This is a genomic window from Levilactobacillus fuyuanensis, assembly GCF_003946395.1.
Classification (GTDB): Bacteria; Bacillota; Bacilli; order Lactobacillales; family Lactobacillaceae; genus Levilactobacillus; species Levilactobacillus fuyuanensis.
Genome location: NZ_RHNZ01000013.1, coordinates 1 through 85476, shown reverse-complemented (window position 1 = coordinate 85476; position 85476 = coordinate 1). Strand labels below are relative to the sequence as shown.

The following is an 85476-nucleotide window of genomic DNA, read 5'->3' as shown; positions in this document are numbered from 1 at the left end:
GAATAGCTCATCGATTGTTGTTACTTTATTTTCATAAAAGCGAATTGACTTCGCAAATATTGTTTGGGTTTGATACCATAGTATCAAACCGCCCTACACATATTTGGTTTGTCGAAACAATGTTCAGTTTTCAAAGGTCTACTTAGTTAATTGACGTATCAATCAACTTAATAATCATATCATGTTGCTGATGTGATGTCAACAAGAAGTTTGATTTAACAACGTTTCTCGTTGATTGGCTATCGCAAACGCGACAACTTAGTTATCATACCATGTCATCAATTCGTCTGTCAACAAGCAATTTCAATGTTTTAAATTGGTCTAGCTTGTCGTTACGAATTGGCAACGGATATAACTATACCAACCAGGAGGACAATCGTCAACAAAAATCGCAAAAAAATTGTATCTTTTTCAAAAGGCGAATGACCCACCTTATTGGCGACATTTTGATATGGGACGGCCGTGTGTTCCCTGATATAAAGTTCATAATGGTTCGTCCACTTTTTTCAATCCTGGAAGGACACCAAGGACCACCGCCAACATAATAAGACCATTGACCACGGCACAGATCAAAAATAATCGTGAAAAGTCCTGTGACGCGCCAATAACCAGTCCACCCATTACGGGGCCAATCGCTTTTCCTAATGAAGAAAAAGCATTGACTAATCCCTGGTACTTGCCTTCATTACCAATCGTGTATGCATTAATCAACGCAGGCACCCCTGGTACGTAGATAGCTTCCCCCAAAGTCAGCAAGGTCATCGCCATAAATAAAACGACCGTCCCCGTTGCACTATTTATATAGAAGAAACGACCCACCAATTGCCCCCAAGCCGACGATGATTTGTGCCGGTAAAGCCTTGATCCGACTGACTTTGGTCATCAAAGATTGTACAACAATTAGGAGAATCCCATTGTATACCCACAAGTGACTGTACAGACGGATACGCAATCCTTGATTCTGGATATATACGGAAACGTTACTCATCCACTGAGCATAGGTTAGCCACATCAATGTCAGACTCACGAGAACCAGTCCAATTCGCATCATACCTAACTGCCCGCGTTTAGCTGGTGTCTGAGACGCAACCCCACCCTTGCGAAGTCCGCGAACGGGCTGCGACAGTCTTCCGGCATATTTAGCCCACAAACCAGTTGCCAATAGATAACACACAATTAATAGAAAGAAAATGGGTTTTAGACTGTGGTGAAAAAGAATCCCAATACTTGCAGTTCCCACGACTAAGCCTAGGTTAATGAAGATATAGAGGACATTGAAGACACGACCACTCCCTCGGCTGAGATGAGCAGCTACCGCTGTAATCAACGTCAGCATTCCTCCCGTCAACAGACCAAAGACGATCAGTACGATCGGATACGCCAGCCGACCATTCCAGAAGAAACCGGCCGCCGCATCGAGAACTAAGCCACCAAGTAGACCAAGTCCCACTTTTTTTGCATGAAAGCGATCTGTTAAGACGCCACCGAGGTAGCCACCTAACACGTTGAATCCAGAATAGGCCGCGAGAATCATCCCGCTGACTACCAGGCTCAGATTGAGATTATTATGTAGATAAATCGTTGTTAACGGCCACATCACGCTATAGGCCGTGTTGACCAGCAATCCCAGCAACAATAGTGGCCACAGTGACCGAATCACCTTGGACATTCCAAACGCCTCCTCACAATAACCATCAGTCTATCACGTTTCCCTGGGGCCTTGAAACCACCTATTCAGAGAAAATGAACCAATTATTTGGTAAAGCGTTTCCATTCCCGGAATGTCCCGACTACCATTTTCAATTTTCACTTTTTTCCTTATTTAACGGGCGATTAGGCTTGCTTATTGACCTAAAATCAACTAAATTTAAAGGAGGTCTGGATTCACAGAACTTTTGAATCAATACTTAATAGGAGGACACAACATGGGTAACAGCAAAAATAATAATGCCGCACCGGCCGATCTGAATGATCAGATGCAGGTTCGTCGGGATAAAATGAACAATTTACAAGAACAGGGCATCGCGCCTTTCGGTCACCGCTTCGATAGAACTGACGACAGTAAGTCGCTCACTGAAAAATACGATAAGTATGACAAAGAAGAGCTGATGGAAGACAAACATTATGTTGCTGTTGCGGGTCGGATTACCGGTAAGCGTGGCAGCGGCAAGGCCGGGTTTATCGATTTGCTCGACAGAACTGGTGTCGTCCAAGGTTACGCCCGTCAAGATGAACTTGGCGAAGACAAGTACGCCCTCTACAAGACGTTAGACTTAGGGGACTTCATTGGGGCCAAGGGTTACGTCATCAAGACGAACACCGGCGCCTTAACTTTACGTTTCACTGACTTTGAATTCTTATCCAAGGCTTTACGGCCACTGCCAGACAAGTACCATGGTCTGACGAACCCTGAAACCATCTACCGTCAACGGTACTTGGACTTGATTGCAAACCACGATAGCTTCGATCGGTTTATCAAGGTTACCCAAATCAAGAAGGCTATCCGGGAATACCTCGACAACGAGGGCTACTTGGAAGTCGACACCCCCGTCCTTCAAACTGAAGCCGGTGGTGCTGAAGCACGGCCATTCGTGACCCACTCCAATGCCTTTGATATTCCATTGTACTTGCGGATTGCCACCGAACTTTACCTCAAGCGTTTAATCGTTGGGGGTATGGAAAAGGTCTACGAACTGGGTAAGGACTTCCGGAACGAAGGGACCGACTTACGGCACAACCCTGAATTCAACATGGTTGAAGTTTATACGGCCTACGCCGACTACACCGATGTCATGGACTTAACGGAAAACATCTTCCGTTACGTGGCTAACAAGGTTAACGGTTCTGGGAAATTAACTTACCAAGGCAAGGACATTGACCTCGACTCTGACTTCAAGCGGGTTCACATGGTTGACGCCGTTAAGGACGCTACCGGCATCGACTTCTGGCAACCAATGTCTGATGAAGACGCCCGGAAGTTGGCCGAAGAAAACGGCATTCACTGCGAACCATACTGGAAGGTTGGCCATATCATCAACGCCATCTTCGAAGAAAAGGTTCAAGACAACTTGATCAACCCTACCTTTATCTACGGTCACCCCGTTGAAATCTCACCACTGGCTAAGAAGAACCCTAAGGACCCTCGGTTTACCGACCGGTTCGAGCTCTACATTAACGGTGATGAATTCGGGAACGCCTTTACGGAATTAAACGACCCTATCGACCAACGTCAACGGTTCGAAGCTCAAGATACTGAACGGGCTGCCGGAAACGAAGAAGCCCATGGGATTGACTCTGACTACATCGAAGCTATGGAATACGGTATGCCGCCTACTGGTGGTCTCGGAATCGGTATCGATCGGATGACGATGTTACTGACCGACTCCGCATCAATTCGCGATGTCATGCTCTTCCCAACCATGCGGCCAAACGACTAATCCGAAAAGAGGCAATCGAATGAGAGTAAACCAGCTGATAGCGCTCCTTCAGGAACATAATCTGTATCAGGGAACAACGCTATCTGACGACGTCGATTTTGACGGGTTAGCTTATGACTCCCGCAAAGCCAGCGCCAATAGCCTCTTTGTTTGCAAGGGATTCAACTTTTCCGTGGACTACCTTCACCAAGCCATAGCCAACGGTGCCAGTTGCTATTTAGCTGAAAAGGACTACGACATTGCCACCCCCGGAATTTTCGTGACCGACGTGCGCAAAGCGTTATCCTTGGCCGCTCAGCTATACTTTGGCTTTCCACAGAACGACCTCTTTGTCATCGGATATACCGGGACCAAGGGCAAGACGACCTCCACGTATTTCACCAGAAATATCCTGGAACAGACTTTCCCTAAACAAGTTGCGATGTTCTCCACGATCAATCACATCTTGGGCCCTAAGCCTGAAGACCAATTCAAGGCCCACCTAACCACAGCGGAATCCTTCGATATCTTCCGGGAAATGCGGCAAGCCGTGACTAACGGCCAGAAGGTGCTGGTCATGGAAGTTGCCTCACAGGCCTACCTATTAGACCGCGTCTACGGATTAAAGTTCAACGTGGGACTGTTCCTGAACATTTCCCCCGACCACATTGGAGTCAACGAGCACCCGAACTTTGCTAACTACCTTTTCTGCAAAATGCAGTTAATGTTAAATTCGGACAACTGTATCATTGATGCAGATACCGACCACTTTGACGAGGTTCTGGCAGCGGCGACAGTTTCAACTGCCCCCGACCATATCTTCACCTATGGCGTCGACCAACCCAATGCGACGGTCTCACTTACCAGTGAGGAAGCCACGTTGACCGCTAGCAAATTCCGGTTGACCATCAACCAAGACACTGAACAGCTTGCCAATTTGGCAACGACTTACAACGTTTCAGTTCCCGGCGACTTCAACCAGAGCAACGCCACGGCAGCAATTCTAGCCAGTGCCTTGGCTGGCGCCCATGTGACCGATATGCAAACAGGACTGGCAAATACCACCATTCCAGGTCGAATGGAAGTGTTGACCACCAAGCAACACGGAACGGTCTACATTGACTACGCCCACGACTGGGGTAGCATGAACGCCCTCCTCCACTTCTTACACGCCCAATTTCCAGATCACCGAATCACGGCGGTCTTGGGCAGTACCGGCGATAAGGGTGAGGACCGGCGCGAAGGCTTTGCCAAAGCGTTGAACGATTACGCCAACGTTGCCTTCTTAACGACGGATGATCCGGGTCACGAAGACCCGATTGCCATTGCCAAGGAGATCGATAGTTATATCGACCATACCAAGGTACGGACAACGATTATTCCACAACGAGAAGACGCCATCCATCACGCCATTGCAACAGCAACGAATAACGACCTCGTCATTCTTGCCGGCAAGGGCCAGGATGCTTATCAAAAAATCAACGGTGTTGATACCCCCTACGCCACGGATCCTGTCGTGGCTCAGGAAGTTATCGATAGCCTCGAAGCTTAATTGCTTGCGACACCAAAAAACGTCTAGGACAAATTTGTCCTAGGCGTTTTTTGTAACGCATTTTTGTATAAATTACCGTTTTTTGCGACGATTGCGGCGCTGCTTACGGCTGTATTTTAAGTGTTTAGCCGGCCGCTTCTTAGTCAACTGACGATCCGTGGTGAACAATTCTCGTCCAGTCACTGGATGGGCATTCAAATAATCTCGTGTGAAAGCATCCACGGCATCGTGATCATTGGCATCGATGCCGGCTCGCCGCATGGCTGAGGCTAGTTCTTCATAGAAGCTTTCCAATTTGGGATTGTACATGGTGACTAAAGCCGTATGATTCTTTGCGACCCACGCCAACAGCTGCTGAGACTGCTTTAACTGCTGTTGATCGGCCAAGTAAGTGAACAACGTTGTCAAAGCAAAGGGCACCAGATTGAAGAGTTCTGGCACACGATCTTTTTCATCCAACAGGTGGGTGAACGGCCCAAACATGATGGATGAGACAGCCTCGGCATCCCAGTCGGCCGGCTGAAGTTGCTTGCCTGTAATCATCAATTCAGCGGTGGTATGCACGATGGTGACGAACCGTTGCCGATCAGCGACACTCAAATTACGGACTTCCGGTTGCGTCCCCATGGCCGTTAACCAGTCTTCAACCAGCGTCACAACGCCCTCATAGGCTTGTTGTTCTTCGGCAACCTCGGCATGCTTCTCCACTAAGGCTGGCCGTGCCTGCTTTAAGGCTGCCAGTAACTCCTGCAGGTTGGCAGCGGCTTGTGCCTTGAAGTAAGCCGTCAGTACTGGAATCACGGCGACGTAATAAACGTGTGGTCGATCAACCAATGTTGGCAAAGCTGCCAACGTGCCACTGACCTGTTGCGCGGTCCAAGCGCCGGTTCCTAAGTTAACGGCTGCACGAGCTTGCATGACATCCTGTAGAATATCAGGCGCATACTTTTGCTGATTTGCGGATAACCGCATCAAGTGCTCCGGGGTCAAGAACTCCGTGGGCGTCATTAGTTCGGCTGTTGCATCTGTTTCTTCCATAACTACAATTCCCCTATCTGTCTTGAATTCCATCTCTTATTATAAGCGATGACCGGCAGAATGGAAAATAACGGCTGTTTTCAGCAAGGAATTCTGCTATGTCCCTCGACGGAAGTGACTATTAATAACTGCATGCAATTATCAATAGTAGTTTGGTGCCAATTTACCATTAAATACCACGAAAAATCAGGCCCCAATATTTAAGAAAAGGCGAAATCTCACCATTTCCCCGTCTAAATTCAAGACAAATTAGTTAAAGTCGGTTATATTTAAGGTTCGTAGACTTATCGGAAAAAAGGAGCGCTTATTTACATGGCAGAAGAAGTTGTTATTGTTAGTGCGGCACGGACCCCCATCGGTAAATTTGGCCGTGGGATGCGGTCCGTTTCAGCCGTCACGTTAGGTACCATTGCCGCCCAGGCCGCAGTCACCCGTAGCGGTCTCGACCCCGCCATGATTCAGCAAACCATCTTTGGCACAGTCTTACAGGCTGGTCTGGGACAAAACGTGGCCCGGCAGATTGAACTCAACGTTGGCCTGCCCGTCACGAGCACGGCGATGACCATCAATCAGGTCTGCGGATCGAGCCTAAAGGCTATCCGCTTGGGGCAAACGGCAATTCTCATGGGAGATGCTGATGCTGTCCTGGTTGGCGGCACGGAGAGCATGAGCCAGGCACCCTATCTCAACAACCAATCCCGTTGGGGACACAAGTTCGGCGATGTCTCGCTCACGGATAGCCTCACCCGCGACGGTCTTACCGATGCCTTTACCCACGTCCCTATGGGTATCACGGCGGAAAACGTTGCGGAACGTTTCAACATTAGTCGCGAGGCCCAAGATGCCTTCGCATTGAACTCTCAACAAAAAGCAGTTGCAGCGCAGCAACATTTCCAGTTCAACGATGAAATCGTTCCGGTTCCAGTTGGCGATGACCTGGTCACTCAGGACGAGGCTGTCCGCGCCAATACCTCGCTAGAAAAATTAGCTGCCCTGCGACCAGCATTTCGCGCCGATGGCACCGTGACTGCGGGAAATGCGGCCGGTCTAAACGATGGTGCCGCCGCGCTGGTTCTGATGCGTAAATCCGCAGCTCAAGCTGCCAACATTCCTTACCTGGCCACTCTCACGGGTTACCACGAGAATGGTATCGATCCTGATATCATGGGATACGCGCCAGTTTACGCAATTCAAGATGTTCTGGATCAGCACCACTTACGGGTTAACGATATTGACCGCTATGAGATCAACGAAGCTTTCGCGTCACAGTCCGTCGCGATTGCTCGGGACCTCAAACTCCCTAGCGAAAAACTCAACGTGAATGGCGGTAGCATCGCCCTCGGTCACCCACTCGGCGCCTCTGGAACGCGAATCGTCGTGACTCTTTTACATGAGTTACTTCATAGTGACCTGCATCGCGGCCTCGCCGCCATGTGTATCGGTGGTGGCATGGGAATTGCGCTCCTGTTGGAACGCGATTGACCCGTTCTCTGGTATAATGATGCCAACGACTTAGAGAAAAGGAAGCGCGCCATGTTAACTACTGATTTCGACGTTAAACTTAAATTGATCATTCTGGCTGTAGTTGGTCTCTTGGCTTTGGCCGGTGTGCTCGGCTACGTTTATCACCTGGACCATCACTTTAATCGCCGCCTAATTGGGGTCATTGCCGTCATGGTCGTCTTAGTTTTTGTTTTGATCTCACTGATCTTAATTCATCACTAATCTTCTAAAAAAATCTTCACCACAATGGCTTTATGTCGTTGCGGTGAAGATTTTTTAGGCTTTCAGTTGTTTGCTAGGCACAGAAACCAAGGTCCCTGTAGTCAACAAGTATAAATACTGTGCTGTGACGGATTGCCCTGTCATCTGCTGAAGTGCTGCCGCATACAGATTAACCTGCCCACTGTAACGGTCAATAATCTTAGCAGTACTCTGTTCAACTGCGTTTGGATTAACATGATCCGTCTTGTAATCAAAGAGAATGATCCCACTATCCGTTTGCAAATACCCATCGACGATCCCGTGGACCAAGACCTGTGAATCGGCTTCCTTGAAGTCTTGGAAGAGACTCTTGGCTGGCATCAATAGGGAAAATGGAACTTCCCGATGTAATTCCGAGGGGTGGACGAGGATCTGTTGGCCAACCGGCGTGGTAAAGAACTGCAAAATTAAATCTGCTCGCACCTGCGCGGCGACCTCCGACGTCAATACTTGGTCAGCAACTAACTGATCAATCTTGTCCTGAATCATCGCAACAGTCGGCGTTGTTGTCACATCCAATTGCTGTAAGACTAGGTGGGTTGCCGTCCCAATTTCGGTTGATAACGGTGCCCGAACGGTCTGTAAGAATTCTGGCCGAGCAAAATCATGCGTCACGAACCGCCGACCGCGTTGCCCATTACCTACTGGTTGATATTCACCAATCGTGGCATTGTCGGGATCTTCAAACAACCGCTTGGCTTCCGAAACGGACTGGTAGGCCGTTGTTTGCGTGGCCGCTTCATGCGGGTAGCTAAAGTCCATGACTTGACGAATCGCTTCGCTCCCAGATACGGTTTCTGACGTCTTTGCCGCTACGTTGCTGGTCTCCTTGAACCAATCGACCGTTGCTGTATTAACCGCTGGGGCCGGGCCCAAATCATCTGCTGTTGCGAAGCTTACCTTGAAGTTGGCTGGATCGCCAGCTAGAGCAGGTAGCGCCTCGCCAGCCGGTTGTGAGTCATCCTCAAATTTTGCATCCCGAATCAAACACATACCAATCCAATCCAAGTAATTTACCGCAGTACTTTTCTCGCGCAACGTGGCATTTAACACTAGATTAGGACTCTGGTAGGCTTGTTCCCAGACACTCAGGGCCTCTTCCTTCGTCTTATGGGACCCGACAATATAAATCCGCGACTCCGCACGGGTCAGTGCCACGTAAAGTTTACGCATTTCTTCTGCCAAGCTTGCACGTGAAATGGCTTGAGCTGTGACTAGTTTCTGCAGGCTAGGCGCCTTGATCCGGCTGACGGGGTCCAGGTAATCGATACCGATTCCCTGTTTGCCACTCATCACGTAACTTCCCTGTTGGTCCTGCCGATTGAACTGCCGCGACGCATCCATGATGAAGACGACTGGAAACTCCAGCCCCTTACTGCCATGAATGGTCATGACTGATACCGCGTTTTCGGCAGCCTGAACCGGTGCACCAGCTAAGTCATCGTCCCGTTCCTGTAGTCGTTCAACGAACCGAACGAATTGGAACAGGCCTTTAAAACTACTGTGTTCATAGCTCTGTGCCCGTTCATACAGCGCATGAAGGTTGGCCTGTCGCTGTTCACCAGCTGGCATTCCCCCGACATAATCCAGGAACCCGGTATCCTGATAGATCTGCCAAATCAGCGTCACCAATTGGTTTTGCCGCGCAACATCGCGGAAGCGTTCCAACTGTTCCAAGAAGTGACTGATTTTTTCATAAAGCGTCTGTTGGAAATCACTCGCGCTTGCCGCCACATACGTCTGCTGGTAGTGCAAGACTGCTTGATAGTAATCTCCGGTCCGTTGATTAATTCGTAGGGCTGCCAGTTCGTTTTCATTGAGTCCAACAATTGGCGAACGCAGAACCGCTGCCAGCGGAATATCCTGATAGGGATTATCAATGACTCTGAGAAGCGCCATCATGATCTGAATTTCCGTGGTCTTGAAGTAATTCTGTGCATCATTAACGACAACGGGAATCCCTAGGCGCCGCAATTCATCCGTAATAATTAAATTATTCGTTCGCGTAGGCGTCAATAGGGTAATATCGCCGTACTTGATTGGCCGATTTTTGTGCGCGTCACGGTCATAGATCGGTGTTTTCGCTGCAATCAATTCTTGAATTTTCTTCCCGGTCAATAGCACTTCACCCTGATGCTTATTATCTACCTGAAAGGTAGCATCCATCGGCTCTTGCTCCGCCGCATCGGCAGACCCAGACGACTTCTCATCCTCATCCGTCAAGTACACCAAGAGTTCGGCTGTACTTGTCACATCTTCGGGATAGTATGTCGCTCCGAACTTTAACTGTGCGGCCCCGGTATAGTCGATTTCACCCAGCTCCCGATCCATCAACTGCTTGAAGATCAGGTTGGTAAAATCATCAACGTTCTTCATGGAGCGAAAGTTTTCAGCTAAAACAATCAGCTTGCCAGACTGCTGGTCGGCGGTGTAACGATCGGTCTTGTCCATGAACAACGTTGGATCTGCCTGCCGGAATCGGTAAATAGACTGTTTGACATCCCCCACCATGAATAAATTTCCGGTAGGTGCTGGTTTCGCGATTGCTGTCAGAATGGCTTCCTGTAGGCCATTTGTATCCTGATACTCATCCACCATGATCTCGGCATATTGTTGGCGTAATTGCGCGGCCACTTGCCGAGACTGGTTGGTATCCCGCGTCAAAATTTCAAGCGCCGCGTGCTCCACATCGGCAAAATCCAAAACGTGACGCCGTTCCTTCTCAGCCGTATAGGCATCTCGAAAGGCACTCACCGCTCGGGCCAATTCACCCACCAATTCGCCGGACCGTTGAATCGTCGTTATTGCCTGCTCTTCAGGCTGAATCAAGTATCCCTTCTTCAACGTCTCTAGTTGCTTACGCGCTGGGTCATAGTAAGTCGTCTTGAGGTGGTTATATACCGCATAATCTTCGTTAGTCTTGCGAACACTTGGCATTCGACCCCAATTAAAGCTCCTGACGGCCGCTCTCAGTGCATTCCAACTGCCATGGTCTACCAATTCCAACGTGGCTTTCAAACTGCTGAGAACTGTCGTCAGATGGTCAAATTGCTTGGTCAGATTGGCCTGCTCGGCTAACTGCTGAGCACTGGTCAAATCCGCCTGAATCTGCTGTAGTTGCGCTGTGAACAGTGGCTGCAGTTGTTCGCGATAAAAATGAGTTGCGGTTAGTTGATTACTGTCTAAATGATACGGCTCCGGCAAGGCTGTGAGCCACGCCGCAGGATCCGCCGTCGCGTTGGCAAACGTATTGGTCCGTTGAATCAAATCAGCTAGGCCATCATCGTTACGATCCCCGGAGAAATTCTCCGTCAGCCGGGCAAACAAGTTCTGTTCACCATCTTTTTCTAGTGCCTCACCCTCGGCATAGAGCTGTTCGCGGACATCGGCCCACACCTCATCACGTAGTAAGGCATTCTCCGTCTCATCTGCTAACAAACGGAACACGGGATCCATGTCAATCACGTAGTAGTAATGTTGTAAGATTCGCAAACAAAAGGCATCCAAGGTACTGATATCAGCGACGGGCAACTGGTTTAATTGCCGCAAATAGAACGATTGCCGTTCACTGTCACCCTGACTAGAGGCTAACTCTTGACGTAATGCCGTCTGAATTCGCTCGCGCATTTCAGCCGCGGCCGCCTTCGTGAAGGTCACAATCAGGACTTCATCGATACCAGTTCCGGCCTTGAGCTTTTCAATGACGCGCTGAACCAGTACCCGCGTTTTACCAGAACCAGCCGAGGCCGATACCAGTAGATTATTGCCCGCTTCGTGAATCGCTTGGTCTTGGCTGGGCGTAAACTCAAATTTTGCCATCGGGATCCTCCTGTTCTAGCTGTTCCTTGATCCGTGTCATAACGTCATCCTTTTTTAGTGGCTGCAGATCGCGATAATTATTCTCCGTCAGTAAAGGATCAAACTGCATGATCGACTTGTACGGTGAATATTGAAGGGCCGTCTTGTTCTGTTCCCGTGTTGGTGCCAAATCAACGTGGCCATCGAAGATTTCTGTAGCTGCCTGCTTGATTAACCCCTCTGTGTGTTGCAAGAGCAGATCCAGTTCACCCGGATTGACCAGCATCTTACTGTAAGACGTATAGTTTCCCTTAACACCCCGCCGTAAGCCACGGAAGAGTAACGAACTGCCATGATAATCATCCGCCGCAAATAAAGAATCCAGATTCGTCAATAGGTCAGGGTCATCCAACAATAATCCTTGGTATTGTTCAGCTTTCAATAGTGCCATTAACGGATCATCGTCCATCACATCCGCAGCCCGCAAGATTGGGTTTTGTAAATGTAAGTAGACCGCCCCGGCTAATTCCGCACGCTGCACATCCCCGGACTCTCCGGCCAACAACTCGGGCATGTTTTTCTTCACAGCATCCAGATACGTTAGCATCTGCATAGCCTGTCCGTAATAAGCATCCTGATAACTAAACTTATGCTCGGAACTCTTATAGTCCACAATGCCTAAGAATGTCTTGTCCTTGAGTTCTAGTGCGTCCAAGCGATCGATTCGACCACGAACCGTCACCTGACGCTGCTTACCGAGATCAAATGACAGGGCCGCCAACCCATTCTGATCGCCCAACCCAAATTGGACTTCCGTTCGTTTTGGCCGCAACTTGGTTCGCCCGCTTTGTTCCTGGAGCGTCTTGGCCATCTGCCGCATCGTCTTGATCAACTGCTGACGAATGTACAGCATCCGGTGAGAACTCTCCAAGATAGCAAATTGCGGATTGGTCGTGGTATCCAACACATCATGAATGACCGCCGTCGTCAGTTCCTGTAGCTGCTGTTCGTCGAGCTCTGCCAGATTTAGATTTTGTTGTTTGATCTGCTTCATTAAGCCGTCCATCGTCGCATGAAAGAATTCACCCGTGCTAGCTGGCGAGAGTTCAAAGACATCGCGCTCTTGTAGGCGCAAACCATACTTTAAGAAGTAGGCGTATGGATTAGCGTAGTACTCCTCCAGCTTTGAAATCGACGTGCTGATCTTTTGCCCATATAGTTGGGTCACAATATCTGGCGTCAGGTGCTCCGGTACATTACGATAGCTCAAACTGCCTAATAATCTCGTGGTTAAATCGCTATAGTTCACATCATGACTGAGATCATTGAGAACGTATAACCATGGTCGTGACAGGGGTTGCTCACGCAATTGACTGTCATGACTCGCCTGAACAAGGTGGCGGAGCGTCGTGCGTCGCGTTCCCACAAACGGTAAAATATCGGTCATCTCTGCCTTTGGTGCGGCCGGTGCGACAATAATTGGCAACTTAAAGTATTGCCGAATACGTTCAACGTATGGCGATAGCTGCAAACCATTGTGATCTTCATCACTCGTGGCTGGATAACTAAAGATAAGCCGATCACTGCCACTCAAGAAAGCTAAGTAGTTAAGATAGGGTTCTCCCGCCAACTGTGTCGCCGCATCATCACGCAAATAGCTATCTTCATCCACTGCCTGTAGTTGTTCACTCAAGTCATGGCGATCGTTATCCGCCAAAAGACTCGTCGGAATTTGATTATCCGGCATGTCATCGGCCGTCGCCCCCATGAGAAACGTCACTTTTCGATTATTCGCTTGGACAATCCCACTTTCGGTAATCGTCACTTGATCCAATGTCGATGGAATCTGGCTAAATTTAGCTCCGGCAAATCCTGACTGAAGCAACACTTGAAAATCTGCTTGGTTGAACGGTAGCGGGCCTAAAATACTGTGGCACTCATCCAACATCTGACAGAACGTTGCCCAAGTTTGCTCCGGTTGACCAGCGCGCATCAAGTCTCCAGCCGCAATGGCTTGATCGCGCCAAGCCATCAAGCGCGCACTAACACCAGCCTGATCCAAGAATTGATAAATCACTGCGGCCGCATCGGTATAGGTTTTAGCAGCCTTTAACCGTGCGAAGAATGGCGGTAGTGTGTGCGCGACAAACTGGCGAATCAGGTTGATTTGTGCCGTAATCTGATCATCGTGCGTCGTCTGCACCTGATCATCCCCAGCTGATAATCGCATGTAGACCCAATCTTTCGTCTGAGTCCAACGGTGTTGACCTTCAAACCCATTTTTCAAGACAAAATTTTCCGTCAACGCAAGTGCACGGCGATATTTAGGCAATGCCATGGGCTCGCCCATATCATCTTGCGGTAAAAGTAATTCTGATTTTAATACCCGAAAAACATCGGCATATCGGTAGTTTCGGCGCTCAACGTCGAATAAGGCGTTAATCAACTCGACGAAAGGATGGTCGGCCATTTGAACGTCGGCATCGTCAAAGTACGGAATTTCTTGCGCCTTAAATATCGGGTCAATTACCGTCTGGTAGTGATCCAAATGACGGGCCATGACTAAGAAATCCTGATACCGATACTGACCACTCGCAACCATTTGGCGAATCTGGGTCGCCACGCGGGAAACCTCTACGTAACGGTTAGCCGCTTGCACAATCTGAATGTGCGTTGGCGTCTGGTCAACGGGTTGCGGTTGCGGCGTCATCGCGTTCGAGGCCTGCCAAAAGCCATCTAATGCCAGTAAGTCGTCAGAGACTCGCGCCGTTCGCGCATATTGATCAGTTTTTACGGGAATCCGACTGGCACGCGCCACGCTATAGAGTTGATGATAGAGTTTCCCCGACTGAAAGAATAGTGCCGTGGTATCCGGTAAGTCCTGCGGATACCCCTTATCCAAGTTCAGCGCGACGGTCACACTGGCTGCTCGTTCAATTAATGCCGCTGTCAATTTGCGTTCTTGCGCACTCAGTTGCGAGAACCCTTCTAAGTAAAAATGCGCATGGCTCAAATCAATTTTAGTGGCTAAAAAATCTGCCAATTGATTCAGCAAGTCCGTATTTTCCACATATTTCCCCAACATCTGCTGTTCAAAGGCTTCATAGATCACCATTAAGTCATGAAGCTTCGCCTGTAGGCCAGCGTTGTTGGTGCGCAACTTGCCAATCGCGCTCATCAAGTCCGCAGCGGTGACTTGCCCAACTTTAAATTCCGCCAATTGTGCCGTTAACTGGCTAACAAATCCCGGCCGATCAACTTCCCCACGAAAGATCGTCAATTCATCAGCATGGCTCTGGATGATCTGGTAGATCAACATATTGAGCCCCGCAGTTGAGATTCGGGGAATCTGATATACCGGTTCATTTTTCATAAAGAACCAGGCTAACCGCGTAAACGAAAAGACCTGGACCTGCGTTTGTGCAAACAGTGCTTGGTCTGGTGCTAATTTTTGCTTTAAATCGGTCAGGACGTCAACTTCAGTTTCAAACTTAATATGATTAGGAACAATGTAGTAACACTGATCCGTGGGCTGCGCTGTGACCTGTTGGGCCATCGCCGTCACCATAGGTGTCCGGTGATCCTGCCCTGCGCTACCTAAAATAAATTGCAAACTCATTTGCCGACCTCCTAATTAATCCCACTTACCGGTATAACCTCGCGAGTTAAGGCGCTTCTCATGCCTCAATAACATTCATGATACACGCGTCAAAAGACACATGCTGTCCAACCGATCTCACTATCTAACTTGATTATATTCTAGCACAAGCCAGCACAAAAGCGAACATATGTTTGCTACAAATTTTGTTGTATTCTTAGCATTCCTTACAGATTAGTCGCCAACACTGGCTGAGCGTGCTACACTAGGAATTAATATTAAAAAATGATGAGAAAGCGGGCTTTGTCTTTATGGAAGATAGTGAACAAATTAAAATTTTACAGCAGTTGATTCAGATTAATTCCGTCAACGGTAATGAAGCTGAAGTAGCCACCTATATTCAAAAGCTTTTCGCCGCACATGGAATTACGGCCAAGCAGATTCCTTATACTGATGGACGTAGTAACCTCGTTGCTGAGATTGGTGACCCCACAAGCAACAAGGTCTTCTCCCTCTCTGGTCACCTGGACACTGTCGCAACCGGTGATCCTGCCGATTGGACCTTCGATCCGTTCAGTGCCCACATTGAAGGACGGCGTCTCTACGGTCGTGGTGCTGCCGATATGAAGAGTGGTCTGGCTGCTATGGTCATCACCTTCCTTACCCTCGCCGACCAACAGGCGACCTTAAATGGCCGACTTCGCTTCATCGGAACAGTTGGTGAAGAGAATGGGGCCATGGGGTCACGAATGCTCACGGAACAAGGCTTGGCCGACGATCTCAGTGCCATGATCATTGGTGAACCCACTGGTGGTAATATCGTTTATGCCCATAATGGCTCCCTCAACTACCACGTCTACTCGCAAGGGTTAGGCGCACATAGTTCCATGCCAGAAAAGGGTATCAATGCTGTCACAAACTTAACTAAATTCATCACCGCCGAAGCCACTGCCTTTGACGATGCACCGGTAAGTCCTGAACTCGGACCACTGGTACACAGCGTAACCGTCTTCAACGGTGGTGAACAGGTCAATAGCATCCCGGCTAAAGCCGAGCTTCAAGGTAATATTCGTCCCATCCCTGAATTCGATAACGCCGCTGTTATCCAACGTTTGAATGACGTTGTTGATCATCTCAACCAGGAAAAAGACGAGCACCTAACCCTTCACGTAGACTACAGTTTCAAACCAATTATCAGTCGTCAGAATTCACCACTGGTCCAATTAACGAAAAAGATTGCTGATCAGGAATTTGGCCGCGAAACACAGTTGCAAGTCATTCACGGAGCAACGGATGCTTCCGAATTTACCAAGTCAGCCAATGCCTTCCCGGTCATCGTTTACGGTGCCGGCGAATGGAGTGAAGCCCATGCAACTAATGAGTTTGTGGATCTGGACCAGTTTCTACACGTTCAACACGTTTACCAACAGCTCGCTCAAGAATTTTTAGCATAAAATAAAACGATTGGTTCTGCGAAATTCGTGGAATCAATCGTTTTTTATTGTTTATTTTCCAACGGTTCGGTAATCATGGGCGCCGAAGTACTGCAGCCCTGGCAGAGCTTGATTATTCAACAATTGACTAACCGTAACCAATTTGTAGCCCTTGGCCTTCAAGCGTTTAATAATCGTCGGTGCTGCTGCGACCGACTGCGAGTGGATGTCGTGCATTAAAATAATGTCGCCACCTCGGGTATCTTTCATCACTTCATTGATATCTTTATTCTTATTCAAGTATGCCCAGTCACGAGAATCCACTGACCAGCGAATCACTGGCTGCTCAACGGCTCGACCCTCGGCAGCTGTGACGTTCCCATATGGTGGACGCACATACTGTGGCAATGTCCCCGTGGCTTGATAGATTGCCCGATTGGTCCGTGTAATCTGGCTGACAGTCTTCGCCGTACCGATACTGTTAAAGTCTGGATGGTTCCATGAATGGTTACCCAATTCATTGCCACCAGCTAATACCGCCCGCGAAATTTGTGGGTACCGGCTGACGTTCTGCCCCGTCTCAAAGAAGGTGGCATGGACCTTGTACTTCTTCAAAGTCTTCAGCAGACGTGGTGTGAGCGTCTTGTCTGGCCCATCATCAAAGGTCAACGCAACCATCTTGGTCGTCTTAATTGCCTTCGTACGGTTGGTCTTTGGCAGATAATGATTCAATACTTTTCCTTTTAACTGCGTGTAGGGAATCGTAATCTGCTTAACCTTAAACGAATTAGCTAGCAGATTCATCCGCAATCCTTTAGCAGTCAATGTGGCCTTCTTCGCCATGTTCTTTGGTAACTTAACCTTGTAGACCGCTGCGACCTTGCTGCCCTTGGCGTGGGTCTGTGTCAGAATCTGTTGGCGTGCTGCCTGTCTAATCGCCGCCAATCGTTTAGGATTCTTATTCGTTAATTGACCGAACGTGACGGTCTTTGTCTTAGCTACACTCTTCGCCTGAGCGGGTAACACACCCATCCCCGTGATTAACGCAACTATTGCCACCAGCAACCCTAACTGATGCCACTTTCCTTTTTTCATAACGATACCTCCTCAAAAATTGCTCCCCTGAAGCTATCTTTATCTTACCAGTTTCACTAACGGTTCGGCCGTAAAACGCCTTACAAATTTGTACATAAAAAAATAGCCTAACAGGATCGTTAAGCTACTTAATTCTGGTCGTCATCCGGGGGATTAACGACCTGGTGATTTTCTTTTAGAACTTCGTTGGTATAGTATTCCAGATCAGTTAAGACGCTGGTATCGTTTGTTTGCTGTGCTGCCATATTTTCGGCAATTGCCCACCGCGCCAGCGCATCCGTAATCGGTACGATATCTTGGATAATTGTCATTTCGGAGTCCTCAGCATGTTGCTTCTGAATTGCCTGAAAGCTATCAATATCCGTGATAAGTCGCAGGGGCTTGCCCGTCTTTTTCTCAACAGACTGAAAAATAACGAAGTGTGCCCGCTGATTGGCTTCACTCATCCGCTCTCGAATCGCCTGTAATTGCTGACTATCTATATTTAATGCCAATGACTTCACCCCACTGACCCTATTTTAACAAATAATTGCCCGCAACAAACAATAATTTCAGGGGAAACGCAAAACTTTGCGAAAGATTTAGCAAATTGCTAATGACTGGTAGTCATAGCCACCGTTAATCGTAATCTGAGCGGCAACCGTGGCAACTGTTCCACGTGAAACATGACCGGCCGGTACTGCTTCACCTTCCTTAATGATCTTGGGCGTCGTTGCCGGATTATCAGTCAACGTGACGGGCCGCAAAATGGTATAGGGGAATTCCGCTTCATCGACCAATTTGGCCGCGTAACGCTGCTGGTTAAGGTACTCCTTGACGTCCGTAATTCCGGGATAGTCCAGTTCACCCGTAACTTCCTGGTCAACGCCGGCCGTACTCAACATGACGAACCGCGTCAGTTGTAGGCGCTGATGGTACTGGGCATCGAAGAGTGCTTCGAATGCCAGATCCACGTCCATCCCCGTCAAGGCTGAAAAAACAATCGGTTGGTCCTTCAAGGCCTCCTGATAGCACGCTTCCTTCGTCAAATCGCCCGTAAACTCCGTCACTTGATCGGCTAGGTCCGCCGGTAATTGATCTTTGGCAGTATGCACGATACGAACCGCGCTGTCCGCCTGCGTAACCAACTGCCGCGCCACACTCTGGCCCAATGTCGTTGCACCCACGATTACATAAGTTGTCATCTGTTATCCGCTCCTTTTTCCTTGCCTCCCAGTGTACCAGAAAGTCCCCAATCACTGATAGTCCATTGGCAAACTTCTCGCAATCGTTAGCGCTAATAATCCGGTATAATGAGCTTGTAATGTTGTGCGCAATATCTATCTATTTAGGAGGCAAACGATGACACACGAAATGGTAACGATTGGTAAAAGTGCCGTTCAAGCAACCCCACTCGGCCTGGGAACAAACGCGGTCGGTGGGTACAACTTGTTTCCCAATTTACAGGACACAGATGGCTTAAACCTAGTCAAAACCGGCCTCGACAATGGGATTCAACTTTTAGATACGGCCTTTGTCTACGGCCTTGGACACTCCGAAGAACTCGTTGGTCAGGCCATGCATGACTTTGACCGTCACAGTTTTGCCTTGGCAACGAAAGGCGCTCAGGACTTTTCCACTGGCGAGCAGGTTATTAATAATGATCCCGATTTTCTGACCCAACAGGTCGACGCCAGCCTCAAGCGTCTGAATACGGACTATCTCGATATCTACTACATCCACTTCCCTGATAAGCAAACGCCAAAGGCCGAAGCGGTCGGGGCACTGCAACGCCTACGTGAACAAGGTAAGATTCGGGCTATTGGCGTTTCAAACTTTAACCTCGATCAAATCAAAGACGCGAACGCTGACGGTTACCTCGACGTTGTGGAAGACGAATTTAGCTTGCTCCACCGGGACCACGAGTCTGACCTAATGCCTTATCTCAAGGACCATCAGATTAGCTTCGTTCCTTACTTTCCCCTGGCTTCTGGCTTGCTGACCGGTAAATACGATAGCGATGTTTCGTTCCCGGCTGACGATATTCGTAGTCAAATCAGTGACTTTCAGCAGCCCCGGTATGGCCAAGCGCTACAGGCACTGACTACCGTCAAGCCGATTGCAGCAGCGCATCAGGCAACGGTTGCCCAAACAATTCTCGCTTGGTATATGCAGAATCCGTTGATCAGTGTTGTTATCCCAGGTGCTAAACGGGCAGATCAGGTTGCGGCCAACTCACAGGCACTCACCGTGACACTGACTCCTACTGAATATCAGGCGATCGACGCTGCCTTTGCTGGCTTCAAGACTGTCGCCAATGGCAAATCCCTAGCAGACCCAGATTAAATTCAAACCAATTTATAGTGTTAGGCAGCGGCTTGCATGCTGCCTTTTTAATTTACGAACTTTATTTTTATAATTTAATTTCTAATTCGTAATTGCTTTCGCATTAAATAAATGTTAAGCTCTTTTAGTAGTGATTAGAGATTAAAACACGAACAATATCCACTAACGTTCGTGTTCTACTAAGTTTTAAGGGAGCGCTTAAGATGCAGAGAATTGCCAAGTTTTTTCAGTTTGAAGAATTAGGGACTAATTATAAAACAGAAATTTTAGCCGGAATCACAACCTTCGTGTCGATGGCTTACATCCTGTTTGTTAATCCACAAGTTTTGGGAGCTTCCGGGATTAGCCAGGGGGCGGTCTTCACCGCCACGGCTTTCGCTTCCGCATTCGGATGTGCTCTGATGGGTATCCTCGCCAATTACCCCATCGCCATCTCCGCTAGTCTGGGGATCAACGCCTTCTTCGCCTATTCCGTAGTCATTGGGATGAAAGTTCCTTGGGAAACGGCTTTGGCCGGTGTATTTGTGGCTTCCATTCTATTTATGATCTTAACAGCTTTCAAGTTGCGGGAAAAAGTCGTTGACGCTATTCCACGAGATCTCAAGATGGCCATCAGCGCCGGAATTGGTTTGTTTATTGCCTTTATTGGGTTGAGTCAGGGTGGCTTAGTTGCCGCTGACAAATCAACGGTCGTCACACTTGGCTCCTTACAGGTCGGCAGTACTTGGTTGACCATCTTTGGTCTGCTGGTAACGTTAGTGTTAATGAGCGCCAAGGTCCCTGGCGCCATCTTTATCGGGATGGTCGCTAACTCAATTTTGGGTTTAATCACGGGCTTGATTCCAATGCCTGCCCATATTGTTGCCGGTATTCCTAGCATTAGTTCAACCTTCATGGTCGGACTGACCCACGTTGGTAGTATCAATTCTTTACAGTTAGTTGTCGTCGTTCTGACCTTCTTATTGGTAACCTTCTTCGATACGACGGGAACGTTAGTCGGCTTAGCAGAACAAGCTGGCTTGGTTAAAGACAATAAGATTCCCCGTATCGGTAAGGCACTGATGGCCGATTCCACCACAATGGTCGCCGGTTCTTTACTTGGGACTTCTCCAATGGGGGCTTTCGTTGAATCCTCCGCCGGAATCGCGGTCGGTGGTCGCTCTGGCTTCACGGCAATTGTGACAGCCATCCTCTTCATTCTTGGTGCCTTCTTCTCCCCATTGCTGGCCGTAGTGACAAACCAAGTCACCGCCCCTGCCTTGATTATCGTGGGTGTCCTGATGGCCCAATCCCTGAAGAGCATTCACTGGGAAAAGTTCGAAGTCGCCGCCCCAGCCTTCCTGATTGTCTTGGGTATGCCCTTGACTTACAGCATCTCAGATGGGATTGCTTTAGGCTTCATCACCTACCCATTGACGATGATCGCTGCTAAGCGGGGTAAGGAAGTTGGCCCTATGATGTACGGCTTGGCCGTTGTCTTTATCCTCTTCCTTTGGATCTTAAACGCTGATTAATGCTAAGTCCGTGACCTCATTAAATATGGGCTCACGGGCTTTTCCATACCATCGCTTCCCATCAAAATTATAAAAAGCGTGTTCAGTCCCTAATGGAATTGAACACGCTTTGTCTATCTGTAACGTTATAACCCGGGTTAAAACACAACTGAGTAAAAAATTTCCTAGGTTATTTTTAGTGCCGATGCTGTGGATGACGCCACCAATGCCAGCTACCAGCACCAATCAACACCATACTGCCTAGCACCGTCAGCCAGCACCCCAGAATAAATCCAGGTGTGTGATAGGTCAGTTGAATGTGATGCTCTCCAGCAGACAGGCGAGCACCGACAAAGCCATCATTAACGACCTGCGTGTCAACTGGTCGGCCATCAACCTTCAACCGCCAACCCTTAGAGTAAGGGATCGACGTGGTTAGAACGCTGGTCTGGGTCGTTTTCAGATTCCCAGTCACCCGATTAGCACTAACGGTCACATTCTTCAGGCCACGTCGTTGAGCGGCGTGTACCTGTTGATCGTAGGATTGGCCATATGGCATTGCGATAAGCTTAACGGCTTTGAAATCAATCTGACGGGTCGCATTAAACGTCACGTCAATCGTCTGTCGCCGTTGCTTTGAATAACCGAGGTTCAATAAGACTTGATGCTTCGGTTCGTAATCCGAAAGATTATCAATCCCGAACTGAGAAAAACTATTTGTCTCATTACGTGTCTTAACTTTAACCCAGTAATCTCCCATATCTGGATTCTGGACCGCATCTCGCCAATCATTCAGCTTCGTCAGATTTGAGCGTGGTGTATTGCCTAAAATACTGGTGTTATCCTGATCCCGTAACTGTTGCGACGTGGTCAGTCGTTTGGCACTAATGCCATCCAAAGCCAGATACAATTCCGTTCCCTGGGTCTGTTTAGGCCGCTTCAAGGTCAACGTATACTTGATCTGATTTCCCTGAACATCACTCGTTAGCTGGCGTAGCCCATGCTGATTAGCCGTAATCGTATCCTGAAGAATCTGCTGATTAGCCGTCAGAACTCGATCCAATTGCGTACGGTTCTGATTCAGTTGCACCTGGTCAGCATACTTTTGCTCATCCTTCTGACTGATGAGTCCATTCTGATCAACGGTTAACTTCGGGGCAGTCACTGAACTTCCATAATTATCTAATTGCTTGTCATTGAGGCCCTTCTTTTGCCCAGCCAATGCCTGTGCCAACCGATACTGCACAACTTTATTCGGACTATCAATAACCGGGATAACGTCCGGAGTTACCGTATAAGCCAGCGTTCGGGCTGGTGAATGATACTTAGCCGTCTGCACTCCTGCCACTTTCTTTTGGGTCATGGCAACCTGTGTTAAACTGCGCTCACGATTGACTGCGGAGAGTCGGTCCCACTGCTTTGCCGTCAATGCTTGAGGTTGCGTATAGACTAATGGGAAGTTAAGGGTCGTGGTTAACCGCTGCGTCCCCACCCCATTGGACAGCCCATAAACGGCCTGCTCTGGATAAATCTTTTTCTCAGCATGATAACCGTACGGCAAGGCCGCGTCATTGGTCACTTGGTCTTCTCGAGCAAAGATGGTCTTGACGCCTAGTAAATGATTCAGAGACGAGCGGTCATCACCTTGCCCGATTGGCGAATTCATCGTGTATTCTGAATTTTGAATATCTTGGCTAAACTGACCGACCGACCCATTTTGAACAGAAAAATAAGACATGAGGCCCGGCAATCCATGGGTCATCGCCATATTATTTCCTACGGTTCGCAGTAGGTTGAAATTCGACGTTGTATTACTCCGGGAAAAGGTTTTCTCTCGCTGTACTGCACGTTCCGCGCCATCGTAATAATCGCGAATATAAGCCGTGGCATCCCCCTTACGCAGCTGTTGGGTCGCCTGCGGACTGGCGTTGGGGTCATAATACCCCCACGCATTATTGATTAAATTCAAACCTAACAAGACACCGACCAAGGTCAGTGTTAGCCGCGCGGGTTGTTGGGTACTTCCTAATAGAATGGCCACCGTTGCCAGAAATAGCCCATAGGTAATCAGGTTTCGCGCCGGATTACTAAAAATCAGGCCATTGCTGAGGTACACAACGGCTAAAAGACCGGCTGCACTTCCTCCAAGCCACCAACGATCCAGCCGACTCAATTGCGTAACATGATCCAATAGCACCATTGTCGCCAGACTAACGGGAACCGTCACCAGTAACAACCACCGATTAGACGGTGTCGAGAACACATTAAAAAATGCGGCGACTGCCGGAAAAAACAAGCCAACAACAACTAAGACAAGTGTTCCAGCTAGTGTCCGATATTGCCGCCAATGAACGAGGGTATACATGCACCCTAGAAAGGCAATCCCCGTCATACCAAAGACGGCCCAATAACTCAGTGGATTTCCCGTTGTGAGGACTGCATTTCCCAATTTTAGGTAATAACTCGCAGGATACAACCACAAGCCGTTAGCGAAGATACTGCCGGCTCTGGTAGAGCCCAACATCATGACGATCGATGGCACCAATAAGATTCCCGCCAGGAGCAGTCCCGCCACCGCAGCGGCAACCAGTCGGCCGACGACGCGCCATAACTTCACCTGGAGCTGTCCCTGTTCTTTCAAACTCAAATATCGAATAACAGCATAGATCAAGCTGCCCAATCCTAATATGTAGGCAAAATAAAAATTGCTCAAGACGGTCAGGCCGGTCATCGCCCCGAGAAAGGCCCAGCCCTTTCCACGTAATACGCGGTCGATTCCTAGAAATAACAGGGGTAACCAGATCATGGGTAAGATGAAGAAGGGATGATGCACACCAATCATGAGGGAGTAACCGGCAAATGCGTACGTCAGGGCGCCTAATAGCCGACTGAACGGCTTGAACGCGTAGCAACGAGTAAACGCCAAGAAAGCCAGTCCCGATGCATACAACCGCAGAATAACAAACCAACCATACCCGGCTTCAATTAAATGGGTTGGTAGTAATGCCAATAAGTAGGCAAATGGGTCTCCTAGCACGTAATAGGCCAAAGTCGTGAGTTTGTCCGCCCCTAAACCAAAGGTCCATGACCAGCCCGTCACACCGGCTAGTCCTGACTTTGTTAGTAAGTGGTGAAGTTCCAACATTAAAGGATAATGTTGGGTCACCCCATCCATATTCCAAATCAACGTACGATTAGCGACAATAAAGATGCCAAAGCTAAACGCCGCAATCACCATAAAAGCCGCGGAATACAGAATCCACAACGGCCACCGGTGGTGTGCGATTTCCATGATGAGACCTCCAGTGAATTTCTAAAATACGGGTTCCAAATGAACCACTATGTCTCCAATTTACAAAGCCAGGCCCACCGTGTCAATCATTCTCACCAAACGATACGGCATTGTAATGTTTCATGTGGAACAAGCGCTACAACACATAAAATCCCTTCATTATTTTAGCAAATTACGATGAAAATCCTCTGGGGATTCGCCGTTGCAGGTGAATCTTCAGAGGATTTCTACTTGCTACCTAAAATGCACCACCACCAGAACCGCCGCCAAATCCGCCGGAGCTGCCGCCAGAAAAGCCACCGGAACCGCCAGAAATTGAACTGTCAGTACTAGTATCGGCTGACTGTAAGGCAGTGGACAAACTATCACTCAAAGCATCACCAAGTGGCAAACCAAGCCCACCGTAGAATAAAGGATAGAAGACAACTAGATCTGTATCCAACGCCGCTGAACCAAAATCTACAGCGAGCTTGTCGGCGACCTTTTGCGCTAGTCCAAAAGCTGCCGCATATGGCAAGATTTGTTCCCACAGGATTAAATCACCAATTTCCGCCGTGTTGAAGTGACCAATGTCTTTTAACATCCGCCGAAACCCAGTTAATTCGTTAACTTGTACCAAGCCCTTAGCATTATTTCGATCGATATGCCGATAGAATCGACCAACCAGTACCCAGAATGCGATCAAGACAACGAGACCACTCACGATACCAATCTTACCGGCCGTTGCTCCCAGCAACCAACTAGCTGCCGCCGTGAGTATAATCAAGGCGCTCAAACCCAGTCGTGTCCCAATGAGTCGTTCACGCAAATTTAAATTATTTTCATCGTAATAAGCATCTGCCACATTATCAACCGACTCTTGCCACTCGCTAAACCACTTATTCAGCTCATCAGTTTTATCGTGTTTGCCAAATTTTTTCAATTCCTGCAGGGTGAAACTATCGTCACTACCGATTTTCGCAAAACACTTATCAAGGAAGCTGTTGGTCTGTTCTCCATTTTTAATTAGCTTCACAGTATCCTTACGCCCATTTTTGACAGGTTCTAACGTAATCTCTTTCCGCGCTGCCGCAGCCAAAATTTCACCAGCTAAAGCATCCGTATTAGGTGACATCCCATCGGCTAATGACCGAGCCAAAGCCGGTGTAACTCCTGGAACCTCAAACGAATGGTTAATCGGCGTTGGGTGTGTGTATTTATTCGCTGGATGGCGATGATACCAGCGCCACGAGCGCGCCCCAAAACCAATCAACAAGATAACCAATGCTAGAAAAACACCACGCCGTAGCCACAGTGACTGCTGGCGCTTCTGATTCGCCTGCCGAGCTAACTTAGCTTCTTGTTGCTGTGCCGCCACTAAGCGGTCTTTTGCCACCTTATTAGTATTCGTTGCTGTCACTGTCGTTGGAAATAACAGATGACTTTCAACGAATGATTCTGCTGGATTTTGCGCAACCGTCATGACCACTCTTCCCTGCTGACGATCGACCTGCGTGTGCCCAGATAATGGGCCATGCGTCCAAGCCTGAAGCTTAGAGATTTTTGTCTGTGGCAGTTGAATCGTAACCTTAACGTGGTTTAACTGCACATCCCAGCCAGTCCCAATGACCTTCCAATTCAGTTCCGCGGTATCGCGATAATTCTTAATGATCCCTCGCAGATGGAACCGATACGTCACGGTCATCTGGTCACCGTCACTTACCGTTTGATATAGTTTGACCTTCATCCGGTGCTTATTTTGCGTTAATTCATAACTCCCGTTTTGACCATCAGTTGCTGATACCCCAGATACAGTACCGCCATTATTGACTTGATACTGCACATCGGTCAATTGGCCGCCCTGAATACCGCGCATATCCTGGACATCAAATACCCCATGATAGTCGTCATCAAACTGGTACGTCATCGTTTGGGTGACGTTAGCATCTCCATTCTTAAGGACCTGAACATTTACCCGATATGGTGAAATCGTATAGTCTGCATTTGCCTGTACAGATTGACCCACCACACAGAATAGTAATCCTACCAGTAATCCTAAAATCAAGCCCCAGAATCCCCGTCTTTTCAGCATTCAACCACCCCTTCTTACTACCCACATTTTAGCATAGCTAGCAGTAAGGCCCAACTCGCAATGTACTTGATTATTTAGCTTACCAGACTGACTAGCCGATGCCTAAGCTTCTGACTCGCAATCATTTCACCCAATCATTCATCACTTTTGACGACTGCTTAACGGGTAAAACGAAAGCGAGGCAACATCCTCGCTATCCGATCCACACTCCTGTAAAGTCACAGTTAACCCCGAACAGAAAAAGCCCCTCCGATTACTCGGGGGGACTTTCTCTACATATTTACATACTTCATCTGTTGCTAGCACCGGTTATGCCCCGGCAAATTGACCGACAAAACGGTCTCAATCCAGTTCACCGATTCATTACCTTGGCGCTATCATACACCCAGCTGAGAACTGTGCCAATCAATTAGTCCTCAGAAACCAGGTTTTCGGAAGCAACGTTGTCAGGTAATTCTTGGTAGTCGAAGTGATCGAACGTAGCGGCTTGGCCGTAACCAGCGTAGTCGACAGCGTATAATCCAACGAAGGCACCAGTGAAGAACCCACCAGAAGTCTGTAAGACATAGTCGTCAGAGAGAATAGCTGCATCCAGTTCAACTGGAACAGTTTCCCACTTCTTACCGTCAAATGAGTATTCGTAAGTGTAAGATTGCTTGCGAACCTTCGTCCGGAACCAAACGTATTCGGTACCATCAGGAATAGCAATTGCATCGTCCTTTAAGTAAGACGTGTAGTTGTTGTCGTCGTTTTGGGCAACTTCGATAACGTGGCCCTTCTTTTCATCCCAAGTGATGAAGATTGAAGAATAGTGCTTGTCGTTGTAGAAGTTAGCCAAACCGGCCATTTGTTGATACGTGTATGGGTCGAACTTAACTTTGGTTTCAGCATCAAAGTTAAATGCTTGCCAACGACGTGCAACAAAGGAAACGTCAAAGTTGCTGGATAATGATTGGTTACCAACTAACTTCAATTCACCATTGCCGACCGTCCCCAACTTCTTGGTGAATGGTTGACGTAAGGTGTTCCAGTTCAAGTCGAGTTCTGACTTGTCGAATTCATCGTGTTGTGAGTGGTCTTTAGGGGCCTTCGTCAAGATAGCATCCTTAGGTGCTTCAACCTCAACTTGACCACCATGACCGCCGACAACGCGTGGCCAACCAGCATCGTCCCATTCAACCTTTTGAATGGAAGTTTCACGACCAAGCGTGCTCCAACCACGTGGGTCATAAGCAGATTCGTTCTTGTGGTTCCAAGGACGAGATACCAATGATGCGTAGTACCATTCACCACCTGGTGTGTTAACTAAGGCACCATGACCTTGCTTTTGTAAGTAGAAGTCTGGCGTATCCATGTTGGTGATGAATGGGCCATCTGGTTCGCTTTCGAAGGATAACTTGTCGAGCGTCTTAGAACGTGCAACAACTTCTTGGTGGGTAAAGACAGTCCCACCTTGAGCAGCGAACAGGTAGTAGTAACCGTTGATCTTGTACAGATGTGGACCTTCAACCAGTTTAACGTCGGTCCCATTGTAAAGGTTCCGGGCCGTTTCTGGCTTCAGTTTCATCGTGTCAGTGTCAAATTCAGTCAAGGTAATCCCGTCGAATGGGTGATGATATTCACGGTGATCCCAGGTTTGTTGAACCAGGTACTTGCGACCATCATCGTCATGGAACAAGGAAGCATCGAAACCAACACCATTGACCTTGATTGGGTCAGTCCATGGTCCGCGGATATCCGTAGCCGTGGTTAAGTAGTTGGTCATGTCCTTAAATGGACCGTCGGTGATTTTAACATCGGTGTAGATCAACCAGAACTTGCCATCAGCGTAGCTCAAGTCTGGTGCCCAAATACCACCAGATGCAGGGTTACCAACCATGTCCAACAATTTAGTTGTTGAAAGTGGTGATGGTAATAAGTTCCAGTGAACCATGTCCTTGGATTCATGTAAACGAACACCAGGGAACCATTCAAACGTCGAGTTAGCAATGTAGTACGTGTCGTCAACCCGAATCATGCTAGGATCCGCGTTAAAACCAGGTAAAACGGGGTTTTGAATCTTCATAAAAGAATCTTCCTTTCCTTAACAAAATTAGTTAACTAGAGTTAAAGTCTAACTTTCGTCAGCTGCATCAAGTTCAGCTTGACGATCAGCGTTAAGTTCTTCGTTCATCCGCTTAACGTCGGCATCAGACAAGGTGTATTTACTCATGATCCACATAGCGATCAGGGCAAAGATGATTGGTAACCAGATCATTGACCATTGGATACCCATCAAAGCACCAGAAGTTTGGCTCGTCTTAGTCCCATCAAACTTGAAGAAGGCGTTGATGTAACCAGGGATGATCCCACCAAGTGCTAACCCAATCTTGAAGAACAGACCCATGATGGCGTTGATGATACCAGCCACACGCTTCTTAGACTTGTATTCACCGTAAGAAACAACTTCTGGAACCAATGACCACATGTAACCAGTAGCAGCAGTGATCCCCCATTGTTGTAAGAAACGACCAATGTAACCAAGAGCAGTGGCATTCTTGAAGGCTGGCATAGCCCAAGCCCACAGAACTAACGTCCCAACAATGAACAGAGCCAAGAATGCGTAGAAGAATTGACGCTTCCCAATCTTCTTACGGATGATTGGCCATAAGAATACCAAGAAGATACCAGGAATGGAACCAACCAAGTTAATGGAAGCCATCCATTCGGAGTGACCGATGTTGTATTGCATGTAGAATGGCCATACAGTGTTCCCGAAGAACATGAAGGTAAAGCCAATCAGGAAGAATGAACCTAACACTTGTAAAGGCTTGTTTTGCTTAAATTCAACCCACAAGTCGGAGTACTTAACGGCAGCAGATTCCTTAGCCGTAGGTAAGACCCGTTCCTTAATACCGAAGTAAGTGCACATCAACATGATGAACCCAATAATCATGTAGATACCCATAACTAAGAAGTAAGCCTTCCCAGCTTTTGGTGAGGTGTAATCCCCTAAGTTCATGTGAATCCCGAAGAACCCAATATCTTTTGATTGTGGGTTAGGAGAAGCCATCTGAACAAATAATGGCAGGAAAGTGTAAACCAATAAGTTACCAATGTTGGCTTCAGTCATACGAACAGTAGTCAAAGTGGAAACTTCATCGTTATCACGCGTTAATGAAGCGTTCAAAGCCCCATAAGGAATGTTAACGAAGGAGTAGATCAAGGCCGTTGCCAAGTAAGCGATGAAGGCGTACATAACGCTGCCTCGTACAGCATCGATTGGCAAGAAGAGCATTGCGGCGAAGATCGTCATTGGAATCCCACAGTAAATTAAGTAAGGACGGTATTTCCCAGACTTGAAGTTGTGCTTATCAACGAAGGCACCAACCCACGGATCCCAGAAAACGTTGACCCAACGAACAACTAAGAAAATCGTGGCACCAACTGCGGCGGAAATCCCGTAAACAGTGGTTAAGTAGAATAGTAACATTGACCCAATCGTACCAAAGATTAAGTTTTGAGCTAAATCCCCGGCACCATAACTAATTCGCTCGCGCCAAGAAAGCTTGGCAAACTCATCGTGCGGATTGTCTTGGGCATTTGTGGCATTAGCCTGACTATTTGAGGCCATATGCGAAAACTCCTTTCAAAGGAAATGTTTGTAACGCCTTTCGTAAGTCAATTTGATTTACGAAGACGTCCATTGAAATTATGTCATCTGGTTGGTAGATGCAACCAACCAAGGTAGGTAAAAAAATTGCTGAAACCTGCATCGTTTATCGAACAACTCAGTAAATTTCGTAGCCAGCGCTAACCGGCTTTCCATTTACCATCCTCTCAGGCCTCATCGCTGAAGCTTGAGAACAACGAACTTAGCATGGCCAAACGCTAACCCGCTGTTTTATTTTGTTAGCTAACTACAACTGCATTGTAATCGCTTCCAGAAGAAATGGCTATCTTATTTCATGACTGTTTTTAGTCAAATTGTGACCTAATTTACAAAATAAAAGCCCGGTAAATTAGCCTTTTACCGGACAGAGCTGTCACTTTGTGCACGTGAAACTACTCGAAGTAGCCACTTTCCTTAACGGTTCGCACCCGCCGTTTTTGCTTCATTTGTCGCTGATATTTGCTTGGGGTTGTGCCGGCCCATTTTTTAAACTGCTTACTAAAATTGGACACGCTACTTGCCCCCATCAAATCCGCAACATCCTCAATCGAATATTCTGGCGACCCCAGGAGCATCTTAGCTTTGTTATACTTCTGACTCTCGATGTAGTGGAGTGGTGTGACCCCGTAAACCTTTTTAAATGTCCGGTGTCCGTAACCACTACTGATCCCAATCTTTTGGCAAATATCGCCAAACGTAAAGTTAACCGCCTCATCCCGCTCGATCCGTTCCTTGATCATCGTCGCAATCTGACGGCTGGTCTTGGCTTCACTTTCCGTATACTTCTCACCATGTCGGGATTCATAGCTCTGCAGATTTTCCGTTAAATCATAAAAGAATTCCAAAACGGCGATTTGAATTTTCAAATTAGCCTGTTCCTTACTCAGTTTCTTATCAGCACTATACGCTACCATCTTTTTAGCCGTTTTCACCGCAGACTGTGCAATCGGCTGACTGGCAGGAATGACTGTATTCGCGATCTTACCAATAATTTCTGATTTCAACGCCAAATTTTCGATGTTGAAATGGAAACAAATATAAGTCATATCCTGATCTGCACTACTATTTTGGTTCGTATGCAACGTCCCGGGAGAAATGATAATAGTATCCCCCGCACCATAATCGTACGTAGTCAAGTTCTTAATTTCTGTTGTTTGGCGCCCATCAATCACGCACATTAACTCAAAGGCTTGGTGTTTTTGCTCAAAAAACTGCCAGCCTCCGGGAACCGTTCGCATATGACCGCCAAATAAGTAGAGGCTGGAATCTACGACTGGTAATGAAACAAAGCGCTTCATGATAAAACCTCCTCAGTCTTCACGCCAACTCCTCCCAAACTAATCAAGCGACTCCTCCATTTTGTAACCGCTTTACTGTTATAAGCTCATTATAACCGCTAAGTTGGTAAAAATAAACAACTAACCTCATCCAACCGCCCCAATTCGGTCTGTTTCCCCTATTAGAACGCTATTGACAGCAAAAAAACTCCCAGTCCAGCAACCGGGAGTTCATTATTTAACTTTTATAGAATTGGTGATAATAACCGTGATGCCGTTTGCTTAAACTTCAAATACAAAGACTGCTCATCAAACATTTCTGGTGTAATCAGCTCACTATGGGCCATGTCCTTCTCATAGATACCCTCTAATTCACGAGCAATTTCCTCGTCGTAAATGAAGGCATTGATTTCGAAATTCAGCTTGAAACTCCGGTAATCCATGTTCGCTGACCCCACTGAGGCGATACGGCCGTCCACCACAATCGTCTTGGCATGGATGAACCCGTTATGATAGTAGTAAATTTTAACACCGTCATCCGCGAGTTGGCGAGCGTAATACTGCGTTGCCCGGTAAACGAAAGCGTGGTCCGGCTTGTCAGGAATCATGATTCGAACATCAATTCCGGCCATAGCCGCAATCCGCAGGGAGTCCAAGACACTATCATCTGGTATCAAGTATGGCGTCTGAATCCACAAGGTCTTCTCCGCCGTTTGAATCAGGCGCATATAGCCCATCTTGATCTGCTGTAGGTCAGAATCTGGCCCACTCGAGACAATCTGGAGACTCGTATTGCCCTTAACCTTACTCAGCGGGAAGTAACGGGTATCAATCTTCCGGTCGTTGAAGGGATGATCCTTATCCGTGGCGTTCCAGTCCAACATGAAGCGGGCCTGCAGTGAAAATACCCCCGAGCCAACGATTCGGAGGTGCGTGTCGCGCCAATAGCCGAATTTTTCCTTGCGCCCCAGGTACTGATCGCCGATATTAAAACCGCCGACGTACCCGACCTGACCATCAATCGTAACGACTTTACGGTGATCACGGAAGTTCAGTCGGAAGTCAATGACGGCTGAACGCGTTCCTAGGAAGGGTTCCACGTGCCCCCCAACATCCATTAGCGGCTTGAAGAATCGCTTCCAGGTCCCCATGGACCCCCATGGATCATAGATGACGCGGACCTCGACACCAGCAGCGGCCTTTTTAACCAGCAAATTCAGAATCTCATTTCCAATCTTATCGTTATAAAAGGTGTAAAATTCAATATGAATACTGGAGTGGGCACGCTCAATATCTTCCATCATCGTGTGGAAGAGATCGTGCCCGTCCGTGAAAATCTTTACCCGATTCTGCCGGGCCAAAAATGCTTGATCGGTCTCCATAAACATGTTGACCATGTTGATAACCGAGTGGCTAATCTTATCGGCTGGCATAATCTCCGTGCCTAACTGCTCACGTTGCTGACTCAGCCGCTCATTCAGTTGAACCGCGACTTGATGTTGCAGTCGAAACATCCGGCCCTTCGGTAACTTTCGTCCAATGAAGGCGTAGGCAATAAAGCCCACTACCGGCAGTAAGACTAGCACCAACATCCAGGCCCAAGTTGCAGCGATATCGCGCTTTTCTCGAAACACCGTCACAAAGGCTAACGCCGAGTTAATCACGACGACAATTTCAAAGATAAGCATATAATTCACGCTCACGGGTAAACCCTCCTCTGTTCTCTGTCTTTTTATCATACGCCAAAACGTCAAAAAGTCTTTAGTTTTTTTAAAATTTTCGATTATAATTGCTATAAATCATTAGGAGGTCTCCCATGTTTACACAGTTCTATACTTTAATCGGTGGCCTGCATGGCCTCCACTCCGTGCGCATCTTCCACTGGATCTTTCGCGAAAATCCCATGATTGGGACAATTTTGATTGTCGGCCTGGTCCTGTATCTCATTTACCGCTACATGAATCGACGATAACTATAGTTGCAAAAAGCGCGTCACTTCCCAACCGAGAAGTGACGCGCTTTACTGACTGTCACTAAATTTAAAACGCAGCAGCTGGGTCACCGTATTGGCTTGTCCCAGTACTGTAATTAATCTTGACGCCCGCTTGAATATTAAAGATATAGACGTTATACGAGACACCTTTGCTCCCGACCGATTGGGCCTGCATGTGGACCCCTCGCGCAACTAATTCATCGCCCCGAAAGACCGGCTCAACCTGGTAACGGACGTAATCACTAGGATGACTCTTCAGATAACTTGCCACCGGATTCTCGTAAGCCGTCATCCCGGGATCATTGAGTGACCGGGTCCCGGTCATCAAGTTTTTCAAGTTATTGTTCTGCCCCGTCAGCTGGTAGCCAATCAAATGGCTCCGATTATATAGGTAGCCGCGTTTGCCATTGACCGTATATGGCTTATTCTTCCAGCCTGTCGGACTGACGTACAGCGGTTCTCGCTTAGCCGTTGGCATTAACTTCTTACTTAACAAGGCGTTGGCCGTGGTGACCCGGTTCAGATTATCCAACGTCCCGTAAGTGGCCCAGCCACCCTTCTTGGTGGACAACTGCGCCTGACTAAACGTGGGCTTGTTGTGATTGACCGCAACAATCTGAGTACCCTGATACTTCTGCTGTGCCAGCGCCCGACTTGCGACTGATTGTTTCGGCGTGCTAGCAACCGTATTGCTAGTCGCCTGACTGCTAGATGATGACCCGACGACCTTGTTAACAGCGGTTGTAATGTGCTGAGCCGTCGAATTACCCTGACTACCCAGACTGCCGATAGCCCCAATAACGACCAACAGAATCGCCGCATAAATAGAAATGCGACTCCCCCGCCGACCCCGGCGATAGTGCCGTTTACTCATGATCAAATTCCCCTCTCAAATGCCGTGATTCGCTTAAGTTATATTCTATCAGAAAAACATGTGTTCGTCTTTAGTTTTCCAAATTCCACTGATTTTGTTACCGGAACTTAACGCTTTTTTAACGGAGCGTTCCGGTTTTTACGGAAGCCACCATGCTATACTATTGAAGAACGGGGAGCACGCTATTTGTACGCGGACTCTAAAACTGTTATCATTTTTGATGAGGTGATTGGATTATGAAGAAGACCCGGACACTGGCTGCCGTCTTTAGCCTATTGGCCATTTTGACCATTGGTTTAGCCGGCTGCAGCAGTAAGAGTAGTAAATCGGGGAGTACCCAACAAGCAAGTTTTAAAAACAAAACGACAAAGAAGGCCGACGTGAAGTCCACGTTGACCAACTCAACCAAGCTCTGGTATGTGACTGGTGCGGTCAACGCCAAGAGTAATTCCGGGATGGAAGCTTACCGTTTTAACAAGAACGGCAAGGTCACGGTCTACAACGTCAACAAATTCTACAAGACGTACGCGGCCGCTAAGAAAGCCAACGCACTGAACAAGTCTGGTGAGCTGAACACGACCTTCAAGACTAAGGGTGACGATACCGTCATCAACTTCAAGGGTAAGCTGTCCGACATTCCGATGACGCAGAAGTTCACCGTTAAGAAGACGCTGACTGGTACCAACAAGGCCACCAAGCTGAAAGTCGCAGGTTACCACATCTCGCGCGATATCGACAATGATGTCACCCAAGCCGTTATGGTCAAGGTTGGCAACTAATTAATTGGGTAGTCATGTAATCCGAAACGGTGCCGCAAATGTGGTGCCGTTTTTAGTTTGGAGGCGGTCGTCATGAAACAACTATTATCCGGATTGGGCGGCCTACTATTAGTCGGTTCCGTCTTAATCTACCAACAGTTTCGCCATGTCAGCGGCATCGCCATGCTAGAAACGGGGGTCTTAGGGATCGCCGCAGTTTTAGGCGTCCTGCACCTCATTAGTCATTGGCGTAATCGGTAGTTTGTTTCACGTGGAACACAACGGCTGACACCACGCACACTTTGGGTTATGATAGGGCCTAAAGGAGTGTGATGACAGATGTTAAAACATAAATGCTTACCGATTGCGGCCCCACTGGATCAAGAGGATATTCACCGATTCACCGAGCTAATTAGTGACAAGAGCTGGATCATTCCAGCCACGGTACTCTTGCAAGTCATCCCCGTAACGGTAGCAGCTCACGGCTTCTGGAAAACGCGTCAATTGAAGACGCAACTACGGATTGAACGCGAACGTACCAAGCAAATGCAGATCGACCGGTTCCGCCCAGGATACCATGCTGGCCAACCACAACCACTCGCTGATCACCCGCACCATGGACTTTTACACCATTAATCCTGAATACAACACTTGCAAAAAAGCTCACCGACCAAAAATTTAGTTGGTGAGTTTTTAAATTTAATCAATTACTTATTAATTATAGCGTTCATAAATTATTACACTTATTTTCAAATTTACCGCTCTGAAACGTCCAAAGTTCGCAAAATAATGTGCCTTATCAATTAGAAAAAAGTAATCCAATGCCTGAATTAGCTATACTTAGTCTTACTTAAATAGAAGACTAATCGTTTGCATTACTAATATATAAATTACCTTCACAATTTCTTCACATTTTCGTTTTAAGATGAGCTTAATTCAGAAACCGATTTAACCAACTTTATTTTGTCATTAACGATGACATTTTGTTGCCCTAACCAAGCAACGACCGCCGCCTCCTAACCAGGGGCGGCTTTTTTTAGTCTCGGTCGTTATCCGCGCATGAAAAAAGCACCTCAACATAGCCATCGAGATGCTTCATATCCTATTATTGTAAGGAGTCCCAAGCTGGTAAAGCCTTAGGCGTTGTAGCCAATACAGCCCGTTGCTCTGGCGTGAGGAACCGCTTGTGAACGACAACTTCGTAGACAAAGTCCTCCATCCAGTCATCCGTCATCACAAAGTATCCCTTGTCGCCATTCTTCTCGCCCCAGCTGTTTTCAACCTTCCAGCGAGTTGGGTCATCGGCCACCAGGTCGACACCCGTTAACGTCATCGCGTGGGTCACTTCAGCCTCACCCGTAGCGAGTCGTTGGGCCTTCGTCAGACTCAGGTCGACGCCAAACAAGTCGGCCGTCTTAAACAATTGACTGTCGAGAAAGCCTCGTTCGCGACTCATCTGTTGTAAGACATCGTTCCCAAACCAAACCGCCTCACCACTCTGTAGCTGGGCGATTGCCGTCCGCTTCAATTCTGACATTGGTAAGTTCAAGAAGGTAATGTGCTTACCACCTACGATATTATCCTGGCTAGGTAGGCTGTACAACTGATCAAATGGCTTGTCCGGTGAATTGGAGATTACTACGTAGTCGTCTAAATCAATATCGAAATATTTTTCGAAGAAGCCCTGAGGCGTCAGGCCAGCATCGCGGTGATATTGGTGCTTATCGTCCTTATACTCGAGGTCAAACGTGGTTGGTGGTTCGCCAAATGAGTAGGCCGCCATCCGATAAACTTCCTTCAAGGCTTGCGCCCGGGTCGTCGCAATCTGATCTTCACTGGCACCATCGGCCACTAACTGCCGTAAGGCCAACGCGTCCTTACGCAATTTCAAGTTTAACGTGGTTGCAAAGCCACTCGTATCATTAGTGTTAAAGGATTCTGGCATCGCACTGGCGGGAACGACCCCATACTTTTGAACAAGCGCAGCGCCCATAGCCCACTGACCACCGTCATCGCCGGGGCGACTCAGATAGAACGCCACTTCCCGGTCATCGAGCGGCTTGTCCGCCGTCCGCAAAATGTTGTCATAGAAAATGTTGGCCCGTTCAACCTTGTCCCAGAAGAACAGGTAACTCTGTGACAGCTCGAAATCCTTCACGTTATACTTTGCCGCAAATTGATGGCGAATCGTGTTTAACGTGGAGAACAACCAGCAACGCCCAGAGTGCTTTTGATTAGAGACCTTCCCCGTATCGAGTTCCACAGAAAAGGTTCGGTTCAAGCGTACGGCCGCTTGCGGATCTTCGGCAGCAGCAAGCACCCCGTTTTTAATTACCGCGCGACTCACAACATCGTGCGCTGGTTGTTGCTGGAGGTCAGCGTGTAAATCCGCCGTCTCAGCAGCGGTTAATTCATGATCAGTCTTAGTTTCTGACATAAAATGACTCCTCTCTCAAATGGCTTACAAGAAATATCATTGAAATCTCATAATTTAATCTAAATTCATTCTAACCCTTTCCCGGGATGGACGCAATTAATCTTGGCAACTCATCAAAAACAGAGTGGGACAGCAGGCGATTAGCTAGTGAGCATTAACGTCATAAGGGGAAAAATCCTGGGTTTGGATTATTCTCCTTACGGGGTTAAGCACAGCTAGCTGCCTGCTGTCCCACGTTTCGACTGTATAAGATTGGGAAACAGCCTATAGCATTAACGTCAATAACCGAATAATCCCGAACTTGGATTGTTTGGTTAGCAATTTTAAGCGGAACCAGCTGTCTTTTGGCGCACGTTTCAGCCATGCAAGATTGTGTAGCAAAAGAGCCTGGAATTTTGTTCCAGGCTCTTCGCGGCACATCAGCATTTAGGCACCCTCGTGTGGTGCTAATTTATGGTCAAATTGGTCCTTATCGTAATCGGGTTGATTTGAGATATGCATTGCTGACTTCAATCGGACAATTAAGAAATTCCACATGGCTGGTGTAATCCCCAGCTCATCCAGGTCCTGTTCGGAAATGGTGTACCGAATACCAGCTTCGTCATCAGTCTCAACCTTCTGGACCCAGTTGGGTTCTCGCAACATTTCACGGCCCAACGCAACAAAGTCGACGCCAGCATCCATGACCTTCTCGGCATCGCTTGGCTTTTCAACGGAGCCGACGGCAATCAGTGGCAACCGTCCAGCGACTTGCCGCTTGATTTTCAGGATTAACGGTTCCGTATCGGTCTGGTCATTGAGTGACGTCCGCCAAGCGTACCCCATCGAGATATGCAGGTAATCCAGCGGTTGACCACACAGGACATCAACCAAATGAAGCGTATCGGCCAATCGAATTCCGGGGATCTCAATTTCTTCTGGTGACAGCCGGTAGCCAAGAATAAATGGCCGATCGGCATATTGCTGGATCACCTCGTGACACCGTTTAATCACGGCCAACGCGAAACTCATCCGGCCATCAACGTCGCCGCCCCACTTATCAGTCCGCCGATTAGAGTGTGGAGAAAAGAATTGCTGGAGCAGGTACGTATTCGCACCGTGGAGTTCAACCCCATCGAATCCGGCTTGGATGGCCCGCCGGGTAGCCTCACCAAAGTCTGTGATAATCTGATTGATCTCATCCCCCGTTAATTCACGAGGAACCTCAGCATTTGGCCGTTCGGCAGCGACCGAACTTGCGCTGACCGGCCGTTCGCCACGTAAAATTTTAGAGTTCGACATGCGGCCCGCATGAAAGATTTGTAGAATCGCCTTAGTTCCGTTCTGCTTCATGGCACTGGCCATCTTCGTTAAGCCGGGAAGGTAGCGATCATCGGTAATAGCCAACTCGCCCTCGAATCCTTTGCCACTCACAGAAACATTGGCGACGGGGGAAATGAACAGCCCAACGCCACCGCTATGCATCCGGAAATAGCGAAGCTCATCGGACGTGATTGACCCTTCCTCAAATCCGGAGGCCTCAGTCATTGGTGGAATCACCACCCGATTCTTCACCGTGACGCCGTTTGCAAACGTATAGGGTTCAAGAAACTTGTATTTTTTACTCATCTGAACTCACCTTTCTTACCTAATTCTAGGAAACTTAGCTGATTAATCTCAGTATAGTTCGATAAATCACAAAGTCGAATACTTTTATGATATCGTTTTCAGAACCGAATGGTTATACTAATAGTGAGGTGATTACCATGGCATTTAGTACCACGCGACTCGCCGAAATTCTAACGGCGGTTAAAAATCTGGGAAGTATCACCGCTGCGTCCCAGCATCTATTTGTTTCCCAACCCTATATCAGTCGGACGATTAAGGAAGCTGAACAGCAACTGGGCATCCAACTGATCGACCGGACAACTAAGCCCACCCGACTGACCTATGCTGGCGCGCAGTACCTGGCTGGTTTGCAAAAAATCCAGCAGCAACTCAGTGATCTCGACCAGACTATGCACGAACTTGCACAATCTAAATCTGGGCATCTTTCAATTGCTTTGTCCGAAAGCATGGCCACTCAGGTTCTCCCAGAATTAGTCCGTCAATTTCTTCAGGAATATCCCCAGTATCACCTCGACATCCATGAGATGCCCTCGCTCGCTGCGGAAAAAGCCGTGACCGACAACCAAAGTGACATCTATATTGGCCCCAAATCGGCCCACCACAGTGCGTTCTTCTACCGCATCATGCGCGACCAATCCTTTAGCGTCCTGGTGCCAGCGGCCTATCCCTTTTCACTCCCCCAGATCACGCATCCCCAACAACTAGCGTCCCTTCTACACCAACCCTTTATCGGTTGTGACCTCCAGATGGTACTGGGCGAAATCACACGGCACTTTATGGCAGACCACCACCTCTTCTTACAGCCCGCCCTGACGTTGAATAGCCTCTCAACGATTCAACAACTGGTAGAAAGTGGTGCCGGCTGGACCATCCTGCCAACACCGACCGCTATCGCCTCAACTGCTCGGGCCATCCACCTTGATCCAAAATTACTGACTTACCAGCTTATCATGGCTCACCGATCCAGCAAGGAAAATACACCGGAAATGATGGCCTTTCTACAGGTTGCTCAGCACGTCTTTAATATCGATCCCGCGACGCAAGTTAAACATCGTGACGACTAAAAAGGTGGCGCTATCCGCCACCTTTCTTAATGCCCTTATTTGGGTGCTAAACCCTTTTCTATAAATTCGATAATAACAGGTGCGGCAGTTGAAACGTCCTCTGGCAACAAAACGGCTCGCACCAATTCCGTGATCATTGTGCCAATCATGAATTGCGCAATCCGGGAATCAGGCCAGTCAACCAGCTCGCCATTAGCCTTTAGCCGGTCCAACACTGGAAACAAATTGTCCTGCAATAGGGGGCCCGCGTGCGTGATAAATTGACTTCTCAAGTCATTTCTTACCGAAATCTCGCGAATCAGGACCCGCAACATGGCGCCATTTTCCTTAATGAAGGCGAGTCGATTTTCTACGATGGCGCTGATCATTTCGTGACGTGTCAGATATGGTCGCGCCACCACTTGCTGCGCAAACTCCTTGATCAGGTTAGGCAAAACTTGGGTCATAAAGGGGGCTAACACCCCGGCTAACAGCTCATCCTTATTCTTATACCGCCGATACACGGTCCCCTCAGCAACACCCGCTTTTTCGGCAATCTGCTTAGTCGTCGTATTATCAAATCCCTGCTGGGCAAACAGTTCCAGACTTGCTGCCAAAACCTGCTGTTGCTTGGGAGGAATGTTGCCATTCGCTGCCATGACAGCCCGAAAAGCCTCACTAATACTCGTATCTTTTTCCATCTTAGACCCTCCGATAGCGCTTCATGCCAACAACATTCAAAACGGTGAAAAGAACCGCGAACAGGATCAGAATACCTAACTCTCCGGCAATACCGGCAAAACCCACGCCTCGGGTAGCCACGTTCATCAAAGCATTTCCGCCGTAGTAGAGTGGGAAAATGTGTGCGATCCACTGCAGCCAATTGGCCATCTGGTCGACCGGAATCAAGCCAGAGAAGAAGACCTGTGGAATCACGAGAATTGGGATAAATTGCATCATCTGAAATTCTGAATTGGCAAAGGTCGACACGAAGATTCCCATGGATAACGCGACCAGTGCCAGGAGAAAGTTAATCAAGAGAATCAGCCAGACACTCCCAATCATGTGAATCTGAAAGACCGTCAGCGCAAAGGTCACGGTAATTACGGTCTGAACCAGTGCGAATAGTCCGTACCCCATCAGATAGCCGGTGATGATCTCCCCACGACGGATTGGCGTCGCCAGCAGACGTGTCAGCGTCCCCGTCGTCCGTTCGTTTAACAGTGAAATCCCGGAGATCAGGAAGACGAAGAAGAATACGAAAAATCCTAAGAGAATTGGCAAGAATGTATCAAAGAAAGTCGAGTCCGAACTGCCATAGAGATAGTGACTCGTGATGCTATAGGTCTTGGGTGCCTTGAGTTTCGTTTGTTGAGATTGACCTGGCGTTGCACCCGCTTTGGCTCCCTGAGCGACTGCCACCTTCTGCTGTTGTGCGACCAGAGTCTTCAGTACCTTGGCCTGTTGTTGCAAGGCCTTTTTCTGCGCTTGCGTTGCGGCAGCTAGGGCTTGGACCTTGATCTTAGTTAGACCACCCTGCAATGCCTGACGTACCAACGCTGAATCGCTAGGCTGGCTGTTTTGATACGTCACCGTCAGCTTGCCATTCTTTTGCTTAATGAAGGCGGCCAGATTGTCCTCACGCACCTTCTCCTTTGCCGTTGCGTTGGCGCTATAGTGCGTAATTTTAACATGCTTATTCTTGATGGCTTTGACCACCGTCGTATCCACCCGGCTGACTCCAATCTTCGCCACGGTATCCGAACTCGTATTGAACAGGAAATACATCAGCGTCAGGATGAACAGAGGCGCAAGGAACATCAGCGCCAGCGTCCGCTTATCCCGAATCATTTCACGTAAAACGCGTTTAAAGATTGCGATGACTCTCATCTTGTAGCCGCCCCGCTTTCAAAAAGACTTGTTCAATCGTTGCCACATCATAATCCTTTTCCAACTGCGCCGGGGTCCCCTGTGCCAGCGCGATCCCTTCGCGAATCAGCATGAGGTAATCACAGTGCTCCGCCTCATCCATCACGTGCGTCGTGACCAGTATCGACTTTCCCTGCGACTTGAGTTGGTACAATTCTGCCCAAATCTGTTGCCGTAGCTCGGGATCAATCCCCACGGTTGGTTCATCCAATATCAATAATTCTGGATCTTGGACCAACGCAATGGCTAGGGACAGTCGTCGTTTCATCCCCCCGGAATACGCTGATACGCGGCGGTCGAGGGCGTCATTTAAATTCACGACCTGTGCCGCATGTGCGATAGCGTCCGCCAAGTCCTGCTTGGGAACGCTCATCAATTCCGCAAAAAAGCGAATATTTTCGCGCGCCGTTAAATCCTCATAAAGCGCGTCGCTCTGGGCCATGTAGCCAATGCGCTGCATGACTTTGCGATTGGGCATCGGGGTCCCTAAGACTGTCGTCGTCCCGGCATCAACCTTTTCCATACCAAGGATTGCCTTAACCAATGTCGTCTTACCAGCCCCCGAGGGACCAATCAATCCCATGATCTGACCGACTGGTAATTGTAAACTAATTTTTTTAAGCACGGGATTACTGCCGAACTTCTTCGCCACGCCCCGCACATCAATCGTGTTGGTTACCATGTAAACTCCTCCTGACCTGGTTCTTTTTTGTGAGTGTGCACTCACTCATTTACGACCCCAGCATACGACCCTTACTGGCTCCTGTCAATCCTTTTTTGTAACCGATTACAAAAGGGGATTATAAAAGTGGCGCACCATTTCCGGTACGCCACCATTTTAGGTCATTTAATTTAATCTTGTGCTTGTCCCGGTGTCTCGTTGGCGACCGCCGTCAGCGCTAACTGGCGAATCTGATCGACCAAAGCATCGTGGTCCGTCGCCGGAATCTCCGTCAACAGGTTATCTGCCACCTCTTGGCGAATCTTGACAATTTCCGGGTAGAGCCGCTCACCACGCTTGGTTAGTGACAGCTCATAGACCCGCCGATCCAACTTAGACTGACGCTTGCGCACATAGCCCAAGTTGACCAGCTGATTCACCGCCCGCGTGACGTTACTGGGATTAAGATAGGTCAGACTGATCAACTTGTCCTGAGTAAGTCGGGGCTGCTCGTGAAGCCGAAGAATATAGTAATACATGCTGGCATTTAGGCGATACGGCTGTAGCCGCCGATCCAGGGCAATCCGTGTATAACGGTTGGCAATCGAGAGCCATTTCACAATGTCTGAGTCATTTCCTGTGGTAGCCATGAGCCGCCTCCTTCCCTAAACTACGTGCGCAAGCATATTCTAAATTAACAAAAAAGTCAAGCTGGTCGGTGGGCCGGTTTCGCCCGGAAATTATGGTGTAGTTGCGGCCAAACGAAGCGATCCGCCAGACCGATCAGCGTTCCGTTAAAGAGCAGTGTAAACAGCGTTCCCCAGTTAACCGCATACAATTGATGTGTGTTGAGCCAGCAAACCAAAATGATAATAACTGGCGGCGTAAACGTCAGTAGTTGGGCAACCACCACGTTATCGTGACAATAGAGAAAGCGAAGAATATTGGTCGTGTCATCGTTGGGATGCATGACCAGATTGGCCCGCTGATATAGCGAGATGGCTGCACAGAAGATCATGATCCCCGTAATTGCCAACAGGAGTCGGCCCCATGCTGGCAACTGCATGATGCCCATTCTGGTAAAGGTTCCCGAGAAGATATCGACGAAATAGCTGAAGAAAAAGACGAAGCTGATTTCGCCCAATAATCGCGGAAGGTCCCAGTGACGCAGCAGCAATTGGTTAACAATCGCCGCCAGACAACTGACCACAAAAATTGCCAAGCCCACACTCGTACCCAGCCAGTGACTCAGGTTGACCTCCGAGGCCGTCCAGGGACTGGTTCCCATGTTGGACGCCACCGACAGACCATTACCAAACGCATTGACGACTAGCCCCAACACTAACGCTACCCAGCGCTGTGGCATTGAATTCTTAATCGTTCGTCGCCTCCTCGACCGGCCGGACCGCAAAGTTATGCTTGAGGCTCGGCCAAATAAACCGATCCGTTAGATTAATGATGGTCCCGGTGAAGATCAACGCAAAGACCGTTCCTAGATTAATCGCAAAGAGGTTGTGCGTCACGATCCAGCTGACCACGATAATTGTGACCGGCGGAATGAAATTCAACAGCTGTGCATGTAGGACGTTACCATGACAGTACATGAATCTTAGAATATTCGTGGTATCGTCATTGGGATGCATCACCAGATTGGCCCGTTGGTACAGCGAAATCGCGATACAGAAAATCGTGACACCAGCCACCGCGAGGAAGCCGCGCGTAAACATCGATAGCTTGAGGATGCCCATGCGATAGAACATGTTCGTGAAAAAGTTGACGAAGAAGCTGACGAAAAACATGAACCCAATTTCGCCAAAGAAGCGCCGGGGTTCCCAACGTCGCAGTAAAAATTGATTGGCGACCGCGGCCAGACAACTGACCACAAACACCGGCCAACCAATGCCGATCTTAAACCACTCACTCAGATTGACTTCGGACGCCATCCACGGACTGGCGCCCATATTGGCAGCCACCGTGAGACCACTGCCAAACGCGTTGATGACTAAGCCCAGAATCAAGGCCGTCCACCGTTGCTTTAAAGTATTCTTGATGGGATTCATCTCCTCAATTCATTTCATATAAGTTCTACGATACTACGATTCTTATGAAATGTAAGCGTCTCCTTCAAATAAATCACGCCGCTACTAAAAAACGCCGTCAATCGCAACCCCCAATGGCTGTGACTGACGACGCTCTATCTTGCTTGATCTAATTTTAGTAAGCCAGCGAGTTGATGTTGACCCGCTTGGTCTTACTAGAAGCCCAGGATGGCACCTTGACGACGCCCAAGACCTTGTCCTTATCGACGAAGCCCCAGTAACGACTGTCGTTAGACACGCTTCGATGGTCCCCTAAGACGAAGTACTTGCCTTTAGGCACAACCGTGGCAATCTTTCCGTTGTTACCGCCTTGCCAATCGTTTTGGCGTTGGAGACTGGCTAACGTCCAATTTCCAGTTCCGGAAGTCCGCTCGCTGGTGCTGATGAAGCTCTGGTTGACCCGCTTGTTATTCACGTAGATGTAACCATTCTTGCTCTTTACAGAGTCCCCTGGCAAACCAATGACCCGCTTGACGTAATTGGTATTGGCCTTGGCAGCGGGATCTTCACCGTGCGCATCGAAGACGATGACACTCAGATGCTTGACCTTCGACATCTTCCAGGCAAAAACCTTTTCGTTATTATTTAGGTTAGGCTCCATGGATGGTCCGTCGACCCGCACGCGCGTGAACACGAACTGTTTGAGGGCTAAGGCAATCGCTAACCCAATGACGACTGGCACAATCCAACTCAAAATTTCCTTTAAGTTTTTTAAGTTTTTCATGATGGCACTCCTTATTTTCGGGAATCACTAATTATGTTATTATCATACACCACCCGCCGCGCTACGAACATTTATTTTAGTTAGCAGGGACGCTTTTCATCATATCATTAACCTTCTCAAAGTCCCAAGCTTTACGCAAAATTTACAAGATTGAGACGCAATTGCAAGGTTCCTGTCACTTTTCGGCTTGCAAATTCAGTGGTTTCCAGCAATAATGATACAATACGCTTTGCCTTACATAATGACCGTTCTGGACCGCCATTCTGCTAGTAGAGTGGCGGTCCAGCGTCGTCACCCCTGGTTATTGCGAAATTTATAATACGTTGAAAGGGCTGACTGCTTTTGAATCCTATCCTTACACGGCGCCGGCAAATCTGGCTCACACTTTTGCTGGGGACCGTCAGTGCCACCGGGCCACTGGCCATTGACCTGTACCTGCCAGCCTTACCGCAAATGCGGACCCAGTTTGCCACGAGCGCCTCACTTATGCAACTAAGTATCACGGCCTGTCTGATTGGGCTGGCGCTCGGCCAATTGATTGCCGGACCGCTTTCGGACCAATATGGCCGTCGCAAGCCCCTCATTGCGGGCTTTGTGATCTTTGGCCTAGTCTCTCTCGCGATGGCCTTTATTCATTCAATTACCTTATTAATCATTCTCCGATTCGTTCAGGGATTGGCGGGCGCGACCGGCCAAGTCATGGCCCGAGCCGTTGCCCGGGATCTCTTCTCCGGGAAGAAATTGACGCGCTTCTATGCGCTACTCAATACCGTCAACGGGGTGTTCCCGATCATCGCCCCGATTATTGGGGGCTTCATGATCCACTACGTCGACTGGGAAGCCATCTTCATTCTGCTGGCCGTCATCGGCTGGGCAATCGCCCTCGCGGTAGCGTTGGGCTTGCCAGAGTCACTCCCCGTTAGCGAACGTCAAACAGGGGGCTTCCAAAGCTCGTTGGGTGCCATGGGGCGGTTAGTCGTTCAACCAGCCTTCTGGCCCCTGATTATGGCCACAGGGTTGGTCTACGGTGGCTTGTTCAGCTACATCTCGGCCTCAACCTTCGTCTTTCAAACGGGATTCGGGATGGCACCTCAGACATTTAGCCTGCTCTACGCCTTTAATGGGCTGGGCATCGTGGTCGGCAGTAATCTGCCGGGGCAACTCTCTCGGTGGTACTCCAACAAGCAACAGGTCACGAGCCTGCTGGCAATTGCGGCGGGTGTGAGTCTGGTCTTACTGGTCACGCTCCTCTTCCCAGCCAATGTCTGGGTCGTCAGTGGCTTGGTGCTGGTCATGGTTATCCTGATTGGCGCGTTACTCACGCTGACGGTCACGATCATCATGGACCAAGCCACCAAGAACGCCGGGGGTGCCTCCGCCGTCATCGGCTTGGCACAGAACGCCTGTGGGGGCTTAGCCTCCCCATTAGTCGGTCTGACCGGTCAATCCTATGCCGCCATGGCAGTCATGTTGTTCGTCTGCAATGCCGGGGCACTGGGACTGGTGAAGTACCAGGGTAAGACGGCTAAGGCTTAACTTAATTTGAAATTTAGGACATCTAGGCGCGTCTTCCAGATGTCCTTTTTTGTTGTGTTAGTTTGCTCACTTTAACACGAAATATGTATTTTTCTCCTATTTCATTGCCAATAAATAGTTCTTAGCTGAGGCGTGGCGGGTCGTCTATCTTTGGTCAGGTCCATTTTAAGCCTTAAACTGTCGAGTCAAGGTGCTAACTTTTCGTCTTGTGAAATGATACTCTAATCATGTAGTCCATCAATTAGTTTAGCTCATCATTCACCTTCAAGGGAGGCGCCGTTCAGTATGAAATGGAAGTTTGGTTTAATTATTTTGGGTGTTGCGATTGGATTGAGTCCTCTATTTGGCTATGAAAATAGCCTTCCTAATCCTGAGGCTAGTCACAATTCCACCGTGGCACTGGCAGATAGTCCTACTAACTCTGATTATTCTGGAACATTGGGTTCTCAAGCTGATGGAACCCTCGTCCAATGGGAATTAAAGGATGGGACCTTGACCCTTGGTGGCGGAACGCTTCCGATTGTATCTGGTCCTATTATAAATACGATGCAAGGACAATTACTCTATAATTTAAAAAAGACTGCCATAGTTTCTGATGGTACGTCACCCGCAAACATTAATTTTGCAGGTTTGATCACCAAGATAAACATTTCGAGTAAACTGACCGTTCAGGACGCAACACCTAGTGCATCTTACCTCTTTGCTAATCTAACGAACGTCACACAGTATACCAATTTACAAAATTTGGATTTGAGTCACCTGAGTAACACTGCCTCTCTGACCAGCATGTTTGCCGCCAATAATGCGTTAACAACGATAGTCCTACCAAGTTTTAATCTTAGTCCAAATGCAACAATCGACATCAGCAACATGTTTAATCGTGATGCTAGCTTAGCCAGTGTTGACCTCTCAAATCTTATTGGTCCCAACAACTCAGTATCTTCCGTAAGTGGCCTTTTCAATAACAATCCTGAATTACGCGAGGTGAATCTCGCAAACTTTAGTTTTACGGCCAACAGCAATTATGCGGATTTGTTTACCGGCTCACCTCAAATTGCTAAAATCACATTGCCTTCATCACTGATTCTAGCTCAAGACACTACTGATCCTGACTGGGGAACTATAAATCCTGGCGTCCATCTGACAGGACCAAGCCCAACTGCCGATCTCACTGGCCTTTGGCAAACCATTGGCACTGGGAAGGTTGACTTCATAAACAATGACCCGACGAATGGTTACCTTAACAACAACCCACTAGGCGATACCACCTACACAAACGACGCCCTCTATGATTTATATGATGGCACTCACACCGCAGAACTTCCTGCTAATGAAACCTACGTTTGGCAGCCCACTGAGGAAGCGCGACTCATTGCGCCGGATCCCGTCACGCCACCCTTGCCATCGATACCAGCTCCTACCGAACCCGACACTGCCACCTTTCAGCCCTTTGCCGTCACGGCTACCAAGAAAATTGGTTTTTACAGTAGCAAGGATTTCTCGGCTACTAGTCGACTGGCCTGGTTCGTCCAAAAACCACAGCTGAAACAGCCGACCTTTATCGTTATTGGCACGGCTAAATCCACGGCCGGCAACGCGCGCTATCAAGTTCGCGACACCAATCGGGGTTCCGCAACTTATGGTCAGACGGGCTACATCACGACCCAATCGGCTTACATCACTCAGACTTACTATGAGAGTGCCCCTGAAGTCGTGACGGTCATCAACCCTGGTGGTATCAACGGTTATGATTCCGCTACACTCAAGCAACCGCGGACGGCCTATAAACAAGGCACCCAACTCGCTGTCAAGAAAGTCGTGACGCATAACACCACGACCCGTTTTCTTCTCACAAATGGTAAGTACATTTCCGCCAACAAACACTTCGTCACTGCTGGTCAGTATAAAGTTCCTGCCAAAGTGCAGGCTAAGACCGCCGTCAACCGCTATTCTACGGTCAACCTGACGCAGAAGAATAAACATTACCCGAAGAAGACCCATGCCATCTTTAAAGTACTCGGTTGGGACTACTCTCGCGGAACCAGCACCACGACAGCCGGTACCCTGCGCTACCGAGTCGCTGGCGGCTACATTACCGCTAATTCCAAGTACGTTAAGGCCCTCAATTAACCCGTTCTATCAAAAAATGCGCGTCTCACCAGAAATGGTAAGGCTCGCATTTTTATTTGCCATGATCCCACTGATTCAACTGGGCCACAACGTTCTTTAAAATTTTAATGCCTAATTGATAATCTGGTTCCGATCCCAGCATTCTAAATGCCAGCGTCCACGCCTCATGGTAGGCGCTCACCGTCAGCTGAAAGTTCGGCATGGCGCGATACGTCCCCGCAAAGTAGATTTGCGTGACCCGAGTATCCCCAAATTTCAGCCGCGTGTGATCGACATGGCCAAAGTTGGCAAAGGAAACTGCTGACTGTTCCCGATGCTTTCCAGCCAATCGTCGTACGATCTCCGGTGGCAGGGCCCGGCTCATCCGGTTGATTTCCACCAACGGCGCCAGATAAGCTAAGCTATCACGTAATTGGATGATTGTCGCCTGCGTCCGTGTCACCACGTCCTGGAGCGTATCCCCGTCCTGAACCATAATTGGCACCGCCATTTCGCTAGTCAAGTTAGCCACTTGCACCACGTTAGCCGCCGCAACCGGCCCCTGCAAACGCAGATCGACCTGATACGGAATCACCAGTCGGCGCTCACCCGTTAAAGAAAACAGTGACAGCGCATAGGCTGACAGGAGAACGGCATTCATGGTGACGCCCTGTTGCCGCGCCCGTTGTTGCAAACGCCGACTCTCCACGCGCGGAATCAAGGCCTCACCCTTATGGTGGTGAACATCCCCTTGTAACTGCGGGAAACCCTCCGCTACTGGCGCATCGCTCGTTTGCGGGATGGGGCGGTGGGGATGCCGCAAGTAATTCAGAATTCGGCGAACACTGCGCTCATTCACAAAATCCGCCAGATTCTGACCATCGTAGGCCGCCGCCAATAAATACAGGTAGTGTTTAAAGCCCTCACCATCGGTCAACAAGCGACTCATGATCAACCGCAGTTGGTCGTAATCGGCGTAATGAATCACCTGGATTTTCAGCTGTGGTCCCTGTAAAACGTCCAACCGTCCGCGACCCGGATCGTGACTAGCACTGTACTCGGTGATGACTTGGTCAATGCTCGCTGGTTGCTCTTCGAATCGATTCCGCCGCAGGTTATAGCGACTGAGAATTTGCGGCACCACGGTCTGTGTTGTCTTAACCGCCGACGTCAGTCGCTCGACATCAATGGGGTGCATCAGGCTCAACGTGCATTCCAACAATGGATACGTCTGTGCCAAGTCTAGTGTTGGAATTAAATCCAACGGTTCGCCACGATAATTCACACGATCACCCCTCCTGCTTAATTTAGGTTCAGTATAGCAAAGCCAGCGCCCCGACCTCTAGGATTCCGCCAAGATATAGCGAAAAGTTAATAATACTGTAACCTAATTTGCAGTCTGTTAGAATGAAGGTAACTGTTAACGAATGGAGTGACACCTGTGACAACTCAACCTACGCCCGTATCCTGCAATGCCACGCTCATTGTGACCACCCACCGGGTCTTTCAACCAGATTTAAACGAACACCAGACTGTCTTTGGCGGCAAGATTCTTTCCCTGGTAGACGACAGCGCCTCCGTGGCAGCCGTTCGCCTCACCCACAAAACGGTAGTGACCGCATCTTTCGACCACGTGAGCTTTCTACGGCCCTTTCATCTCGACGACTCCATGATTCTGGAGGCCTACGTCAGTGGCACCGGGACACGTTCGTTAGAGGTCTTCGTCAAGATTGTTGGAGAAAACCTGACGACTGGCGACCGCTTCGTCGGCTTTACCTGCTTCATTACCTACGTCATTGACGATAAATCCGTCACGGCCCCACTTCCTGGCGTCACACCGGTCACCGACGAACAACGTTACTTATGTGCTGGCTATCCGCAACGAACCGCGCAACGTAAGGAGCGTCGTCAGGAGCAGGCCGGTTTGAACGCCCACGTCACAACCGATTCACCGTGGCCCAACGCCTAAATGTTTCATGTGAAACACCACTGCGACTCTAATTGTCCGCGGTGGTGTTTTCGTCTGGGATTGTTCCACGTGAAACAGTCCACCACTCTTTAGCCAAAATGCCAAACTGATACAGGTCGAGCCACTGTCCGTCCTGATAAACGGCCTCGCGGTTGATACCCTCGCGAACGAAGCCCACCGCCGTATATGCCCGCAGTGCCGCTTGATTATTGGCATTAACGTCCAGTGTCACCTTGTGTAGGCCTAATTCATTGAAGGCAAACGACAGGATCGTATTGAGCGTATCCACGCCGTAGCCTTGGCCGCGATCACTCGCGACCGGTAAAGCAATCCCTAGCTCCGCTCGCCGATTTTTCAGCTGAATCTCATCAAGAATCACCCAACCCAACAGGCCATCGTCGGCATTGGCGCGCACCATAAAGAAGAATTTGTCATCGCTATCCGGGTCCGCGGCCAGCTCGGTATATTCGGCCGCCGTCCATGGATGTAAGGCATCGGCCGACAAATTCCGCAAGAGTCCGGGCTCCCACTGCGTATCCTGGAGCCATTCCGCATCCCCATCACGCATTTCCGTTAAATGAACCAACTGTCCCTGAACCACACTTTTCATGATAGTGCCTCCTCGGCGTTTTCTCCTACTCTACCACACCCGCAACCACGTCGAGCCATAATTGTTGGTGATCTTCGTTAAAACCGGTATACTGATCGCAGCAAATACAGGAGGTCCTTTCATGAAAATTTCAATTATTGGTGCCACCGGGATGGCCGGATCAGCACTTGTCGCAGAAGCTTTAAAGCGTGGCCACAGTGTCACGGCGCTCGCCCGTTCGGCGGAAAAGCTCGCCAAGTTGCCGACTAATCCTAACCTGACAACCAAGGTACAAGATGCGTTTGCCTTAACCCCGGCTGAACTCGCAACGACCGACGTGGTTGTTGATGCTTTCGCAACCGCACCGAGTCTGGCCTTTCAACACGTTGATCTCGCAGCGAGTCTGGTTGCTAAGTTACGCGAAACGACGCAACCACGCCTCGTCCTCATCTTGGGCGCCGGTAGCCTTCAAACCGGGGATGATCACCATCTGTTCGTTGAAGATATCGCCAAAGATCCTAACGCCGCTGCTTTCTTGAGCGTTCCACAGAATCAATTAAAGGAGCTCAACTTCCTGCGCGACGTAGACAACGTCAACTGGGTCGGCGTATCACCGGCAGCGAACTTCCACCCCGGTGACGCAACACCATTCTTGACGGGTGACGATGAACTCTTAGTCAACGCCAACCAGGAATCTGGGACTTCCGCAGGCACCATGGCTGTTGCAATTTTAGATGAAATTGAACACCCACAACATCACCAAACACGCTTTACCGTTGCTGATAAATAAATTTATAGAGGGTTCCCGTTCCCACGGGGGCCCTTTTTTGATATGCTTACCTATGGTCTGCACGACCGTACTTTATGCTTATAGAAAGTTGCGATTACTTTGAAAACTCGATTATCTTGGCGGGAACTCCTATTTATCGGCATGATGCTCTTTGGGCTCTTTTTCGGTGCCGGCAACCTGATTTTCCCCGTCTTTCTCGGTCAACAAGCCGGCCATAACGTTGGTTGGGCGGTTATTGGTCTCCTCCTAACTGGGATTGGTCTGCCTCTGCTGGGGGTTACTGGGATCGGTCTGACTCGCAGTGAGGGTGTCTTCGATTTGGCGACTAAGGTCAATCGGCCATTCGCCTACATTTTTACCATTCTCCTTTACTTAACCGTGGGACCATTCTTTGCCCTGCCCCGACTGGCCACGACGTCTTATCAGATTGGCCTCGCGCCTTTTGTGAGTCGCGGGCATCAGGGCCTGGTCCTCGCCAGTTTCTCCATCTTATTTTTCGTCGTTGCCTGGCTATTGTCCCGTAACCCCGGAAAATTGATGACCTACATTGGCAAATGGCTGACACCGACCTTCCTGATTTTACTTGGTCTGTTGATTCTAGCCACCTTCATCAAACCGATGGGCGGCTTCTCCGCAACGGCTCGCGGGGCCTACGCGACCAGTCCGCTGGCAACCGGATTTACCGAGGGCTATAACACGCTAGATGCCTTGGCCTCACTAGCATTTGGGATTGTCGTCATCGACAGTATCCGGGCACTGGGCGTCACCGAACCCGGCCAAATTGCCAAGGACGTCATCAAGTCTGGAACCATTAGTGTCGTGCTGATGGGTCTGATCTACACGCTACTGGCGCTAATGGGAACCATGAGTTTGGGAAAGTTCGCGCCAGCGGCCAACGGCGGAATCACCCTGGCACAGATTGCCAATCAGTACTTCGGCACGTTTGGGAACATTCTGCTGGCGCTAATTGTGATCATTGCCTGCCTGAAGACGGCAATCGGCCTAATTTCGGCGTTTGGGGATACCTTTCATGAGATGTTTCCTCGGTTGTCCTACACCTGGTTAATCGTCTTTGCCAGCGTGTTACCCTGCCTCTTCGCAAATGTGGGTCTGACAAAGCTCATCAGCTACTCCTCACCCGTGCTAATGTTCCTGTACCCCCTAGCTATCGTCCTGATTGTGCTAGCGGTGCTCTCACCACTATTGGGCACCAGTCGCTGGTTATACGGCTTAGCAATGCTGTTCACACTGATACCGGCCATCTTCTCGGCTGTAGCGGCACTCCCCAGCAGCTTACAACAGGCTGGCTGGAGTCGCGCAATTCTCACCCTCAACAACCAATTACCACTAGCTGCACAAGGCTTTAGCTGGGTTGTTCCAGCGTTGATTGGCGTGGTTCTAGGTTGGATCCTGGGCCAGGTGTTCCGATCAAAAAATGTTTGATTTCACAAAACCGCGTTGCATTCTGGTGACGCGGTTTTAATATTGCCAAATCTTCTCATTCAAAAAAATGAACTATTTTGATTATTCAGGTAAAATTCGGAGGTCAACATTCAAAAAAGTGCTGTTTTTTGAATGTTCACGAGATTTTTGGCCCGCAACATTAAAGAAATCGCGTTTTTTTGAATGTTGCGGCCCATTTTATTCGCCAATATTCAAAAATCCGTTGTTTTTAGAATGTGACTTTCCTACCTTTATCATCCCCAGAATCTATGCTAAAATCGACAAAACCAATCCGAAAGGCGCGCTCTCATGAAAAAATACGCAATTATTGACCTAGATGACACCCTCCTCGACTTTACCCGTGGTGAAAATGAAGGCGTGACCCGCCTCCTTCAAAAGTATGGCGTGACCGACGTACAGCGCGGGCTTGCTACCTACGTTAAGATCAACCAGGACGTCTGGCATCAAATCGAACTGGGCGCAGACCGCGCGCCCCTATTGGATACCCGCTTTGCCAGAGCCTTTGGCGCGATGGGGGTCACCGTCGATGGGCCCGCCGTTGAAAAGCAGTACAAAAACATGCTCGATCACAACTACTACACTTTGCCTGGGGCCACAACCTTTCTGACAGCGCTCACCCGTGCCGGCGTGACGGTGATTGCCGGGACCAACGGCACCAAGTCCATCCAACTCAATCGGCTCGCTGGTTCTCAACTGACTCGCTTCTTCGACAGTATCTTCATCTCCGAGGACGTGGGTTATGACAAGCCGGATGAGCGCTTCTTCGCCCCCATCTTCACGCAATATCCAACGATGACCGCGGGAAATACCGTTATGATCGGTGACAGCTTGCATTCCGACATTCTAGGCGCAAACAACGCACACCTCGATAGCGTCTGGTTCAACCCGCGCCACGCTGCGAAATCCGTTGATTACCACCCTACTTACGAGGCGGATTCCTACGCCTCCCTTAAGCATGTTCTTCTCGCCTAGATAGACGAATCGCCCGTTAGCAATCGATGATGCTAGCGGGCGATTTTTGATTGGGAACTATTTTAACTTTTGAGTATTAATTTACCCCTTTAACCAGATTTTCTGGTATGATGGTAACAAGTTATAACCGAAATCTCATATTCTCATTTAAGCGAAACGAGGTGAAGACCCATGACCGAAGCCCGCTTCTCAGCAACCCCCGCTAAAATTGGCGTCATCGTTTTAACGCTAGTGCTACTGTTTGCCATGCTGTTCCTTCAGGATCCTAAAATCGTTGCTTTTCTCTGCTTTAGTTCGTTAATCACGGCAATGTTGCATTTTAACGTCTTCGAGAGTACGACCGATGCCAACCCGTTAAATCGGATTGACCTGACGCTTCAAATCGTTTTCTTAGTTGCTTCCATTGGTAGAGCATTTATCCTTGGTGGAAATTAATAACTGGCCACGCTATCCCCACGGATGCGCGGCTTTTTTTAGCCCCATTCAATCTTATCGAGATCCAGGTAACCCGCATCTTGTACGGGTTGTTGCGCGGTCTCCAAAGCAGCCTTCAGTACTTCCCATTCAGACTTCGCGACAATCACAGCCGATTTAGCATCGTTGCCATCTGTGGGCGTCACGACAACCGTCTCTTGCTTATGATTCACTTCATCTAAAATCTGTAGCAGTGCTTGCTGCGCGGCTGCTGGTGAATAACGTTTCATCATTTGTCCCCCATAACTTAAAAAATCCCGTTAGCGTTGGTTGTTCAGCGTTAACGGGTTCTCCGAATGACCATCTACATGTCACTACGCCGGCAAAGTCGCCAACGTCCCCAGTAAGACAACTGCCAGCAGAATCTGACTGCCAATCAAGTACCACGCCTGTCGCCGCCACAATGCTTGCATACCGGCTGGATATTGCCGGTGACGATGCTGATAGTAGCTCGTGGCAAGGGCAATACCATCCACCAATAGCAGCAGACCAATGACTCGTGGATTCAACCATACCGGTCGCCATAGCCCTACTGCGACGTACGCCAGACCGAGATACAAGAAGCCATGATACACGACAACGCTTCGCCGCGTTTGCCGCACAACGCCCTGTTGCGGCTGACGCAACGTATAGTGGTACAGACCGTGACTGATCACGACCAGAATAATCCCCAGGCTCAACAAGCTCATTCGCATATGTAAAAACTCCCAATGATCTTAATGATATTCTCCAGAGTTCAATTTTACCGAAATTTTACTGTGATTTCTGGCCAACTATCGTCCGCCCATGTCACATCCCCGTGGCAGACGACACTTTCGCTCCCACACGAAAGAAACCACTCGATGCACTGGCGGCATTGACCTTTCATAGAACCGATTGCGTGGCGGGCACTTGTCTCACTACAGCAATCAGCTTAACAAGTCTGTATGTGGTTTCTGCAAAGAACGTGTAAAGATTTCGTATCTTTGTTATTAATTAAATAATAATCATTAATAATTAATCCAATGATAATAAAAGAAGAGGCTCGCGTTTTTGATACCGCGAGCCTCTTCTTGTCTTCAAATTTACATTAACAAAACCTGTGCCAACAAACAGTCAGCGCCAAATTTTTACTTCACTTTGGCAATCTTCCCCTGTTCAATGTACACACTCAAAATCGCGATATCAGCTGGGTTGACCCCACTGATCCGACTTGCTTGTGCCAACGTTTCAGGTTGAATCTTCTTTAACTTCTGGTGCGCTTCGGTTGCCAAGCCATCGATTGCATCGTAATCAATGTTATCAGGAATTGCCTTGGCTTCCATCCGCTTTAGCTTTGCCACGTTAGCTTCAGCCTTCTTGATGTAACCGGCGTACTTCAGTGAAATCTCAATTTCTTCCACGATGTGCCGGTCCACTGGTTGTTCAGGTGCTGGGATGAACTGCAGCAACGTCTTGTAATCCACGTATGGCCGACGCAGGAAGACTGCGGCTAACACACCATCTTGTAATGGCTTGTCGCCGTGGCTCTCGATGAAGGCGTTGATGGCATCGTTTGGCTTAATCCGAATGCTGTTCAGACGGTCAATTTCAGCCTGTAATGCGGCCTTCTTAGCTAAGAAAGCATCGTAGCGTTCGTCGCTGATCAGGCCCAGTTCATGACCCTTGGCCGTCAAACGCAAATCAGCGTTGTCGTGACGCAAGATCAAGCGGTATTCGGCCCGACTCGTCAACAGACGGTAAGGTTCCTTGGTTCCCTTAGTTACCAGGTCGTCGACCATAACACCAATGTAGGCGTCGGAACGCTTCAACGTGAAGCCAGGCTTACCCAGTGCCCGTAAACCGGCGTTAATCCCGGCTAACAGGCCTTGGCCAGCAGCTTCTTCATAACCGGAAGTCCCGTTGGTTTGGCCCGCTGTAAACAGGTTCTTCAACGGCTTGGTTTCCAGAGTTGGCCGTAATTGGTAAGGGGAAACGACATCGTATTCGATGGCGTAACCTGGCCGCATCATTTGCGCGTCTTCGAGGCCTTGAATAGAGTGCAAAATCTTCTGTTGCACTTCTTCTGGCATAGACGTTGAAAGCCCCTGAACGTACCATTCGTCGGTGTTCCGGCCTTCTGGTTCCAAGAAGAGTTGGTGGCGTGGCTTGTCAGCAAACCGAACAATCTTGTCCTCGATCGATGGGCAATAACGCGGACCGACACCCTCAATAACACCCGTAAACATTGGGGCGCGGTTGAGGTTAGCCTTGATGATCTCATGCGTCTTTTGGTTCGTGTAAGTCAGCCAGCAAGACAATTGGTTCTTGAGATCAAGGTAGGCGCTATCTGGCGTCGTGAAGCTAAAGTGGTTCGGCTCCTTATCCCCAGGTTGTTCTTCGGTCTCGTCGTAATGAATCGTGTTCCCGTCGACCCGTGGTGGCGTCCCAGTCTTAAAGCGTTCCAGGTCAAACCCATACTTAGGTAAGTTGGCCGTCAGCTTGTTGGCTGGTTGCGAGTTGTTAGGACCAGAGGAGTACATCAACTCACCGATGATGATCTTGCCTCGAGCTGCGGTTCCGGCCGCAATGACCACGGCCTTAGCCCGGTAACGCGCACCGGTGTTGGTGATAACCCCTTTGCAGGCGCCATCTTCCACGATCAAATCGTCCACGATCCCCTGACGCAAGGTCAAGTTGGGTTCGCGTTCGATGGTGTGCTTCATTTCAGCGTGATAGGCGTGCTTATCGGCTTGGGCACGTAAGGCACGGACGGCTGGGCCCTTCCCGGTGTTGAGCATCCGCATCTGAACGTAGGTCTTGTCGATGTTGCGACCCATTTCGCCACCCAAGGCGTCAATTTCACGGACGACAATTCCCTTAGCTGGACCCCCAACGGATGGGTTACATGGCATAAATGCCACCATATCCAGGTTAATCGTCATCAGTAAGGTCTTGTTGCCCATCCGGGCTGCGGCCAGTGCCGCTTCACTACCGGCATGACCGGCTCCGACAACGATAACGTCGAAGTCCTGTCCCGGATATTCAATTACTTCAGTCATGGTTCTTTCCCTCCATGCCCGATCGTCGTAGCGGCGGTCAAGCGGTTTCTTTGTGGTTTTAATTTAACGCTATTTTCCTAAACAGAACTGACTAAACAGCTGATCGAGCAGCTCGTCTTGGTAACTATCCCCGGTAATCTCTCCGAGCAAGTCCCAGGCCCGGGTCATGTCGATCTGAACCAGATCCACGGGCATCCCCGCAGCAATCCCGTGCATGACGTCGTCTAAGGCGTCACTGGCTTGATGCAATAACCCGATGTGCCGGGCGTTGGTCACCATCACCGTACTTTGGCTGGATTCGATTCCCTCATCAAAGAAAAGATGGGCAATCGTTTCCTCCAGCTTATCCAACCCTGAACTCTTCAAGATGGAGGTTTCAAGAATTGGGCTGTCACCGGCAGATTGCTTCAACACCGACATATCCAGCTTCTGTGGCAGGTCCGTCTTGTTTAAAATTAAGATCCGTTGCGTGTCAGCCGTAGCGTCCAGCAACTGCATATCCTCGGTCGTTAAGGCCTCACTGGCGTTCAAGACCAGCATGACCAAATCAGCCGTGTTGATGGCCTTTCGTGACCGTTCGACCCCAATCTTCTCGACCTTATCCGTTGTATCACGAATACCGGCCGTATCGATCAGCTTCAACGGCACGCCCTTGACGTTGACGTATTCTTCAATCACGTCCCGTGTGGTCCCAGCGACGTCAGTCACGATGGCCTTGTCTTCGTGGAGCAGGTGGTTCAACAAGCTACTCTTCCCCACGTTAGGCCGCCCGACAATCGCCGTGGCAAGGCCTTCACGAAGGACCTTTCCCTGCTTAGCGGTCGCCAGCAACGTCTTGATCTGTTGCTTGACCTCTTGGGCCTTCTCCAGCAACATCTTAGTCGTCATGGTTTCCACGTCATCGTACTCGGGATAGTCGATATTGACCTCAACTTGAGCCAGCGCATCCAGGATATCCTGACGAAGATTTCTGATCAATTTCGACAAATCCCCGTCTAATTGGTTCAAGGCGACCTTCATCGACTTATCGGTCTTGGCCCGAATCAGATCCATGACGGATTCCGCCTGAGTCAAGTCAATCCGACCATTTAAGAAGGCCCGCTTAGTGTATTCACCGGGTTCGGCCAACCGTGCGCCGTAGCTCAGGCACAACTGAAGGATCCGGTTCGTAGCCACGATACCACCGTGACAGTTGATTTCGATAATATCTTCTTTGGTATAGGTCTTGGGGGCCCGCATCACCGTAACCATGACCTCATCCACTTCTTCCCCATTTTCGGGGTCGATGATGTGGCCGTAATGAATGGTGTGCGTCCCAACCTTCGTTAAGTCTGCGCCCTTGAATAGCTTGCAGGCAACGTCGAAGACTTCCTCACCGCTCAACCGGATAATCGAGATCCCACCTTCACCAGGCGGCGTCGAGATTGCTGCAATCGTATCAAATTCTGTTGTGGTGACTGTCATGAGCCATCCTCCTTTTATATTTCCTACTGTCTGAATTGTCTTAAACAAGTTTCGGTTTTCGTCACGTGATGCTGTGCTAAAACGGCTAACGTTGCAAGCGCTCACCCCGGGCGTATCATTTAACGCCATAAAAAAAAGCACCTACTCCACGCCACCTAACTGTGCGTGGATAAAGTACTTTCACTACTTTATCGTAAACTTGATAAGAATGATTGTCTTCACTATAAGGGGTAACGGCGCGTTTGTCAAACGAAACTTATGCCGGTTCGATGACGACCGCGCGATGGGGTTCCTTCCCCGCAGAATACGTCGTGACGTAGCGATTCTTCGACAACACGGCGTGAATCTGCTTGCGTTCAAACGATGGCATCGGGTCCAAATAAATGGGTTTCCCGGTCGCGACGACCTCACGTGCTGTGCTCTCCGCCAAGCGACCTAACGTAGCCGCACGCCGTTCCCGGTAGTTCGCAACGTCCAGCTCCAATTCCACGTGAGCAGCACCGTGATGATTCAAAAATAGTTGGGCCAAGCTCTGTAAGGCGTTGATGGTCCGACCGTGCTTGCCGATCAGGAGTCCTTCCTTATCCGTGGTAAAGACCAACCGGACTTGGCGGTGCGCACCCGATTCAACGTCTATCGTGGCGTCTATGCCCAGTTGTTCGACGATGGTTGCCAAGTAGTCCTGAACAGCTTCGATGGCCGCCTCACGTCGCTTACGGCGCTCCTGAGGGGTCACTGTGGGTTCTGCTGTGGCTGACGTCGCCGCCGCAGCTGGTGCGGCGGCTACTGGCGCTACTGAAGCAACTGCCGAACTCATTGAAGCCGTTGAACTCCCCACTGACGCTGCTGATTCTGGCGCTGGTGCGGCGGATGAATCTTCCGCAACCGTCTTTAGGACAATATCCACCATGGCATCGCGCCGACCGATTCCCAGCCAACCCTTCCGCGGAGTGGCGACCACCTTAATTACCACTTGGTCGCGGCGACTGTTGAGCGCGGTTAACCCCGCTGCAATCGCTGCCTCTTCCGTTTTGCCCGTGTAGATTGTCATCGTCCATTCCTCCATGTCTTTTTCGCTAAAATTCAGTATACCATAATGCTTGCGACGCACCCCGTAATTCAGTCTGAAAATGATTGGGAAGATGAGACTCTGAGACGCTGTTAAGAAACGCGAAATGGTGCGAGTTGTTTTGAGAAATGTATTAGGTATTAGTGTGCTGGGCGGGCTTTGTGTGTTTTTGGGGAATGCGGATTGGGCTGGCCCGCTGAAGTTGTTAGTAGCCGTTCTAGCTTAGAGAACCGGACTTGCTCTCGCCAGAACACTTGGGAAATATGCGGCCTCTGAAACGTGTTCAGTCGGGCAGGTCCCTGCGCTTAACCCAGATAAGCACCGGCTCGGCTCCGCCAAGCTGGCACTTATCTACGTTAATGCTCAGGACCTACCACCCTCTTTCACACTCTGGTCGAAACGAGTTCCGCAAGGCAGGTTCTTCCGCTTAGAAAGATAAGTCCTCCTGTCCGGCGAGGCCGAACAGAAGACCTTAGCTCCCTAATGCTCAGAACCTAATCGCCTTGCTCCACTCTCTGTACAAAAAAGGCGCCGAACCGAAGTCCTGCGCCAATAAAATGCATTTATGCTAACTGTTTACTTGCGTTTGCTTTGCTTTGCACGTCGAATTGCTTTCTTGACCGTGCGTTCGTGTTCGTTCTTTTCCTTTTCCTTGGCATCGCGTTCCGCTTGAATCTTCCACGGATTTTGAATTAACAAGGTTTGGCCAACTTGGAACACGTAGGAAATCGTCCAGTATAAGGACAGTGATGATGGCACGTTCAGGGCAGTGAAGAAGACCACTACCGGCATCCCGACGATCATCATCGTACTCATTGAGTTGGACTCTGGCATTGACTTGGTGCTTAACCACGAACTAATCAGCGTGGCAACAGCAGCCAAGACAGGTAGGATGAAATACGGGTCTTTGTGGCCCAATTGCAACCACAGGAAGCTCCCAGACCGCAGAACGGCCGTCCGCCAGATAGCTTGATACAACGCCCAGATGATTGGCAACTGAACGACGGCAGGCAGGCAACCCAACATGGGGTGAACGCCCGCTTCCGAATACAGCTTTTGCTGTTCGGCCTGCATCTTTTGCATCGTTTCGCGATCTTTTGAGGAGTATTTCTTCTGTAAAGCTTTTAATTGTGGCTGTAAGTCCTGCGTCTTCCGCATGCTCCGGGTCTGGAAAATCATCAGTGGGAGTAAAATAATCCGCACGATAACCGTAAAGATGATAATCCCGATACCGTAGCTCCCGCCGAACATGTTGGCCAACCCAATGATTGCCCGGGAGAAGTTCAGAACGATCCAGCCGTCCCAAATCCCAGTACTATGATTGGTGATTGGTGCATTGCTACAAGCGGAAAGGATAAAGACTAAGCTCACAATACCTAGCATAAGTAGGGTACGTTTGTACTTTTTCACTTTTATTCCTCGCTATAGTTGGAATCCAGCAGTTTTGCCAGTTTCAAAACATGAATCAGGCTGCTCTTCGCATCAGTCATGGAAATGCCGTCCGCCCGGGGCCGAGCAATTACGAGAAAATCCACATCCTGTTTGAGGTAGGGTTTTAACTCGAGTAGACTCTGCCGAATCCGGCGCTTCACCCAATTACGGTGGACCGCGTTCCCAATTTTCTTACCGACCGAAATGCCAACTCGAAAATGTAATTGATCAGGTTTTTCCATTGAATACACCACAAATTGCCGGTTTGCGACCGAATTTCTGGTTTCAAAGACCTGCTGAAATTCCGCTTCTTTCTTAATGCGGTAAGATTTTCGCATGGTGCATCTCCAAAATTCTCAACGATTTGTTGAACAGTCCGCGAGAGATTAGGGTCCCAGTCTTCTCGCAGATAAAATAAAAAGACCACTGAACTATCAGCGGCCTATGCAGACAATACTTTACGTCCCTTTTGACGGCGACGTGCTAATACTTGACGGCCATTGCTAGTGCTCATACGCTTGCGGAAGCCGTGGACACGTGAACGGTGACGTTTCTTTGGTTGGAAAGTGCGCTTCATCGTAAAATCTCCTCTCTTAACTATGACTATTTTTTATCTGGTGGAGCCAGACAAATACTAAATGCATTTCCTGAACATATTAGCATAAATTCGGCGGAATGGAAATAGGAACTTTGAATTTCCATAAAAAAGTTCTCCCCGAAGAAATTTGTTTCATGCACTTTGGCTGTGGATAACTCTAAAATTGTTAAAAAGTTTTTCCAGACTTTCCCACTCGGTTATCCACCGTTCCACAGCCTGTTTATTTTGCTTTTCTAGGTTCAGTGGATTCTGTGGATAACTTGTGAAACACTTGTCAATGTCACGTTTTAAGTCCACAGACGGGTGTGCATAACTCAAATTGTTAAAAACCATCCACAGACATTCGACTGCCTGTGGATAACTCTATCCACTTTCTGTGAAACAATTATTCACAGTTCAAAATACCCTGTGGAAAACTTTTTTTCTTCATGCTACACTGGACTTACGTTTTCGTTTGGGGGTCTTACGCCCAAATGGGAAATGACTATCTAAATAATTAATAGGGGGATACATCAGTGCCAGATATGGTAACTTTATGGACTGATATCAAGGAGTTATTCGAGGAGAATAACACACCAACGACCTACAAGACTTGGATTGAAACTGCCAAGCCGATTGCCTTAGATGGCAACAAGTTAACGTTGGAACTCCCGTCACCCCTGCATCGTGATTACTGGACCCACCAACACCTGGACCAGCAATTGGTAGAATACGCATACCAAGCCGCTCACGAAGATATTCAGCCGATTTTGATCATCGAAAGCGAACGCCAACAACAGGCAACTCGCAAAGCAAAGACCGCGACCCCCGAGGAACCGGCCACTGCTGAGCCAACACCGACTTTCATGAAGGAAACCGCGCTGAACTCCCGCTACACTTTTGACACTTTCGTCATCGGAAAAGGCAACCAAATGGCCCACGCAGCGGCCTTAGTTGTCTCCGAAGAACCCGGCGTGATGTATAATCCGCTGTTCTTCTACGGTGGCGTGGGCCTTGGTAAAACCCACTTGATGCATGCGATCGGCAACAAAATGCTTGAAGATCGCCCGGATACCAAGGTCAAATATGTCACTAGCGAAGCCTTCACGAACGACTTTATCAATGCGATTCAAACCCGGACGCAGGAGCAGTTCCGTCAGGAGTATCGTAACGTTGATCTGCTACTGGTCGATGATATTCAGTTCTTCGCTAATAAGGAAGGAACCCAAGAAGAGTTCTTCCATACATTTAATGCGCTTTATGATGATGAGAAGCAGATCGTCCTGACTTCCGATCGACTACCAAATGAAATTCCTAAGTTGCAGGACCGCCTCGTTTCGCGGTTTGCTTGGGGCTTATCGGTCGACATTACACCACCGGACTTGGAAACGCGAATCGCCATTCTCCGCAACAAAGCCGACGCCGATCAGATCGACATCCCCGACGACACGCTAAGCTACATCGCCGGGCAAATCGACTCTAACGTGCGGGAACTTGAAGGCGCATTGGCCCGAGTTCAAGCCTACCATCAGTTGATGCATCAACCGATCACGACTGACCTAGCCGCTGAAGCGCTCAAGAGCCTCAACTTGGCCAACGCCACGGATGCCATCACGATTCCGGTCATTCAGGACCGTGTGGCAAACTACTTCCACGTGTCTCTCAAGGATTTGAAAGGAAAGAAACGCAAGCAGGCCATTGTCATGCCCCGTCAAATCGCCATGTACCTGTCACGTGAATTGACGGAAGCGTCACTCCCACGTATCGGGAACGAATTTGGCGGTAAAGACCATACCACGGTCATCCACGCCTACGATAAAATCCAGGATTCACTGAAGACCGATGCCGAATTGCAAAAGGACATCGATAATCTGAAAGATGAATTGCGGCGCTAGGACGAAACCGTCCGAGTCAGCGCGACAAGTTAGCAGACTCGCGACGGTTTTTTTGTGACCAACTAGGGTATGATAGACGTATGGCTAACAGAGCGTGTGGATAAAAAGAGAATAGCTCTAAAGTTTTCCACAAGTTATCCACAGGTGGAAAAGCTAGTAACACAGGCTATTTCGTCAAGTTATCCACAGAATACACTGCTCTACTACGGCTACTGTCTTTTTCTTTTAATTAAGTAAACTACGCACCACTAAAAAGGAGTGTCTCATCTTATGAAATTTTCCATTAACCGGGCGGCCTTCATTAAGGAACTCAACAATGTGTCACGGGCCATTTCGTCTAAGACCACAATTCCCATTTTAACGGGGATCAAGATCGTTGCTAGTGATGCGGGCCTCTTATTGACTGGTTCGAACGCTGACATTTCAATCGAATCTCTGATTCGGGCGGATGATCCAGATATTGGCTTAACCATTGATGAACCAGGCGCCATTGTTTTAACGGCTCGTTTCTTCAGTGAAATTGTTAAACGTTTGCCAGAACAAACCATGACGGTGACGGTTAAGGACGCATTCCAAACAGAGATTACGTCCGGGTCCGCAGCCTTTAATATTAACGGGCAAGATGCCAACAACTACCCGCACTTGCCAGAGGTTGACGCTGCAGATTCCGTTGTGTTGTCTGGTGCCGTCTTCAAGGAATTGATCAGCCAAACGGTCATTGCCGTTTCCAACCAAGAAAGTCGCCCAATCTTGACCGGGGTTCACTTTGTGTTGGCTGACAATCAATTCTTGGCGGTCGCCACGGATAGTCACCGGTTATCACAACGTCAGATTGAGCTACCTACGCCAAGTAGTGCAGCCTTTGATGTGATCATTCCTGGGAAGAGTTTGACTGAACTTTCTCGGATGATTGGTGACGATGACAGCGACGTGAAGATGCAGTTCTCAGAAAACCAGGTGTTGTTCTTACTAGGGGACACCTCGTTCTACTCACGCTTACTGGAAGGGAACTACCCAGACACCTCACGGTTGATTCCAAAGGATGCCTCGACGACGGTCGAATTCGAAGCGCCAGAATTATTGGCAGCTGTTGAACGGGCCTCACTGTTGTCTCACGAATCCCGGAACAACGTGGTTAAGCTGACGCTGACGCCAGCGGACAACCAGGTCACCATCTTCAGTAACTCCCCAGATGTCGGGAATGTTGAAGAAGCCTTGGATCCTAAGGAAATTACCGGGGACGACCTCGAAATTTCCTTTAACCCTGACTACATGAAGGATGCCTTACGGTCATTCGGTCAAACGACGATCCGCGTAGCCTTTACGTCAGCATTACGGCCATTCACGTTGGTTCCAACGGAAGATACCAGCAACTTTATTCAACTGATCACACCGGTACGGACTTTCTAAATTTAGAAACTAACGGAGCGTCACCTCAAAAGGGGTGGCGCTTTTTTTGTAAAAAAGAGTGCGGAACAAGGCGGTTAGGTCCTGAGCATTAACGTCATTAGGCAGAAAATCCCGGACCTGGATTTTGCCTAATGGGGTTAAGCGCAGGGACCTGCCTTGTGGAGCACGTTTCGGCAACGTGAAATTAGAAGGAAAGTCTTTGAACTAGTAAAAAATCATAGTGGAAAGCCCGAACTTGGCTTTTTCCTTATTGGGGTTAAGCGCAGGAGTCTGTCTTGTGGAGCACGTTTCGGCAATGTGAAATTAGAGGAAAGTCTCGAACTCAGAATAAAATTAGAGAGAAGGTTCCGAGAAAATAAATCGAAATCAACCCAAAGGAAGGAAAAGCGCTTCTCCCACAAACGCTTAACAATGGCAGCACGCCAAAATAAGCTAGGCCATCGTCAATTAAATAGAGAAAATCACCCAGACCTCTCAAATAGCACGTATCAAAAACGAGAGTGAATCAGAAAACACCCTCAAAAACGCGAAATTCAACTACAACAGTCACAATTTCTGAAAACAACGTCAAAATCTCAACAATTTCCACGTGAAATTCGTTACTTGCGTGCGCATATGCTTCGTGATTTTCAGCAACTTTCAGAAAAGCTTGAAAAAAAGCCTGAAAAAACAAAAAAATCGTTAAAAGGCCGCTATTTTTTGATTAGAGCAAATTTACCGGTTTTTTACCAAAAATATCAGGAAGGGCTTAAATCGGCTGAGAACGCAAAAATCAAGCAGTTAAACTGTACTTTTCCCTAAAATGCGGTATAATATAAAAGAAGAATATAGAGGGGTGAAATTGTGAAAAAAGAAGTTTTCATTGAGACGCCCTACATTACTTTAGGCCAGTTACTCAAAGAAGAATCCATTATCAGTACTGGCGGTCAAGCCAAGTGGTATTTGCGGGAAAACACCGTTAATATCAACGACGAGCCGGACAACCGGCGGGGCCGCAAGCTGTATCCTGGTGATACGGTGGAAGTACCTGGTACAGGATTATTTTTTATACGCTCAAAGCAGGGTGAATAATGTATTTGCAAGAACTGCAGCTGCAGCATTTTCGGAATTATCCCAGTGCTGATCTCGAGTTAGGACCCGGGATTAACGTCTTATTGGGAGAAAATGCGCAGGGCAAGACCAATCTATTAGAGGCAATCTACGTTCTTGCGTTGACGCGAAGTCACCGAACGGCCAATGATCACGACCTCGTTAACTGGGAAGCCAAAACGGCGAAGGTTAGCGGACGAGTCGTGAAGTCGGTGGGGTCGGTGCCCCTAGAATTAACGTTCTCACGTCAAGGTAAGCGCGCCAAAGTGAATCACCTTGAGCAGGCTCGACTGTCACAATATATCGGCCAGCTCAATGTGATTTTGTTTGCACCGGAAGATCTCGCCATTGTCAAAGGTGCCCCGACTGTTCGGCGGCGCTTCATGGACATGGAGTTTGGCCAGATGAATCCGCGCTACCTGTATAACTTGAGTCAGTACCGGACGCTACTAAAGCAACGGAACCGGTACCTCAAGGATTTACAGCATAAGCAAAATCGTGACCTGTTGTTTTTGTCGGTCTTAACCGACCAACTGGCCGCGTATGGTGCGGAGATCATTGCCCAGCGGCTGCGGATGTTACATAAGCTGGAGCACTGGGCGCAGGCGATTCACGCCGAGATCTCTCAGCAAAAAGAAGAGCTGACGTTTCACTACGCGACCCAGGTACCAGAGGACCAATTGACGGACCCGGATACCATTTGTGCGGCGCTAACGCAGCTTTATAAAGAACATCAGGACAAGGAGCTCTACCGAGGAACAACTCTGGTGGGCCCGCACCGAGATGATCTGCATTTTCGGGTCAACGGGAAGAACGTGCAAACGTTCGGCTCCCAGGGTCAGCAGCGAACCACGGCGTTAAGCGTCAAGCTCGCTGAGATTGACCTAATGAAAGAAGAGACCGGAGAATATCCGGTCTTGTTACTTGATGATGTCCTTTCTGAATTGGATGATGCCCGGCAGACCCATCTGCTGAAGGCTATCCAGGATAAAGTACAGACGTTTATTACCACCACCAGTCTGAGCGGGATTACCCGCCAGCTGATTAAAGACCCGACCATTTTTCATGTGGCTAACGGGACGGTGGTGGCGGATGGATCTGCCCCCAGTGGCGATCCGGCAACAAAGGAGGATTAAGCAGTGGCTGATAAAGAACACGAAACCAAGGCAGAACAAGCCAGAGAATATGATGCCAGCCAAATTCAGGTCCTAGAGGGCCTCGAAGCGGTCCGGAAACGGCCCGGGATGTACATTGGCTCGACCAGTGCCCAAGGTCTCCATCACTTGGTTTGGGAAATTGTGGATAACGGGATCGATGAAGCCTTAGCTGGCTTTGCGGATTCCATTCATGTCACGGTCGAAAAGGATAACAGTATTACTGTTTCTGATAACGGTCGTGGGATTCCTGTCGACACGCAACAAAAAACGGGGAAGCCCGCTTTGGAGACGGTTTATACCATCCTGCATGCCGGGGGTAAATTTGGCGGTGGCGGATACAAGGTCTCCGGGGGACTTCACGGGGTCGGTGCGTCCGTCGTTAACGCCCTGTCGACTCACCTGGAGGTTCAGGTTATTCGGGGCGGCAAACGTTATGGGATTACCTTTAAACGTGGCCACGTTGATAAGCCAATGTATGTCATGGAAGAGGGCCTGGACCAAGATCGTCACGGAACTATCGTGCACTTCTTGCCGGACCCAGATATCTTCCGGGAAACGACGACGTTTGATATCAAGACGTTGACGACCCGGGTTCGTGAACTGGCCTTCTTGAACAAAGGTTTACGGATCACGATTCGTGACGAACGCCCAGAAACGCCAACTGAAGATGATTTCCACTATGAAGGTGGGATTCGCCATTACGTTGACTACTTAAACGAAAATAAAACAACATTATTTGAACCCCCAATTTACGTTGAAGGTGAAGAAAACGGGATTACCGTGGAAGTGGCCTTGCAGTATACGGACGACTACCACAACAACCTGTTGACGTTTACCAACAACATCCACACCTATGAAGGTGGGACCCATGAAGAGGGATTCAAACGTGCGTTGACCCGGGTCGTGAACGATTACGCTCGGCAAAATAAACTGATGAAGGATAACGAGCCTAACCTGACCGGGGATGACGTTCGTGAAGGGATGACCGCTGTGGTTTCCGTGAAGCATCCGGATCCCCAATTCGAAGGTCAGACCAAGACCAAGTTAGGGAACTCCGATGCCCGGACGGCCGTGGATCACACGTTCGCCGACCACTTTATGCGCTACCTGATGGAACATCCTGACATTGCCCGCAAGGTTGTGGACAAGGGGACGTTGGCATCTAAGGCGCGGGTCGCTGCTAAGCGTGCTCGAGAAGTGACGCGGAAGAAGAGCGGGTTGGAAATCTCCAACCTGCCTGGGAAATTAGCCGATAACACGTCTAAGGACCCTGCCATTTCCGAATTGTTCATTGTCGAAGGGGATTCTGCCGGTGGTTCTGCTAAGCAGGGCCGGTCGCGGTTGACTCAAGCCATCCTGCCAATTCGGGGGAAGATTTTGAACGTTGAAAAGGCTTCTATGGACCGGATTCTGGCGAACGAAGAAATTCGTTCGATGTTTACCGCCATGGGAACGGGTTTCGGCTCCGACTTTGACGTGTCGAAGGCTAACTATCACAAATTAATTATCATGACCGATGCCGATGTCGATGGTGCCCATATTCGGACGCTGTTGTTGACGTTGATCTACCGCTACATGCGGCCATTGTTGGATGCCGGTTACGTGTACATCGCCTGCCCACCCCTGTATCGGGTTCGGCAAGGGAAGATGCAACGTTACCTGGATTCCGATGATGAATTGAAAGAATTATTAGGGCAATTGCCACCCGCACCAAAGCCTCAGATTCAACGGTACAAGGGGCTTGGTGAAATGGATGCCGAACAGCTCTGGGACACGACCATGAAGCCGGAAAACCGGCGGCTCTTACGGGTCGATGCTCAGGATGCCATCAACGCTGACCAAGTGTTTAGCATGTTGATGGGGGACAAGGTTGCGCCTCGACGGGAATTTATCGAGGACAATGCCACCTTCGCCGAGTTGGATGTTTAGTGAAGAACGGAGGGTAAAAATTTGGCTGATCAAGATTACAATATAGGTCGGATTACCGACGTTGACCTTTCACAAACCATGCGAACATCCTTCTTGGATTACGCGATGAGTGTGATTGTGCAACGGGCGTTACCAGATGTGCGGGATGGTTTGAAGCCAGTCCACCGTCGAATCCTATACGATATGCACGAACTCGGGATCACCCCCGATAAGCCATTCCGGAAATCTGCCCGGATGGTCGGGGATGTCCTCGGGAAATACCATCCACATGGTGATTCTGCCGTGTACGAATCCATGGTGCGGATGGCCCAAGACTTCTCGTACCGCTACATGTTAGTGGACGGTCATGGGAACTTTGGTTCTGTCGATGGTGATGGGGCCGCTGCCATGCGGTATACCGAAGCGCGGTTGAGTAAGATCGCGATGGAAATGCTGCGTGACATTAACAAAGATACGATTGATTTTCAAGATAACTATGATGGGTCCGAACGCGAACCCGTTGTGCTCCCTTCACGATTCCCCAACCTGTTAGTTAATGGGGCTTCCGGGATCGCTGTGGGGATGGCCACGAACATTCCGCCACATAACCTGACGGAAGTCATCAGTGCCCTACACATCTTGATGAAGAACCCCGATGCCAGTCTGGCTGAGTTGATGGAGGTCTTACCAGGCCCCGACTTCCCAACCGGTGGGATCGTTATGGGGAAGGCTGCTATTCGCCGGGCTTACGAGACCGGGAAGGGCACCATTACCTTACGGGCGAAAGTCGATATTGAAGAAGAAAAGAACGGTAAGCAACGCATTGTGGCCACGGAAATTCCTTACATGGTCAACAAGGCCAAGCTGATCGAACGGATCGCCGAATTGGCTCGGGACAAGCGCATCGAAGGCATTACTGATGTCAACGATGAAACCGACCGGACGGGGATGCGGATCGTTATTGACGTCCGGCGTGACGCCAGTGCCGAAGTGATTTTGAATAACCTGTATAAGATGACCCTCATGCAGACCTCGTTTGGGATCAACATGTTGGCCATCGTCAAGGGTGCGCCTAAAGTGCTGGGCTTAAAGCCAATCTTGCAGTACTACTTGGACTTCCAATTGGAAGTTATCAAACGGCGGACGGCCTTCGAATTACGGAAGGCTGAAGCTCGGGCCCACATCCTGGAAGGGTTGCGGATCGCGCTCGATCACATCGATGAAATCATCACCATTATCCGGCAGTCACAGACCGCTGAAGTGGCGAAAAATGAATTAATGACACGTTACAGTCTGTCAGATAAGCAATCGCAGGCCATCTTGGACATGCGGTTGGTTCGTCTGACCGGTCTGGAACGTGAAAAGGTCGAGAAGGAATACAATGATGTCATGGCGAACATCAAGGATTACAAGGAAATCTTGGCATCCAAGGAACGCCAACAGAGCATCATTTACGACGAATTGATGGAAATTCAAAACAAGTTCGGTGACGCGCGGCGGACTGAATTGATGGTCGGTGAAGTCTTGAGTCTAGAAGACGAAGACTTAATTGCCGAAGAAGACGTGGTGGTCTCATTGACTCACAACGGCTACATCAAGCGGTTACCAACGTCTGAATTTAAAGCCCAAAACCGTGGTGGTAAAGGGGTTCAAGGCATGGGTGTCCATGAAGATGACTTCATCGAACACCTCGTGGCAACGTCCACGCATGACATGCTTCTGTTCTTCACCAACACCGGGAAGGTCTACCGGATGAAGGGGTATGAAATCCCTGAATACGGGCGGACGGCCAAAGGGATTCCGGTCATTAACTTGCTTGGTATCAACAACAACGAGCATGTGCAGGCCGTGATCAACGTGGCCAATCCGGGAGAAAATGCCGAACGCGACATCTTCTTCACGACGGTTCAAGGAACGGTCAAACGGACGCCAGTCGATGAATTTGCCAACATCCGCAGCAATGGTCTGAAGGCCATTAACCTGAAGGATGACGACGAATTGATCGATGTCGACATCATCAATGGTGATGCCAACATGATCATCGGAACCCATCTGGGCTACGCCGTTAGCTTTGCGGCTAAGGACGTGCGGTCAATGGGCCGGTCGGCAACTGGGGTTCGCGGGATTCGGTTGCGTGAGAGTGATTACGTGATCGGGGCCAGCGTCCTCAAGCCGGACAGTCGGGTGTTTGTCATTTCCGAAAAGGGTTATGGAAAGCAAACACCAGCTAGCGAATACCCAATCAAGGGACGTGGCGGTAAAGGTATCAAGACCGTCAACGTGACTGAGAAGAACGGGCCGTTAGCCGGATTGACCACCTTGGACGGTGATGAAGACCTGATGTTAGTCACCAACAAGGGTGTCATGATTCGCTTCAACGGGAGCGATGTTTCCGAGACCGGTCGGGCAACCTTAGGGGTCCACCTGATTCGGCTAGGTGACGATACCGCTGTGGCCACTATGGCCAAGGTCGATAAGGAAGACGACAGCGCTGAGGTTGACGGTGAAACGACGGACGGTGACGCCCCCGCAACCGATTCAACACCAGTGACGCCGGATTCTGACGCACCGGAAGCTTAAACTAAATAACTATGGATTTGAAAAACTAGTCATTGCCCTTTAGGGTGATGGCTAGTTTTTTTATCAAAAAGCAACTGCGTTTATAATTTAAATTATAAACAATTCTGGTGGATTTCCACTTTTGCGTCGGGTATACTTGGTCTAGACCATAGCCTTTCTACGATAACATTAGTTGGAGGAGAAAAACGTTGAAGATAACTGGGAATACTCATAACCATTGTCATAGCACGTCCGTATTGAAAGTGAGTTTGATTGTTGGCTTAGCGACAACGGGATTGATGATGTGGTCATCACCGATGCAGGCGGAAGTCAAAGATGATAAGGTCATGACCACGAATGCGGTAAAGGATGATAGTCAGGTTATTACCGGGAAAACGGGTACCTGTGAGTGGACCTTTCAGGATGGAGTCTTGAAGATTGGTGCCGGTAACTTTGCAAATAATGGCAGTTGGCGGCGGTATGCCGATCAGATTATAGAAATTCAGTTTACTGGAAAAGTGGTTCTTCCAGCAGAAAGTGAATATATGTTTTCTGGGCTGCATCAGCTACAGCGTTTTAGTGGCGCGGATTTAGTGGATACCAGCCAGGTAACGAATATGGGGTACATGTTTCAATTTGATAAATCCTTGAAGGAATTGGATCTGCGAAGTTGGGATGTGCGACAAGTCACGTCGATGCCGGAGGCTTTTGCCTGGACGAATTCACTCCAGGAACTGCGCATTGAGAATTGGAAAACCCCACAATTAGAGTGGGCGCGATCATTGTTTACTTATTGTGGCATTCAGTCGCTAGACTTGCGGAGTTGGTCGGTCAACAAGGTCGATGACCTGTCGGGGATGTTTTTTGGAATGAGCAATTTAACCAGTCTGGACTTGCGGGGGTGGCAAACGAAGAATGTCACAACGATGTCTGACACGTTTGCGGAGACGTCATCCTTAAAAAGCTTGCAGCTGGGGGATCAGTGGGATACCAGTCACGTCACTAATATGGACAGTACTTTTGTCCATACAGGCTTGGAGTCGTTGGATTTACGCCGATGGGACGTGAGCCATGTGACCAGGATGACGTCAATGTTTTGGAGTTGTTATCACCTGAATTCACTGAATGTTAGTGGCTGGCAGACGGGGAATGTGACGGACATGTCCAAGATGTTTCGCAATGTTCCGGCAGAGAAATTACCTATCGAGGATTGGGATGTCAGCCATGTGACGAAAATGAATCAAATGCTGGCTGAGACTGGCGCTAAGTCGTTGGATCTTCATCGATGGGATGTGCGCAACGTCATTAACTTTGAGCAGTTATTTGCGGCCAGTTCTGCCGAGAATATTAACGTTAGCGGTTGGCAGACGTCGCATGCGGGCAGTTTCCAGAAGCTTTTCTTCTTATCACAGGCAAAGACGGTCGACCTGTCGGGATTTGATATGACCCATTTGGACTATCACGATGATCCCTTCTCGGAGTATTGGAGTGAAGGCCGCGTAGAATTGATGTTAGGGGGGATGCCCAATCTACATATTTTGCGTTTGGGACCGAAAACTTTATTGCAGGATCCTAAGAAATTTACAGCCGGCCTAGGAGCGTCCTCTGAGGATGATCAGCATACCCATGATACTGATCACTGGCATGCTGTGGGTGCGGGAACCGTTGACCATCCGCAGGGACCACGATTAACCGTTAGAGGATTGGAGGAACACTATACGCCGGCGATGGCAGGGACGTATGTACGAGAGGCTCAAGCAGCGCCCGTAATTGTTTACTACCGCGATTTGATTACCAATAAGGATCTTCAACAATCCCGGTATCTTTCAGGCATAGTGGGCGCGCCATTTACGATTAAAACGGATTTTCCGGGCTACCGCTATCAACGGGCCAGTGCGCCTCTGACGGGGACATTTTGGAGGCAAGCACAGGCAGTTGTTTTGTATTATTTGAAAGAAAATTCCAATCTGGGAAGTGCAACCTTGCGCGCCGTGGATGATAACGGCAATCAGTTGCTTCCAGATAGCGTCCAGACGGGAAAGATTGGGACACATTTCCCTATTGTCGCACCAGAGATTGCGGGATACAGACTGCACCGTGACTCACCACTACCGACGCAGGGGGTCTTTACGTTGGAGCCACAAGTGCTAACGTTGTTGTATCGCAAATTGCAGACGGTGCGGGTCTGGTACCTTGAGCAATCAACTGGTCGGGAGCTCCATCAATCAGAAATATTTGAAGGGGAATCGGGAACAGCTTACCGGGTCGAACAGTTCACGAAGGACGTAGCGGATAGTTTGGTGGGTTATACCTTTAAGCGTGGTATAGGATTACCCGGGAAATATGGCGATGGTAATCAGGATATTTATTTGTTATTTGAGAAGAACGCAGTGGTGAAACCAGATCCGACGCCAACACCGACGCCAACACCGACGCCAACACCGACGCCAACGCCAACACCGACGCCAACACCAACACCAACACCAACACCACAAGTTGAACCGGAGAAGCCGGCTGAATCAGTTGAGACTGCGGAAAACGGGGGAAGTGGTGATCTGATTTCGACGGATACGGCTAATCCAGCTTCATCGAAACCCAAAGGGCAACGGCGTAAAGTTAAAAAGGTTAGCCAACAGCGGTACCGTCGTGGAAGTGAATCTGCCGTACCTACGGGTCAAGCTAACATTCGGCAAAAGCAGACATTACCCGCAACTGGGGAGGCGAACCACGATTGGTGGGCAAACCTGGCTGGTGTGATTGGCCTGAGTCTCCTCATCCTGAACTGGTTCAAACGTCAAAATTAAATATAATAGTTAACGGAACCGCTTGGCTTAGGCTGAGTGGTTCTTTTTGTCTAGCTAACTCACTCTTGGCTAGAGTATACAATGAATAATGACGGACTTTATTAATGTAAAATAGTTGTCCAATTAGAGATGAATATGGGACATAATCGTTGCTACTAAGCAATCTATATAAAGATTGTAATTTAAATTATTTAAATAATTGTATATAGTTAAATGTGTTTACTTTATCTTAGCTGTCTGGTAAGCTCGAAATAATATCAATTGGTTAGATTGATTTGACGAAAGCAAAGGGGGGGGGGACGGAGGCGTCATGGCAACGACCATTATTGATTTTGCGACGGCAGTCACTGTGCTAGGAAATAATTTAAAGGCTCGGCGACAAGCACTGGGACTCACCCAGCAGGCACTTGCCGCAGGACTCTGTGCGCAAGCCATGATCAGCGATATTGAGAAGGGAATTGACCTTCCCAATGCAAGTTTACTGACTAAGCTGTGTGAGCGGCTACGATTGCCCCACAAGCAGATGCTCAAGGAGAACTATCCTATTCGTCGCCTACCGTCGTTTAGCGATAAAGTTCATCGATTATACGACCAGCGGCGATACGTTGATCTGAAGACCTATATGGAGCGCCCAGGCCGTCTACAGGTTTTGACAACTGATGAAGATTTAAAAGCATACTATTATTATTACGGTTGTACAGTTTATCAGGTAACTCATGACGCGACTGTTGCGTTGCAAAGTATTCGGACAGCATTAACTATGATGTTGCCACAGCACCCGCAGCGGTATCGGACGCTCGAAGTATTACTCTTTTCAACTGAAAATTATATGACAGCGGCTACCGCAGATCAGCCGAATTATGACGGATTTGAGCGTGCATTGACCATCATTCGGGAACAACGTTTGATAGATAGCAGTCAAAATATCTGCATGGTTTTTAACCAGTATGCGCGAATCTGTTTAATGCAGGGACAGCCTCAGCGGGCAATTCGGCTCTTGATCGAAGGTATTGCATGGGCAGATGCGCATGAATCGGATTATATGTTGGCAGACGATTATGCATTGTTGGTTCAAGCACATGCGATGACGCAGTGAGTGATCGCAGATTAGCAGGTGTGGGTGACATTTGGGCAATAATACAAGTAACGGCATAGCAGACGTATTAGGAGGAACCGACTAATGATGAGTGAATGGGCAGCAATTCAAGAGACGTTATTTCTCATGCACGATGGTTTATTGGTCGAGTCACTGGCTCGCGAGGCTGAGGATGAGGCCGAAGACGAAATGCCACGGGCCAAATAAAATTAAAGCAATCAGCGCGATCAGATTGATTCTGGTCGCGTTTCTCGTGGCCCCCTTTTCATCTAAAAACCCGATGGACCACGGATAAGCAGACATTTCTTGCTTAAAAATAAAATAATTTTGGAAATTAAAAAATATTTGGTCATTCTCCACGTAGTTAAGTAGTGTAGCGTAAGCAGCACCCGTCGGTCGGCCCCGATTTGCTTAACGAAATGATTTATGCTATACTACTAGCTTGTGAGTATCTGGCTTTCGCTAGAGTCTCTCCTTGCTCCCGCATCGCAGCGGGGGCCTGAAGTCCATAAGGAGGTGTAACATTCATGGAAACTACTAAATACGAAATTACCTACATTATTCGTCCAGACCTTGACGATGCCGCAAAGACCGCTTTGGTTGAACGCTTCGACAAGTTGCTTAAGGATAACGGTGCCGACATCCTTGATTCAAAGGATTGGTCTAAGCGTCGTTTTGCTTACGAAATCGGTGGTTTTAACGAAGGTATCTACCACGTTATTACTGTAAACGCTGATGACGATGCAGCATTGAACGAATTTGACCGTTTAGCTAAGATCAACGACAGCATCTTACGTCACATGATCGTTAAGCGCGAAGACTAATTTGACTTTAAACTTTTAATTTTGAGAGGAGTTATTCAGCAATGATCAACCGAGTAGTACTAACTGGCCGACTGACACGGGATGTTGACTTACGATACACCCAAGGCGGTGCTGCTGTTGCCACGTTTACCTTGGCCGTTGATCGGCGGTTCACCAACAAAACTGGTGAACGGGAAGCTGATTTCGTAAGTTGCGTCATCTGGCGCAAGTCCGCGGAAAACTTTGCGAACTTCTTCCACAAGGGTTCCCTTGTCGGTATTGAAGGTCGGATTCAGACCCGGAATTACGAAAATCAACAGGGCCAACGGGTTTATGTTACCGAAGTTGTTGTCGAGGACTTTTCGTTCCTCGAACCACGTTCTCGCAACGCGAACAACAATGGCGGCAACACGAACTACGGCGGTAACCCAGCGAATAATGCTCCTCAACAGAATCAGAATCAAAATGCCAATCCATTTACGAGTGGGAACCCGTCTTCGACGGCCCCATCGCAAAACTCGAATCCATCCCCAAGTAACAATAACGGCAACAATGCTGGGAATAACTCAGCTGATCCGTTTGCGAACACCGGCGATTCAATTGACATTTCCGATGATGATTTACCGTTCTAAACACTAAAATACGAGGAGGGAATTTCTCATGGCAGGACAACGTCGTGGCGGCCGTCGCCGTCGGAAGGTTGATTTTATTGCAGCCAACCACATTGAATACATTGATTACAAGGATACTGACTTATTACGTCGGTTTATCTCCGAACGGGGTAAGATCTTACCTCGCCGGGTTACTGGTACTAGTGCCAAGAACCAACGTAAGTTAACTATTGCTATCAAGCGTTCACGGATCATGGGCTTAATGCCATTCGTTAGCGAAGAGTAGTCTATTAAGAACTAACACTCAGGTGTTGGTTCTTTTTTTTTGGCAAAATTAGCGTAAATGCGCGTAATATGCTTGGTAGTTGTGTAGAGACTTCATGGATCATTTTTGAGGAGACTGTGGCGAACACCTGCAGTCTCCTTTTTGACTAGTTGCGGGCATTGGCTATCTTAAATCGCAGAAGCGAAGTCGTTGGTCGCTGGATTTTGTGAGAACTCTTTAGAATGGGAGCTAGTTCAATGAGGAGGTATTGGAAATGATTACAGCATTTGCGAGTCCCTCGACCTACGTTCAGGGTGACCAGCTTCTGCAGCACGCGGCCCGCTACATTGCGCCGTTTGGTAACCGTGGCCTATTGATTGCCGACGATATCGTTTGGGAATTAGTGGGTGGGCAGTTCTATCATCATCTGACGGCGGACGGGCTCAAGATTGAGCATATCCACTTTAACGGCGAGAGTTCTCCGGAAGAAATTGCACGGATTCAAGCTATCGGAGAGGCTAGGGATGCCAAATTCGTCATCGCTCTAGGCGGTGGAAAGACCAACGATACGACCAAGGCCGTCGGCGATCAGCTCCACGTGCCCGTCGTGATTGTGCCTACGCTGGCATCGAACGATTCGCCGTGCACGCGGTTGAGCGTCATCTATTCACCCAATGGGGAGTTCTTGAAGTACCAATTCTATGACAAGAACCCCGACTTGGTACTAGTGGATTCGACCGTGATTGCCGGAGCACCCGTGCGTTTTCTGGTCGACGGGATTGCGGACGCGCTGTCGACCAACGTTGAGGCGCAGACGGTCGCACGGCCCCGAGCCACCACGCTGCTACCCTTACAGACCGACCAGACGGCCGACGGGTTAGCCCTTGCCGAGAAGTGTGAGTCACTGTTGTTCAAATACACTGGCCAAGCCGTGTCCGCAGCCGCGGATCATGTGGTTACGCCGGCGTTGAATCATATCATCGAGGCCAATATTCTTCTGAGTGGTGTTGGGGCCGAGAGCTCGGGCCTGGCTGCGGCTCATAGCTTCCAGAATGGTCTGACCGCGCTCTCCGGCGACGTGCATAAGCTATCACACGGGCAAAAGGTGGCGTTCGGGACACTTCTCAACTTGGTTTTGGAGGGAGCCACCGATGCCGAATTCCAACGTTATCTGGACTTTGAAGCCGACCTAGGGTTGCCAACGACCTTGGCCGACCTTCATTTGGATGAGGCCAGTGATGAGGATCTGATGAAGGTTGCCAAACTGACGGTCCAATCCGGAGAAACCATCCACAACATGGGCTTTCCGGTGAGCGCCCGCGATGTCTTTTCTGCGATGAAGGCCACCGATGAATTGTCTCGGCAGATGCAGCGTCGATTCTAGAATTATTTCAATTGATACATGTTTAGCAGGTTTATCAGTCAATTAGAAATGGACCAGCGTAATCGCCGACTGGTCCATTTTGAGTTGTATGCTTATATTTTTGGTGAGGCTAATGGTAGTTTCCTCGAAACTGAGGAAGGTCTCCTCAGTTTAACGGAGTAAAAATAAAAGTCAACTGGTAAATCGTTAATATAACAAAATAAATATTTTGGTGACGGGGCAAAACTATAAAAAGCAATGCGCCAGCACCAGGGGTCGGATCCCATGCGGACGCATTGCTCTTTAACAAGATTTAGAACTCGCGGTGACCGCCGAGGTAGACCTGTTTGTCGGTCTGAACGACGTTTGCGGTATCGGCAAGTGGGTCGGCCTTCAGGACTTGGAAATCAGCGAATTTGCCGACTTCCAGGGTGCCGTATTCCTGGTCGACGCCCATCAAGGCGGCCGAGTTCAAGGTCGAACACTGGTAGGCCTGAGCAGGGGTCATGCCCAATTTAGTTAGGAGGCCAAATTCACTGGGCGTTAAATCAAAGCCGTTGAAAGGCGTCCCGGCATCGGTCCCACAGGTGAACTTCACCCCGAGTTGGAAGGCCCGACGCATGTTAACGTAGGTGTCATCTAACGCATCGGCGGCCTTCTTGACTTCCCAATCGGGTAAGACGCCGTGGCCCTGTTCGGGGATGACCCATTCGGCGATCAGCGTCGGTGTCAGGTAGGTGCCTTGCTTGACCATCTGTTTGGCCTCATCCTCGGTGACGTAGAAGCCATGTTCTACGGAGTCCACGCCAGCGTCTAAGGCGTTTTGGATACCGGGATTACCCTCGGCATGGGCGGCAACGACCCGACGCTTGTGATGAGCCTCCTCAACGGCCACGTGCATTTCGGCCACGGAGAGTTGCGCGTCTTCCATGAAGTCGTTGGGCGTCATGACACCACCAGTCGCCATGACCTTGATGCTCTCGGCACCATTCTTAAATGCGGTGCGGACGGCCTTGCGCATTTCATCGGGAGAGTCGACCGCGTGTCCGCCGTGAGGGGAGTCCCCATGACCCCCCGTCATTGAGAAGGCTTTGCCGGAGGTTAACATGTGCGGCGTATGGGGCAGTTGTCCGGATTGTTGAAGCTTCTTCAGTTTAACGTCGGCATCGTAGCCGGTTCCGCATCCCCGGACATAGGTGACGCCGGACTTGAGTAGGGTTTGTAAGTTGGTGAAGGCCAGAACGCCAGCCTCGGCTTCGGAGTGTTCCTTACCTTGGAGTGCCTGCGTGTCGGCGGTGACGTGGACGTGAACGTTCATGAATCCCGGCATGACGTATTGGCCGTTGAGGTCGACGTTGGCGTCAGCCGGTGCGGGTGTGCCCTGCCCGCGGTCGACTAATTTACCGGAAGCGTCGTCGACGGTAAACCACGCGTCGGCTTGATTTTGATCGGTGGTGCCATCAAATAAGGTGAAATTAAAGAAAGTGGTTTTGGTCATATAAATTCCTCCTGAATTTTGTGTCGTGATTATATAGGTGAGAATGTATAGAAATCGTTATGGTTTGGTTTGATACATAGTTCTGGTGAGGCGCCGCACAGACCTGAAGCATCGAGATCACAGTCGCCGGAAACATTTGAGGATGTCTTGGTGGTGGCTGTGGACTGGGGCTTGGGGTACGGGCGGCTTGGGTGTGCGTGATGATAACTTGGTTTTACTTTGGTTTGAAGCGTTGTTGCTGGTTAGTTTTGTTTGGTTCGTTAGACTTGCTCTCGCCACGATATCCGGAAATATGCGGCTGCTGAAACGTGTTCAGTCGGGCAGGTCCCTGCGCTTAACCCAGCCAAGCAGGCACTTAGCTACGTTAATGCTCAGGACCTACCGCCCTTCTTCACACTCTGGTCTGAAACGAGTTGCGCAAGCCAGATTCCTGCGCTTAACCCCATTAAGCACCGGCTCGGTTCCACCGAGCGGGCACTTAATGACGTTAATGCTCAGAATCTAAGCGGCTTGCTCCACTCTCTACTTCCAGTACGCATACTTATATTGCGCGCCGTGCAACAGCGTATCCTTTAGGCCACCGACATCCTTGCTGACGAGCTTGGCCTGTGATGGCTGGTACAGTGGGATGTAGCCTTTGACCGCCATCAGGCGTTGGTTGGCATCCATTAAGGTGTTGTAGCGGGCCAGGCCCGTTTGAGTTTCTGCCTTGGCTAGGAGTGCGTTGAATGGGGTATCGTTCCAGCCGGTGAAGTTGACCGTGTTGTCTTTTGCCGCAAGGTCTAAGAAGTCTGAGGCATCTAGTAAATTGGTGGACCAACCGGTCAGGTTTAGTTCGAAGGTGCCGGCGAAGTCCCGTGCCACGTGTTGGGCGTGGGGGATGGAGGTCGTGGTGACCGTCAGACCCTTGAAGTTCTTTTCCATCACGGATTGGAGATAGGTGCCGACGTGCTTGTCATCATCGGTGTCGTCGGTCAATAGATTCAAGGTGACCTTAGTCTTGCCGGTTTCCTTCAAATACTTAGCCCAGTACGTCTTGGCCTTGGCAACGTCGGTCGGCAGGAGATTTCCCAGTTGGGTTGCCATGTCTTCACCAGTCTTTGGATTGGTCTGATCACCACGTGGAACGGCGTTGAGAGCGGGCTTGGAGCCATCCGCCAAGACTTTGCTGGTCAGTGTTTCCCGGTTGGTTACGTAGGAGACGGCCTGTCGCAAGTTTTCGGAGTTGGTTGCGGTCTTCTTACTGTTGACGTAGAGGTACTGTAGCCGGCCCTGCAGCGTCTTGTGGAGCTGCTTGTTGTTGGCATTGGCCCGGACGTATTGGCCACTGACGGTCGTTTCCTGGATCTTGCCGCTCTTGAACAGCGTGGCCGCGGTACTTTCATCCTTAGTGACGTCAACTTTGACCTTCTTGATTTTCACGTTTTTGGCATCCCAGTAGTGGGTGTTCTTGACGTAGGTCCAGGACGAGTTACTCCCGGTCCAGCCGACGAGCTTGTAGGCGCCATTACTCATGGTCTTGGCGGCATTGGTCCCGTATTTCTGCCCGTACTTCTTCACGGTGGCAGTGTTCAGAGGATAGTAGTCGGAGACGAGGTCGTCGAAGTAGGGAACGGCCTGACTCAGCGTGATCTGGAGCTTGGTCTTGCTGAGGGCCTTCACGCCGAACGTGGAGGGGTCCGCCTTACCGTTTTGGATTGCGGCGTAACCTTTGATGGCGGAAAGCTTATTGGCGTATTGGGCCTTGGTCTTCGGGTCGACCCAGCGACGTAGTGACGTGACAAAGTCTTGTGCGGTGACGGGCTGTCCGTTGGCCCATTTGGCCGTCTTACGAAGGTTAAACGTATATGTTTTGCCGTTGTTGGTGGGTTTAACCACCTTAGTGGCGACGCCGGCAACGATCTTGCCGGATTGATCATAAGTATAGAGACCTTCCATGGTCTGGGAGATCACGCTCCCGCTGTTGGTATCGGTCGACTTGTTGGGGTCGGCGGTGGCGGGTTCGCTGGGAAGCGTGACATTAAGTGTGCGATTCTTAGTGGTGTTACCGGCAGCGCTGCCGCAGCCACTCAGGGTGAGGAGTAAAAGTAGGACTAACGGTGCGGTATAGGCGAGATGTTTCATACAAAAACCTCCTAGAATTTCAATTGATTAGAAATACCCTGAAAATAAAAAATGCGCCCCTACGGAAAAAACTCTCCGTAAGGGCGCAGTCTGCACGGTACCACCTTATTTTTGCTACTCAAAAAGTAGCGCTATCCATGAACGGCGAGCTTCCTAGAAGGACGTTCCCAGAGTCTAGGATCTACTGGGATACGAACCACACTCGCGATTCACTGCATTGATAACGGTTGCTACCGGTATAGACTTACTTTAATTTCGGCAAACAGCTCCGAAGGGATGTTCGCGCTGGCGACCTTGACCCGCTCTCACTAAACCGGGTTCGCTAACAAGGGGTGACCTGCGTTACTGGACTTCATCATCACTTTTTAATTTTCTAATCAATTGTTAATAATTGCTAGTTTATCACGGAAATGGGGATTGTCAACGGGAAAATTTGAAATTGTGGAGGTAGGGTAATCATGTGGCGGAGACACCTTATAGTAGCATTTGGGTTAAAAATAGTTTTCTAGAATGAAATTTTCCCGATGTTTCACATGAAACATTTGGTTTAAAACAGCCAGAAATTCTGAGCTGGTTAAGGGTAATCACTACCCAGTAAGCAAGGAACTTGGTACACTTAGGCTATTCAAATCAAGGAGATGTTTTGCCGTGCAATCACGATTGATTCCCAGTATTTCGTTTGAGAGCGCCAAGGATGCCTTGGCCTATTATCAAGAGGTCTTCGGTGCCGCGGACGTTTATCGCTTTAGTCCAGATGCAGCCCAGGCGAAGCAGTTCGGGTTGCCAGCGGATGCAAATTTAGACGATATTACCATTCATGCTGGGTTCAGCATTCTTGGGATGAACTTCCAGTGTGCCGATGCGTTTCGTGGCAAACCGGAACCCACAAATCAGATTGATATGATCTTGGATATTAACGCTGATGATGCTGCGAGTGCTCAAGCAGCTGAGGACTTTTATCAGCGGGTTGTCGCCTCCGGTACGGTGACGGTCGACATGCCATTTGAATCGCAATTTTGGGGTGGCAAGATGGGCCACTTCACCGATAAGTATGGCATCTCGTGGATGCTACACGTGATGCCGTGGAGCCAGATTAAAGATCCAAATATTCAATGAAAGCTTGGCCCTAGAAGTCATTTTATGATTTCTAGGGCCAATCTTTTGCTGCTTTTACATGGCAAATTGATAAACGAAGTGTGACGGTAAGATTGAAAACGATATTTCTTAAGAGAAATTGTGACGTCGTTAAGTAGGATTTAACTTCCCTTCCGTTGTTTAAAAACAAGCCAACCATCAATAAGAACATTTATCATGAGAAAAATCATTGTATTTAGAAACGAGATTTTGAACTGTACAATCATTAAGACAAATGTACATATTCCAAAAGTGATAACGTTTACCCAAATGTTATTAAAAAATTTTTCCTCGATTTAAAATTGAAGTGCAACACCTGCTCTACTAGACCAGTTCTTTATTCAGACTAGTCAAAAAGGCCATGAA

70 protein-coding genes are annotated in these 85476 nt (G+C 49.0%); 34 read left to right on the top strand and 36 right to left on the bottom strand.

What is annotated here, in order from left to right; all coding sequences use genetic code 11:
* Positions 1-483: 483 nt before the first annotated feature.
* The gene (locus EKM73_RS12895) at positions 484-768 is read right to left on the bottom strand and encodes an MFS transporter (protein ID WP_225421354.1); all 285 of its coding nucleotides are present in this window, start codon (positions 766-768) and stop codon (positions 484-486) included.
* A 25-nt stretch (positions 769-793) separates the two neighbouring features.
* Positions 794-1669: an MFS transporter gene (locus tag EKM73_RS08265; RefSeq protein WP_225421352.1), complete on the bottom strand. Its 876-nt coding sequence runs from the start codon at positions 1667-1669 to the stop codon at positions 794-796.
* Between the two features lie 256 nt (positions 1670-1925).
* Between EKM73_RS08265 and lysS the strand changes: the two genes are divergently transcribed.
* On the top strand, positions 1926-3437 hold the full coding sequence (gene lysS, locus EKM73_RS08260; protein WP_125701489.1) for a lysine--tRNA ligase: 1512 nt from the start codon (positions 1926-1928) through the stop codon (positions 3435-3437).
* A gap of 19 nt (positions 3438-3456) precedes the next feature.
* Entirely contained in the window at positions 3457-4968 is a 1512-nt protein-coding gene (locus EKM73_RS08255; RefSeq protein WP_125701488.1) for a UDP-N-acetylmuramoyl-L-alanyl-D-glutamate--2,6-diaminopimelate ligase, read from the top strand.
* A 72-nt stretch (positions 4969-5040) separates the two neighbouring features.
* Here the strand turns inward: EKM73_RS08255 and EKM73_RS08250 are convergent, their stop codons facing one another.
* Entirely contained in the window at positions 5041-6006 is a 966-nt protein-coding gene (locus tag EKM73_RS08250) for a hypothetical protein (protein ID WP_125701487.1), read from the bottom strand.
* 312 nt (positions 6007-6318) lie between these two features.
* Here EKM73_RS08250 and EKM73_RS08245 point away from each other — a divergent pair, with 312 nt between their 5' ends.
* Both EKM73_RS08245 and EKM73_RS08240 read left to right on the top strand, forming a co-directional pair.
* Positions 6319-7488, top strand: a complete 1170-nt coding sequence (locus tag EKM73_RS08245) for a thiolase family protein (RefSeq protein WP_125701486.1) — start codon at positions 6319-6321, stop codon at positions 7486-7488.
* A gap of 51 nt (positions 7489-7539) precedes the next feature.
* On the top strand, positions 7540-7731 hold the full coding sequence (locus EKM73_RS08240) for a hypothetical protein (RefSeq protein ID WP_125701485.1): 192 nt from the start codon (positions 7540-7542) through the stop codon (positions 7729-7731).
* Positions 7732-7785: 54 nt separating this feature from the next.
* Here the strand turns inward: EKM73_RS08240 and addA are convergent, their stop codons facing one another.
* A complete protein-coding gene (gene addA / locus EKM73_RS08235; protein ID WP_125701484.1) occupies positions 7786-11589 on the bottom strand; it encodes a helicase-exonuclease AddAB subunit AddA in 3804 nt (1267 codons plus the stop codon).
* Positions 11576-15187, bottom strand: a complete 3612-nt coding sequence (locus EKM73_RS08230) for a PD-(D/E)XK nuclease family protein (protein ID WP_125701483.1) — start codon at positions 15185-15187, stop codon at positions 11576-11578. Before EKM73_RS08230 ends, addA begins: the two co-directional genes overlap by 14 nt.
* Before the next feature lie 290 nt (positions 15188-15477).
* Between EKM73_RS08230 and EKM73_RS08225 the strand changes: the two genes are divergently transcribed.
* A complete protein-coding gene (locus EKM73_RS08225; protein WP_125701482.1) occupies positions 15478-16620 on the top strand; it encodes an ArgE/DapE family deacylase in 1143 nt (380 codons plus the stop codon).
* Between the two features lie 51 nt (positions 16621-16671).
* On the opposite strand, the gene EKM73_RS08220 is transcribed toward EKM73_RS08225, so the two are convergent.
* The 3 genes from EKM73_RS08220 to EKM73_RS08210 all read right to left on the bottom strand — a co-directional run bounded on the left by EKM73_RS08220 (position 16672) and on the right by EKM73_RS08210 (position 18878).
* On the bottom strand, positions 16672-17694 hold the full coding sequence (locus EKM73_RS08220; RefSeq protein ID WP_125701481.1) for a polysaccharide deacetylase family protein: 1023 nt from the start codon (positions 17692-17694) through the stop codon (positions 16672-16674).
* Between the two features lie 128 nt (positions 17695-17822).
* Entirely contained in the window at positions 17823-18197 is a 375-nt protein-coding gene (locus tag EKM73_RS08215) for a hypothetical protein (protein ID WP_225421350.1), read from the bottom strand.
* Between the two features lie 78 nt (positions 18198-18275).
* A complete protein-coding gene (locus EKM73_RS08210) occupies positions 18276-18878 on the bottom strand; it encodes an NAD(P)-binding oxidoreductase (protein ID WP_125701479.1) in 603 nt (200 codons plus the stop codon).
* Between the two features lie 157 nt (positions 18879-19035).
* On the opposite strand from EKM73_RS08210, the gene EKM73_RS08205 reads away from it, so the two are divergent.
* The gene (locus EKM73_RS08205; RefSeq protein ID WP_125701478.1) at positions 19036-20019 is read left to right on the top strand and encodes an aldo/keto reductase; all 984 of its coding nucleotides are present in this window, start codon (positions 19036-19038) and stop codon (positions 20017-20019) included.
* Positions 20020-20222: 203 nt separating this feature from the next.
* Positions 20223-21533 (top strand): NCS2 family permease, encoded by a 1311-nt coding sequence (locus EKM73_RS08200; RefSeq protein WP_125701477.1) that lies wholly within the window; start codon positions 20223-20225, stop codon positions 21531-21533.
* A 175-nt stretch (positions 21534-21708) separates the two neighbouring features.
* Here EKM73_RS08200 and EKM73_RS08195 read toward each other — a convergent pair whose 3' ends face one another.
* From EKM73_RS08195 to cls, 6 genes are all read right to left on the bottom strand, one after another.
* Positions 21709-24804 carry a YfhO family protein gene (locus tag EKM73_RS08195; protein ID WP_125701476.1) on the bottom strand — a complete coding sequence of 1032 codons (3096 nt, stop codon included), beginning with the start codon at positions 24802-24804 and terminating at the stop codon, positions 21709-21711.
* A 238-nt stretch (positions 24805-25042) separates the two neighbouring features.
* Entirely contained in the window at positions 25043-26875 is a 1833-nt protein-coding gene (locus tag EKM73_RS08190; protein ID WP_125701475.1) for a DUF2207 domain-containing protein, read from the bottom strand.
* A gap of 409 nt (positions 26876-27284) precedes the next feature.
* The gene (locus EKM73_RS08185) at positions 27285-28940 is read right to left on the bottom strand and encodes a glycoside hydrolase family 43 protein (protein WP_125701474.1); all 1656 of its coding nucleotides are present in this window, start codon (positions 28938-28940) and stop codon (positions 27285-27287) included.
* A gap of 48 nt (positions 28941-28988) precedes the next feature.
* Positions 28989-30488, bottom strand: coding sequence for an MFS transporter (locus tag EKM73_RS08180; protein ID WP_125701473.1), 1500 nt, complete (start codon positions 30486-30488; stop codon positions 28989-28991).
* Positions 30489-30919: 431 nt separating this feature from the next.
* On the bottom strand, positions 30920-31825 hold the full coding sequence (locus EKM73_RS08175) for a helix-turn-helix domain-containing protein (RefSeq protein WP_125701472.1): 906 nt from the start codon (positions 31823-31825) through the stop codon (positions 30920-30922).
* A 224-nt stretch (positions 31826-32049) separates the two neighbouring features.
* On the bottom strand, positions 32050-33543 hold the full coding sequence (gene cls, locus EKM73_RS08170) for a cardiolipin synthase (RefSeq protein ID WP_382387494.1): 1494 nt from the start codon (positions 33541-33543) through the stop codon (positions 32050-32052).
* Positions 33544-33620: 77 nt separating this feature from the next.
* Here cls and EKM73_RS12775 point away from each other — a divergent pair, with 77 nt between their 5' ends.
* A complete protein-coding gene (locus EKM73_RS12775) occupies positions 33621-33776 on the top strand; it encodes a hypothetical protein (RefSeq protein ID WP_164508900.1) in 156 nt (51 codons plus the stop codon).
* A gap of 67 nt (positions 33777-33843) precedes the next feature.
* Here the strand turns inward: EKM73_RS12775 and EKM73_RS08165 are convergent, their stop codons facing one another.
* A complete protein-coding gene (locus EKM73_RS08165; protein ID WP_125701470.1) occupies positions 33844-34671 on the bottom strand; it encodes a DNA/RNA non-specific endonuclease in 828 nt (275 codons plus the stop codon).
* Between the two features lie 236 nt (positions 34672-34907).
* Here EKM73_RS08165 and EKM73_RS08160 point away from each other — a divergent pair, with 236 nt between their 5' ends.
* The 3 genes from EKM73_RS08160 to EKM73_RS08155 all read left to right on the top strand — a co-directional run bounded on the left by EKM73_RS08160 (position 34908) and on the right by EKM73_RS08155 (position 36065).
* Positions 34908-35450 (top strand): hypothetical protein, encoded by a 543-nt coding sequence (locus EKM73_RS08160; RefSeq protein ID WP_125701469.1) that lies wholly within the window; start codon positions 34908-34910, stop codon positions 35448-35450.
* A gap of 72 nt (positions 35451-35522) precedes the next feature.
* Positions 35523-35690 (top strand): hypothetical protein, encoded by a 168-nt coding sequence (locus EKM73_RS12770; RefSeq protein ID WP_164508899.1) that lies wholly within the window; start codon positions 35523-35525, stop codon positions 35688-35690.
* A gap of 78 nt (positions 35691-35768) precedes the next feature.
* Positions 35769-36065: a transposase gene (locus EKM73_RS08155; RefSeq protein ID WP_125701468.1), complete on the top strand. Its 297-nt coding sequence runs from the start codon at positions 35769-35771 to the stop codon at positions 36063-36065.
* 469 nt (positions 36066-36534) lie between these two features.
* Here the strand turns inward: EKM73_RS08155 and EKM73_RS08150 are convergent, their stop codons facing one another.
* Both EKM73_RS08150 and EKM73_RS08145 read right to left on the bottom strand, forming a co-directional pair.
* Positions 36535-37866, bottom strand: a complete 1332-nt coding sequence (locus tag EKM73_RS08150; RefSeq protein WP_125701467.1) for a C1 family peptidase — start codon at positions 37864-37866, stop codon at positions 36535-36537.
* Positions 37867-38292: 426 nt separating this feature from the next.
* Complete coding sequence (locus EKM73_RS08145) at positions 38293-39474, bottom strand: NADH-dependent flavin oxidoreductase (protein WP_125701466.1); 1182 nt, start codon at positions 39472-39474, stop codon at positions 38293-38295.
* 137 nt (positions 39475-39611) lie between these two features.
* Between EKM73_RS08145 and EKM73_RS08140 the strand changes: the two genes are divergently transcribed.
* Positions 39612-40538, top strand: coding sequence for a LysR family transcriptional regulator (locus EKM73_RS08140; protein WP_164508898.1), 927 nt, complete (start codon positions 39612-39614; stop codon positions 40536-40538).
* A gap of 35 nt (positions 40539-40573) precedes the next feature.
* Here EKM73_RS08140 and EKM73_RS08135 read toward each other — a convergent pair whose 3' ends face one another.
* From EKM73_RS08135 to lepB, 7 genes are all read right to left on the bottom strand, one after another.
* Positions 40574-41218 carry a TetR/AcrR family transcriptional regulator gene (locus EKM73_RS08135; RefSeq protein WP_125701464.1) on the bottom strand — a complete coding sequence of 215 codons (645 nt, stop codon included), beginning with the start codon at positions 41216-41218 and terminating at the stop codon, positions 40574-40576.
* A 1-nt stretch (position 41219) separates the two neighbouring features.
* On the bottom strand, positions 41220-42407 hold the full coding sequence (locus EKM73_RS08130) for an ABC transporter permease (RefSeq protein ID WP_125701463.1): 1188 nt from the start codon (positions 42405-42407) through the stop codon (positions 41220-41222).
* Entirely contained in the window at positions 42385-43128 is a 744-nt protein-coding gene (locus EKM73_RS08125; protein ID WP_125701462.1) for an ABC transporter ATP-binding protein, read from the bottom strand. Before EKM73_RS08125 ends, EKM73_RS08130 begins: the two co-directional genes overlap by 23 nt.
* 170 nt (positions 43129-43298) lie before the next feature.
* Positions 43299-43757: a MarR family winged helix-turn-helix transcriptional regulator gene (locus EKM73_RS08120; protein WP_125701461.1), complete on the bottom strand. Its 459-nt coding sequence runs from the start codon at positions 43755-43757 to the stop codon at positions 43299-43301.
* Positions 43758-43813: 56 nt separating this feature from the next.
* Positions 43814-44473 carry a hypothetical protein gene (locus EKM73_RS08115; protein ID WP_125701460.1) on the bottom strand — a complete coding sequence of 220 codons (660 nt, stop codon included), beginning with the start codon at positions 44471-44473 and terminating at the stop codon, positions 43814-43816.
* Between the two features lie 7 nt (positions 44474-44480).
* Complete coding sequence (locus tag EKM73_RS08110; protein WP_125701459.1) at positions 44481-45167, bottom strand: hypothetical protein; 687 nt, start codon at positions 45165-45167, stop codon at positions 44481-44483.
* A gap of 154 nt (positions 45168-45321) precedes the next feature.
* A complete protein-coding gene (gene lepB / locus EKM73_RS08105; protein WP_125701458.1) occupies positions 45322-45930 on the bottom strand; it encodes a signal peptidase I in 609 nt (202 codons plus the stop codon).
* A gap of 342 nt (positions 45931-46272) precedes the next feature.
* Here lepB and EKM73_RS08100 point away from each other — a divergent pair, with 342 nt between their 5' ends.
* On the top strand, positions 46273-47466 hold the full coding sequence (locus EKM73_RS08100) for a multidrug effflux MFS transporter (protein WP_225421348.1): 1194 nt from the start codon (positions 46273-46275) through the stop codon (positions 47464-47466).
* 285 nt (positions 47467-47751) lie between these two features.
* On the top strand, positions 47752-49596 hold the full coding sequence (locus EKM73_RS08095) for a DUF5776 domain-containing protein (RefSeq protein ID WP_125701456.1): 1845 nt from the start codon (positions 47752-47754) through the stop codon (positions 49594-49596).
* A gap of 52 nt (positions 49597-49648) precedes the next feature.
* Here EKM73_RS08095 and EKM73_RS08090 read toward each other — a convergent pair whose 3' ends face one another.
* Positions 49649-50860, bottom strand: a complete 1212-nt coding sequence (locus EKM73_RS08090; RefSeq protein WP_125701455.1) for a hypothetical protein — start codon at positions 50858-50860, stop codon at positions 49649-49651.
* Positions 50861-51016: 156 nt separating this feature from the next.
* Here EKM73_RS08090 and EKM73_RS08085 point away from each other — a divergent pair, with 156 nt between their 5' ends.
* Positions 51017-51544, top strand: coding sequence for an acyl-CoA thioesterase (locus EKM73_RS08085; protein ID WP_125701454.1), 528 nt, complete (start codon positions 51017-51019; stop codon positions 51542-51544).
* Positions 51545-51572: 28 nt separating this feature from the next.
* Here EKM73_RS08085 and EKM73_RS08080 read toward each other — a convergent pair whose 3' ends face one another.
* Positions 51573-52154 carry a GNAT family N-acetyltransferase gene (locus EKM73_RS08080; protein ID WP_125701453.1) on the bottom strand — a complete coding sequence of 194 codons (582 nt, stop codon included), beginning with the start codon at positions 52152-52154 and terminating at the stop codon, positions 51573-51575.
* A gap of 121 nt (positions 52155-52275) precedes the next feature.
* Between EKM73_RS08080 and EKM73_RS08075 the strand changes: the two genes are divergently transcribed.
* The 4 genes from EKM73_RS08075 (at position 52276) to EKM73_RS08060 (ending at position 55794) form a co-directional block, all read left to right on the top strand.
* Positions 52276-52923, top strand: a complete 648-nt coding sequence (locus EKM73_RS08075) for an NAD(P)-dependent oxidoreductase (RefSeq protein ID WP_125701452.1) — start codon at positions 52276-52278, stop codon at positions 52921-52923.
* Positions 52924-53022: 99 nt separating this feature from the next.
* Entirely contained in the window at positions 53023-54366 is a 1344-nt protein-coding gene (gene brnQ / locus EKM73_RS08070; protein WP_191988622.1) for a branched-chain amino acid transport system II carrier protein, read from the top strand.
* 309 nt (positions 54367-54675) lie between these two features.
* A complete protein-coding gene (locus EKM73_RS08065; RefSeq protein WP_125701450.1) occupies positions 54676-55359 on the top strand; it encodes a YjjG family noncanonical pyrimidine nucleotidase in 684 nt (227 codons plus the stop codon).
* A 171-nt stretch (positions 55360-55530) separates the two neighbouring features.
* The gene (locus EKM73_RS08060; protein WP_125701449.1) at positions 55531-55794 is read left to right on the top strand and encodes a hypothetical protein; all 264 of its coding nucleotides are present in this window, start codon (positions 55531-55533) and stop codon (positions 55792-55794) included.
* Positions 55795-55832: 38 nt separating this feature from the next.
* Here the strand turns inward: EKM73_RS08060 and EKM73_RS08055 are convergent, their stop codons facing one another.
* The 8 genes from EKM73_RS08055 to rpmH form a co-directional block, all read right to left on the bottom strand.
* Positions 55833-56063: a type II toxin-antitoxin system Phd/YefM family antitoxin gene (locus EKM73_RS08055; protein WP_164508897.1), complete on the bottom strand. Its 231-nt coding sequence runs from the start codon at positions 56061-56063 to the stop codon at positions 55833-55835.
* Between the two features lie 84 nt (positions 56064-56147).
* Entirely contained in the window at positions 56148-56528 is a 381-nt protein-coding gene (locus tag EKM73_RS08050; RefSeq protein ID WP_125701447.1) for a hypothetical protein, read from the bottom strand.
* A gap of 414 nt (positions 56529-56942) precedes the next feature.
* Positions 56943-58853, bottom strand: coding sequence for a tRNA uridine-5-carboxymethylaminomethyl(34) synthesis enzyme MnmG (gene mnmG / locus EKM73_RS08045; protein ID WP_125701446.1), 1911 nt, complete (start codon positions 58851-58853; stop codon positions 56943-56945).
* 69 nt (positions 58854-58922) lie between these two features.
* Positions 58923-60317, bottom strand: coding sequence for a tRNA uridine-5-carboxymethylaminomethyl(34) synthesis GTPase MnmE (gene mnmE, locus EKM73_RS08040; protein ID WP_125701445.1), 1395 nt, complete (start codon positions 60315-60317; stop codon positions 58923-58925).
* 256 nt (positions 60318-60573) lie between these two features.
* Entirely contained in the window at positions 60574-61368 is a 795-nt protein-coding gene (gene jag, locus EKM73_RS08035) for an RNA-binding cell elongation regulator Jag/EloR (protein WP_125701444.1), read from the bottom strand.
* Between the two features lie 594 nt (positions 61369-61962).
* Positions 61963-62796 carry a YidC/Oxa1 family membrane protein insertase gene (locus tag EKM73_RS08030; RefSeq protein ID WP_225421346.1) on the bottom strand — a complete coding sequence of 278 codons (834 nt, stop codon included), beginning with the start codon at positions 62794-62796 and terminating at the stop codon, positions 61963-61965.
* A gap of 2 nt (positions 62797-62798) precedes the next feature.
* Entirely contained in the window at positions 62799-63155 is a 357-nt protein-coding gene (rnpA, locus tag EKM73_RS08025) for a ribonuclease P protein component (RefSeq protein WP_125701443.1), read from the bottom strand.
* A 104-nt stretch (positions 63156-63259) separates the two neighbouring features.
* The gene (gene rpmH / locus EKM73_RS08020; protein WP_081624573.1) at positions 63260-63394 is read right to left on the bottom strand and encodes a 50S ribosomal protein L34; all 135 of its coding nucleotides are present in this window, start codon (positions 63392-63394) and stop codon (positions 63260-63262) included.
* 536 nt (positions 63395-63930) lie between these two features.
* On the opposite strand from rpmH, the gene dnaA reads away from it, so the two are divergent.
* The 14 genes from dnaA (at position 63931) to EKM73_RS07955 (ending at position 80375) form a co-directional block, all read left to right on the top strand.
* Positions 63931-65289, top strand: coding sequence for a chromosomal replication initiator protein DnaA (dnaA, locus tag EKM73_RS08015; RefSeq protein WP_125701442.1), 1359 nt, complete (start codon positions 63931-63933; stop codon positions 65287-65289).
* Between the two features lie 270 nt (positions 65290-65559).
* A complete protein-coding gene (gene dnaN / locus EKM73_RS08010) occupies positions 65560-66699 on the top strand; it encodes a DNA polymerase III subunit beta (protein WP_125701441.1) in 1140 nt (379 codons plus the stop codon).
* Positions 66700-67314: 615 nt separating this feature from the next.
* Positions 67315-67500: a hypothetical protein gene (locus tag EKM73_RS08005; protein ID WP_125701440.1), complete on the top strand. Its 186-nt coding sequence runs from the start codon at positions 67315-67317 to the stop codon at positions 67498-67500.
* A 42-nt stretch (positions 67501-67542) separates the two neighbouring features.
* The gene (gene yaaA, locus EKM73_RS08000; protein ID WP_020088836.1) at positions 67543-67770 is read left to right on the top strand and encodes a S4 domain-containing protein YaaA; all 228 of its coding nucleotides are present in this window, start codon (positions 67543-67545) and stop codon (positions 67768-67770) included.
* Entirely contained in the window at positions 67770-68924 is a 1155-nt protein-coding gene (recF, locus tag EKM73_RS07995) for a DNA replication/repair protein RecF (RefSeq protein ID WP_125701439.1), read from the top strand. Before yaaA ends, recF begins: the two co-directional genes overlap by 1 nt.
* Positions 68925-68927: 3 nt before the next feature.
* Complete coding sequence (gene gyrB / locus EKM73_RS07990) at positions 68928-70874, top strand: DNA topoisomerase (ATP-hydrolyzing) subunit B (protein ID WP_125701438.1); 1947 nt, start codon at positions 68928-68930, stop codon at positions 70872-70874.
* A 78-nt stretch (positions 70875-70952) separates the two neighbouring features.
* On the top strand, positions 70953-73433 hold the full coding sequence (gyrA, locus tag EKM73_RS07985) for a DNA gyrase subunit A (RefSeq protein WP_382387504.1): 2481 nt from the start codon (positions 70953-70955) through the stop codon (positions 73431-73433).
* A 242-nt stretch (positions 73434-73675) separates the two neighbouring features.
* Positions 73676-76216 carry a BspA family leucine-rich repeat surface protein gene (locus tag EKM73_RS07980; RefSeq protein WP_125701436.1) on the top strand — a complete coding sequence of 847 codons (2541 nt, stop codon included), beginning with the start codon at positions 73676-73678 and terminating at the stop codon, positions 76214-76216.
* A 310-nt stretch (positions 76217-76526) separates the two neighbouring features.
* A complete protein-coding gene (locus EKM73_RS07975; protein ID WP_125701435.1) occupies positions 76527-77312 on the top strand; it encodes a helix-turn-helix domain-containing protein in 786 nt (261 codons plus the stop codon).
* A gap of 84 nt (positions 77313-77396) precedes the next feature.
* Positions 77397-77519 (top strand): hypothetical protein, encoded by a 123-nt coding sequence (locus EKM73_RS12960; protein WP_263853802.1) that lies wholly within the window; start codon positions 77397-77399, stop codon positions 77517-77519.
* A 320-nt stretch (positions 77520-77839) separates the two neighbouring features.
* Complete coding sequence (rpsF, locus tag EKM73_RS07970) at positions 77840-78136, top strand: 30S ribosomal protein S6 (protein WP_125701434.1); 297 nt, start codon at positions 77840-77842, stop codon at positions 78134-78136.
* A 41-nt stretch (positions 78137-78177) separates the two neighbouring features.
* Positions 78178-78747, top strand: a complete 570-nt coding sequence (gene ssb, locus EKM73_RS07965) for a single-stranded DNA-binding protein (RefSeq protein ID WP_125701433.1) — start codon at positions 78178-78180, stop codon at positions 78745-78747.
* A 28-nt stretch (positions 78748-78775) separates the two neighbouring features.
* Complete coding sequence (gene rpsR / locus EKM73_RS07960) at positions 78776-79012, top strand: 30S ribosomal protein S18 (RefSeq protein ID WP_011666824.1); 237 nt, start codon at positions 78776-78778, stop codon at positions 79010-79012.
* Positions 79013-79265: 253 nt separating this feature from the next.
* The gene (locus EKM73_RS07955; RefSeq protein ID WP_125701432.1) at positions 79266-80375 is read left to right on the top strand and encodes a glycerol dehydrogenase; all 1110 of its coding nucleotides are present in this window, start codon (positions 79266-79268) and stop codon (positions 80373-80375) included.
* A gap of 292 nt (positions 80376-80667) precedes the next feature.
* On the opposite strand, the gene EKM73_RS07950 is transcribed toward EKM73_RS07955, so the two are convergent.
* Positions 80668-81852, bottom strand: coding sequence for a metal-dependent hydrolase family protein (locus EKM73_RS07950; protein WP_125701431.1), 1185 nt, complete (start codon positions 81850-81852; stop codon positions 80668-80670).
* A gap of 522 nt (positions 81853-82374) precedes the next feature.
* Positions 82375-83976, bottom strand: a complete 1602-nt coding sequence (locus tag EKM73_RS07945) for a peptide ABC transporter substrate-binding protein (RefSeq protein WP_125701430.1) — start codon at positions 83974-83976, stop codon at positions 82375-82377.
* 648 nt (positions 83977-84624) lie between these two features.
* Between EKM73_RS07945 and EKM73_RS07940 the strand changes: the two genes are divergently transcribed.
* Positions 84625-85092: a VOC family protein gene (locus EKM73_RS07940; RefSeq protein ID WP_125701429.1), complete on the top strand. Its 468-nt coding sequence runs from the start codon at positions 84625-84627 to the stop codon at positions 85090-85092.
* Positions 85093-85476 lie beyond the last annotated feature (384 nt).

Coding starts and splice junctions, on each gene's coding strand:
- EKM73_RS12895 (WP_225421354.1), bottom strand. CDS start 768: ATGGCGATGACCTTGCTGACTTTGGGGGAAGCTATCTACGTACCAGGG.
- EKM73_RS08265 (WP_225421352.1), bottom strand. CDS start 1,669: ATGTCCAAGGTGATTCGGTCACTGTGGCCACTATTGTTGCTGGGATTG.
- lysS (WP_125701489.1), top strand. CDS start 1,926: ATGGGTAACAGCAAAAATAATAATGCCGCACCGGCCGATCTGAATGAT.
- EKM73_RS08255 (WP_125701488.1), top strand. CDS start 3,457: ATGAGAGTAAACCAGCTGATAGCGCTCCTTCAGGAACATAATCTGTAT.
- EKM73_RS08250 (WP_125701487.1), bottom strand. CDS start 6,006: ATGGAAGAAACAGATGCAACAGCCGAACTAATGACGCCCACGGAGTTC.
- EKM73_RS08245 (WP_125701486.1), top strand. CDS start 6,319: ATGGCAGAAGAAGTTGTTATTGTTAGTGCGGCACGGACCCCCATCGGT.
- EKM73_RS08240 (WP_125701485.1), top strand. CDS start 7,540: ATGTTAACTACTGATTTCGACGTTAAACTTAAATTGATCATTCTGGCT.
- addA (WP_125701484.1), bottom strand. CDS start 11,589: ATGGCAAAATTTGAGTTTACGCCCAGCCAAGACCAAGCGATTCACGAA.
- EKM73_RS08230 (WP_125701483.1), bottom strand. CDS start 15,187: ATGAGTTTGCAATTTATTTTAGGTAGCGCAGGGCAGGATCACCGGACA.
- EKM73_RS08225 (WP_125701482.1), top strand. CDS start 15,478: ATGGAAGATAGTGAACAAATTAAAATTTTACAGCAGTTGATTCAGATT.
- EKM73_RS08220 (WP_125701481.1), bottom strand. CDS start 17,694: ATGAAAAAAGGAAAGTGGCATCAGTTAGGGTTGCTGGTGGCAATAGTT.
- EKM73_RS08210 (WP_125701479.1), bottom strand. CDS start 18,878: ATGACAACTTATGTAATCGTGGGTGCAACGACATTGGGCCAGAGTGTG.
- EKM73_RS08205 (WP_125701478.1), top strand. CDS start 19,036: ATGACACACGAAATGGTAACGATTGGTAAAAGTGCCGTTCAAGCAACC.
- EKM73_RS08200 (WP_125701477.1), top strand. CDS start 20,223: ATGCAGAGAATTGCCAAGTTTTTTCAGTTTGAAGAATTAGGGACTAAT.
- EKM73_RS08195 (WP_125701476.1), bottom strand. CDS start 24,804: ATGGAAATCGCACACCACCGGTGGCCGTTGTGGATTCTGTATTCCGCG.
- EKM73_RS08190 (WP_125701475.1), bottom strand. CDS start 26,875: ATGCTGAAAAGACGGGGATTCTGGGGCTTGATTTTAGGATTACTGGTA.
- EKM73_RS08185 (WP_125701474.1), bottom strand. CDS start 28,940: ATGAAGATTCAAAACCCCGTTTTACCTGGTTTTAACGCGGATCCTAGC.
- EKM73_RS08180 (WP_125701473.1), bottom strand. CDS start 30,488: ATGGCCTCAAATAGTCAGGCTAATGCCACAAATGCCCAAGACAATCCG.
- EKM73_RS08175 (WP_125701472.1), bottom strand. CDS start 31,825: ATGAAGCGCTTTGTTTCATTACCAGTCGTAGATTCCAGCCTCTACTTA.
- cls (WP_382387494.1), bottom strand. CDS start 33,543: ATGATAAAAAGACAGAGAACAGAGGAGGGTTTACCCGTGAGCGTGAAT.
- EKM73_RS12775 (WP_164508900.1), top strand. CDS start 33,621: ATGTTTACACAGTTCTATACTTTAATCGGTGGCCTGCATGGCCTCCAC.
- EKM73_RS08165 (WP_125701470.1), bottom strand. CDS start 34,671: ATGAGTAAACGGCACTATCGCCGGGGTCGGCGGGGGAGTCGCATTTCT.
- EKM73_RS08160 (WP_125701469.1), top strand. CDS start 34,908: ATGAAGAAGACCCGGACACTGGCTGCCGTCTTTAGCCTATTGGCCATT.
- EKM73_RS12770 (WP_164508899.1), top strand. CDS start 35,523: ATGAAACAACTATTATCCGGATTGGGCGGCCTACTATTAGTCGGTTCC.
- EKM73_RS08155 (WP_125701468.1), top strand. CDS start 35,769: ATGTTAAAACATAAATGCTTACCGATTGCGGCCCCACTGGATCAAGAG.
- EKM73_RS08150 (WP_125701467.1), bottom strand. CDS start 37,866: ATGTCAGAAACTAAGACTGATCATGAATTAACCGCTGCTGAGACGGCG.
- EKM73_RS08145 (WP_125701466.1), bottom strand. CDS start 39,474: ATGAGTAAAAAATACAAGTTTCTTGAACCCTATACGTTTGCAAACGGC.
- EKM73_RS08140 (WP_164508898.1), top strand. CDS start 39,612: ATGGCATTTAGTACCACGCGACTCGCCGAAATTCTAACGGCGGTTAAA.
- EKM73_RS08135 (WP_125701464.1), bottom strand. CDS start 41,218: ATGGAAAAAGATACGAGTATTAGTGAGGCTTTTCGGGCTGTCATGGCA.
- EKM73_RS08130 (WP_125701463.1), bottom strand. CDS start 42,407: ATGAGAGTCATCGCAATCTTTAAACGCGTTTTACGTGAAATGATTCGG.
- EKM73_RS08125 (WP_125701462.1), bottom strand. CDS start 43,128: ATGGTAACCAACACGATTGATGTGCGGGGCGTGGCGAAGAAGTTCGGC.
- EKM73_RS08120 (WP_125701461.1), bottom strand. CDS start 43,757: ATGGCTACCACAGGAAATGACTCAGACATTGTGAAATGGCTCTCGATT.
- EKM73_RS08115 (WP_125701460.1), bottom strand. CDS start 44,473: ATGCCACAGCGCTGGGTAGCGTTAGTGTTGGGGCTAGTCGTCAATGCG.
- EKM73_RS08110 (WP_125701459.1), bottom strand. CDS start 45,167: ATGAATCCCATCAAGAATACTTTAAAGCAACGGTGGACGGCCTTGATT.
- lepB (WP_125701458.1), bottom strand. CDS start 45,930: ATGAAAAACTTAAAAAACTTAAAGGAAATTTTGAGTTGGATTGTGCCA.
- EKM73_RS08095 (WP_125701456.1), top strand. CDS start 47,752: ATGAAATGGAAGTTTGGTTTAATTATTTTGGGTGTTGCGATTGGATTG.
- EKM73_RS08080 (WP_125701453.1), bottom strand. CDS start 52,154: ATGAAAAGTGTGGTTCAGGGACAGTTGGTTCATTTAACGGAAATGCGT.
- EKM73_RS08075 (WP_125701452.1), top strand. CDS start 52,276: ATGAAAATTTCAATTATTGGTGCCACCGGGATGGCCGGATCAGCACTT.
- EKM73_RS08065 (WP_125701450.1), top strand. CDS start 54,676: ATGAAAAAATACGCAATTATTGACCTAGATGACACCCTCCTCGACTTT.
- EKM73_RS08060 (WP_125701449.1), top strand. CDS start 55,531: ATGACCGAAGCCCGCTTCTCAGCAACCCCCGCTAAAATTGGCGTCATC.
- EKM73_RS08055 (WP_164508897.1), bottom strand. CDS start 56,063: ATGAAACGTTATTCACCAGCAGCCGCGCAGCAAGCACTGCTACAGATT.
- EKM73_RS08050 (WP_125701447.1), bottom strand. CDS start 56,528: ATGCGAATGAGCTTGTTGAGCCTGGGGATTATTCTGGTCGTGATCAGT.
- mnmG (WP_125701446.1), bottom strand. CDS start 58,853: ATGACTGAAGTAATTGAATATCCGGGACAGGACTTCGACGTTATCGTT.
- mnmE (WP_125701445.1), bottom strand. CDS start 60,317: ATGACAGTCACCACAACAGAATTTGATACGATTGCAGCAATCTCGACG.
- jag (WP_125701444.1), bottom strand. CDS start 61,368: ATGACAATCTACACGGGCAAAACGGAAGAGGCAGCGATTGCAGCGGGG.
- rnpA (WP_125701443.1), bottom strand. CDS start 63,155: ATGCGAAAATCTTACCGCATTAAGAAAGAAGCGGAATTTCAGCAGGTC.
- rpmH (WP_081624573.1), bottom strand. CDS start 63,394: ATGAAGCGCACTTTCCAACCAAAGAAACGTCACCGTTCACGTGTCCAC.
- dnaN (WP_125701441.1), top strand. CDS start 65,560: ATGAAATTTTCCATTAACCGGGCGGCCTTCATTAAGGAACTCAACAAT.
- EKM73_RS08005 (WP_125701440.1), top strand. CDS start 67,315: ATGCTTCGTGATTTTCAGCAACTTTCAGAAAAGCTTGAAAAAAAGCCT.
- recF (WP_125701439.1), top strand. CDS start 67,770: ATGTATTTGCAAGAACTGCAGCTGCAGCATTTTCGGAATTATCCCAGT.
- gyrA (WP_382387504.1), top strand. CDS start 70,953: ATGCGAACATCCTTCTTGGATTACGCGATGAGTGTGATTGTGCAACGG.
- EKM73_RS07975 (WP_125701435.1), top strand. CDS start 76,527: ATGGCAACGACCATTATTGATTTTGCGACGGCAGTCACTGTGCTAGGA.
- EKM73_RS12960 (WP_263853802.1), top strand. CDS start 77,397: ATGATGAGTGAATGGGCAGCAATTCAAGAGACGTTATTTCTCATGCAC.
- rpsF (WP_125701434.1), top strand. CDS start 77,840: ATGGAAACTACTAAATACGAAATTACCTACATTATTCGTCCAGACCTT.
- ssb (WP_125701433.1), top strand. CDS start 78,178: ATGATCAACCGAGTAGTACTAACTGGCCGACTGACACGGGATGTTGAC.
- rpsR (WP_011666824.1), top strand. CDS start 78,776: ATGGCAGGACAACGTCGTGGCGGCCGTCGCCGTCGGAAGGTTGATTTT.
- EKM73_RS07955 (WP_125701432.1), top strand. CDS start 79,266: ATGATTACAGCATTTGCGAGTCCCTCGACCTACGTTCAGGGTGACCAG.
- EKM73_RS07950 (WP_125701431.1), bottom strand. CDS start 81,852: ATGACCAAAACCACTTTCTTTAATTTCACCTTATTTGATGGCACCACC.
- EKM73_RS07945 (WP_125701430.1), bottom strand. CDS start 83,976: ATGAAACATCTCGCCTATACCGCACCGTTAGTCCTACTTTTACTCCTC.